Below are 113,083 nucleotides of genomic sequence, written 5' to 3'. Positions count from 1 at the left end.
CCTGGAGCGGCATGAATGGATCAAGCACGGCACCTGCACGAAGCTCAGCGCCGACCAATATTTCTCCATCGCCGCTGGCCTGATCGCCGAACTCAATACGTCTGCCGTGCGGGATCTTTTCGCGCAGAATATCGGCAAGGAGCTGGATGCCGAAAGCATCAAGGCGGCCTTTGATCAGAGCTTCGGCGAGGGCGCCAATGCGCGCATCAAGATGAGCTGCCGCCGCGTCGGCGATGTCCGAATGATTTCGGAGCTGACCATCGGTCTCTCCGAAGATGCGATCGATCCCCAGCAGGGCAGTGAGCCGCGGCTCGCCAAACTGATCCAGGGGGCCGGCAGTACCTCCTTCGGCTGTGATCGGGGTGTGGTGGACGCGGCCGGTTTCTGAGAAAATACGGCCTTTCTGACGCGGATAATGCCCTCGGACAAGGTTTCGCCGTTGCCCGAGGGCGGGGTTTCGCCTACATAGCGGCACAAATCGCAACGCTATTCGCCCGTGGAGCAACCCAAGCTATGGCACGTCAGTTCATTTATCATATGGCCGGTCTGAATAAGTCCTATGGCGCCAAGAAGATTCTCGAGAATATCCATCTCTCCTTCTACCCCGATGCCAAGATCGGTATTCTCGGCCCGAACGGTGCAGGTAAGTCGACCGTGCTGCGCATCATGGCCGGCCTCGACAAGGAATATACCGGCGAAGCCTGGCTGGCCGAAGGCGCCACCATCGGCTACCTGGCGCAGGAGCCTCAGCTCGATCCCAACAAGACGGTTTTCGAAAACGTCATGGAAGGCGTTGCCAAGAAAACCGAAATCCTCAATCGCTACAACGAATTGATGATGAACTATTCCGACGAGACCGCGGAAGAGGGCGCCAAGCTCCAGGATATCATCGACAGCCAGAACCTTTGGGATCTGGAAAGCCAGGTGGAGATGGCGATGGAAGCCTTGTGCTGCCCGCCGCGCGATGCCGAAGTCACCAGCCTTTCAGGCGGTGAGCGCCGCCGTATCGCACTATGCCGTCTGCTTCTCTCGCAGCCAGACCTGCTGCTGCTCGACGAACCGACCAACCATCTCGACGCTGAGACCATTGCCTGGCTGGAAAAGCACCTGCGCGACTATCCGGGCGCCGTGATGATGATCACCCACGACCGCTACTTCCTCGACAATGTTACCGGCTGGATTCTCGAACTCGACCGCGGTCGTGGCATTCCCTACGAAGGCAACTATTCCGCCTATCTGCGGGCCAAGGCCAAGCGCATGCAGCAGGAAGCCCGCGAAGAAGCTGGCCGCCAGAAGGCGATCAGCCGTGAGCAGGAATGGATTGCCTCCAGCCCCAAGGCCCGCCAGGCCAAGTCCAAGGCGCGTATCAACGCTTACGAACAGCTGGTCGATGCTGCCGAAAATCAGCGTCCCGGTGATGCGCAGATCATCATTCCGGTCAGCGAGCGTCTCGGCCAGGTGGTGATCGAGATGGAGGGCATCACCAAGGGCTTCGAAGGCCGCACGCTGATCAATGATCTGTCGATCAAGCTGCCGCCCGGCGGCATCGTTGGCATCATTGGCCCGAACGGCGCCGGCAAGACGACCCTGTTCAAGATGATCACCGGGCAGGAAAAGCCGGATGCCGGCACGGTCCGCATCGGCGAGACGGTGCATCTCAGCTATGTCGACCAGAGCCGCGATGCGCTTGACGGCAATAAGACGGTATGGGAGGAGATCTCCGGCGGCGCCGAAGTCATCAAGCTCGGCAAGTTCGACATGAACTCGCGCGCCTATTGTGGCGCCTTTAACTTCAAGGGCGGCGACCAGCAGCAGAAGGTCGGCAATCTCTCTGGCGGTCAGCGCAACCGCGTTCACCTGGCCAAGATGTTGAAGGCTGGCGGCAACGTGCTTCTGCTCGACGAACCAACCAACGACCTGGATACGGAAACGCTGGGGGCGCTGGAAAGCGCGCTTGAAAACTTCGCGGGCTGCGCCATCATCATCAGCCACGATCGCATGTTCCTCGACCGCCTGGCCACGCACATCCTGGCCTTTGAAGGCGAAGGCCATGTCGAATGGTTCGAAGGCAATTTCGAAGATTACGAGCAGGACAAGATTCGCCGTCTCGGCCCCGATGCCCTTAATCCGGGCAGCCAGGCGCATAAGCGCCTGACACGCTGAGCTCCCGGTTTGGCTCTTTGAAAACCCCGGCTTGTCCGGGGTTTTCGTTTATGTAGCAATCGCCCTCGATATTCTGTTTTCGCCGGAAACTAACGGATTTCCGACGTCGAACTCCCTTGGCTAGCCGATTGGCTCTTGCCAAGAAAACCCAAATCACATAAAGATATCTTTATATCTTGATTGGGTGCGGAATGACAGATCTGGTTAAACTCGGCTTGGATGACGTAGTGGACGTGTTGAAGGCGGTCGGAGAGCCGACGAGGCTGCGTCTTCTCGCGCTTCTTGCTGCCGGCGATCTCACGGTGACCGATCTTACCGAAATCCTTGGCCAGTCGCAGCCGCGCATTTCCCGGCATTTGAAGCTGCTCGGCGAAGCCGGTCTGATTGATCGTTATCAGGAAGGCGCCTGGGCTTACTTCCGGCTGAAGCAGGAGGGCAAGGCCGTGACGCTGGCCCGCAGCCTCCTGCGCCATACCGCAGAAAAGGATACGGTGCTGCTGCGTGACGGGGAACGTCTTGCTTCCGTGAAGCGCATCCGGGCCGAACGCGCCCAGGCCTATTTCAGCCGCAATGCCGCCGAGTGGGATGAACTGCGTCGTCTCCATGTCGCCGACGAGGATGTCGACAAGGCGCTGATCGACCTGATCGGCCCGCAACCAATCGACTCCTTCCTGGATCTCGGCACCGGCACGGGCCGGATGCTGCAGCTTCTGACCGGGCATTACCGCCGCGCCATCGGCATCGATGCCAGCCGTGACATGCTGGCGGTCGCTCGCGCCAATCTCGACCGGGCCAACATCACAAGCGCCTCCGTGCGGCATGGCGATATTTTCAACCTGCCGCTCGAGCAGCAGGATTTTGATCTCATCACCATCCACCAGGTGCTGCATTTCCTTGATCAGCCGGAGGTTGCGATCAATGAGGCCGCACGAATGCTGCGACCCGGCGGCCGGCTTGTCATCATCGATCTCGCGCCGCACGGGCTTGAATATCTGCGTGACGAGCATGCGCATCTGCGCCTCGGTTTCTCGCATCAGGCCATGTCGGATTGGCTGAAACTGGCGGGGCTAGATGTGGAGCGCGTGCAGGATCTTCATTCGGGGAGGGAAGGCGGACAGGCGCTGACCGTCACCATCTGGCTGGCGCGCGACCCGCGGTTGCTGATTGCGTCCGACCAGGGCCAGCAGTCATCCCCCATTCTTGCCGGGAGAGTTTGACATGTCTTCGAGATCAGAAAGCCATAATGCGGGTATCCGCATCTCCTTCGAGTTTTTTCCGCCCAAGTCGGAAGAGGCCGAGCAGCAGCTGTGGAACACCGTCGAGGAACTCAGCGATTGGGACCCTGAATTCGTTTCTGTGACCTATGGAGCGGGCGGCTCGACCAAGGCGCCGACGCTTTCCGCCGTGCGAAAGATGATCCACGAGACGCCGTTCACGACCGCATCGCATCTGACCTGCGTCGGCGCTACGCGCGAAGATACGCATCGTGTGATCGACGAGTTCCTGGCTACGGGTGTTCGCCGTTTCGTCGCGTTGCGCGGCGATCCGCCGGGTGGTGTCGGTTCGGCCTATCAACCGCATCCGGGCGGTTATGCCAATGCCGCGGAACTGGTTGGCGCTTTGCGGGAGCGCGGCGATTTCGACATTTCCGTTTCCGCCTATCCCGAAAAGCATCCGGAAAGCCGCGATACGGCAGCCGATATCGACATGCTGAAGCGCAAGGCGGAGAATGGTGCTGACCGAGCCTTGACGCAGTTCTTCTTCGATAATGACGCCTTCGAGCGTTATCATGATCGCGTTCACGCCGCCGGCATCAAGATTCCCGTCGTGCCGGGCATCATGCCGATCCAGAACCTGACGCAACTCAAGCGCTTCGCCAGCGCTTGCGGCACGACTATTCCGACCTGGCTCGACGAGCGTTTCGATGGTTTGGATGAGGATGTCGAGGAGCGCGCCAAGGTCGCAGCGGATGTCGCCGCCGAGCAGATCCAAGATTTGGTGCGCCGTGGCATTCACGAGTTTCACATCTATACGATGAACCGTTCGCCGCTTGTTTCCGCCGTGCTTGAGCGGCTGGGTCTGCAGCGCAAGGTGGCTTCCCAGGCTGGCGCTGCTGCCTAAACCGCTTTGCGAAGCGTGACGATAAAAAGCGCATGTCCGGGCGGGCATGCGCTTTTCTAATAGAGCAGGGGTTTTGTTAACTTATCGGAGTTTGGTCGTGTGCGAATTTCACTGAAGCCGTCAGATGAAAAGCATCGTCACGACGAAAGCGAAGGCCGCACCGACCACCAGGACGTTGATGGATCGTGTTAATCCCATGTCTTCCTCCTCAGTCAGCTGTTAAATGTTATGTCGAAAATGTGTTGCTTGGAAAGAACATTCGATGCTGCGACGCGGTATCGAGTTCGCGGTGTGATTCATGAGCTTTCGGCAACATTTTGATATTACGTTATAAATGTCGATTTCTGACTCGATGACGGGTTGTGAATAAATATTAATATGTTGTGACTGCAGACCATACGAATGGAGCGGGAGATCATGTTTCCCGCGTTATGACGCCGCGTTTCACCCATAAGAAAAACCGCCCATCGAGGACGAGCAGACCTGCGGCGATGAGTAGCATGCCGGCGATTTCGGTTGGCCCCATCCGCTCGCCGAGAAAGAGGAAGCCGAGCAATAGCGCGCTTGGCGGCACGAGCAGAGTGACGAGGGAGGTGTTGGTGGCGCCTGCAAGCTCGATGATACGAAAATAGAGGATGTAGGCAAAAGCGGTCGACAGCAGCGCGAGGCCAAGAATGGCGGCAATTGCCGTTACCGGCGGGGTGGCAAGCACCCAAGGCTGGTCGATCATCAGTGCGACCGGCAGCATGATGAGCGAGGAGCCTGTCAATTGGCCCGCTGCTACAACCGGCGGCGCGATGCCTTTGAAGCGTTTGGCATAAATCGCTGCGAATCCGTAGGAGATTGCCGCGAGAATCGGCAATAGGAGTGCCCAGAAGGGTATCGAGCCACCGGTGGTAACGCTCGGTCCGAGCAACACGATGGTTCCCAGGAGTCCAGTGAGGCAACCAGCCAGCTTGGCCGATGTCAGGCGCTCATCCGTTGTCAACTGATTGCCGATCAACACGGTCCACATCGGCGTCGTCGCGTTCAGGATGGATGCGAGCCCGGCACCCATCTGCGTCTGGCCGCAGAAGATCAGCGTATGCGGTATCGCATTGTTGATTAAGCCCAGCAGCAGAAATTGCGGCCAATGACGGCGCAGGGACTGATAAATGCCGAGGCGGCCGGCTAGATAGAGATGCAATGCCACAGCCGCCAGCGACAGACGCAGAAAGACGAGCGTGAAGGGCGGTACGTCGTGAACGGCGATGCGGGCGAAGAAGAACGAACCGCCCCAGATCAATCCGAGCAACAGCAGCAGGCCCCAGGTCGAGGCGCTCATTCGATGTTCGTCATTCATGGCATCTCTCCTCTTTCGAGGCATCTAAACCGGAAGGAGGGTAGGCTCTCCACCCGTTTCTTGCTGTTTGGGAATTGTGGATGCTCACGAGTGCGAGGAGAGCAGATACAAAAAAGGCGGCCTGGAGCCGCCTTTTCGATCGATATATGGAAAAATCAGAGCGCGTTGAGCAGCGCCGTCGTCGCCCAGCCGTCGGCCGGCATACCCAGGCGGAACTGTTCCTTCTGGATCGCGACACGCGTGCCGGAGCCAAGAATTCCATCGATCTTGCCGACATCATAGCCGCGGGCCACAAGCTTGGTCTGAAGCGCCTTCATATCGACGTCGTTCAGGCCCGGCTCGGGGTTGCCCTTGTTATAGGGCGGAGCGCCGGCAAAGCGGGTGGCGAAATAGGCGGCCGAGGTCGTGTAGATGAACGACTGGTTCCATCCGAGATAGGTATTGTAATTCGGATAGGTCAGGAAGGCAGGCCCCTTGCGACCCTGCGGCAGGATGAGAGCGGCGGGCAGGGAGCCGAAGCTCGTGTTGCCGTCTCGCGGCGTGACGCCGAGCTTGAACCAATCGCCTGCAGTCAGCGTGCCGCCGATACCGGATTTTTCCCAGGGAAGATTGTCCGGAACCGTCACCTCCTGCAGCCAGGGCTGACCGCGCTGGAAGCCGAGATGCTGGAGGAATCGTGCTGTCGTCAGAATGACGTCAGGTGCGCTGGTCTTCAGATTGACATGACCGTCGCCATCGCCATCGGTGCCATAAGCGATGATATCGGGCGGCAGCATCTGCGTCTGGCCGATTTCGCCAGCCCATGCGCCCGTCGTCGTTGCCGGGTCGACATCGCCGCGTTGGACGAGCTCGATCAGCGCGATCAGGCGCGGACGGAAGAAGTCCGGCCGGCGGCAATCGTGCGAGAGAGTGACCAGCGCGTTGCGGGTGTTGAAATTGCCCTGAACGGCGCCGAAATCGGTTTCCATCGCCCAGAAGGCGGTGATGACGCCGGGAGGTACGCCATAGTCCTGTTCGGCCTTGGCGAAGACGTCGGCATATTGCTTCATCTTCTGGCGGCCGATGTCGAGACGGCCCTGGCTTACGGTGCGCTGGGAGAATTCGAGGAAAGTCTGGCGGAAGACACCCTGACTGCGGTCCATGGCAAGAACCTTCTGGTCAATCTGGGCGCCGGCGAGCGTCTTGTCGGCAGCGGCAGCATCTGCGCCATCGGCAATCGCCTCAGCCTTCACGCCTGCCAGAAATGCGGTGAGATCGCCGCCGCAGGCTACCTTCGGAGTGGCGTCACTGCTCGCGGGCGGCACTGCAGCCGGTGCTGCGCTTTGAGCCAACGCCGTACCGGTCATGGCTGAAGCGAGGAGCAACGCAAGCGCGCCGCGTCGAATGGTGTCACGATCCATGAGCGATCCTTTCCAGTGATAGAATAGGGTCGCTTTCACAGAAGATTGTGACATAAGCAAGAGAGAATTGGCTGCAGTCTCAAGAATTTCCTTGCTTCTCTACTGCTGCTACCCAGTTGTGCCAATTTTGTTCAGAACCGGCAAAAACATTGATATCCGTCGGGCCTTTGATGCCGGGGATGACGCCCGTCGAGGTATATTGCCAGAAGGCCCAGCTACGGTCTGCGTAGGTCTCTTTCGGATGCTTGGCGACGGATCGAACCCAGAAGTGATAGTCCTTGAAATAGCCGACTAGATTTTCGCGGTGAAAGTCGACCGAAGTATAGATGATCGGGCGTTTGCCGTAATAGGCCTGCAGGCGATCCATAAAGCGCTTGATCTCGCTGCGTACCGTTTCGGGAGCCGGTCTGGTCTTGCAAGTGGGGGAGCCCGGGTTCCATTCGACATCCACGACGGGCGGAAGCGCCATGGCATCCTTCGGCACGTTGCGGATGAACCAATCGGCCTGCTCGTCGGCCGTCGAGCAGAAATAGAAGAAATGATAGGGCGCATGCAGAAGTTCGGCAGCGCTCGCTTCATTCCAATATTCGGTGAAGCGTGGATCGATCCGATCCTTGCCCTCCGTCGCCTTGATGAAGACAAAGGCGACGCCGGAGCTCTTGACGGCTTTCCAATCGATATCGCCCTGCCATTTGGAAATATCGATGCCATGGATGGGATGGCGCTGCGGATGATCGCGGCCGAAGTCCTGCGGTTTCGTGTCGGCAAATCTGGTCTTGGGAAGGGCCGCCGTCGAGAGGGCGTCATAGCCCGTTGTGCAGCCAGTCAAGGCAAGAGCGAGCGGCAGTAGGCATGCCAGAAGCCGGCGCATAGATATCCTGTTATGGCCCGAGTGATCTTGCTGCCCCAAGATTTGGCTTCCGTAATGTGGTCCCCGAGAATCCGAAAGAGCGGCAGACCGTACTGCTTCCAGCCGATCTTGCCACTTTATTCACCATATCAACGTAAAAAATGCGTTATCTTCAAGCAAATTCTTATGCTTGGCGCCTTCCGAGGCCGGATTTTGCGCTGGAATCTGTCGCCGCTCAGGCGCCGAGCCGGGTCGCTACAGCCCGCCAGGCGTAACCACGGCCGATCTTTTCGGTTTTCACCGACATGCCCCGCACTGCAGCCTTCTCTTCGAGCACGGTCAAAAGATCGGCGCGGGGAGTGACGTGGAATTTCTTTAGCCAGCCTTTGAGCATGGCACGGAACCAGCCTGGCAACCCTTCCTGCTGGCCGAAATCGACGATGTGGAGCTCGCCGCCCGGTGCGACTGCGTCGAGCGATGCGTCGATGGCATTTTTCCAGTCGGGGATCATCGACAGCGCGTAGGAGACCATGACACGGTCGAAGTCCTCGGTGCCGAAATCGTCGGGCGAGAAGGCGGTGGCATCGGCGACGCGAAAATCCGGCATCTGTTTCAGGCCGCGGAAATTATTGCGGGCGGAGATCAGCATTTCCTGCGAGATATCGAGGCCATAAAGGCGGGCAGAAGGGAAGCGCCGATAGGCGAGCAGCATATTGCGGCCGGTACCGCAGCCCACTTCCAGAAGCGAGCCGCCGACGGGAACATTCAGCTGTTCGATCGTGCGATCGCGGCCGAATAGGTAATATTTGCGGGTAAGGTCATAGATGTGACGCTGATAACGGTACATGCCGTCCATCAGCTTGGCGTGGTTGTTCGCGCTGGTTTCTATGCCTGTATCCGCCTGGCTCACGCTTTTTTCCCGTAGATGTGGAAACCGCCATAGATAGCCGAGCGATCACGAACATTGAGTTCCTGCGAACGCTCTTCGAAATAGATCCACTGGTCGCGGATCGCTTGAGAAAGGCGGCCTTCGATGATGCTCTTTTCGGCGGCCGTGCGGAAGATGACGCGGGCGCCTTCGCGCGCTGTCCGGGTGATCTCCGCCCAGAGGCCATTGAGCTGCTCGTCGGTCATCCAGTCCTGCGCATCGAGGAGGATATAGCGATCGCGCGAAGCTGCCGGCTTCGAAGCGAGAAGCTCGGTGAAATTGGCGTGATGGACGCTTACACGATCGGCATTGGCGCGGATCGCCGCGTAGTGCTCCGGCTTGAGATAGGTGGGCAGAGGCCCTTGATGCTGGGCAGCGTAGCGCCGAGAGAATGCCTGCCAGGCAAAGTAATTGTCGCGCATCGGAAAATGACAGGCGAGCTTTTCGAGGCGGTGTTTCAGCACGGCAGAAATGGAATCGTCGCCCGCCAGGCTCGCAAGCTCGTCATATTGCTGCGGCGGAATGCCGAGGCCAAAGAGCGAGCTCTTGCGACCGAGCAGCCAGCGAACCGCCGGTTTGTCGAAGATCGGAGCGATTTCTTCCTCGAAGAACTGACGCTGCTCGCGCATGGTACGGGCTTCAGTCATCTTTTGGAGGCGAACGCCGTGCAGGCGCGCCAGTATATGGGCAGCGCCGATAAACCGGCCGAGAAGGCCGGTCTTGTAGATATTGCGGTTGAAGACCGTGATGCGGCGGCGGCCATAGAGATCGCGACCATCCCAGTAGCCAGCCGTTGCCGTGTCGAGGCGCGGCGCGATGAACTGGTCGTAAGCCTGGCTATTGCCCGAAAAATTGGCCGTTCCGAAGAAACGCACCAGGTCCGCGTGGCCGGGAAGCAGGCGGAAGGCAGCAAGCTTCAGCTTGTTCAGTGCGATGTGGTGGCGATTGAGATCGACGACATCGATGGATGCGGGATTTTGCGAGAGATAGGCGAGCATGTTGCAGCCGCCCGAACCGATGGTGACGATGCGATGATGCGCTTCCAGCTCCATCGCCTCCATATCGATATCCGGATCTTCCCAAATCTGCGGATAGACAAGGCCGGAAAACAACATGCCGAACAAGCGCTCGGAAAGGCCTGCCTTAGACAGTGCCTTGTGCTGCAGCAGAGCGTCCTTGAGTTTCCGGTTCTTTTGGAGACCGGCATCCGGGGCGAATTCCGTCATCTGAGTCTTGTCACCGATTTGTGAATTTCAGGGCGTGTAACCCGGCAATGCTACAGTCTGATGACGCGGGCTGTTGGCAGATCCAGCTGCAAAGCATCCTTGCACATATTTAAGGAGCCCTGATCATCATAGGTCTTTCATCTTGCTGCGTTTCCTGATTGTCTCCGCCTACCTTTCTGGAGAGTATGTGACATGCGTTTAATATCGAGAGTGATCGGGGCTCTTATTGTTCTGCTGCTGATCATTGTCGCCGGCGGAGCCATCTGGCTCTCTCTTTATCCGCCGGAATTACTGAAGGTCGGCGATGGCTACGCGGCAAAGATCGTCTGCTCCAACACATTCGTGGCCAAGCGGGATCCGGACAAGGTGATGGAGGAAGATGTCCAGGCTCCCGGCAATCCGGCATTGAAGCTCATTCGCGTCTATGTCGATCGGGACGAGGGTGTGGTGACGGCCCGTTTCCTGGGATTGTTCGCGCCGAACCGTGCGCTTTATCGCGGTGCGCTCGGCTGTGCGCTGGTGCCGGACGGTGATCTGCAAACGGCTCGCAGCGCCGTCTTCCTCAACAAGGTGAAGGCGCCGAAGAACGATGCGGTTTGGCCGGATGGAGATACGGTAAACCTCGATCAGGGTGACGTGGGGAGGAAGCTTGCCGATGTCGTATCGAATCCGGATCTCGCCGGGCCGGCCATGCGTGCGATCGTCGTGGCCAAGGATGGCCGTATTGTCGCCGAGACCTATGGCGATGGCTTCAGCAAGGCAACGCCGCTGATAGGCTGGTCGATGACGAAGACGGTGAATGCCGCGATTATCGGCCGACTCATGCTGGCCGGGCGCATGTCCTTCGACGATCAGAATCTTCTGCCGCAATGGAGCGCCGACTCGCGCAAGAACATTAAGCTCAGCGATCTTCTCGCCATGGAAAGCGGGCTTGCGTTCAATGAATCCTATGGCACCGTATCGGATGTAACGCGCATGCTCTATCTCGACGCGGATGTGACGAGCCTGGCAGCCAATGCGCGCCAGCTGGCAGCGCCGGGCGAGCGTTTCAGCTATTCCAGTGGTACGGCGGCGCTGCTTTCTCGCCTCTGGATGAACCGCCTGCCCAATCTGAGCGCTGCCATCTCCTATCCGCGAGAGGCACTCTTCGGGCCGCTCGGAATGTATAGCGCCGTTTTCGAAGCCGACGAGCGCGGCACCTTCGTCGGCAGTTCCTATCTCTATGCCAATGCCCGGGATTGGGCGCGCTTCGGCATGTTTCTGCTGCAAGACGGGGTCTGGAATGGGCATCGTCTGCTGCCGGAGGGGTTCGTCGGCGCCATGCGCACGCCGACGAAGGCTTCCGAGGGCGTTTACTCGCAGGTTCAGGCCTGGCTTGCGGGGCCTGGCGGCTCTAACGCCCAATTCGGTCTGCCCGCGGATGCATTTTGGATGACCGGTCATGACGGCCAAACGGTCGCAATCGTCCCGTCCGCCAATCTCGTCGTCGTGCGGATGGGGCTGACGCCGACCTGGGCGGATTATCGGCCGCAAATCCTGCTGAAGCGGATCATGGATGTGATAAAGCCGGCCACGAATTAGGCCGGCTTCTCAGAGTTATCTAGATAAAATCAGTAATTGCCGTTGGCGACGTCAGTCAGGCCCTTGCGCTTGGCGTCGTAGTAATAGCCGCGGGCATAAAGCTGCACGGCATTAGCTTCCTTGTTTTGAGCCTTGCTGTCGGCCGTCATCCATGCACCGCGCAGATATTTGGCGGCATATTTGATGTTGGTTTCCGCGTCGAGAAGCCCGGACGCCGGGCCTTCGTAGCCCATGGACTTCGCCGTATTATACTTGATCTGCATCAGGCCGAAATATCCAGCGCGATTATAGGCTTTCGGATTGTAACGGCTTTCGCGGTGAACGACGCGATGGATCAGGGATTCCGGAATTTCGTAAAGCTTGGCGTATTTCTGGATGAGCTTCGAAACGTAGCTCTTTTGCTCAGCCGGAACATCGGAATCGTAATTCGCAGTGTTGGGGGTGGTCATGACGGCCGGCACGACAGTCGGACCGCTACTGTCGAAATTGAAGTCATAATGCATGCGGTTGTCGGCATAGCGGGGAACACCCATCTGCGCGGGCGTGGCGAAAGCGACTTCAGTCTGCGGTGTCGAACCTGGGCGCGGCGTCGGCACGGCGACCTGAATGGCCGCAACATCCGATGTCATCGGAATGCCGGGTTGGCTCTGAGCCACGGAGGAGGAAACCGGCGTGAGCGCGGCATCACCAGGGCGCGCCGGATTGGGCATCGGGATGGCGACCACCGAAGGCACCAGCGGCACGTCGGACGCGGCATAGGCTGCTGCGGCTGAGGTGCTGCCAGCTGGAGCGCCTGTTGCGGCAGCGATTGCGGCGGTTCCCTGATTGGCAGCGCTCGCAACAGGCGTGCCGAAACGTCCCGCGTCCATCTGCTGCTGGCTTGCAGCTGCAACGTTTGTCGAACCCGGAACAACACGGCCGGACTTTGCCATTGCCATCTGTTGCGGCTGCCGCGGACCGATGAAATTCGGCGATATCGCGGCCACTGCCACGCCGCCTGCTGCAGGCGCGGCCGTGCCAGTTGCGGTCAGGGTCGTATTCGGATGCGGCACGTTGGTGTGTGCCGACGGGAGTTCTGCCTGAGACGTCTGCTGCTGCTGAGTGCTTGCACACCCGGCGAGAGCGCCACACATCATTGCCGACAAGGCAACGCTGCGCTTCAGGCTGGGAAATCCGATCGTTACCATTCTGTCACTTTCGAAAAAACCAAACCTAATTTCGATGTAATTCGGCCACAGGACCGCCAAATTCGGTCACAGGATCGATAAAATTATGAATCCCCATTAACCTATCCGTGATCGCCTCGCAACCCTGCACCGCCTCAGGCGGCCATCCGGCGGTATCCGGCGGTCACTGCACCGGCTGCAATCAACAAGGTTCCCCCCGTTCTGTTAACGACGCGCTGCACGCTTGCCTTGCGGATGAAGCTGCGTGCCATATCGGCGACGAAGACGTAAATAAGCGAGTTAAGTGCCGCTAAAGTGAGGAAAGTTGCCTCTAGAATAAGCGTTTGCTGAAGAAATGGCTTCGACATGTCGAGAAATTGCGGAACGAACGCAACGAAGAAGACGATGCTCTTCGGGTTGAGTGCGGTTACAACGTATGAGTGTAAGAGAATTTTTAACGGTTTTTCCTCTGGGAGATTGTCGTTATCGCCCATCGGTCCCGTCACAATGGGGGCTCTCCAGAGCTTAATTCCGAGGAAAACGAGATAGGCTGCGCCGATCAGTTTCAGAATTGTGAATAGTGTCGCTGATGTGGCAAGGAGGGCGCCGAGACCGGCGAGCGAAGCGGTCATTGCCGTGAAATCGCCAAGCGTGACGCCAGTCACCGTTGCCAGCGCCGTCTTGCGGCCGTGGCCTAGTGCATAGGATATGACGAGGAGAATGGTCGGGCCTGGTATGGCCAGCATAATGCAGGATGCGGCGGCGAAAGCGAGCCAGGTTTCGATGGACATGGAATCCTCCCTAATTCCTATTTCGCCGCCAGCAAAGACATCGGATTAGCGATCCGTCAACCGTTTGATTGACAATCGGGCCGCCTGATTATCAATCAGTCCGTTGATCACAGATCTATCAGGCCTGTGTGTATTTCTGGCCGATATGGTCCATGACCTCGGCGAACCAAGGAGTGGAGGTATCGAAGGCCTTGCCGCCCTTGATGCGCGGAAACTCGATGACGCGTAGCTTGCCGCCCTGACCTTCATCATGGCCGGTGACGCCTGATACTTTGTTGAGCGCACTTTCCACGGCGAGATCGACCATACCCTGGATCAGGCGAAGGTCCTCGGCGTTTGCCGGCGCGGAGCGTGCAAAATAGCCCGACTTCTGCACCATCGAGCGTTCGGCGCCGATGATGGCTGCGAATTGCTTCTGGAACCAGCCGCCGACATTGATGGTGTCGATCTTTACGTGACCGAATGCATCGCGCTTGACGGTTTCGCCGGCTGCTTCGCGCTCGGCGACGATCGCGTCGAGGCCCGCGCCTTCCGAAACGAACAACGTCACCTGGCCGGTCTTTTCCATGTTAGTGCGCAGGCGTTCGCCTTCAGCCTCGATGTCGAAGACCATTTCCGGCAGATAGAGGCCGTCGATGCGCTTCAAATCGGCATTCATCATGAAGCCTTCGACATATTCGTTGGCGCTGGTCTTCTGAATGTAGGCGCGCGCGGTTGCAGCGGTCAGCCAGCCACAGTGGCGGCCCATCACTTCATGGATGACGAGGGTCTTTGGGGCCGCGGTCTGTTCGTTGCTGACATTGTCGAAGAAGTCAGCACCGACTTCGGCAGCCGTCCAGGCGCCGAGAGACTGGCGGATCGGCACGACGTCGTTGTCTACCGTTTTCGGCAGGCCGACTACCGTCAGGTCGTAGCCATTGGCGCCAAGATAGGCGGCGAGATCGGCGGCCGTCGTATTGGTGTCGTCGCCGCCGATCGTGTGAAGAATGGTCACGCCGTCGGACGCCAGCCGCTCGGCTGCGACGCGCAGCGGGTTTTCGCCTTCCTTGACCAGGCCGCGCTTGACGCAATCGGCGATATTGGTGAGCTTGACGCGGCTGTTGCCGATCGGCGAGCCGCCGTATCGATGCAGCAGGTAGGCCTTTTCGCGCATGGCCGGCGTCACTTCGATGCTGTCTCCCAGCAGAACTCCCTGGTAGCCGGAACGATAAGCGATTATGCCGAGGTCAGGTGCCACATCGCTATAGCGCTGAATCAGCCCGCCAACGGCAGACGAAAGGCAGGGCGCCAGTCCGCCTGCAGTGAGCATTGCGACTTTCTGTTTGGCCATGGAGATCCTCCTTGCAGTCATGCTGCGTCATTTCAGTGGTTGCGGTGGGAATGGATGCGACAGGCGGACATGGGTGTAAAGTAAAGAATTTAAGAAATCCGCGGTTTGTTTCGCCCCCGAAGGCCGGACAGGGCGCTTGGCTGGTTGCTCGCAATGCCGCATCATTACCAAATTGTGAAAAGTGTTTTCGCCCTTGCGACGAATGGACTGCTTGCAATGGCAACTATTATTTGATCAAGGTGTTCTACTGTTTAAGTGGATATCGAGACCGGCATGTCGTTCTGGGAAAAATTGCTGAATGCTATCGGTAGCACTGCCGGCAATGCCCTGTCGGCGGTCGTCGAGGCCATTCGCACTGTCTTTGAAGGCGATCCGGAAACGCGCCGCAAGGTGGCGTTTTCCGTTGCTATAATCGCCCTGTCCGCCAAGATGGCGAAGGCAGACGGCGTGGTCACGGAAAACGAGGTCAACGCATTCCGCGAGATCTTCGAATTTCCGCCCGATCAAGCGAAAAATGTGGCTCGTCTCTATAATCTGGCGCGCCAGGATGTGGCCGGTTACGAAGCCTATGCGGAGCGGCTGTCCTCCCTTTGCGAAACCTGCACGGAGAATTGCCCGGTGCTGGAAGATGTGCTCGATGGTCTCTTCCATATCGCCAAGGCGGATGGCCTGATTCATGAGAAGGAAATGGCCTTCCTTCAGCATGTCGCCGAAATCTTCCATATGAGCGAGGGGCGGTTCGAGCAGATCATGGCGCGCCATGTCAATATTGGCGGCCGCGATCCCTACAAGGTGCTTGGCGTCTCCCGTCAGGACGATTTTCCGACGATTCGCCGCCGCTACCATGGCCTCGTCTATGAGAACCATCCGGATCGCCTCATGTCGCGTGGGGTGCCGGAAGAGTTCCATGCCATCGCGAACGAACGCATGGCAGCTCTGAATGCGGCTTATGCCGAGATCGAGAAAGAACGCCGCGCAGCATGAGTGCATTCAAGGCCGATTTCGCTCGCGCCCATGTGCAGCCTTCGCCGAATCATGGCGATAGGCGGGATGGGCGTCGGCCTGACATCATCCTTTTGCATTATACCGGCATGGGGACCGCCGAAGGAGCTTTGGACTGGCTCTGTCGTCCGGAGAGCCAGGTGTCGAGCCACTATTTCGTCTTCGAGGACGGGCGGATCATGCAGCTTGTCCCGGAAGAGCGCCGCGCCTGGCATGCGGGCAAGAGCTCGTGGCATGGCGAAACCGACATCAATTCGTCGTCAATCGGCATCGAAATCGCCAATGCCGGCCATCCCGGCGGACTGCCGGAATTTCCTGACGCGCAGATCGAGGCGGTGATCGAACTGTGTCGCGATTGCGGCCAACGCTGGGCAATCGCGCCTGAACGGGTGCTTGGACACTCCGATGTTGCCCCTGTGCGCAAGGTCGATCCGGGTGAGAAATTCCCCTGGGCGCGGCTGGCTGTGGCCGGTGTCGGGCACTGGGTTGAGCCGGCTTCGATCACCGGCGGACGGTTCTTCCAGAAGGGTGATGTGGGACAGCCGATCGAAGCCTTGCAATCAATGCTTTCGCTCTATGGCTACAGCACTGAAATAAATGGCGAATTCTCGGAAAAGCTGAAGGGCGACGTCGAAGCCTTCCAGCGCCATTTCCGGCAGGAGCGCGTGGACGGCATCGCCGACTTTTCGACGATCGATACGCTTCACCGCCTACTGGCCGCGTTGCCCGGCTATTCGTGAATTCGTTCCATCCTGTCATGGGTGTTTATAGCCGGCTATAGATGCAAAAACGCGTAACACCCTGCTACGCCATAGCTTTTCCCTATTATTTCCGCATTGCATTGGTCTAACGGCGCTCGCTGAACGGCGGTCGCGCCGTCTGGGTTTGTGTGTCGCGCGGCCGTAGACGACAAATGGGGACTGTGCATTCCGGCGGCTCTTTTTGCCTCCAGCCGGACGTGATGGCTTTGGCTATCCGCGGTCCCACCCCTGGAGACAAAAGACTACATGAAAAATTTGATTGTTGCGGCTGTGGCATGCATGGGCGTGCTGCTGGTGGGATACGATTGCGCCTCTGCGGGCGAGCGCCACGCAAAGCAGAAAACTGTTCCTCTCAAGATCGTCAGCCGCACTACCGGCTTTCCGGTTCCCAATGTTCCCGTCGAATTGCGCGATGCAGAGACCTCCTTCGCACGGCAAAATCGCTACTCCGTATTGATTGCCAAATATGCCAAGCAGAACGGCGTCGCAGTCGAACTCGCGACCGCCGTCATCCGGATCGAAAGCAATTTCAATCCGAAAACTCGTGGAAGCGCAGGCGAAATCGGCCTTATGCAGATCAAGCCGGCGACCGCCAAGCTGATGGGCTATACGGGTCGCGCCCAGGGGCTCTACGATCCTGAAACGAACATCAAGTTCGGCATGAAATATCTCGCCATGGCGCAGGATCTTGGCGGCGGACCGACCTGCAACACCATCCTCAAATACAATGCCGGCCATGGCGCCACGCGCATGAACCCGATCTCGAAGCGCTATTGCGGCAAGGTGCTTGCACTTCTGGACTGACATCCAAGCCAGGATTCGGGTAGGGCGGAATCGCTTTCCGTGCTATCGAAACCGCGACTATCGGTGAGGGTTACGGTATGGCAGCGGATTTCAGGTTCATCGTCGTCGGTCGAGGCATGATGGGGGCAGCGGCTGCCCGTCACCTGGCCAGGCAAACCGACGGCATCGCCGTCATCGGGCCGGATGAACCTGAAGATCGCGCCAATCACCAGGGTGTTTTCGGCAGTCATTATGACGAGGGCCGTATTACCCGCACGATCGATCCGGATACGGATTGGGCTCGTCTAGCAAACCGTTCGATCGGCCGTTATGCGGATATCGAACGAGATAGCGGCATTCAATTCTACGCCCCGGTCGGCTGCCTTGTTGTCGGGCCGAAGCGGGGTGATGAAATAGCTTATGTCGGTGATGTCGTAGAAGCGGCCAGGCGGCTCGGCGTGCAAACCGATATCCTCGATGATGCCGAACTCAAGGTGAAGTTTCCCTTTTTCTCCTTCGCATCGGGAAGCGAAGGGGTTTTCGAACCGCATGGGGCCGGCCACATCAGCCCGCGCCGGCTCGTCAAGGCACAATCCCTGCTGGCGGAAAAGGCCGGCGCGCGGGTCATCAAGCAGACGGCGCTATCGATCCGCGACGAGGGCGGCCTAGCTGTCGTGACGACCGCCGAGGGAGAGACATTCAGCGCCGAAAAGATATTGCTCGCCGCCGGCGGTTTCTCCATTGCCGAGAATCTCTTGCCGCGACCTGTTGAGATGAAAGTTTATGGCCGCACGGTCACCTTCTTCGAAGTGAGCGAGACGGAAGCCGAAGCCCTTTCCGGCATGCCGTCGCTGATATCCAAGGCAGCCGATGATGTGGACAGCATCTATATGCTGCCGCCGATCCGCTATCCGGACGGCAAATATTACATGAAGATCGGTGGCGATCCCGATGATCTGCAATTCACGACCGAGACGGAGCTGCGTGCCTGGTTCCGCACGGCCGGTCGCGACAAGGCGTGCGAGCATCTGGTGCGCATATTCCACGGGCTAGTCCCAGGCGTCAGACGGCCGCCGGCTTTCATCAATTCCTGTGCCGTTTCCTATTCGCCATCGGGTTACCCGATGATCGGCTACACCTCTTCGCCACGCGTGGCGGTTCTGACGGGCGGCTGTGGCATGGCCGCCAAGAGCTCCGATGAAATAGGCCGGCTCGGGGCGGAACTGCTGCTTGCAGGTCGAATCAAGGATGAAGGCTACGGCACGGATTTCTCAGCGTATTTCCGCAATTGACATCCGCTCTTCACAAGCCAGCATATTTCGGTGGCAATTGCCGGCGGTCTCGGTTAATGAGCCTGTGCCAGTTGGCTGGGCAGCCGCGCTTCATCAATGCCGAAAGGCGATGGGGTGAGGAAAGTCCGGGCTCCACGGAAACACGGTGCCGGATAACGTCCGGCGGGGGCAACCTCAGGGAAAGTGCCACAGAAAGCAAACCGCCCGATTTTCGGATCGGGTAAGGGTGAAAGGGTGGGGTAAGAGCCCACCGCGTCTCTGGCAACAGCGACGGCACGGAAAACCCCACCGGGAGCAAAACCGAATAGGGATGACACGGAGCGCGCGAGCGCTCCAGCCTGTTTCCGGGCAGGTCATCCGGGTGGGTTGCATGAGGCGTCGCGCAAGCGCCGTCCCAGATGAATGGCTGCCACGTTCCGGCCTTGGCCGGAGCCATACAGAACCCGGCTTACAGGCCAACTGGCAAATCATCGCGTCACTTCGAGCGGCGCGTCCAACGCTTCCGCCAACTAATTTTCGAAGCTGCTGAATACCTTGAATTTCAGGGCTTCCGGGCCCGACGGGTGAAGGTTTTAACCTGTGAAAACAATCCGTTTCGGGATGTATCCTGAAGCTGATCCTAACCTTTCGTTAAACTTAACGTCTTATGAATATTCAGGCTGTGGCCACGTCTGACGTGGCTTCATCCCATTGACGCCCATATGGTCCCATGGTATCCCAAAAGAACACTGCACAGGGGCAAATCAGAGCCCAATCATCGCAAAGCCATGATCGCTCCCGTTCTGGGGGTGTCGAAGGGGTGTCGGCTCTTTCGGCTTGCGAAGCCGTGTCCGATTTTGGCTGTGCCTGTAGGCGAGTAGCGGCTTGCGGGTCGTGGGGAACGGGTGTTTCGCGTCATGAACCGCTTCCTGTCGAATGCGACCAACCGGATCGATGCCAAGGGGCGGGTTTCCGTTCCTGCGGCGTTTCGTTCCGTGCTGGCCGAGCGCAATATCCAGGAGCTGTACTGCTTTCAGGATTTTGTGTTTCCGGCAATCAGTATCGGCGGTCTCGATCTGCTCGATCGCTTCGAGCGGCAGATTGCGGCGGACGATCCGTTTTCGCCGGCGGCGAACCAGATGTCGCTCCTCATTCACGGGGGCGGGGTCTTCATGAAGCTCGATGCGGAAGGGCGGTTGATGGTCACGGATTTCATTCGCGACTTCACCGGAATCGCAAGCGAAGTGACCTTTGTCGGTCGGGCGGATCATTTTCAACTGTGGCGACCGGAGGCCTTCCTAGCCTTGCAGTCGCAGGCACGAGAGGAGCGCAGGCTGGCGGGCAGGCGCTCGGAATAGAGCGGGGAAACGGAATGGCGGCGAATTCAGGCGGAGGTTCTTCTGATGCCGGTGGCGGACCGGTTCGCCACATTCCGGTTCTTCTTTCCGAGGTGTTGGAGGCGCTGGCTCCGGCGCCCGGCAAGATCATCCTCGATGGAACGTTCGGGGCTGGCGGCTATACCTCCGCCATTCTTAAGGCCGGCGCCGATGTAATCGCGCTTGATCGCGATCCGACGGCAATTGCGGCGGGGCAGGCGCTCGTTTCCGCCCATGCTGGTCATCTCAAACTCATTCAGTCGCAGTTTTCTCAGCTGGCCGTGCATGCTCCCGAAGGTGGCCTTGATGGCGTCGTGCTCGATATTGGCGTCTCCTCCATGCAGATCGACGAGGCGGAGCGTGGGTTCTCCTTCAACAAAAACGGTCCGCTTGACATGCGCATGTCGGCAAGCGGCGTATCAGCTGCCGATGTCGTCAACCGTGCAAAGCTTGCCGATCTCATTCGCATTTTTGTGTTTCTAGGCGAGGAAAAGCAGGCGCCGCGTATCGCGCATGCGATCGAGAAACGGCGTGCGGAAGCCCCTTTCGTGACCACCCGCGATCTGGCAGGTCTGATCGAGGTCGTCACGCCGCGAAAGGCGAAGGACAAGATCCATCCTGCGACGCGGGTTTTTCAAGCTCTGCGCATTTTCGTCAACGACGAGCTCGGCGAGCTGGCTCAGGCATTGTTTGCGGCCGAGCGCGCCCTCAAGCCGGGTGGGCGCCTTGTCGTCGTGACCTTCCATTCGCTGGAAGACCGGATCGTCAAGAAGTTCTTCGCCGATCGCTCGGGCCGTGCTGTTGGGTCGCGTCATATGCCTATCGTAACCGAGCGGCCCGCCACCTTCGAGCCGGTCGGCAAGTCGATGATTTCTGCGAGCGATGCCGAGGCGGAAGCCAATCCGCGTGCTCGTTCGGCCAAGTTGCGTGCGGGGGGTCGCACCTTGGCTCCGGCGGAGGCGGCAGATCTTTCGATCTTCGATCTGCCCAGTCTCGCCAGTCTTGGAAAGCTTGGGGGCTAAAATGCTGAAGACCTTTGACATTGTGCTGATCGGCGTCATGACGGCAATGGCCAGTGTGACCTATACGATCAAGCATCGTGCCGAGCTGAAGCTGGAAGAGGTTCATCGCCTCGAATCGGAAATCAAGCTTGAGAGGGATACGATCGATCTCCTCAAGGCAGACTGGGCGCTGGTTTCGCAGCCGAACCGGCTGGAACGCCTGGTCAATAATTACAATAGCGAACTTCAGCTGCAGCCGACGCTCTCGACGGCGATCGTTCAGCCGAGTGAATTGCCGATGTTACGCTCGCAGCTTCCGCCGCCAACGGTAACGGCCTCCAATGATCCAAAGAGCGGCAAGGCAGGCGGTGCCAAGAGCGGTGCGTCGGTGGCCCCGAGCAATGGCGATACGACGGATGCGCAGATCAGGAAGGCCATCGCCGATGTTGCTGCCGCTCCGGCGCCGCGACCGAAGCCGCCCGCTCTTGCCAAGCGCAAGAAGCCGGATGTCGACAATATGGCAACGGGATCAGTGAGGGATTAATGTCTTTTCTTTCGCGTATCATGGTCCTGAAGAGCAAGGCCCATTTCTCCACTGACGGCAACAATCGCCCCAACGATGGATTTTCCCGTTCGACATTCGAGGGTGCGCGCAAGCGCAAGTCCAACCAGGCAAAAAGCCGTGTCGTACTGCTGGTGGGGAGTTTCATCGCAATCTACTGCGTGATTGGTGGTCGTATTGCGCAATTTGCCATGACCAAACCAGATATTACGTCAAGCATTCTGCCGCCGGATCGGCTGATGGCCTCGCGTCCTGATATCGTCGACCGCAATGGCGCCCTGCTGGCAACCGACATCCGTACGGTCTCGCTGTTTGCCGAGCCGAACAAGATCATCGACGCGGACGAAGCTGTCGAGGAATTGCGCAAGGTTCTACCGGATCTCGATACCAAATCCACCTACAAGAAGCTTTCGGCGAAGTCCTCGCACTTTGCCTGGCTGCGTCGGCAGCTGACGCCGAAGCAGCAGAACCAGATTTTGGCACTGGGCATTCCCGGCATCGGCTTCCGTCCCGAGAAACGCCGCTTCTATCCGGGCGGGACGACCGCCCCCCACATTCTCGGCTACGTGAATATCGACAATCGCGGCGTTGCCGGAATGGAAAAATATATCGACGACCAGGGGCTCGCCGACCTCGCTGCCGCGGGCATGACCAACGATCAGCCGCTGCAGCCGGTGAAGCTTTCGATCGATCTGCGCGTGCAGGGCATCGTTCGTGATGCGGTGGTCAATGCTGTCAAGAATTTCCAGGCCAAGGGCGCGGGTGCCGCAGTTCTCGATGTCCACACTGGCGAGGTTCTCGCCATGGCCTCGGCTCCGGATTTCGATCCGAACTATCCGAATGAGGGCGCCACGGAAGGTTGGCTCAATCGCATGACGAACGGCACGTTCGAAATGGGATCGACTTTCAAGACCTTCACCATGGCGATGGCACTGGATGATGGCAAGGTGACGTTGCGTAACGCCTTCGATGCCACCAACCCCATCCGTATTGGTGGCTTTACCATCAAGGATTTCCACGGCCAGCGGCGCGTTTTGACCGTTCCCGAAATTTTCCAGTACTCTTCGAATATCGGCACGGCCAAGATTGCCGATCTAGTCGGTATCGAAGGCCATAAGGAATTTCTCACCCGTATCGGCCTGCTCACGAAGATGCAGACCGAATTGCCCGAGGTGAAAATGCCGTCGCAGCCACGCGTCTGGAAGAAGATCAATTCTATTACGATCTCCTTCGGTCACGGTGTCTCGACGACGCCGCTGCAGACAGCTGTCGCGGGAGCGGCACTCGTCAATGGCGGCAAGCTGATCGAGCCGACCTTCCTGCCGCGCACGCGCGACCAGGCCGACGCTATTGCCAAGATGGTCGTCAAGAAGAGCACCAGCGATGACGTGCGCTTCCTGCTTGAGTTCAACGGCACGAGGGGCTCGGGTCGCAATGCCCGCGTTCCTGGCTACAATGTCGGCAGCAAGACCGGCACGGCCGATAAGGTGGTCAACGGCCGGTATTCCAATACTCTGAACTTCAATACCTTCATGGCCGTGTTTCCGATCGACAATCCGCAATACATCGTCATGACCTTCATCGACGAGCCAAAGAGCGGCGAGCGCGGTGGCGGGACGATTTCGGCCTTCACGGCCTTGCCGATCGCCCGTGATATCGTCGCCCGTGCGGCGCCGATTCTCGGGGTGCAACCCAATTTTGGAAAAGATGACTCGGCCTTGCTGGCGTCTTATTAAGCGTGAAAGAATACACACGTCGATTCGCGAGGGGCGGACTGATCGAGAAGGCGAAAAGTACATTCGATGAACTTGCGGGATATTGCCGGAAATGAGTTTCCGGAACTCAACACACATATTGGCGGAGCGCTTGGCGATCTTGAGATAAGCGGGATCTCCGCCGATAGCCGTAAGGTGGCGCCAGGCATGGCTTTTGTTGCCGTCGCCGGCACGAAGGCGGATGGAGCAAGTTTCATTGCCGATGCAGTTTCGCGCGGTGCATCAGTTATAGTTGCTGATCATGCGGCCGATGCCGGTAATGTGCCATTGCTGCAGGTTGGCGAGCCGCGCCGGTTTCTCGCTGTCGCCGCTTCCCGCTTCTACGGGCGTCAGCCCGAAACGATGGTGGCGGTGACGGGAACTGCGGGCAAGACCTCCGTTGCTTCTTTCACGCGCCAGATCTGGGCCTATGCCGGCCATCCGGCCGCCATGATAGGCACCACAGGCGTCGTTTCTCCGTTCCGCAATGAATATGGCGCGTTGACGACACCCGATCCGGTGTCGCTGCACAAGCTTCTTGCCGAATTGGCGGACGAGGGCGTTACCCATGCGGCCATGGAAGCATCCAGCCATGGCCTCGATCAGTTCCGGCTCGATGGCGTGAAGCTCGCGGCCGCCGCGTTCACCAATCTCGGCCGTGATCACATGGATTATCATCCGACGGTCGAGGACTACATGGCCGCCAAGATGCGGCTGTTCCGCGACTTGCTACCGAAGGGTTCGCCAGCCGTTATCTTTGCCGATGATGCCTGGTCTGCGTCGGCGATTGCCGCCGCACAGGCGGCCGGGCATGATGTCCGTACTGTCGGGCGCAAGGGCGATTTTTTGACCTTGAAGCGCGTCGAGCACTTTCGCCACAAGCAGATCGCCGAGGTGCATGTCGGCGACGATATCTTTGAAGTTCATATCCCGCTCGCAGGCGACTTCCAGATTGCGAATGCGCTGGTTGCCGCCGGTCTCGCCATCTCGACGGGCGTTACCGCAGCGGTCGCGATGGCGGCCCTCGAAAAGCTTGTCGGCGCATCGGGCCGCTTGGAATTGGTTGGTCATACGCATGACGGGGCGCTTGCCTATGTCGACTATGCCCATAAGCCGGATGCGCTTGAAAACGTCCTGAATTCGGTGCGGCCGTTCACGACGGGACGCGTCATCGTCGTCTTTGGCTGCGGCGGCGATCGCGATCGCGGCAAGCGTCCGATCATGGGCGAGATCGCATGCCGTCTTGCCGATGTCGTCGTTGTCACCGACGACAATCCGCGCTCGGAAGATCCGGCAACGATCCGCGCGGAAATCATGGCGGCTGCCGCCTGTGCGACCGAGATCGGTGATCGCGCCGAAGCGATCCGCAAGGCTGTCGGCCTGCTGAAATCCGGCGACACGCTGATCGTCGCCGGTAAGGGGCATGAGGAAGGTCAGACGATCGGCAGCGTCACGCTGCCGTTCTCCGACCATGCCGAGTTGCGCAAAGCATTGGAGGATTTGAAGTCTTGAGCTGGTTATGGACAACTGAGGATCTGATCGCTGCAATCTCCGGCCGCTCTTTCGGAGCGTTGCCGGAGGGCATTACGGGCATTTCCATAGACAGTCGCTCCATCCAGCCTGGGGAAGCCTTTTTCGCCATCAAGGGCGATCGCGTCGATGGTCATGACTATGCCAATATCGCTATGGCGAACGGCGCAGCCTTCATCGTCATCAGCGAGGCGCGCCTGCCTGCTATGGGCAGTCTGACTGTACCGAAGGTTGTCGTAGACGATGTATTGGCGGCGCTTGCGCGGCTCGGTGTTGCCGCCCGCAAGCGCACGCAGGCGAAGATCATCGCCGTCACGGGTTCGGTCGGCAAGACGACAACCAAGGAGATGCTGCGGCGCGCGCTGACCCCGTCAGGCAAGGTGCATGCCTCCGTTGCTTCCTTCAACAATCATTGGGGCGTCCCGCTGACGCTGGCGCGTATGCCCGAGGACACCGATTTCGGCGTTTTCGAGATCGGTATGAACCATCCCGAAGAGATCAGGCCGCTCGTCAAGATGGTGCAGCCGCATGTGGCGATCATCACCACGATCGCGCCGGCTCATCTCGGCAACTTCAATAGTATCAGTGAGATCGCCGCCGCCAAGGCGGAAATTTTCGACGGTGTCGTGCCTGGCGGGCATGCCATTCTCAATCACGACAACGACCAGTTCGAAATGCTGGAGAAGGCTGCCATGGCAGCCGGTATCGAGCATATCCATAGCTTCGGCCAGCATGCGAAGGCGGATGTCCGTCTGGCCGAGTTCAATGCTTCTGAAGAGAATTCAACGCTTTGGCTGACGATCGGTGGCGAGACCATGGAGGTGGCGCTTGGCGCACCTGGGCGCCATATCGCGGAAAATGCACTCGCCGTACTTGGCGCCGTTATGCTCGTGGATGCCGATCTCGACCAGGCGGTCGATGCGCTAGCGGACCTGCAGCCGGAAAAGGGCAGGGGACAACGCCACAAGCGCGCGATCGGCAACGGCTATTTCACGCTGATCGACGAAAGCTATAACGCCAATCCCGCTTCCATGCGCGCGGCCATCGCGCTGCTGGCGACGACCTCTCCGCATGCGGGAGCCGGCGGCCGGCCGGGTAGGCGGGTCGCCATGCTCGGCGACATGTTGGAAATGGGGGATTATGCCCAGCGCGTTCATGCCAACCTTGCGGGGCCGCTGCTTGCGGCCGGTATCGAGCATGTCTGGCTGGCAGGTCCGGAGATGGCGGCTTTGAGGGATGAGCTGCCGGAAAGTGTTCATGTCGAATATCACGAGACGACTGAGGAGCTCTCGGAATTCGCGCTCAATTCTGTCGCCCCCGGCGATGTCTTGATGGTGAAATCGTCGCTGGGAATGGGATTCGGAAAGATCATCGCGGGCTTGCTTGACAAATTTCCCGCATTTTCCGACACGGGCCCCCACACCCATCAGGGGCTTTAGAAAGGGCTCTTATGCTGATCTGGCTTGCCGAACTGTCGGACCATATTCATTTTTTCAGTACCCACTTCAGATTCCTCAATCTGTTCAGATACATCACGTTTCGTACCGGCGGTGCCCTGTTCACGTCAGCGTTGATCGTTTTTCTCTTCGGGCCGCGAATCATTTCCTCGCTGCGGGTGCGTCAGGGCAAGGGGCAACCGATCCGCGCCGACGGTCCGCAGACGCATTTCAAGAAGGCCGGCACTCCGACGATGGGCGGGCTGATGATTTTGGCCGGCATCGTCGTCTCGTCGCTGCTTTGGGCTGATCTTGCCAACGTTTATGTCGTTGCCACCCTGCTCGTGACGCTCGGTTTCGGCGCGATCGGCTTCTATGACGACTATCTCAAGGTGACCAAGCAGAGCGACAAGGGCTTTTCCGGCCGCGCGCGCCTCGGTATCGAATTCGTCATCGCGGCGATTGCTGTGTATTTTATGATGACGACGGCGCTGTCCTCCGGTCCGGCCGGCTCTACCTTCGGCTCGTCGGTCGCCTTCCCCTTCTTCAAGAGCCTGTTGCTCAATCTTGGCATGTTCTTCGTGTTTTTCGGTGCCTTCGTCATCGTTGCCGCCGGGAATGCCGTCAATCTGACCGATGGTCTCGACGGGCTTGCTATCGTGCCTGTCATGATCGCAGCCGCGTCCTTCGGCGTCATCTCCTATCTCGCCGGCAACTTCGTCTTTGCCGATTACCTGGCGATCAATTTCGTGCCCGGAACGGGTGAGTTGGCCGTAGTCCTTGGTGCCGTCATCGGCGCCGGCCTCGGTTTCCTCTGGTTCAATGCGCCGCCGGCGGCCATCTTCATGGGCGATACTGGCTCGCTGGCACTCGGCGGCATGATCGGCTCGGTCGCCGTCGCCACCAAGCACGAGATCGTCATGGCGATCATCGGCGGTCTCTTCGTGCTCGAGGCGCTTTCCGTCATCATCCAGGTCGGTTTCTTCAAGATGACGAAGCGCCGCGTCTTCCTGATGGCGCCCATCCACCATCACTTCGAGAAGAAGGGCTGGACGGAAAGCCAGGTCGTCGTGCGTTTCTGGATCGTCGCCGTCATCCTGGCGATGATCGGCCTCTCCACCCTGAAGCTGCGGTGAGGCGTCGATGATTCCTATCTCCACGCTGAACGGAAAGAAGGTCGCTCTCTTCGGCCTCGGCGGCTCCGGCTTTGCCACGGCGCGCGCTCTCGTTGCAGGCGGCGCCGATGTCACGGCCTCGGACGATAATCCGGACAGCGTGGCGAAGGCGGTTGCCGAAGGGATAGCGGTCGCCGATCTGAGAACGATTGACTGGAACGGCCTGTCGGTCTTCGTTTTGTCGCCCGGCGTGCCGCTGACGCATCCAAAGCCACACTGGACCGTCGATCTCGCTCATGCAGCCGGCGTCGAGATCATAGGCGACGTGGAGCTTTTCGTCAGAGAGCGGCGGGCGCATGCGCCGGATTGCCCTTTCATCGCCATCACCGGGACGAATGGCAAATCGACGACGACTGCGCTGATCGCTCATATCCTGCAATCAAGCGGCCGCGACACACAGCTCGGCGGCAATATCGGTACGGCGGTGCTGACGCTCGATCCGCCCAAGGCCGGACGTTTCTACGTTGTTGAATGCTCCTCCTACCAGATCGATCTGGCGCCGACGCTCAATCCTTCGGCGGGCATTCTCTTGAACCTGACACCCGATCATCTCGATCGGCATGGCACGATGCAGCATTATGCCGACATCAAAGAGCGGCTTGTCGCGGGCAGCGACGTCGCCGTCGTCGGTGTCGATGACAGCCATTCCTCCCTGATCGCCGACCGCATCGAGCGCGCCGGCGGCAAGGTCACACGAATTTCGCGCCGGCACGCATTGGCGGATGGCCTCTATGCTGAAGGTAGCCGCGTCCTGCGGGCATCGAATGGTGCGGCAAACGAGATCGCCGATCTCGACGGTATTCAAACGCTGCGCGGCGGCCATAATGCACAGAATGCGGCGGCTGCAATTGCCGCTTGCCTCTCTGTCGGCGTTTCCGCGGAGGAAATTCGTGCTGGTCTGAAATCCTTCCCAGGACTCAAGCATCGCATGCAACCCGTTGGAAAGCGCGGGCGCGTCGTCTTCGTCAACGATTCCAAGGCGACCAATGCGGATGCGGCCGCGCCTGCGCTTTCGAGCTATGAGAATATCTACTGGATCGCCGGCGGCCTGCCGAAGGAGGGTGGCATCACCAGTCTGGCGCCGCTCTTCCCGCGTATCGCCAAGGCCTATCTGATCGGTGAAGCGGCACCCGCCTTTGCGGCGACGCTCGGCGATCAGGTGCCTTATGAAATTTCCGGCACACTGGAACGCGCCGTGGCACATGCTGCCGCGGACGCTGACAGGGATGAACGTGAGTCTGCGGCGGTGATGCTGTCACCGGCCTGCGCAAGCTTCGATCAGTATAAGAATTTCGAGGTCAGGGGCGACGCCTTCGTCAGCCATGTCGCTGCTATCGATGGCGTCACCATGCTGATCGGTTCAGCAACTGGAGGCAAATGATATGGTAAGCCGCGTTGAACGTGGGGCCTTGGCCGAATGGTTCTGGACCATCGACCGCGTGTTTCTCGCCCTTTTCATCCTCTTGATCGGCATCGGCTTCATGCTGTCCTTCGCGGCTTCGCCGGCGGTGGCGGAGCGCATCGGGCTTGAGCCGTTCCACTTCGTCAAGCGCCACGCCTTGTTTCTCGTCCCGGCGATCGCGGCGATGATCGGCATTTCCTTCATGACGCCCAGACAGGTGCGACGAACAGCAGTCATTCTGCTGATCGTGTCACTGGCGATGATGCTTTTTGCGCTCTTCTTCGGCATCGAGGTCAAGGGCTCGCGGCGCTGGGTCAATATCGCCGCCTTGTCGATCCAGCCTTCGGAATTCATGAAGCCGGCTTTCGTCGTCGTATGCGCCTGGCTGTTTTCCGAACATGCGCGCCAGCCGGAGATTCCCGGCAATCTCTTCGCCATCATTCTTTTCGGCATCGTCGTCGCCTTGCTCGTCGCCCAGCCCGACCTTGGCCAGACCATCCTGACGACCGCTGTCTGGGGCGGCATGTTCTTCATGGCCGGCATGCCTTGGCTGTGGATCATCGTGCTCGGCGGTCTTGGCGCGGGCGGTTTCGTCACCGCTTATTATGTGTTCGATCACGTCGCGCAGCGCGTGAACAAGTTCCTGACCGGCGAGGGCGATACGTTTCAGGTTGACACCGCCAAGGAAGCGATCGTTCATGGCACCTGGTTAGGCGTCGGCCCGGGCGAGGGCACCGTCAAGCGCATCATTCCGGACGCCCATACCGACTTCATCTTTTCGGTCGCGGCTGAAGAGTTCGGCGCCATCTTCTGCATGGTGCTCGTGCTGATCTTCGCCTTCCTCGTGCTGCGCGGCCTGTCGCATGCCTACAAGGAGAAGAACGATTTCAACCGTTTTGCCGTCGCCGGTCTGGTACTGCAGATCGGCATCCAGTCGATCATCAACATCGGCGTGAACCTGCAGCTTCTGCCGGCCAAGGGCATGACGCTGCCGCTGATTTCTTACGGCGGTTCGTCGATGACCGCGATCTGCGTGACGGCGGGCTTCATTCTGGCGCTGACGCGTCATAGGCCGGAAAAGCGTGCGCAGGATCGGACAATGTTCCGCGTAACGCACGGTTTGCCGGCGGAGTGAGCGTCTTGGGACTACCGGCCATCTGCTCCTCATATCTCCTGCCTGCCGCTCATTCTCCGGTCGCTTTTCCCGAAGCACCGGTCTATGAGGGGGGCTTGGCCCGCGCCGATGACGCGGTCGGTGCGGCTTCCTATATTAGGGAGATGCCCCGAGTAGTGGGGTATTCGCGGGAGCGAAAATTATGAGTAAAGGCATTGTCCTTCTTGCCGCCGGCGGTACCGGCGCCACGTATTTCCGGCCGAAGCGCTGGCCTATAAGCTGAAAGAGCGCGGCTATTCCGTGCACCTCGTCACCGACAGCCGTGCCGAACGCTATGCCGGCAAATTCCCGGCCGACGAGATCCACGTCGTGCCCTCGGCAACGATCGGTTCGAAGAACCCCGTTAAGGTCGCGCAAGCACTCTGGACGCTGTGGACCGGCATGCGCGCAGCGCGCAAGCTGATCCAGCGCATTAAGCCCGTCTGCGTCGTCGGCTTCGGTGGCTATCCGACGGTTCCGCCGCTTCTCGCGGCGACGCGTATGGGCGTACCATCCATGCTGCATGAACAGAATGCGGTCATGGGCCGCGCCAACAAGATGCTGGCGACGCGCGTGCGTGCGATTGCCGGCGGCTTCCTCACGGAAAACGGCGCGTTTGCCGAGAAGACGGTGACCACGGGCAATCCCGTGCGTCCGGCCGTCATCGAGGCGGCCAAGCGTCCGTATGTGCCATCTGGTCCGGAAGATCCGTTTAACCTCGTCGTGTTCGGCGGCAGCCAGGGCGCACAATATTTCTCGAAGGCCGTGCCGACAGCTATCAGCCTGCTTGAGGAGCCGCTGCGCAAGCGCCTGCGGATCACGCAGCAGGTGCGCCCTGAGGATATGGAGACGGTCAATAGCTGCACGAGAAAGCTTGAGATGGGCGCCGATGTCGCGCCGTTCTTCAACGACATGGCGGAGCGCATCGGTGCTGCGCATCTGGTTCTCTGCCGCTCCGGCGCCTCCACGGTTTCGGAGCTTGCCGTCATCGGGCGCCCGGCGATCCTGGTTCCCTATCCGCATGCGCTCGATCACGACCAGGCAGCCAATGCGGCTGCACTCGCGGCAACCGGCGGCGTCAAGGTCATCGCGCAGTCGGAACTGACGCCGGAGAAACTTTCCACCATCCTGCGCGGTGCCATGACCATGCCGGAAAAGCTTGCAAAGATGGCGGCATCAGCCAAGCAGGCGGGCAAACCGGATGCGGCAAACTTGCTTGCCGACATGGTTGAGGCTATTGCCGCGGGACGTTCAATTCAGCAATTCAAGGGGGCAGGCGCATGAAGCTGCCGAAGGCAATCGGCCTTGTGCATTTTATCGGTATTGGTGGCATCGGAATGAGCGGTATCGCCGAGGTTCTGCATAACCTCGGCCATCGCGTACAGGGTTCCGATCAATCGGAAAGCGCCAACGTGCAGCGTCTGCGCGATAAGGGCATTCCGGTCCATATCGGCCACAAGGCTGAGAACCTCGGCGATGCCGAAGTCGTCGTTGTCTCCACGGCCATCAAGAAGAGCAATCCGGAGCTCGTGGCTGCGCGTGAAAAGCTGCTGCCGGTCGTGCGCCGTGCCGAAATGCTCGCGGAGCTGATGCGCTTCCGCAACGCCATCGCCATCGGTGGCACGCATGGCAAGACCACGACGACGTCGCTGGTGGCGACGCTTTTGGAGGCCGGTGGTCTTGATCCTACAGTCATTAACGGCGGCATCATCAATGCCTACGGCACCAATGCGCGCATGGGCGAGGGTGAGTGGATGGTGGTCGAGGCCGATGAATCGGACGGCACCTTCCTGAAGCTGCCGGCCGATGTCGCTGTCGTCACCAATATCGATCCCGAACATCTTGACCATTACGGCAATTTCGATGCTGTCCGTGCCGCCTTCCGGCAGTTCGTCGAGAATGTGCCGTTCTACGGTTTCGGCGTCATGTGCATCGACCATCCGGAGGTGCAGTCGCTGGTTGGCCGCATCGAGGACCGCAAGGTCATCACCTATGGTGAGAACCCGCAGGCCGACGTGCGCTTCTCGAATGTACGGATCGATGGCACGCGTTCGCTGTTCGATATCGAAATCCGCAGACGCCGCACCGGCAAGGTGATCCAGATCAAGGATCTCGTCATGCCGATGCCGGGCCGCCACAATATTTCCAATGCGACGGCTGCCGTTGCTGTTGCTAACCGGCTGGGGATTTCCAGCGAAGCGATCGCCAAGGGGCTCGCATCCTTCGGTGGCGTCAAGCGCCGCTTCACGCTGACCGGCGAATGGAACGGGGTCAAGGTCTTCGACGATTACGGCCATCACCCCGTCGAAATCAAGGCGGTATTGAAGGCGGCGCGCGAAGCCTGCAAGGGCCGCATCATCGCCGTCCACCAGCCGCATCGCTATACGCGCCTTTCGAGCCTCTTCGAGGAATTTGCAGCCTGCTTCAACGATGCCGACAGCATCTTCCTGGCTCCTGTCTATGCCGCTGGCGAAGAGCCGATCGAGGGCGTGGATTCGCAAACGCTGGTTTCGCGTATCAAAGCCAGCGGTCATCGCGATGCACGCTTTCTGCAATCACAGGAAGATCTTGCCGCCATGGTTGCGGAGATTGCGCAGCCAGGGGATTTTGTGGTTCTGTTGGGGGCTGGTAGCATCACATATTGGGCAGCATCATTGCCAAAGGAATTGGAAGGCCTCTCGGGTAAGTCCGCATGAAACAAGTAGATGGGGAAAAGCTTCTGACGTCGCTTGGCGACGGTGTAAAGGACATCAGGGGACGGCTGACGCCGGACGCTCCGATGGATCGCGTGACGTGGTTCCGTGCCGGCGGGTTGGCTGAACTGATGTTCCAGCCGCATGATACGGACGATCTCGTTGCGTTCCTGAAGATCTTGCCGGAAGACGTGCCGCTGACGGTCGTTGGCGTCGGTTCGAACATATTGGTGCGTGACGGCGGCATTCCGGGTGTCGTCCTCAGGCTTTCGGCCAAGGGCTTCGGTTCAGTCGAGCTTGCCGGCGAGAACCGCATTCTGGCCGGTGCGATCTGCCCCGACAAGCATGTCGCAGCCATGGCGATGGATAACAGCATCGGCGGTTTCCATTTCTATTACGGTATTCCCGGGAGCATCGGTGGTGCTGCACGGATGAATGCAGGCGCCAATGGTGCCGAAACCCGTGAGCGCGTCATCGAAGTGCACGCGGTCGACCGCAAGGGCAACAAGCATGTCCTGACCAATGCCGAGATGGGTTATAGCTACCGCCATTCCGATGCGTCTGAGGATCTGATCTTTACCCATGTCCTCTTCGAGGGATATCCGGAGGATCGCGCCAAGATCCGCACCGAGATGGATGCCGTGCGGGCTCATCGCGAAACGGTGCAGCCGATCCGCGAGAAGACCGGCGGCTCAACCTTCAAGAATCCGGATGGTTTCTCCGCCTGGAAGCTGATCGACGAGGCGGGCTGCCGTGGCCTGGTCATCGGTGGTGCGCAGATGTCGTCGCTGCATTGCAACTTCATGATCAACATGGAGCAGGCGACGGGCTACGATCTGGAATATCTCGGCGAGCAGGTGCGCCGCGAGGTTTTTGAAAAATCCGGCATCAAGCTGGAGTGGGAAATCAAGCGCCTCGGAAACTTCATGCCGGGTCGGGAGGTCCGCCCGTTCCAGGGTGTGACTACCGAGTAGGTCCCGACTGCAATTGGTGCCGTCTTCATAAAATGATTCAGCAAAAAGGCCGGGTTTTCACCCGGCCTTTTCAATTGGTTATACCTGTTTTCTCAGACTTCATCATTGCCCGAGAGCAGGATGCCGATCAGGGAGAGCACTGCTGCGCCGGCGAGGTAGTAGCCGACATAGACAAGGCCGTAGTTGGTCGCGAGCGATGTGGCAATGTAGGGTGCCAGGGACGCACCGACGATCCCGCCGAGATTGAAGGTCATCGAAGCGCCTGTATAGCGCACCGTGGTCGGGAAGGGTGCCGCCAGAGCCGCGCCGATGGGGCCATAGGTAAAGCCCATCAGGGCAAGACCGATGATCGAGCAGGCGAAGGCACCGGCAAGGCCAGCCGTCAGCAGCGACGAGTAGAACAGGCCGAAGATGAGGATGCCGATCGTCGTCAGGATGAGGACGAGGCGGCGGGAATAGCGGTCGGACAGGAGGCCAGAGACCGGGATCATCAGGCCAAAGAAGACGACGCCGACGAGCTGAACGACCAGGAACTGGCCCTGCGAGTAGCCGAGGCCGGCCGGAAGCGGACCGTTGCCTGGTGGGCGGGTGCCCCAGCTCAGTGTGAATGCCGTCATCAGATAGAACAGCACGAAGGTCGCCACCGCGATGATGGTGCCGAGGATCAGGCTGCGGAAGTGCGAACGGAAGATGACCGCGATCGGAACGGAAACGCGCTCTTCCTTCTCGATGGCACGCTGGAACTCCGGTGTTTCGGTGATCTTCAGGCGGACGTAAAGGCCGACGGCCACCAGCAGGATGCTGATCAGGAAGGGGACGCGCCAGCCATAGTTGAGGAAATCCGTATCGGCCATGGTTTCGCGCAGAATCAGGAATAGACCTGCCGAAAGGATGAAGCCGATCGGTGCGCCGAGCTGCGGGAACATGGCATACCAGCTGCGCTTGCCCTCAGGTGCATTTTCCGTCGCGAGCAAGACGGCGCCGCCCCATTCGCCGCCAAGGCCAAGGCCCTGACCGAGGCGGCAAAGCGCCAGCAGAATCGGTGCGAGAACACCAATCGACTCATAAGTCGGCAGCATACCGATCACGACGGTTGAGAGGCCCATGGTCATCAGAGCCGCGACCAGTGTCGCCTTGCGGCCGATTCGATCGCCGAAATGGCCGAAGATCATCGCGCCGATCGGGCGCGCGAAGAAGGCGATGGAAAAGGTCGCGAAGGACTGCAGGGTGGCGGACGTCGGGTCGCTTGCCGGGAAAAACAGCTTCGGGAAGACGATAACCGCCGCCGTTGCATAAACATAGAAATCGAAAAATTCGATCGTTGTGCCGATGAGGCTCGCGATCAGAACACGTGCCGGGGAATTCGCAACAGCATTGTTCGATGACGAGGGGGTCGGCGATAAAGGAGATATCGCGTCAGTCATGTTCCCACCATTTCAGAGGATGCTAAGGCGCGCTTAGCGGATAAAAATTGTCCTTAGCGTAATTTTTGTTCAACGCAAACGTTAACTGCGCAAGAAATCAGCGGTTGCGTGCTACTATTTTGACGTAATTGTTGATTCGTGAGCAATCAGTCGGGCGTTTGTTATTGGAGAGGCGTGCTCCGGCGAGTCCTTACCGGAATCTTTTTCACCAATGGCCGATTCTCGCTTGGATTGCGGGCTGAGGAGAAGGGTTTCATGCAGAAAAAACTCATCGCTGAGTTTCTTGGGACGTTTTGGCTCGTTTTCGGCGGCTGCGGTAGTGCGATCTTCGCAGCAGCCTTTCCGAGCCTCGGTATTGGTTTTCTAGGCGTTGCCTTTGCTTTCGGTCTGACTGTGCTGACCATGGCTTTTGCCGTCGGCGGCATATCAGGAGGGCACTTCAATCCGGCCGTTTCGGTCGGCCTGACGGTGGCTGGCCGCTTTCCCGGCGGGCAGCTCGTTCCCTATATTATAGCGCAGGTCATCGGCGCCGTTGTCGCGGCGGCCGTGCTCTATCTGATCGCAAGCGGCAAGGCCGATTTCCAGCTCGGTGGCTTTGCGGCGAACGGCTATGGGGAACATTCTCCCGGCGGCTATTCCATGGTGTCGGCATTGGTTGCCGAGATCGTGCTGACGCTGTTCTTCCTGGTCGTGATTCTGGGTTCGACGAGCAGCAAGGTGCCGGCCGGCTTCGCGCCGATCGCCATCGGCTTGGCGCTGACGCTAATCCATCTGATCTCGATTCCGATCACCAATACGTCGGTCAATCCGGCCCGCTCGACGGGGCAGGCCATATTCGTCGGCGGTTGGGCTCTGCAGCAGCTTTGGCTGTTTTGGGTCGCGCCCATCGTCGGCGGAGCGTTGGGCGGACTCGTCTGGAAGCTGGTCGACGACAGCGAGTGATTTCAGCCTCATTTAAAAGCCTTGAGCCCCGCATCGATCCCTCGATGCGGGGCTCATGGTTTAAAAAAATCTAAATGTAGCGATTTCAAAAGTAGCAACTCCATGATTCCAATGGCAGAATTCTTTAAGTCGGTTTGATTCGAACCATTCGGCCATCGCCAGGACGGCGGAAAGTTAACGAAAGTAAACGCTTCATTAACCTTAATGTCGTTCTAATCGACCTATTGAAAGCGGGGCGAGAATCGCGGTTAGGCGAGGCCCTGCAAACGCAGTTAGAGACCGTGGAGTCGGGGGTATTGATGGGTGGCAAGCATGTGGCTGTCCTTTTGGGCGGATTTTCCTCGGAGAGGCCGGTCAGCCTTTCCTCAGGAAAGGCATGCGCCGATGCCCTTGAAGCGGAAGGCTTTCAGGTTACCCGTGTCGATGTCGATCATGACGTTGCCAGTCGGTTAACTGAGTTGAAGCCCGATGTGGTTTTCAATGCATTGCATGGCCCTTTCGGTGAAGACGGTACCATCCAGGGCATTCTGGAATATCTGCAGATTCCCTATACGCATTCCGGCGTGCTTGCCTCAGCGCTTGCGATGGATAAGTCGCGCGCGAAGACTGTCGCCGCTGCTGCGGGTGTCCCGGTCGCCAGTTCGATCGTCATGGATCGTTTCGCCATTGTTGGCGAACACCCGATGAAGCCACCCTATGTCGTCAAGCCTGTGCGCGAAGGTTCGAGCTTCGGTGTCGTTATCGTCAAGGAAGATCAGGCGCATCCGCCGCAGATTGTTACTTCTGCCGAATGGCGTTATGGCGATGAGGTTCTGGTCGAGCGTTATATTTACGGGCGCGAACTGACCTGCGGCGTCATGGACGGCAAGGTTCTCGGCGTGACTGAAATCGTGCCGCTCGGCCACAGCTTCTATGATTATGACGCCAAGTATGCCAAGGGTGGGTCAAAACATGTCTTGCCGGCGGAAATTTCACCGAATCTTTACCAAAAGATACAAACATTATCGTTAAGGGCGCATGAAGCTATCGGCTGCCGCGGCGTTAGTCGATCTGACTTCCGTTTTGACGATCGCTTTTCCGAAGAGGGCGAACTTGTCTGGTTGGAGATCAACACCCAGCCCGGCATGACTCCTACCTCCCTGGTGCCTGAAATGGCCGCTCATGCCGGCTACTCTTTTGGTGAATTTCTCCGGTGGATGGTGGAGGACGCGTCGTGTTTGCGCTGACGGTCAAAAATATGAGGCGGTCCCGTCATCGCGTCCCGCTCGCCATCGACGAGGTTGAGGATGCGTTCGTCCTTCCGCGTCCGCTGCGTCGCGCCGTTCGCTTCCTGGTCAGTCTCGGTTCGGGTCGCATTAACATCCCCGCTCACACGGGAACTGTCTCGACCCTCGTTCTCCTCGCGGCGACTGGCCTTTATGGCATGTCCGTTGGCGGTCACACTCAGGCTGTCGCCGAAGCGACGACCTCCGCTGCCGGTTTTGCTATCGAAGATGTGAAGGTCTCCGGCAACGACGAGACCTCCGAAATCGAGATCCTGCAGCTGCTCGGTCTTGATGGTACGACCTCGCTCGTCGCTCTCAATGCCGATGCGGCCCGCCTGAAGATTGCGAATCTGCCGTGGGTTCAGGACGTCGAGGTTCGTAAGGTCTATCCGAAGGCCGTCGAAGTGAAGCTCAAGGAGCGCAAGGCCTATGCCATCTGGCAGCACGGTTCGGAGCTTTCGCTGATCGAGAAGGATGGCAGCGTGATTGCGCCGCTGCGCGACAACAAGTTTGCAAAGCTGCCGCTCTTCGTCGGTCGTGATGCCGAAACCGCAGCCGCCTCCATCGACGACCAGTTTGCGAAGTGGCCCGAAATTCGCAGCCATGTGAAGGCTTTCGTGCGTGTCGCCGGTCGCCGCTGGGATCTCTATCTGGACAACGGCGTGATCATCAAATTGCCGGAAGACGATATCGATGGCGCGCTGGCGCGGCTGACCAAGCTCGACAAGGATCAAAATCTTTTGCAGCGCGATATCGCTGCCGTCGATCTCCGGATCGATGACCGTACCGCCATTGAATTAACTCCGGATGCCGCAGTTCGTCGCCAGGCCGCAGTCGATGCAAGAAACAAGGCTTTGAAGAAAGCAGGTCAGGATACATGAGCTTATTTGGTTCGTCCCATTTCGGCCTGCCTCGGTTGAAGCCGCTCTCTTCGAAGCGGTCGCATATCGTCTCGGTCCTCGACATCGGCTCGACGAAGGTCGTTTGCATGATCGGTCGCCTGACGCCGCGCGAGGAGAGCCAGGTTCTCCCGAACCGCACGCACAATATCGAGATCATCGGTATCGGCCATCAGCGCTCACGCGGCATCAAGACCGGTGTGATCGCCGATCTCGACGCCTTGGAAGGTGTCGTCCGGCTTGCCGTCGATGCCGCCGAGCGCATGGCCGGCCTCACGGTTGACAGCCTGATCGTCAATGTTTCGGCTGGCCGTCTCGGCAGCGATATCTACACCGCGACCATCGATCTCGGCGGTCAGGAAGTCGAAGCCAACGATCTCAAGAAGGTTCTGGCTGCAGCCTGCCAGCAGTCGATCCGCCAGGAGCGCGCCGTGCTGCATTCGTTGGCGACGGGCTATTCCCTTGACGGCGAGCGCGGCATTCGCGATCCGCTGGCCATGTTCGGCGACGCTCTTGGCGTCGACATGCATGTGGTGACAGCCGAGCGCGCGGCGCTTCGCAACCTCGAGCTCTGCATCAATCGCGCGCATCTCTCGGTCGAAGGCATGGTGGCAACACCTTACGCCAGCGGTCTTGCAGCCCTCGTCGACGATGAAGTCGAACTCGGCTGCGCTGCGATCGACATGGGCGGCGGCACGACGACGATTTCGGTTTTTGCCGAGGGCAAGCTGGTGCACACCGATGCCGTCAGCCTTGGCGGCCATCATGTCACCACCGATCTTGCTCGCGGCCTTTCCACCCGCATCGAGGATGCGGAGCGCTTGAAGGTCGTCCATGCTTCGGCGCTCGCGAATTCTTCGGAAGAGCGTGAACTGATTTCCATCCCGCCGATCGGCGAAGACGAGCGTGACCAGCCGACACAGGTGCCGAAGGCGCTGGTGTCGCGCATCGTCAAGGCTCGCATCGAGGAAACCCTCGAGCTCATTCGCGATCGCATCCAGCGTTCGGGCTTCAGCCCGATCGTCGGCAAGCGCGTCGTCCTGACGGGCGGCGCGAGCCAGCTGACCGGTTTGCCCGATGTGGCGCGCCGTGTTCTTGCCCGCAATGTCCGCATCGGTCGTCCGATGGGCGTGTCTGGTTTGCCGACGGCAGCCAAGGGTCCGGCTTTTTCGACCGCGGTCGGTCTGATGATCTATCCGCAGGTCGCAGACATGGAAACACATGCGCCGAGCAGCGGTCTGCTCTCGTCGTTTGGAGGCAATAACAGCCGGATCGGCCGCGTCGGCCAATGGCTGAAAGAGAGTTTTTGAGTGCCTGATCCCGGAAATCCATTCCGGGGCAAGCGTCAGGCAAGTGAAATCGAGTGAATTGGCCGGCGTGGCGATGCGGCCATAAAGAGAAGGAACGGGTACAATGACTATCAAGCTGCATAAGCCAGATATCACCGAGCTTAAGCCGCGAATCACCGTGTTCGGTGTTGGTGGCGGTGGCGGCAATGCCGTCAATAACATGATCACGGCAGGCTTGCAGGGCGTCGATTTCGTCGTCGCCAACACGGATGCTCAGGCACTGACCATGACGAAGGCGGAGCGGATCATCCAGCTCGGCGTCAATGTCACGGAAGGTCTCGGCGCAGGCTCGCAGCCGGAAGTCGGCCGTGCAGCTGCGGAAGAATGCATCGATGAAATCATCGATCACCTGAACGGCACGCATATGTGCTTCGTCACCGCCGGCATGGGCGGCGGTACGGGCACGGGTGCCGCTCCCGTTGTCGCACAGGCCGCTCGCAACAAGGGCATCCTGACCGTTGGCGTCGTCACCAAGCCGTTCCACTTCGAAGGCGGCCGCCGCATGCGTCTCGCCGAGCAGGGCATCCAGGAACTGCAGAAGTCGGTCGACACGCTGATCGTCATTCCGAACCAGAATCTGTTTCGCATCGCCAACGACAAGACGACTTTCGCCGACGCGTTCTCGATGGCCGACCAAGTTCTCTATTCGGGCGTCGCTTGCATCACCGACCTGATGGTGAAGGAAGGTCTCATCAACCTCGACTTCGCCGACGTCCGTTCGGTCATGCGCGAAATGGGTCGCGCCATGATGGGTACCGGCGAGGCTTCTGGCCAGGGCCGTGCAATGCAGGCTGCTGAAGCTGCGATTGCCAACCCGCTGCTCGACGAAACCTCGATGAAGGGCGCACAGGGCCTGCTGATCTCGATCACGGGCGGTCGCGATCTCACCTTGTTCGAAGTCGACGAAGCCGCAACCCGCATCCGCGAAGAAGTCGATCCCGACGCCAACATCATCCTCGGCGCCACCTTCGACGAATCGCTTGAAGGCATCATCCGCGTTTCTGTCGTCGCAACCGGCATCGATCGCGCGATGAACGAGGCTTCCGACAGGGGCATGGAATTCCGCCCGGCCGCAAAGCCTGCTATGCGTCCTTCCGCGGCCGCCGCTCCGGCAGCGGCCGCAGTTCAGCCTGCCCACGTCTCGCAGGCCCAAACCGCACAGGCCGCCGCTCCGGCTCCTCGTACCGTGGATCCGGTCGCTCAGACCATTCGTGCGGCAGAAGCCGATCTGGAGCGCGAATTGGAATTCCAGATGAGCCGGCAGGCTCAGGCGCCGCAGCAGCCGGTCATGCAGCAGGCCGCAGCGCCGGAAGATAACTTCCGTCCGCAGAGCCGCATCTTCGCAGCCGCTCCGGAGCCTCAGCCGGTCCGTCAGGCCCCGGTTCAGCCACAGCCGCAGGCGCCGATCATGCATCAGCAGCCGGTCATCCGTCAGGCTCCCGAGCAGGTCCGCATGCCGAAGGTCGAGGATTTCCCGCCGGTCGTTAAGGCTGAAATGGAACATCGTGCCCAGCCGGCCGCCGCCCAGGCGACCGAAGAGCGCGGCCCGATGGGGCTGCTGAAGCGAATCACCAATTCGCTCGGCCGCCGCGAAGAAGATCCGGCTTTCGACGACATGATGGCTTCGACGAACAATGCCGCTCCGCAGCAGCGTCGTGCTCCGTCGCAGGAAGCAAGCCTCTACGCTCCGCGTCGCGGCAATCTTGACGATCATGGCCGCCCGGTCCCGCAGGCGCGCATGGCAAGCCATGAGGACGATCAGCTCGAGATTCCGGCCTTCCTGCGCCGGCAGTCGAACTGACTCGCAACAGGGCAGCCCTTTAATAGGTTGCTAACCATATTGAAGAAATCCGGGGCCGAAAGGCTCCGGATTTTCTTATTTTATAACCATTGTCTTATTTAAAATTATCCAATGAATTCAATTGGCTGCTTTCGTAACAAAACGAAAGAAACAGTGATTTGGAATGCGGTGTCTCGACGCGTATGTAGATATCAAGCAAGCCCGCTGAATCACATTCGGAGACGAATGTATGTGAGGTGCGTGGCATAGTTAACAGACTGAACCGGCAATAAAGGGTAAGCGTCCGAAGATGACCGCCCAGCCTGGATCAGACAGACGAAGGCAGAATTACATGGCAATTGGATTGCTTGGTTTTCAGACCACCATTGCAAACCCTGTGACACTTTCCGGTATTGGCGTTCATTCCGGTGCCAATGTGTCGATCACTTTCTATCCCGCCGAAGCCGGCACCGGTGTCGTTTTCCAGCGCCTGCACGACAATGGCGATGTGACCGAACTTCGCGCCGTTTCCTCCCAAGTCGGCAATACGGATCTCTGCACGGTTCTCGGTTTTTCCCCGGCGCGCTCCGTCGCGACGGTCGAGCACGTCATGGCGGCGATCTATGCGATCGGCCTCGATAACGTCGTCGTCGAGGTGTCCGGCGCGGAGATGCCGATCATGGACGGCAGTTCCTATCCTTTCATCGAGGCCATCGAGCAGGCGGGTATCGTCTCGCTCGGTGTCAAGCGTCGCTACATCCGCGTCATCAAGCCGGTGCGGATTGAAGCTGGCGGTTCCTGGTGCGAGTTCCGTCCCTATGACGGCACGCGCTTCGAAGTTGAGATCGATTTCGAATGCCCGCTGATCGGCCGCCAGAAGTGGCAGGGCGATCTGACGGCCGAAACCTTCAAGACGGAACTATCGCGCGCCCGTACCTTCGGCTTCATGCGCGATGTCGAACGCCTCTGGGCATCGGGTCATGCGCTGGGTTCGTCGCTCGAAAACTCAGTCGTCATTTCCGATGACAATACTGTTATCAACGTCGAGGGCCTGCGCTACGCCAAGGACGAATTCGTTCGTCACAAGACGCTGGACGCCGTCGGCGATCTGGCGCTGGCTGGCGCACAATTCATCGGCTGCTACCGCTCTTACCGTGGCGGCCATCGCATGAACGCGAATGCCCTGAAGGCATTGCTCAGCGATGCCAGCGCCTATGAGGTCGTCGAAACTTCGGCTCCGCGCCAGCGCGCTCACAGCCGCGAATTCGTGCCGGTTAATGCGCCAGAGTTCGCTCCCTGGTCGGCGTAACGCTGCGGAATTTGAATAAGAAAAGCTGCCGCTCCGATAAGGGGCGGCTCTTTTTTTGACAGGCGAATCAGGCGGTTTACCGTCGGCCTTCGCAAGACGGACAGCGTGCGCGGGCCGATATGAGAATTCCCTGTTAAAACAGGCATTAAAGGCTGCGGATATGCGGTCTTTGCCACAAAAATGCGTTAATGCACCATCAATGCGTTGCCCTGATGGTGTTTTTGCGGCTAGAAACGCCAGCGAGAGAGAACGCCGTCTCCGCAACGACGGTTATGGGACAGTCATCCGATGGGTTTTGCAAGGTCTGAACGCATGAATATCACAGCACGGGCTTTGCTCGTATCGTTCCTTCTGGCCGGTACCGGTGCGGTGGTGACAGGGTGTAACACGAAGAAGGATATCGACATCACCAAGCTTGGTGTCGAGACCGATCCGCCGGAGATGCTCTACAATCAGGGCCTTGCCAACATCAAAGCTGGCAACATGACGGAGGCCGGCAAGAAGTTCGATGCCATCAATCAGCAGCAGCCTTTCTCCGAATGGGCGCGCAAGGCATTGGTGATGAGCACCTTCGTGAAATACCGCACAGGCCGGTATGACGACGCGGTGCAGACCGGCAATACCTATCTCAAGCAATATCCCGGCTCGGAAGATGCCGACTACGTGCAATATCTGGTCGGCTCGTCCTATGCCAAGCAGATCGTGGACGTGACGCAGGACCAGCGTGCTGCACAGCAGACGATCGAGGCGATGACCAAGCTCGTCAACACCTATCCGAAGTCGCAATATGTCAGCGACGCTCAGGAAAAGATCCGCTTTGCCAAGGACCAGCTTGCTGGCAAGGAAATGCAGGTCGGCCGTTATTATCTCGAGCGCAAGGATTATCTGGCTGCTATTTCCCGCTTCCGTGTGGTGGTGGAGCAGTATCCGACGACGAACCAGATCGAAGAAGCGCTGGCGCGACTCGTCGAAGCCTATTATGCAATGGGTATTGTTCCGGAAGCCCAGACAGCCGCCGCGGTTCTCGGTCACAACTATCCGGACAGCCGCTGGTATAAGGATTCCTATCAGCTGCTGCAGAAGGGTGGCGTTGAGCCGAGCGAAAATTCGGGCTCCTGGATTTCCAGGGCGGGCAAGAAACTTCTTCTTGGGACGTGAGATTGAGCGCAGATGCTGATCCAGCTTTCGATCCGCGATATCGTTTTGATCGAGCGGCTGGATCTTGCCTTCGAGTCCGGGCTTTCGGTTTTGACCGGCGAGACGGGTGCGGGCAAATCCATCCTGCTTGACAGCCTGTCGCTGGCCCTGGGCGGGCGTGGCGATGGCGGGCTAGTGCGCCATGGCGAAGAGCGCGGCCAGGTCACCGCTGTATTCGATGTCGGCACGCAGCATCCGGCCCGCAAGCTCCTGCGCGAAAACGGCATCGATGATGACGGCGATTTGATTTTCCGCCGCGTTCAATCCGCCGATGGCCGCACCAAAGCCTTTGTCAACGATCAGGCCCTCAGCGTTCAGCTCATGCGCCAGATCGGGCAGCTTCTCGTCGAAATTCATGGTCAGCACGATGACCGCGCACTCGTCGACACGGATGCGCACCGCATCTTGCTCGATGCTTTCGCTGGCCTCGCTGATGAGGCACAGGAAGTCGGCAGGCTTTACAAGATCTGGCGCGATACCGATCGCACGTTAAGGAAGCACAGAGAGCAGGTGGAGCGGGCTGCCCGCGAGGCCGACTATCTTCGCGCCTCTGTCGAGGAACTGGGAAAGCTCTCGCCGCAAGATGGCGAGGAGGACGAGCTTGCCGAGACGCGCTCGCGGATGATGAAGGCCGAGCGCATTGCCGGCGATATTGCCGAGGCTTCGGAATTTCTCAACGGCAATGCATCGCCCGTGCCGCATATCGCCTCGCTGGTGCGCCGGCTGGAGCGCAAGAGTCATGAGGCGCCGGGCCTTCTGGAAGATACCCTCGCATTGCTGGACGCCGCTCTCGATCAGCTTTCCAACGCGCAGATGGAGGTTGAAGCCGCGCTGCGTAAGACGGAATACGATCCGCGCGAGCTTGAGCGGGTCGAAGAGCGTCTCTTCGCGTTGCGAGGCGCCTCGCGTAAATACTCCGTGCCGGTAATGGAATTGCCGGCCCTGGCCGCGCGCATGATTTCGGATCTCGCCGATCTTGATGCCGGTGAAGAGCGGCTAGCGCGTCTTGCTGCCGAGCTTTCCTCCGCCAAGGCGGATTTTGACGTTGCAGCGCGCAGCCTGTCGGAGAAGCGCCGGCACGCAGGCGAGGCGCTTGCCTCGGCCGTCATGGCCGAATTGCCGGCCCTGAAGCTCGAGCGTGCGCGTTTCATGGTGGAGATATCAAGTGATCCCGAAGCCGGAACGGCCGATGGCATCGATGTCGTCGAATTCCACGTTCAGACCAACCCCGGTACGCGTCCAGGCCCGATCACCAAGGTTGCTTCCGGAGGCGAGCTGTCGCGCTTTCTCTTGGCATTGAAGGTTGCGCTCGCCGATCGCGGCTCGGCGCCGACCCTCGTATTCGATGAAATTGACACCGGCGTCGGCGGTGCGGTAGCGGATGCGATCGGCCAGCGGCTAAAGCGTCTGTCCGATCGCGTGCAGGTGCTGTCGGTCACTCATGCACCGCAGGTCGCCGCTCGCGCCGCAACGCATCTCCTGATTTCCAAGGGGCCGGTTGCGGACGGCTCGGAAAAGATTTCCACGCGCGTTGCTACCATGGAGCCGAAGGATCGCACCGAGGAAATCGCCCGCATGCTTGCTGGCGCTTCTGTGACCGAAGAGGCGAGAGCGGCCGCCAAACGCTTGCTGGCCGGCAACGGCTGATCTCGCGGCTGTCCATGGAGCAGATATCGGCGACGATCTGCCACGGACATCTCGCTCGGTCTTTCGGCAGTCCTGCGTCACATATCTTTCATCGTCCCCGGCTAGGCAGGCTAAAATCCGGAGACCGTCAATGCACTCGACCGCACAGCCAAATCGCCCCAAAATCGCGGAAACCGTTATCCACCCGACGGCGAATATAAGAGATTCGCGCGTCGGCATGTGCTGCGAGATTTTGGAAGACACGTCTCTGCACACGGTCGAACTTGGGGATTTCTCCTATCTCGGGCCGCGCTGCATCGTCGGTGATTCAACGATTGGAAAATTCTGCGCCATTGCGGCAGAAGTCAGAATCGGCGCTCCCAATCACCCGATGGACCGCCCGTCCATGCATCGCTTCACCTATTGTCCGGAATATTACTCGGCGGACGCCGTACGGGATCATGCGTTTTTCGATCGGCGCAAGCAGGATCGCGCTGTCATTGGCAACGATGTCTGGATCGGTCACGGCGTGATCGTTCTGCCGGGCGTAAAGGTTGGAGACGGTGCCGTGCTTGCAGCAGGCGCTGTCGTCACCAAAGACGTCGAACCCTATACGATTGTCGGCGGTATTCCCGCGAAATTTATTCGAGAGCGGTTTACGCGAACCATCGCAGAGAGGCTTGCGTCCATCGCTTGGTGGGATTGGCCTTTCGAAACCATCATGGCGCGGCTTGCCGATTTTCAGACAAGCGACATTGAGGCCTTTTGCGAGCGCTGGTCTTGATCTGCTCCTAAAGACGGACGGTCAGCGTTTGCCAGTGATCTTACGAAATCGGACCGTAGGCTGTGAACGAGTTCGGCCGATGCGCGAACTTCTGCGCGACATGCATCAGAGCCGGCACTTAGGATCGATCATATCCTCCGCGGACCCGCGGGATTTGTGTGCTTTGTTTATTCTCGCCAGAACATAGAAACCATGCTGCCCGTCAGGCAATACGGCGCCAAAGACGCCGACCACTACGTTTTCCATATTTGAACGGGCGCCATCAATGCCATCCGCGACGAGCTGCAGCGGGTTCAAATTCGAGAGGTCATCGGCCATGTGGAAACTTGCCCACCAGCCAGCTCGGGTCTTCAAGTCCGTAAACCGGCCGCTTTCAATCTCCGTCACGTGAGCCTTCAAGAGCGCCCTGAAGCGAGGTGTCTCGCACCCCATATGAATGTGAAGCCGATCTTGCGTGCGCCAGCTGGCGGCGTTTATCGCCAGTGCAAAATTCTGTCTCGAAGCCTTCGCTGCACGCGGATCGATTGCCGATAACTCTTTCCACGCTTCCTCAAAGTAGTTCGGCGCTCCTGCGGTCAGAAGGCGAGGGTCCTCGATACCGGGGACGTCGGCGAGGGGCGCAAGAATGGTTCGCTCCTTGTCAGCCGGTTCGCGAAGGACAACGTAGGACGACAGCGGATCCGGCGACTCCACTATCTTGAGGCACGGATATGGCGATCCTGTCAGGGTGGAGTTGATCTCACAAGCTCTAACGACCAGCCCCAAGGCAGAGCGGCTGACGAACGAGCTCATAATCAACACTGCACCGATGAGAGAAATGGAGAGAACGGCAAGACGATACTTCATGCGTGATTTCGAATTTCTGCTGACGATCCGATCATTTCCAGAGGTCTCGCTCTCATAATAACTTATCTTAAATCCCCTGTGATACTCGGGAAAGAGCCGCTGCTCGGGAATTGGAAAGAGAATTCCACCAAGGCTGGCTCGATGCTGATATTTCCCGCACCTGTAACATCAAGAACGGCCGATCATGGCGTAAAGTTGTCGTGAACGCTACCATGACGGTCATTGGCATTCGGTAACTGAAATGCAGATTTTTCCCTTTGTTTTTACGTGCTCCGTGGCGAAAACCGCTTCGCACTTTTTGCGGAAGTGCTCTAAAACATCTCCGAAATCGGGGAGTGTAGATTCATGAGCACCGAACAGAAGCCCGTGGAAGATTTGAGCGAAGAGGAAGCGGCCGCAGCGCTTGCCTATCTGGCTGCAGAGATCGCGCACCATGACGCGCTTTATCATGGCAAGGATGCGCCGGAGATTTCGGATGCTGAGTATGATGCGCTGAAGCGGCGCAATGATGCGATCGAGGCCCGGTTTCCCGCATTGATTCGCGCCGATAGCCCGTCACGCCGGGTCGGTGTCGCACCATCGGAGACCTTTGCACCCGTCGTCCACGCCAGGCCGATGCTCTCGCTCGACAACACCTTCTCGCAAGAAGATGTCGAGGATTTCGTCGCTGGCGTCTATCGCTTTCTCGGTCGCCTGCCTGATAATTCCATCGCCTTTACGGCGGAGCCGAAGATTGACGGTCTTTCCATGTCCATCCGCTACGAGAACGGCCGCATGGTGAGTGCCGCGACGCGCGGCGACGGCACGACAGGCGAGAATGTCACCGCCAATATCAGGACCATCAAGGAAATCCCGCAGACCTTGCCAGCGGGCGCTCCCTCGGTCGTCGAGGTGCGCGGTGAGGTCTATATGGCCAAGAGCGACTTCCTGGCGCTCAACGCGCACATGGAGGCCGAGGGCAAGCAGACCTATGTCAATCCTCGCAATACGGCCGCCGGATCGCTGCGCCAGCTCGACGCGAAAGTGACCGCCAGCCGCAAGCTGAAATTCTTCGCCTATGCCTGGGGCGAGATGTCCGACATGCCGGCGGATACGCAATACGGCATGGTGCAGATCTTCAAATCCTGGGGCTTTCCCGTCAACCCGTTGATGGAGCGCTTGAATTCGGTTGCCGATATTCTTGCGCATTACGATCAGATAGGGCTGCAGCGGCCGGATCTCGATTACGATATCGATGGCGTCGTTTACAAGGTCGACAGCCTGGAACTGCAGGCTCGCCTTGGTTTCCGCTCGCGTTCGCCGCGCTGGGCGACAGCGCATAAATTTCCGGCGGAACAGGCATTCACGCGTTTGGTCGATATCGATATCCAGGTCGGCCGCACCGGCGCTCTGACGCCGGTCGCGCGCCTCGAGCCGATCACCGTCGGCGGCGTCGTGGTGACCAATGCGACGCTTCACAATGCCGACTACATCAAGGGCATCGGCAACAAGGGCGAGCCGATCCGCGATGGCCGCGATATCCGCGTCGGTGACATGGTGATCGTCCAGCGCGCAGGCGATGTCATCCCGCAGATCGTCGATGTCGTGCTGGAAAAGCGGGAAGCCTCGAGCGCGCCCTATGAATTCCCCAAAGTCTGCCCGGTTTGCGGAAGCCACGCGGTGCGCGATATCAATGAGAAGACTGGTAAGGTCGATGCCGTCACACGTTGCACCGGCGGGTTCATCTGCCGGGCGCAGGCGACCGAGCATCTCAAGCATTTCGTTTCGCGCAATGCCTATGACATCGAGGGTCTGGGCTCGAAGCAGATCGATTTCTTCTTCGAGAGCGAGGATCCGGCGCTACAGATAAAGACCGCGCCTGACATCTTCACCCTGGAAAAGCGTCAGCAGACGTCACTGACGAAGCTGGAAAATATCGATGGTTTCGGCAAGGTCAGTGTTGGCAAGCTTTATGCCGCGATCAATGAGCGGCGCCAGATCGCCCTGCATCGCTTCATCTTCGCGCTCGGTATTCGCCATGTCGGCGAGACGACGGCGAAGCTTCTGGCGCGTTCTTACGGCACCTATGCGGCCTTCGAAGCAGGGATGAAGGAAGCAGCCCCCCTTAGCGGTGACGCATGGAACGACCTCAACAATATCGAGGGAATCGGCGAGGTAGTGGCGCGCGCCATCGTCGAATTCTACAAGGAGCCGCGCAATACCGAGGTCATCGCGAAGCTCCTGGAGGAGGTGCAGCCGCAGGAGGCCGAGCAACCGGTGACTTCGGGCAGTCCGGTGGCCGGCAAGACCGTCGTCTTTACCGGTTCTCTGGAAAAATTCACCCGCGACGAGGCCAAGGCGAAGGCTGAAAGCCTGGGCGCCAAGGTTTCCGGCTCGGTGTCGAAGAAAACCGATATCGTCGTGGCGGGGCCGGGCGCCGGCTCGAAGCTGGACAAGGCGCGCGAGTTCAATGTCCAGGTCATGACTGAGGACGAGTGGCTGGATTTGATTGGCTGACGATCGGAGCGGCGGAAATCCAGTCCGCCGCGCCTTGCTTGCTCAGAATCTCAGCCGTGCCATCGTGAATGCATCCACATATTCGCCATTGCGGAAACCGAAGGCACGCAGCCGGCCTTCGGTCTCGAAGCCGAATTTTTCGTAGAGCTTGATCGCCGGCGCGTTGTCGACGTAGACGGTCAGTTCCAGCCGCTTGATTGCCAGCCAGTTGTCCGCGGTATCGATGAGAGCGCCCAATAGCGCGGAGCCGATGCCGCAGCCCGTAAAGTCGTCATGCACGCCCATACCAATACTACCGCTGTGGATCCGGCGGCCCGCAAGGCGGTTCAGGCCGGCATTGCCGACAATCCGCCCGTCAAGCAAGGCGACAAGGCCGGTCGAGTTGGGCGATGACTTCTCCAGCCATTGCCGTGTTTCCTCGACGCTTTGAAAGGGCAGGCGAAGCGTGCCGGCGCGAAAGCCGGGTAGATTGACCATGGCCGCAATTCCTTCCGCGTCGGATGGGTGCGAGGCACGAATCTCGATAGCGCCGATTTTGCCTGATCGTCGTTTGGCGGGTTCTTGCTCCTCGAAAGACATAGGCTCTCCTTGATATTGATGAGGAGAGCAAGGGCTTCAACCCTGCTCGCCTCGGCAGGGTTGAGATGGATCGCGGTCAGCTCAGCGCAACACAGCTTCCACTCGCCCTGCAAGAGGAGAGATGGTGTGAAGGTGCATTACTGTAGTCCGGTTTGCGATCATAGGCGGATGATCCGATTTGGCGCGAAGGTTGTCAATCGTTCCTGGATAAATCCTTCGATTGCCGTGTCTTTGAGGCGCAATGCGATTGCCTCGTCTGCATGCTACTTGACAGGCAACCATTGGGTTGCTTATAAGATCGTAAAAGGCAACTAAATGGTTTCGTATCCGTGGATGATGATGCAGTCTTCAAGGCGTTGGCGGATGCCAGCCGGCGGCAATTGCTCGACAGGCTCCATGAGCGGAACGGGCAGACCCTGAACGCGCTCTGCGAGGATTTGGACATGAGCCGCCAGGCGGTGGCCAAGCATCTTGCCATTCTGGAGGAGGCCAATCTGATTTCCTCGGAGAAGCATGGGCGAGAGAAGCTGCATTTCATCAACGCGGTCCCGATCAACGGCATCGCCGAACGCTGGATCAACAAGTTCGAACAGCGGCATCTGAATACGCTTTCGGCCTTGAAAAAGGCGCTGGAAGGCGAGGGCGGGCAGTGAGCTCAAGAACAGAGGAATAAGACGAGGAGAAATGGCATGACTGGAAGCAAATTCGTTTACGTCACCTTTATCCGCACCACCCAGGAAAAGCTCTGGTCGGCGCTGACCACGCCCGAATTCGTCAAGCAATATTGGTTCGATATGATCCACGAGACCGAGTGGAAGGTTGGATCGCCGTGGAAAATGCGCTTTCCGGATGGCCGCGTTGCCGACACGGGAGAGGTAGCGGAATTGGACCCGCCACGGCGGCTTGCCATCAAATGGCGCAACGAGTGGCGCCCTGACCTGAAGGCTGAAGGCTGGTCGCGCTGCGTGATGGAACTGGAGCCGGTGGACGGTGTCGTCAAGCTCACAGTGACGCATACAATCGAGGTCGAGAACTCGAAGCTGATCGAAGCCGTTTCCGGTGGATGGCCGAAGATCTTGTCCAACCTTAAATCGCTGCTGGAAACCGGCACGGTCGCCATCAGTCAGAAGTGAAATGATGCGTTATCCTGCGTGTTTCCGGACGCCGTTGCTTTGACGGCGTCCCTCCTGGCGACCTGCGGCCTGTTGTTGGCGAGGCGTGGCCGCTCGGAGATGGGGCTCTTCATCTTGCAACGATCGTGAGCCATCTTACCTTAGCCGTGCCGCTCTTGCTCTTGGCGGCTGTTGTTGGAGGATGATCGATGCGTTCACCCAAACTTTCTGCCGCCATTGCCGCGTCTTTTCTGGCTCTGGCGCCCGTTTCCGCTTCCGCCGAAATTGTCGGCAAGGTGGGCGTGGACTGGACGGGCAATGATATTCTGGTCGATGCCGTGCCGGACCCTGAAGTCTCGGGCATCACTTGCCACGTGACCTATTTCGACCGCAGCGTGATCGACCGGCTGCGCAAGGGCAACTGGTTCGAAGACCCCTCCAACAATTCCATCGCCTGCCGTCAGACCGGTCCGATCGAGATCGGCGATATCAACCTGTCCCAGAGCGGTGAGGAGGTATTTCGCGCCGGTCTGTCGCTCATTTGGAAGAAGCTGGTCGTCACCCGCATTTACGACAAGAAGAATGACACGCTCGTATATCTTATCCATTCGCGGCAGCTGACGGATGGCTCCGCCAAGATGGCGATTTCGACGATCCCCTTGTTCGGGCAGAACGTGAACTGGAAGAACGGCAAGCCGAAATGATGGTATTTCCGTACCGCTAAAATAACGCGCAGAAAGATAATACCAAAAAAAGTCATACTCTTGGGTTGTCGAATTCCTTCTGGTTGCTTTCGGTTTGCACCTTTTTGATGCAATTTCAAAAGCGAACGGGAAGGCGACTCTCGCCTCTGTTCACGGCCTGCAATACCGCGTCCTTGGCTACACCCCTGCCAAAACCGGTTATACAAAAAGCGACCGCCCTGGAGCTCGACTCCAGGGCGATCTGTTTTGTAAGCCGACTATTGAAATTAGGCTGCCTGCGCCAACTGATCCGCAATGACCGTATCGAGGTTGAGGAAGCAGACCATGGTCTTTTCCAGCGCCACGATGCCGCGGCAGAAGGCGCGCTGCCCTTCGGGGATGATTTCCGGAGCCGGCTGCAGATCTTCGCTTTTGATGGTCATCATGTCGGATACCTGCTCTACCAGGAGACCGACGAGCTTGCCCGCAATATCAGTAACGATGATTGCGGAGCGCTCCGAAGGTTCCGTCATCTTCATGCCAAGGCGGCAGGCCATATCGATGACCGGGATCACTGCACCGCGCAGGTTGATGAGGCCGAGCACGTAAGGCGGTGTATGCGGCATCGGCGTCACCGGCGCCCAGCCGCGGATTTCGCGGATGGCCATGATGTCGATGCAGAACTCCTGGTCGCCAAGGTGAAAGGAGACGATTTCCAGATAGGCGCCCGATTGCTTGATGGCGTTCGTCATGTTCGAGAACTTCCCGTTTGGCATCGCCGCAAGCGACGCTCGCGATTGAAAAGAGAGATCGGCTGGAGCGGCTTGGGCAGCGTCAGCGTCCGGTGCTTTGGCGACAAAGACGCCTTGCTTCCGGCGGGCGTCATGCCCTTCTGGAATAAAGAGGTTCGCCGCGCTTTCGGGCGGTGGCCGAAAGCGAGTTCGACCGTTGAAGCAGATGTTGGCGCGGACTGGTTAGGATTGATTTAACATCCATCGGGATTTTATCTCTCAGGCCCCAGAGGAGTGGCGAAATGGAGTGAACAAGGCTCGGAAGACCACCGAACCGCATGCTGCGACGATTTCGGCCTCCTCTGAACATCTTCTTGAATTGCGTCCTCCACTTCGAGCCGCTACATCGGCTAGGGAGCGATTGCACTGCACTTTCGGTGCGATCGTCCGTATTGGTGGGGAATAGCATTCATGAGAAGCGTGCGGATTGCAGTTTGGGTGGCCGTGTTGATCGTGGCCGGACTATTGGGCTGGTTCAGCTTGGGTGGCGGCAAGTCGCCGGAGGTTGCGGCATCCGGCCCTTATGGTGTCCCTTTCACGCTCGTTTCACAGAGCGGCCAGCCGATCAGCGAGCAGGCATTTCGCAGCAAACCCTCTGCCGTCTTCGTCGGCTACACGCATTGCCCGGATGTCTGTCCGACGACGCTGTTCGAGCTGAACGCCTGGCTGCAGAAGGTCGATCCCGATGGCACCAAGCTCAATGCCTATTTCGTGACCGTTGATCCCGAACGTGATACGCCTGCGATCATGGACCAATATGTCTCCAACGTTTCGAAGCGCATAACCGGCATTTCCGGTGATCCAGCCAAGGTGATGGACATGGTCAAAGGATTCCGTGTCTATGCCAAGAAGGTGCCGGTCGACGACAAGCAGCCGAATGGCGACTATACGATGGATCACACCGCTTCCGTCTTCCTGCTGGATTCGCAGGGCCGCTTTGCCGGAACCATCGCCTATGAGGAGGACCCTGACGTGGCTGTGAAGAAACTGGAGAACCTAGTCAAGAAGGGATAGGACCTGCATGGGCGAGGGGATTGGCGGACAGGGAAAATCCAGATCCATTCTGATCGTTGGGGGCGGGCCTGTTGGTCTTGTCGCCGCTCTCGAACTTGCCCGCCGCGGCTTCTCGCCACGTATTGTCGATGACGGCACTGGGCCGACGCCTAAGGAAGAGAGCCGCGCGTTGGGTGTCAACGCCCGCACGCTGACGCTGCTGTCTCCCTCTGGCGTTGCGGAGCGCATTATCGCCGCTGCGCAACCGATCGAGCGCTTTCGCGTCCGCTCGAATAAGAAAATTCTGATCGAGTTGGATACGCGAGAAGTAAAAGGTCGCTTCAGTGCTATTTGCGCCCTGCCGCAGGGCAATACCGAGCGCCTGCTGATGGAGGCGCTTTCAGCCTATGGCATCTCGCCCGAATGGCAGACGGCCGTGGTTGCAGAAGCCATGGTAGACCTTCAAGAACCGGAGGTCACGCTGCGCAGAGCCGATGGTACGTCGGAAACAGCGCGGCCGGATATATTGATCGGTGCTGATGGCGCCCATTCTGCGGTGCGCAAGGCATTCGGCGCCGGCTTCCCGGGCGAGGCGCTGGAGGCTTATTTCTATCTTGCCGATTTTCGCTATGCGGAGCCGGTCGATACGCATTTCGGCGAGATATCGCTCTTCGATCCCGGCATGGTCGGCCGTCTACCTGTCTCGGACGGCATCATTCGCTACATCTCGACGCTGGAGGATTTCGAAAGCCGCATCGCGCATCCGGCTGCGGTTTCGGAAAAGACCTGGGCCTCGCAGTTTCGCATCCACTTCCGGCATGTCGAGCCGATGGCCAAGGGGAATGTCTTTCTTGCCGGCGATGCCGCGCATATTCATTCGCCGGCCGGCGCGCGCGGCATGAATCTCGGCATCGAAGATGCCTGCTGGCTTGCGTGGCTCATTGCGGAAGGCCGCGAACAGGAGTATTCGGCCTTGAGAATTCCCGCCGTCAAGCAGGTCTTGAAACAGACCTATGGCCTGACACGATTGGTGACGATGCAAAACCCGCTGGCAGTTGCGGCGCGAAATTTCCTTGCGCCGCTATTGCTGCGCTTTGGTCCGGTCCGCCGGCAATTGCTTCGGGGTGTGGCCGGCTACGACACGCCGAAACCACCCTGGATCGACTGGGCCGAATAAGAACGAGAAAGAGCGACGAGTTGAGCGAAATCCGACTTTATGTGACGACGAACGAGAAGAAGGCCGGGCAGGTTCTGGACCTAATGACGCCGGTGTTCGAAGATGAAGAATTGCCGATTGCAACAACGGAGATCGACGAGAAGAACGATGTCTGGGAAGCGTCGATCTATCTCTACGCTGCGGATGAAGATGAGGTCCGTGGTCGCTTCGAAGCGCTCTTGAAGCCGACTTTCGCCGATCTCGTCGTTCAAAAGGAAGTGCTTCCCGACATCGACTGGATCGCCAAGTCGCTGGAAGGGTTGAAGCCTGTGCGTGCCGGCCGCTTCCTCGTGCACGGCTCGCATGATCGCGACAAGGTCGGCTCCAGCGACATTGCCATCGAAATCGAAGCAGGACAAGCTTTTGGCACCGGTCACCATGGGACGACTGCTGGCTGCCTTGAGACGATCGAGAAGGTTGTTGCGAGCCGCCGCGTGCGCAACGCGCTCGATCTCGGGACGGGCAGCGGCGTGCTGGCGATCGCCGTGCGCAAGCTGCGCAATATTCCGGTTCTGGCGACCGATATCGATCCGATTGCCGTCCGCGTTGCGAAGGAAAATGTCCGCAGCAACGGTATCGCCTCGGGTGTCTCGCTGCAGACGGCACCGGGATTCCATTCCACGGCCTTTTCCCGTCATGGACCGTTCGACCTGATCATCGCCAATATTCTGGCGCGGCCGCTCATCAAGATGGCGCCGCAGCTTGTGGCGCATCTGGCACCGGGCGGTTCGGTCATTCTGTCGGGTATTCTTGCCGAGCAGCGCTGGAAGGTTCTCGCTGCCTATAACGGCGCGCACCTGCGGCATGTGCGCACGATCTGGCGCAACGGCTGGGTCACCATCCACCTCGACCGGCCTTGAGCCGGTCACTTCCCGCATCAACAATTGCAAAAAATAAAAAAGGGCGGTGCCGAAGCACCGCCTTCAGATCGGTTTTCGCCGATCTTACCCGCGAGCGTGTGGAGGAGGAGTGCTCAAGCGGGCTCTAAGCGTTCTGATCATAATCCGTGGGAGGAGGAGAACCGGATTGCGATCGACTTGGAACGCGTAGATCGTAAACTTGTTAGCGGCGACCGCCGCGGCTGGCGCCGATTGCCTTTGCGGTTTCAACTTCGAGCTGACGAAGCGAGCCGACGGAATGGCGTACGGTGCGACGCTCGCCAGCCAGCGCCGGGCTAACATATGCGGAGCGAGAGATAGGCATTGTCTTAAGTCCTTGGTTTTGAGCTGGTTCTTCGTGAACCCCGTTTGATGCCGCCGATATAGCGACTCGCCCGTCGGCGTGGCAGGGGGGCGGCTTCATGGGAGCTATGCGTAATATGCATGTTTCATGCCGTGAAGTTGTCATAATCGGACTGGCTTGCTCACGAAATGGGCGGATTCGTTAACGAACCGACATGAGATAAACTACTCTCATCCGGTGTGATATTGCAGTCATCGTACATAGCGTCTTAGAGATCGAAAATCACGTCGCACTTCCGATCGTGATGCTCTAACATACTGGCAATATTCAATTTCACGAACTCTCCATCACTACCGGATCAGCCCATGTTTCAGTCTTTCGACGTCACTTCCACCCCGCAATTCGGCCGCGAGCGTGTTACCGGTTTGCGCGCTGCCTTCGACGATCTCGGCATTGACGGCTTCCTCGTGCCGCGGGCTGACGAGTATCAAGGCGAGTATGTGCCCAAATGCTCGGAGCGTCTCGCATGGCTCACGGGCTTCACTGGATCGGCAGGTGTTGCGCTTATCACACACTCTCAGGCCGTGGTTTTCGTGGATGGCCGTTATGTGACTCAGCTTGCCGAACAGGTGGATCGAAGCGTCTTCATCGGAGGCGATCTGGTGAACGAGCCGCCGCATGTCTGGCTGCCGCGTCACGCGAAGAAGGGTTTCCGGCTCGGCATCGATCCGTGGCTGCATACGGGTGCCGAAGTACGCCGGTTGGAAAAGGCCTTGGCCGAGATCGACGGCAAGCTCGTCTTCCTGCCCCATAATCCGCTCGACAGGCTCTGGTTGGACCGGCCGCCCGAGCCGCTGGGCAATGTTATCATTCAGGATATCGCCCAGGCCGGTATCCTAGCCAAGGACAAGCTTGCGACGATTGCGAACGGCCTCAAGGAAAAAAACCTCAAGGCGGCACTGATTACCGATCCGTCCTCTGTCGCCTGGATCTTCAATATTCGCGGCAGTGACGTGCCGCACACGCCGCATCCCTTGGCCCGCGCCATCATCTATGCGGAAGGTGAAGCGGCGCTCTTCCTCGACAAGCGCAAGACCAAGGTCGAGGCCGAAGCCTATCTCACGCAGATCTGCAAGCAGCTGCCGCCGTCGGAACTTACCAAGCTCCTGGCCGCTGCGGCCGCGTATGGCGGGCGCATCCTGGTTGATCCGGATCTTGCCTCCTACGCTCTGACCAACATCATCCGTCGTGAAGGTGGAGAGGTCGTGGAGGGCAATGATCCCGCCAAGCTGCCGCGTGCCTGCAAGAATGCTGCCGAAATCAACGGATCGGCCGCGGCGCACCTGCAGGATGGCGCCGCCATGGTCGAATTCCTTTACTGGCTGGAGACCAGCAAGCCTGGAACGGTGACGGAGATCGCTGCGGCAGAACGGTTGGAAGCCTGCCGCGCCCGCGTCGGCGAAAGCATGCAGAACCCGCTGAAGGATATCTCCTTCGATACGATCTCGGGTGCTGGCGAACACGCGGCCATCATGCATTACCGCGTGACCACGGCGAGCGACCGGTTGATCCAGGCCGGCGAACTGTTTCTGATCGATTCAGGTGCGCAATATATCAACGGTACCACCGACATCACCCGTACAGTTGGCATCGGTGCCGTCTCCGAAGAGCAGAAGCGCCTCTTCACGCTGGTATTGAAGGGAATGATCGCCATTAGCACGGCACGTTTCCCGAAGGGTACCCGTGGCTGCGATCTCGATCCGCTGGCACGCATAGCGCTGTGGAAGGCGGGCGTCGATTTCGCCCATGGCACCGGCCACGGCGTCGGCTCCTATTTGTCCGTGCATGAGGGGCCGCAGCGCATTGCGCGCCTTGCCGTGCAGGAACTGCTTCCCGGCATGATCCTGTCCAATGAACCCGGCTATTATCGCCCAGGCCACTTCGGCATCCGCATCGAAAACCTGATCTATATCCGCGATCCCGAGGAAATCGAGGGCGGTGACATGCCGATGCTGGGCTTTGAGACGCTGACCTTTTGCCCTATCGACCGCAGCCTTGTTCTCGTGGAATTGCTGACGCATGAAGAGCTGCATTGGCTGAACGAGTATCACGCCCGGACGCGCGAGGCGCTGATGCCACTGATCCATGATCACGACGTACGGGCGTGGCTGGAAAATGCCACGCTCGAGCTTAGCCATTGAGAAATATGGACCCCACCCCTTTGAAAAAGGGATGGGGTCCGTCTCAAGCGCCTATGGAATGGCGCCATGCCATGACGACGATCCATCCGGCGACAAGCATGTAAGTCGATGGGTAGCGCATGCCGACAAGAAGGGCTGCGAGCATCGCCACCTTGATATCCCAGCCGCCGATAAAGAAGGCGGGTGCGACGAGGGTCGTGAGTACAGCGGCGGGCACGGCATTGAGCGCTGCCTCGACGCGCGGCGGAATGCGGGTCATCTTGACGATCAGGATATAGCCGCCGACGCGCGTCAGAAAGGTCACCACGGCCGCAGCCGCAATCAGCAACACCATATGCGAATTGAAATCGAACATGGTCAGACCTCGTGGCTTTCGTGCGCGATATCAGGCTTGCGATTCGCTTTGACCGGCGGCAGCATTGCGGCAAGCGCGACCCCCGCCAATGCGCCGATGCTGACATGCCAGGGTGAGCCCACATAACGATGGGCAATGGCCGATGCCACGGCGCTGACGGCGACGACGGGCAGGAAGTTGTCGCGCGTGCGGAAGCCCATGACGATGCCGAGGAAATAGACCGGCAGCAGAATATCGAGGCCGATGGCTTTGGGATCACCGATGAAACTGCCGAGAAGACCGCCGATCAGGCTCACCACAACCCAGGGAACATAGATCACCGCCGCAAAGCCGATGTACCAGGCGAAAGTCACTGGCTTGCCGCTTTCATGGCGCTTGATCGTCTCGGCGAATTGCGGATCGACCAGCAGGAAAAAGGTGAAGAACTTCTCCACAACGGAAAAGTGTCTGATATAGCGAGCGATCGCTGCCGAATAGAGCACATGGCGGAAATTCACGGCGAGGATCGACAGCACGATGAGCCAGGCCTGAACATTGTGGCCGAAGAGATCGATCCCGACCATCTGGCTGGCACCGGCATAGACGGTGCCGCTCATCAGGGTCAGTTCGCCAAGGGACATGCCCTGATCGCGCGCCAACGCACCGAAAAGGGCGCCGAAAGGCGCTGCAGCGAGGCCGACGGGAATGCCACCCTTCAAGCCTTCAAGAAATTCCGCGCGACTCATGGTCCGCTTTGTCCTTTGTGGAAAATCCGGTGCTTTCGTCCGGATGTTGTGTCGAGGGCGCACATTCCGCATGGAAACAACGATGGTTGCATCCTTGCGCATTTGTTGCCGCGCTGTTCAATGGCGGGAGGTGTAAGCCGAGCTTTTGGAGCCAGCAATTGAATTTCCTTGATGGATCAATTGATTTCCTTGATCCAGCCCTTGGAGCCCGCTCGCAAAATGGGAGATGGAAAGATGAAGAAGATTACCTTTTCGAAGGAGGAGAAGGCAGCCACGATTGCACGCCTTCAGCGCTATTTCGCCGATGAGCTGGACCAGACGCTGGGCACCTTGCCTGCCGAATTCCTGCTCGATTTCTTCACCGCCGAGATCGGCCCTTACTATTACAATCAGGGTTTGCGGGATGCCCATGCGGCATTGATGAGCAAGATGGAGGATTTCGGCGAGGCGATCTATCTGCTTGAGAAAGAGCCGGCCAAGAGCTGACAGCGCCTCACTTCTTCGGCTGGAAGGTATGCTCCAGTGCCGGAAAGGTACGAGCCTTCACCTCTTCGGCATAGGCTTCCGCCGCTTTCGAGATCATGGGCGCCAGCTCCGCGAAGTGCTTGACGAAGCGCGGCTTGAAATCGTTGAACAGGCCGAGCATGTCATCGGAAACGAGGATCTGCCCATCGCAGGCGGCAGATGCGCCGATGCCGATCGTAGGAATGGCAACGGCGGCGGTGATCTCGCGGGCGAGCGGTTCGACCGTGCCTTCGATGACCATGGCGAAGGCGCCGGCCTCCGAGATCGCCTTGGCATCGCGCCGGATCTTGTCGGCTTCCTTCTCTGAGCGACCAAGCGAACGATAGCCGCCGGTCGTATTCACCTGCTGCGGCATGAGGCCGACATGGCCGAAGACCGGAATGCCGCGGGAGGTGAGGAAGGAAACGGTTTCTGCCATTTCCTCGCCGCCCTCGAGCTTCACGCCATCGCAGCCGGTTTCCTTCAGGATGCGCGCGGCATTGCGGAAGGCTTGTTCCTTCGATTCCTGATAGGAACCGAAAGGCATGTCGACGGTGACACAGGCATGCTTGGCGCCGCGCATGACGGCCTGGCCGTGGGCGATCATCATATCCAGCGTAACGCCGACGGTCGTTTCCATGCCGTAGAGCACCATGCCAAGGGAATCACCCACCAGAAGCAGGTCGCAATGCGGATCAAGCAGGCGGGCGATCGGCGTCGTATAGGCTGTCAGGCTGACGATGGGACGGGTCCCCTTCATCGCTTCGATGGCCGCCGGCGTTGTGCGCTTGGTGTGTCCGACGGTGCTCATTTCAGGCGACCCCTTCGTTGGCGGATTTGCTGCCGATAACCCTGTTGTCGAGCAGGCGGGTGGTGCCGACGCGGACGAACAAGGCGATGAGGATCGGCTGCCCCTGCAGTTTCGTCAGCGGTTCCAGCGTTTCGGGATGACGAACGGCGGCGACTTCCACGGTCGCGAGTGGCTCCCTTTCGATGAAGGCGCGGAGCGCCTCTTCGAGTGCTGCTGGATCGTCCGCGCCGAGATCGTAAAGCCTTGCGACCTCCGCCAATGCTTGGGGGATAATAGCTGCGGCGGCACGCTCTTCCTTCGACAGATAGACGTTGCGCGATGACAGGGCCAGGCCATCTGCATCGCGAACGGTCGGTACCGGTACGACCCGGACAGGCTGCGCCAGGTCCTCGACCATGCGGCGGATGATCGTGACCTGTTGATAGTCCTTCTCGCCGAAATAGGCGCTGTCGGGCTGGGCGATGTTAAAGAGCTTGGTGACGACGGTGGCAACACCGGCGAAGTGCCCCGGGCGAACCGCACCTTCCAGCTCCGCCCCGAGCTTCGGCACGTCGACCACCGTTTCCATCGGTCGCGGATACATGTCGATGACACCGGGTGCGAAGAGAAAATCGACGCCGGCGTCACGCAGCATGGCACTATCCCGCTCGAGATCGCGCGGATATTTCCCCAGATCCTCGTTTGCGCCGAACTGCAGCGGATTCACGAAAATGGAGGTGACGACGACGTCGTTTTCGGCCTTGGCGCGAGAGACCAGTTCCATGTGACCGGCGTGCAGATAACCCATGGTGGGCACCAGGCCGATTTTCCTGCCGGCTTTGCGGTGTTCGCCAAGCCGTTCGCGTAGAGCGGCAATCGTGTGAACGATCTCCATCGTGGCACTCCTCCCCAGGCAATGCCGTTTCCGTATCGCCGGTTTCCATCCCTCAAAATTGCCGGGACTTCTAACGTGTGCAGTGCAAAAAGGCAATTCGCCCGCGCCACCGGCGACGGTTTCGCTTTCAGGCTATAAGGTTCGCAGGCCAACCCAAGGCGATTTAATCTCGACTGTTGTGCTCCAAACAGTATCACTCTCCCAAGGGGTGCCTGAGAGAGCGAAAACGAGATGATGCTGTTTTGCAGAGGCTAGACCGAGCGGGTCAGGCCGCCATCGACTTTGAGGTTTTGGCCGGTGATATACCCAGCGCCATCGGAGGCCAGAAAGGCGACGGTGGCGGCGATCTCGGCGCTGGTGCCATAACGCTGCATCGGCACGCTGTCACGGCGCTCTTCGGTCGCCGGCAGGCTGTCGATCCAGCCGGGCAGGACATTGTTCATCCGCACATTGTCGGCGGCGTAGGTATCGGCAAAGATCTTCGTGTAGGAGGCAAGGCCCGCCCGGAATACCGCCGATGTCGGGAACATTGCCGATGGCTCGAATACCCATGCCGTGGAGATGTTGATGATCGAGCCGGATTTCTGCTTCTGCATGATAGGAGCGATGAGACGGACCGAGCGAATGACGTTCATCAGATAGACGTCGAGGCCGGTGTGCCATTGCTCGTCGGTGATCTCCAGGATAGGGGCGCGCGGACCATGGCCGGCGCTGTTGACGAGCACATCGATCCGCCCCCATTTTTCCATCGTCGCATCGACCAGGCGCTTGAGATCGTCATTCGACTGATTGGACCCGGTAACGCCGATGCCGCCAAGTTCTTGAGCCAGTGCCTCACCCTTTCCGGAGGAGGAGAGGATGGCGACATGGAAGCCATCGGCGGCAAGCCGTCTGGCGCTTTCGGCGCCCATGCCGCTGCCGCCCGCCGTGATCACTGCCACTTTTTCTATCGACATTTTCGGTTCCTCCTTCATCTTGTTCTGCTAGAACTGATTGCCTCGAAATTATCGATGAAATATCATCGTCTTCGCGCGAGAGCGAAGCAGATAAACTCCTGTTTGCCAGTAGAAAAACTATCGCATGAATGGTTCACCCAGTAAACTTCCCTCGCTGAACGGTCTGAAGGCATTCGAAGTGGCCGCGCGCCATCGCAGCTTCAGGCTCGCGGCCGAGGAGCTTAGGGTTACGCAGGGCGCCGTAGCGCAGCAGGTGCGCGGGCTGGAAGCCGAGCTTGGCGTAAAGCTGTTCGAGCGAATGCCGCGGACTTTGGCGCTAACGGGCGAGGGACGGGCCTATATAGCCGATATCAGGCGTGCCTTTGAAATTATCGCGCAGGCGACCGGCGATCTCAGGCGCAGCCCGTCAGGCTCACCATCAGCACCACGCCGACATTCGCATCGAAATGGCTGATTCCGCGCCTGCCGGATTTTACTGCTCGTCATCCCGATCTCGATCTTCATATCCTTGCAACGGAACGCATGTCAGGCTTCCAGGCTGATGGAGTGGATCTTGCAGTCCGCTACGGGCGACCACCTTTCGGGCCGGGGCTGGCGACTGAACTGCTCTTCGAGCAAGAGATCATTGCCGTTTGCAGCCCGGCATTGCTGCAGGACCGAAAGCCGCCGAGGACCGCGGAAGAGCTTGTCGATTACGCGCTTCTTCATGATGCCCATAATTCCTGGCCCGAATTCATCGACAAGCATTTCGGGCGGGCGGCTCACGCCTCCTATAAAGGGATCAGCTTCAACCAGACATCGCATGCGATCGAGGCGGCGATCGCCGGGCAGGGAATCGTTCTTGCCAACCGCGATTTCGTGGCGCGAGATATGGCGGAAGGTCGCTTGACGCAGGTTATCCAGGGGTCGCTAAGTGGTCCATCCGACTTCTATCTCGTCTGGCCGCGCTATCGCAAATCCGCAGCCCTTGAGACGGTTATCGCCTGGATGAGAGGAGAAGCGAGCAGGAAATAGGGGATACCGCTCGCCTAATGTTGCGAGCAGGTTTTTCAGGAATGAAATGCCCCCGGTTTTCGAAGGCGGCCCATCAGGCGCGGTCGCGCTGTCGAATGCTGCAATTGTCCTTCCGGGGTTAGCGCTTTCCTCAATCTTTTCCTGTTATCTGCAGCCATGGCGAAGATCGTGGCATTGGCTGCATATTTCTATCAGGCTGCGGTGGCTTTCGGGCTGCTGATCGCTGTGGCGCATCTGCTGATGCCAGCGGATTATGCGGCCTATTCGCTGTTCATCTCGATCAGCCAGTTTGCGGCGATTCTCTGCTTCGAATGGGTTCGCTTTGCCTGCAGCCGCTTCTATCCGGGGCAGGGGCCTGGGAGCGAGGCGCTGGAGCGCAAGGCGCTGACGGTAGAATTCGCGGCATGCTCGGCAATCTGCCTGATCGCCGCTTCCGTCTCGATCTTCTTTTCTGTCTCTGCAGAGATTGCCGTGCTTGGCGGCCTGGTTGCGATCTTCCAGGGCGGCAGCGACCTGCATCTTACCATGCTGCGCTTTCGTCAGGAATTTCGCGTCTTTTCGCGGCTGCAGGGTTCGCGTGCGACGATTTTGGCGATCGGTACGCTTGCGGGCGCGGCGATTGCCCCGACCTTCACATGGACTGTCGCCGGTCTGATGGCCGGCTATCTTGCCTATGGGCTCCTTGCCGCATTTCTGACCCGCAACAGTCTTCACGAGGCGGCTTCGTTCGAGAAGGCGCGAGTTCGCAAGCATTTCGTCTATGGCAGCGTCGCTGCGAGCGCCTCCGTTATCGGCATGCTGACGCCGCTGGGATTGAAGTCCATCCTTACGGCCATGTTGGGAGCGGGTGGCGCTGCCGGCGCACTTCTGGCGCTTGATCTGCTGCAGCGACCCTTTATCCTGATCGTCTCTGCGCTGCAGGCCATACAATATCCCGATGTCGTCACGACCTATGATCGCGATGGATCGACGCCCGCCTTTACCAAGCAGCTTGGAGAATATTATTCGCTGCTGACCGGTCTGACGCTGATGACGGCCGCCGGCATTTTCGCGCTATTGCAGCCGGTCGGCCAATTGGTCATCGCGGCTGGTTTGCGCAAGGAGTTTCTTGCCGTCGCCCCCTTTGTCATCGGCCTTGCGACATGCCGTGCGCTGACGGCCAATATGCTGCCCACCCCTGCGCATCTACAGCACCGGTTGCTGACGATCTTTCTGCTGGCGGCACTGGATTGCGTATTGCTGAATGCGGGCACGATCATCGGCGGCTATCTCGGCTCGTATGATGATGCTGCGCTTATGGCCGGTGGCATGATCGGCGCGCTGTGTGCCATGGCGATCGGTGTGAAGGTGATGATGTCCCTTGCTTTTGATTTCGTCTGGCCGCCCGTTATCCTGTCCGCCATCGGGCTCGCTCTGCCAGTGCTGGCGACGATCGGCTTTGGGTACTCGCTATGGATATTCGTGGCCGGGGGCGTGGTTGGCGGTGCGCTTTTCTGTCTGCTCGGCCTCTATAGCTATTTCGTCATTATGTTCCAGCGGCAAGTGCGGCCATAAGCTCTCAAAGTGCTTCGAGCATGGAGAGTACGCGATCCGCGCTGCCGTCCCATGAAAAGCGCTTGATGTTCTCGTAGCCGCGCCGGCGCAGATCTTCGCGGAGCGTATCATCCGTCACGATCCTGCGCATGGCATCGACGAGTTCGTCCTGTCGGAACGGATCGAAATAGAGTGCGGCATCGCCCGATGCTTCGCGCACAGCGGGGATATCGGCCGCAAGTACCGGGCAGCCCTGGGTCATTGCTTCCAATGGCGGAATGCCGAAACCTTCATAGAGGCTCGGAAAAACGAAAGCCGTGGCATGGCGCTCCAGCGCGGCGATCTCCGCGTCGGCGAGCCGGCCGGGGAAGAGCAGGCTGTCGTTTGATTGCTGGCTGTCCGATTTGAACACGGTCGGTGCGGAGCCGCCCACGACGACGAGCTTCTGATTGGTATCTTTGAGCGCCTCGAAAGCGCGGATCGCGAAATCGAGGTTCTTGTTGGGTTTCATCGTTCCCACAAGCAGGAAGAAGCCGTTCGTCTTCAGGCCAAGCCGCAGCATGACGGCCTCATCCGGCTCGATGGCGGCATAGTGATCGACGGCATTGTAGACGACGTCGATACTAGTCGATGGCACCCGGAAGACGGAGGCGAGCTCCTGCCGCGAGAATTCCGAGACGGTGCCGATCTTGGCAGTGCGCGTCAGCACGGTTCCAAGGGCGCCATGCAGCAGGCGGTAGCTGCGCTTGAAGGACTGCGGATGGCGGAAGATCGTCACGTCATGAATGATGACAGCCTGGCGGCGATGCAGAAGCGGCCCGCTGCCGCCGAAGCCGATGAGCCGGCTGCCGCGCGAGCGTGAAAGCAGCGACGTCTGCTCCCAAACGTGACCTGGCCCAGCGCCGAATTCGTCGATTTCGATAGCGGAGAGCTTGAGATCGATAGGCGTGTTGCGCGGCACGGCCAGCCGCCAGCGCACGCCTTTCAGAGAGGCTGGCAGGGCGCCCGCGGAAATCTTGCGGTCGAGTGCCAAGGTGAGCTCCCGCGCAAAGCGCTGCACGCCCGAAAGGGGCTGGCCGAGGAAACGCCCGTTGAGGACAATAGATTGCACGCGCAAAACCCGATATTTTATTGATCGGGAACAGCTTGCATCATTTTGTTTAGAGAAGGTTTAGCTGGACTTGCGCGATTTTACGCAAGCGCATCCTTGCTGCTGATCACGGCAACACCACGGGCTCGCATCTCATCGATTGCGGATTTGACGCCGGCGGGATCGATGCCTCGGCTGGCATCTTCGATGAAGCGGACGGTAACGCCAGGCAGCATTTCAACGGCATCGAGTGCCGAGAATTTCACGCAGTAATCGGTCGCCAGGCCGCAAAGATCGAGTTCGGTGACGCCTCTGTTGCGCAGATAGGCGGCCAGCCCGGTGAGGGCGGCCTGATCGTTGTCACGGAAGGCGGAATAGCTGTCGACTGCAGGGTTCTGGCCCTTCTGCTGGATGAAATCGACGGCGTTGATATGGAGGTCCGGGTGAAACTCGGCATCTTTGCTATTCTGAACGCAGTGGTCGGGCCACATCATCTGCGGCTTGCCCGAGAGCATGCCGATTTCAAAGGGTTTCTTGCCGGGATGGGCAGAGGCAAAGCTGCCATGACCGGCTGGATGCCAATCCTGTGATGCGACGACGAGATCGTATTTGCCGCTATCGATGAGCTCATTGGCAACGGGCACGATCTCATCGCCCTCAGGCACTGGAAGATTGCCGCCAGGGCAGAAGCCGTTCTGGATATCGATGAGCAGCAGCGCTTTCATGAGGCCTGTCCTTCCGTTTTGTTGCGCCGCACGATGCCAAGCGGCGCGTTTCGGATCAAGCCCTTTGCGCCTCGCCGATGAAGACGGCGAGGCGCGATGGTTTGTAAAGGCTTATGCCGGCTTGTGGCCCTTGAGGCCATAGAAGGCAATGTAGACATAGCAGATGATCGGCATCAGGAAGGCGAGGTGAATGCCGATGGTATCGGCAAGACCGCCCTGAATGACTGGCAGGATCGCGCCGCCGACGATGGCAAGGCAAAGAATGCCCGAGCCTTGGCTCGTATATTTGCCGAGGCCATGCAGCGCCAGGCTGAAGATCGTCGGGAACATGATGGAGTTGAACAGGCCGATCGCCAGCACGGACCACATGGCAACATGGCCTGTCGTCAGCACCGTCACCAGCAGAAGAATGATCGCGACAGCGGCGTTGAACGCAAGCGCCTTGCCATCATCGATGTGGCGCATGATTGCCGAGCCGACGAAGCGTCCGACCATCGCGCCGCCCCAGAAATAGGAGACATAGTGGGCGGCATCGGACTCGGAGAGATGGGCGATATCGGGCTGGCTCAGGAAGTTCACCAGGAAGCTGCCGACGCTGACTTCGGCGCCGACATAAACAAATATGCCGACAGCGCCGAGCACGAGATGACGGTACTGCCAGGCGGAGCCGCCGCCGCGCATCGGCTCGACGGTTTCTTCATCTTCGACCTCGGGCAGCTTCAATGCGGCAAAGACGGCAGCGAGCACCAGGAACGCCGCAGCAAGAAGCAGGTAGGGGAATTTGACCGCACCGGCCTCGGCAAGCCGCATGGCGTCGAGCTGCTCCGGCGTCGCGTTGGTGGCTGCAACGGTCGCGGCGGACAGGATAAGCATGGCGCCGAAGTAAGGTGCAATCGTCGTGCCGAGGGAGTTGAATGCTTGCGTCAGGTTCAGACGGCTGGCGGCCGTATCAGGCGGTCCCAATACGGTGACATAGGGGTTGGCGGCGACCTGCAGGATCGTGATGCCGGTGGCGAGCACGAAAAGCGCGCCCAAGAAAAGGGCGTAGACGCGGTAGGTTGCGGCCGGAATGAACAGGGCGCAGCCGACGGCAGCGATCGTAAGCCCGACGACGATGCCCCATTTATAGCTGATGCGCTTCACGAGCGTGCCAGCCGGCAGCGATATGATGGAGTATGCGCCGAAAAAGCAAAGCTGGATGAGCATTGCCTGGGTGTAATTGAGCTGAAAGACGCTTTTCAGGTGCGGGACCAGAATGTCGTTCAGGCAAGTGATGAAGCCCCACATGAAAAAGAGTGAGGTGAGTGCGATGAGCGCGAATTGGTAGTTGCCCTGGCCTTGGCGTGCGGATGCACGGGCGCTGGTGGGCGCAGAGCTTGTTGCTGAGCCAGCCACTTTTTTATCCTCGGTTCTTGTTGTTGCCAGGCTTCGAGATTCGAGCCGGACGAAAAGCCCGAACGGGCCGAAAGAAGAAACTGGCAGCGGCTTGCCGAAACCCCCGCAGGAAACGCAGAATCCCGAAGCCGCTTCAATCGATATAATCGATTGGATTATCATTGGTAGCTTGCTAGGCATGCGGATTCTGCAATGCTGCAATGCAATCGCTTGCAAGAGTGGAATGTCCAGCCATGCCTTACGGTTTTTGGGCGGCCTATTCGATTGAGGCCCGCAGCCGACGTCAGTCGAGGCTGTGCAAATAGCCAAGAACGGCGCGTTTCACGCGCAGAGCCAGCTGGTTTTTATCCGTGTCGCCATGGTCCCCTGCGGCATCGACCATTCCCTTGATGATGGCGACCACGTCGCGGCTTGCCACTTCTATATCGGCCTGCGGCGGCAAATCCGGTCGCAGCAGGGTTGCGCGCGTGAGTTCGAAGAATCGCCGTTTGACCGCTTCGGTGGCGGCATCGAGCGGCAGCCGCGCCTCCTCGAAGTCGAGCAAGCGGGCTAGTGCCGGCCGGCGAAGCTGCTGCTCGACGCAAGGGAGGATGAGCGCCGATAGGGCCTCGCTGCCGGTGGTCTTGTCGGCCGCAATTTCCGCTTCTGCGACGAGGCGCGACGTCTCGCGCAGGATCAAGGCTCCGATCAGCGCATCCTTGCGTGGAAAATACTGATAGAGCGAGCCGACGCTGACGCCAGCCTTCTCCGCGACGGCATTGGTGGAGAAGGCTTCATGGCCGCGCTCTTCCAAAATGCGAGCCGCAGCCTCCACGATCGCTTCGACTGTTGCAAGCGAGCGGGCTTGTCTCGGCGCTTTTCTCGGCATGGCGCGGCTGTGGAGCGGGCTTTCGGACATGTTCCTAGAATGCGAGTAGCAAAAAGCGAATTATCGCTCATATTACAAATCGCGACCCAACGAAACAAGCATTTCAGCGAACATGCCGGGATTGAGTTCCCAGGCATGACGGAGAGCGCTTGTGCGAACGACAAGGAGATTTGACGCATGTCCAACGAAATTAGAACCGCGGTCGTAACCGGCGCATCCAAAGGGATTGGCGCCGCCATTGCGAAGCAGCTTGCCGCCGACGGCTTTCAGATCGTCGTCAATTACGCATCGAGTTCCGAAGAGGCCGCCGATGTTGTCGCCGGTATCGCCGCGGCGGGTGGTCGCGCGATTGCGGTCCGTGCCGATGTCGCCGACGCCGCGGCCGTGACCGCATTGTTCGATCGCGCCGAAGCGGAGTTCGGAAAGGTCGACGTACTCGTCAACAACGCTGGGATCAGCAAATTCTCGCCATTGGCTGAGGTTTCGGATGAAGATTTTCGGCAGCAGGTTGCCGTCAATCTGACTGGCACCTTCAACGGGATGCGAGAAGGGGCGAGGCGGGTGCGCGATGGCGGCCGCATCATCAATCTCTCCACGAGCATCATCGGTCACTACTCCCCCGGCAACGGCGTCTACGCGGCGACCAAGGCGGCGGTGGAGGCAATGACCCATATTCTTGCCAAAGAACTCGGTCCGCGCGGGGTCACCGTCAATGCAGTCGCGCCGGGGCCGATCGCGACCGAATTGCTGTTCAAGGGAAGGCCAGAGGCACTGATCCAGCGGCTGGTCAATGACATTCCGCTCGGGCGCCTCGGGCTGCCTGAGGATATCGCCCAGATCGTATCGTTTCTGGCCGGACCGCAGAGCGGCTGGGTCAACGGCCAGATCATCAGGGCAAACGGCGGGCGCAACTGAGATCGTGCAGCGAGGCGCAGAAGCCTTGGCGGCAGAAGGATCGTCTCTTGCCTAATGACGCGATACTGAATGATGCCATCGCGAGACCGGTAGTGTCTCGCGATAGCTTTCCCGTCGCTTCGTTGCGGGCTCAGTCGAACGCCAATCCTTCCTCGGCGATGGACTTCTGGACGGCCTCCCGTTGCCTCATGCGGCCATACCAAGCTTCCAGATTACGAAGTCCGTCGAAATGGATACTGGCTTTGCAATAGGATTTCAGCCATGGAGCCTGACCCCATCCTGTCAGTGCAAACAGATAGGCGTCGGCAACCGTGAACCTGTCACCCATCAGGAAGGTACGGTCGGCGAGATGCGCGTCGATCCATTGATATCGTTTTTCAAGCTTCGGCCTTGCGGTCTCGACATAGTTTCCCGCGAGCCGCGCATAGAGAAGCGGAATGAACCCCTTGTGGATTTCCGTCGACAAGAAGCCGAGCATTTCCTGCAGCCTGTAGCGCTCCATCGTGCCGGGGGCGGCTGCTAATCCGGCCTCCGGCTTCAGATCCGCCAGATATTGGACGATCGCCGGCCCCTCGCGCAGAAGATTGCCGTCGCCGAGATCAAGCAGCGGGACATAGCCATGCGGATTGATATCATAGAAATCGAGTCCGGTTTCGGTCTTGTGGCTGGCGTGGTCGACCTTGATCAGGTCTACGTCCAGGCCAAGTTCGTTGATGACGATATGGGGCGAGAGTGAGCAGCTTGCGGGCAGATAGTAGAGCTTCACGAGGGTCTCCATGGTGTTTCCGGTGCCAGCTTTCGCGTGGAAAGACTGTCGCAGAACCATGTAATCCCTGCAGTATAGAATAGTAAGAACAGAAAAGTTTGACATCTAGGTACAAAAATTATACCGACATGCACATGAGGTATGCGCGATGAAAAAGACCGTGACAGGTTGCTCCGTGGAAGAGGCGATGCACTTGCTGGGAGGCCGCTGGCGGCTGCTGATCGTGTCCTATCTGGTTGATGGACCCCAGCGTTTCAACGAACTGCGACGGCTGATGCCTGGCATTTCGCAGAGGATGCTGACGCTTGATCTGCGAGCGCTGGAGGAGGCGGGTCTTATCAAGCGGACGGTCTATCCGACGGTTCCCGTGAAGGTCGAATATTCGCTGACAGAGGATGGGAGACGTCTGGAGAAGGTTGTCGCCGTAGTGAAAGAATTCGGGTTGTGGCTGAAGGATCGGGATGCGCAGGCTACCGGGAAGCGTGAGGATTCACCAGAGCTCGTCGTATAAGTCCCGCCAATCCGGATTTGTTTTTTAGACTAGATCGATCTTCCACTGTCGATACCAGCGTTTCTGCGATTTTTCTTTTTGTATGGCTGAAACGATGTCTGCGTGGTCTTCATACCAAACCAACCGCGTGCATCCGTATTTCCAAGCGAAGCCAGGTGTCAGGCCCTCGCTACGCTCGAGATCGGCGGTGACGCCGATGTATAGCGTGCCTCGCTTGTGATTGGTGATGATGTAAGTGCACCCACCCATGCGTGTGCGACGCTGGTTGGGGTAGTGGTCGTCAAGGGCCGCTAGGGATGACGGATGATCTATTGATGCCGGATCCGTGCTCACGTTTGCCACCGACGGCATACCCCACACTCCGTCGTCCTCGGGCTTGCCCCGAGGATCCAAGCACAAGCCTCTTTGTTGCGTAATTGATTGCCGTGTCAGACGACTTTGTCGCCGCCAAGCACGCCGCGCTCTCGTTCGTACCTCAAATGGACAATACGAATTTGATGGGAAGCCTGTGCATGGATCCTCGGGTCAAGCCCGAGGATGACGGAGTGGAGGAAGATGAGGAGTTCCATCGCGACCCTCGTATATGCGCGGTCCGCATCAGCAGGTGATTCTATGGCCCCAAACCCGGAATCGCTCCCGATCAAACCCTCTCCACAAACCCATCCAGCACGCGTTTCCGCCCGGCGCGGTCGAATTCGATCGTCAGCTTGTTGCCCTCGATTTCCGAGACGTTGCCGTTGCCGAATTTGATGTGGAAGACGCGGTCGCCGATGGCGAATTTGGAGGGTTCGGAGGAGGTGGATTTGGCCACCAGCTCGCCGTCGATGGTGCGCACCTTCGGCCCGCTTTCGCCGTAGCTGATGCGTTCGACGGCATGGCCGGAGCGGCTGCCCCAGTTGTCGCGGGTTGCATCGTTGCGGTTTGCCTGGGCGCGCTTCCAGCCGGGTGTCGAATAGGTGTTGGCGAAGGGATCTGCCTTGTCGAAGCGGGACTGGCCGTAGCCGCCGCGGCCATATCCGCCATAGGATTGCTCGACTTCGGCGACCTGAACATGGGTTTCCGGCAGTTCGTCGAGGAAGCGCGAGGGGATTGTGGATTGCCAGAGGCCGTGGATGCGGCGGTTGGAGACGAACCAGATGTGGCAGCGGCGCTTGGCGCGGGTGATGCCGACATAGGCGAGGCGGCGCTCTTCCTCGAGGCCGGCGCGCCCGCTTTCGTCGAGCGAGCGCTGATGCGGAAACAGGCCTTCCTCCCAGCCGGGCAGAAACACGGTGTCGAACTCCAGACCCTTGGCGGAGTGCAGCGTCATGATGGAGACGGCGTCGAGATTCTCGTTCTGCTCGGCATCCATGACGAGGGCGACGTGTTCAAGGAAGCCGCGCATGGACTCGAAGCCGTCCATGGAGCGGATGAGTTCTTTCAGGTTTTCCAGGCGCCCCGGCGCTTCCGCCGATTTGTCGTTCTTCCACATGTCCGTATAGCCGGACTCTTCGAGGATCTGCTCGGCAAGATCGGTATGCGGCGTGTTTTCGAGCAGGCCCTGCCAGCGGCGGAAGGACTGCACGACGTCGAACAGCGCCTTGCGGGCCTTCGGCTTCATCTCATCCGTCTCGATGATGTCGGTCGCTGCCGCCAGCATCGGGATATCGCGCACGCGGGCATAGTCGTGCAAAGCGCGGACGGTGGTGTCGCCGAGGCCGCGCTTCGGCGTGTTGATGATGCGCTCGAAGGCGAGATCGTCGGCCGGCTGGCAGACGAGGCGGAAATAGGCCATGGCATCGCGGATTTCGAGGCGCTCGTAGAAACGCGGACCGCCGACGACGCGATAGTTCAGGCCGAGTGTGACGAAACGGTCTTCGAATTCGCGCATCTGGAAGGAGGCGCGCACGAGAATGGCGATGTCGTTGAGATTGTGCTTGTTGCGCTGCAACTGCTCGATCTCTTCACCGATAGCGCGCGCTTCCTCCTCGGAATCCCAGGAGGCATGCACCTGCACTTTGATGTCGTCGGGGTCGGAGCGGTCGGTGAACAGCGTCTTGCCGAGCCGACCCTCATTATGGGCGATCAGATGCGCGGCGGCACCGAGAATATGCTCGGTGGAGCGATAGTTGCGCTCCAGCTTGATGACCTTGGCGCCCGGAAAATCCTTCTCGAAGCGCAGGATATTGTCTACTTCCGCACCGCGCCAGCCATAGATCGACTGGTCGTCGTCGCCGACGCAGCAGACATTCTGCGGCTCGCCTTTCTGCCGCTGCGCCAGCAGGCGAAGCCACATATATTGCGCCGTGTTGGTATCCTGATACTCGTCGACCAAGATGTAACGGAAGCGCTGGTGATAATCCTTGAGAATATCGGGATTCTGCCTGAATATATTGATCGGATGCAGCAGGAGATCGCCGAAGTCGCAGGCGTTCAGCGTTTTCAGGCGGTTCTGGTAGGCGGCATAGAGTTCGCGGCCCTTGCCGTTGGCGAAGGCGCGCGCATCGCCTTCCGGAATATCGGCGGGGCTCAGGCCCTTGTTCTTCCAGGTATCGATCATGCCAGCAAACTGCTTGGCCGGCCAGCGCTTGTCGTCGAGCCCTTCGGCCTGGATCAGCTGCTTGATCAGGCGGATGACGTCGTCGGTATCGAGAATGGTGAAGCTGGAGGTGAGGCCGACCAGCTCGGCATGGCGGCGCAACAGCTTGACACCGATCGAGTGGAAGGTGCCGAGCCAAGGCATGCCTTCGACAGCGCCGCCGACGAGCAGCGCGATGCGTTCCTTCATCTCACGGGCCGCCTTGTTGGTGAAGGTCACGGCGAGGATCTGGCTGGGGAAGGCGCGGTTGGTGGAGAGGATATGAGCGATGCGTGTCGTCAGTACGCGCGTCTTGCCGGTGCCTGCGCCCGCAAGCACCAGAACGGGGCCGTCGAGCGTTTCCACGGCTTCTGTCTGCTCGGCATTAAGGCCCGAGAGGTAATCTGGCCGGCGGCCGCTGTCGCGTGCCGCCATGGCGCGTGCCGCGATGCCGCCGCCAATGCTGCCGGCAGCCGGCGCAGAACGGCGCGGTGCGGCGTGCTCCGGCTCCTCGTCAAAGAAGGGAATGTCGTCATGTCCAATGGTCATGCGGCCCAATGTAATGATTCTACCCCGAAAGGCAAAAGAAACGGGCCGAAATTAGAACAAAAAGTGCACATTCGCAGCTCTTGATACGCGTTTTGCATCACGGAGCGGATATGCCGGCGAGCCAATAAAACGTGTCGTTGTCTCACTGAAGATTACAACTTCGTTTGTATCTAAATTGTGGTTTAGCAGTCGATTCATGGGGAGCAGCGGCCGCGTGAAATGATGCGACTCGGCGCGGTACACGATGCTCGCCCATCGTCGCGCCGCGGAATAGCGACGAGCACGTCGGGGCTAAGCCAGTTATCGCCCCCGCGCCCAATTATGGTGAATTATGCGTTGTTCTTAGCGCATTCTTAAGCATGTTTGCTAATCATGGCGATGTGTAACCGCCAGAGCGCAGGTGTTGTTTTTGCCTGGCTCCTGTTTGCCGACGCGATCGGCCCGCGCGCATGAGCGCCCGCGGCAAGGTTCCGATGTCTCCTTGTATGTGTTGCGTATTGTTGCGTTCGGAGTTCATGTGCCGTGAGTATTTTTTCGACCTTTATCAGGGTCAGTCCCTCTATGAATACAGCGCTGGAAGTGCTGAGGGACACCCAGGCCAAACTGGGTAATGCCGAACGACAGATGTCGTCGGGCCTGCGGGTTCAAACGGCGAGAGACAACGCTACGTACTGGAAAATCTCGACTTTGACGCATACCGACGTCGGTGCGATTTCGTCGGTTCAGGATGCGCTCGGTCTCGCCGCCTCGACCGTCAGCACGGCTTCTACGGGTGTCGGCAGCGCGATCGACGTCGTGACAGAGATCAGGACAAAGCTTGTCAGCGCCTATGAGACCAGCGTCGACAAAACGAAGCTTAATGACGAGATTGCGCAGCTGAAACAGCAGCTGCGCAGCGTCGGAGAGTCTGCGACCTTCAATGGCGTCAACTGGACGGTGCTGCGGGATGGCGCCGATCCTACCGATCCGCACGAAGTGCCGGGTTCGCTGATCCGCGGCAGCAACGGGACAGTGACGATCGGCATGCTGAGCTATGCCGGCGTGAGCTCGACGACAGGTCCGATCACCTCCGCCGATGCGCGTTATCTGATCGATGACCAGTCGAGTGGCTCCGGCGGATATGGCGTGCTGACGTCGACGTCTTTCGCGACCGAGGCCGGGGCTGCAAGGAACTATGTGCTCGTCAGCACTCAGAACGGCAATACGAGCGGCCAGGTGGAGATCTCGCTCGATGCGAATACGACCCAAGGGGCCATCGCCGACATGGTCAACACAGTGACGGGAATGTTGAACCAGCTCAAGACGATCGGGTCCGCATTCGGCTCCCTCGAATCGCGCATCAATCTCCAGACCGAGTTCGCCAAGAATCTGAGCGATTCCCTGACCAGCGGTGTCGGGAAGCTTGTCGATGCCGATATGGAGCAGCAATCGAGCAAGGTTCTGGCGTTGCAGGCTCAGCAGCAGCTCGGGCTGCAATCGCTCTCGATCGCCAATGCCAGCTACAATACGGCTTTGCAGCTTTTCCAGAATCTCTGAGAGCCAACCAAAATCATAAGAGGCAGAGTTATACGTATCCGCATTGCCTCGGTGGCTTTAGCCGTTTTTCGCTTGGCTGGAGTGTTCGTGATGCTGTCAGAGGCAGCATCAATGCGATGGTGATATGGCTCGGCTTTGCAATGTTCTGGGGTCTAAAGTGTATTATGTATTCGATGGTTCACGCGAGATATTGAGAGATTGTTGCCGAAATTGCTTCTATCCCAAAGATATAAGGGCCTCATAGATTTCTCTTCACGATATTGCCGCAATGCTTCATATCTGCTGCGGCCATCGAACCGGAGAGCGATGATTCCATGATGAAGAGAATTGCCATTCTTGCCCTAGCGGCAGCCTTTTTGAACGCATGCACGACCACCGATCCCTATACAGGTGAGCAGAAAGTTTCCAATACGGCAGGCGGTGCAGCGATCGGTGCAGGTGTCGGCGCTGTCGCAGGCCTTCTGATCGGCCATTCGCCGGCCTCGCGCCGCAATGCCGCGCTCATCGGCGCAGGCGTCGGTGCGCTCGCAGGTGCGGGCATCGGCAACTACATGGACCAGCAGGAATCCGAACTGCGTGCGCAGCTGCAGGGCACCGGCGTTTCGGTCACCCGCGTCGGCGACCGCATCATCCTCAACATGCCGTCGGCAATCACCTTCGACATCGACCAAGACGCGATCAAGCCGGAATTCTTCCCGACGCTGAATTCTGTCGCGATCGTCCTGCGCAAGTTCAACCGCACGCTGATCGACGTCAACGGCCATACGGATTCGACTGGCAGCCTGCAGCATAACCAGGATCTGTCCGAGCGCCGCGCCGGATCGGTTGCGTCCTACCTCGGCAGCCAGGGTATCGACCAGCGCCGCATGTCGGCCATCGGCTTCGGTCCATCGCAGCCGGTCGCAACGAATGCAACCGAGGCTGGCCGCGCCCAGAACCGCCGCGTCGAGATCCAGATCGCACCGATCACGCAGAACGGCTAAGCTTTTTCAACAAAGACGGCCGGGTCTCACGATCCGGCCGTTTTCTTTGCGCGTCCGATCACGCGTGCATGCTGGCGCCCTTGGTGATCTTGTCGACGATTTTCTTGTCCGCGCGCAAGGCGATGCCGACGACCTTGGCGTCCTCGGGTGCGAATTCGGAAAAGACAGCGCGGTTGGCCGCATCATGGCCAGTTGAAAACATTTCCTCGATGAAGATGGAAGACGTGACGCCACGCTCCAGCGAGCGGCGGTGGATGGCGGTAATGCTCTCCTTGTCGGCCGAGAGCACGATGATGGGCTGGATCGACAAAGCGTTGTAGACGTTGCCGGTGCGATCGCGATAGGCTTCGCCGATGATATCTGGATGCTGTCCGGCTATGCCTGTCGACAGGAAGGCCGTTACATTCAGTTTTTGCCAGGATTGAAGGTCGCTTCGCAGAACGATCGCGATTTTGGTATCGAACATCGATGGTCACTTTCATGCAGTCTGGAAATGGGACATTGCGCGAGGATGTAACCGGACAGATCTTCGAGGGTCTTGAACGTTTGTGCGTGACGCCGGAGAGCAATCGCATCCTGTCCGCGCCTGCCTATCCGGGCATCGAACGCATCCAGGCGCAGTTTCGCGGCGATGCCTTCGAACTGCACCGGCACGATACCTATGCGCTTGGCGTCACCATCCGCGGCGTGCAGACATTCCGCTATCGCGGCGAACAGCGCTATAGCCTGCCGGGACGGGTGATCATTCTTCATCCGGACGAACTGCATGACGGCGGGGCCGCGACCGATGACGGCCTCGTGTACCGGATGCTGTATCTGGAGCCATCGGTACTGTTTCAATGCCTTGAGGCGGCGCGTGTCGGCCTGCCTTTCGTCGATGACCCCGTGGTGGAAGACAATCGTCTCGCCGGCTTGTTGCTGGCGGCGCTTGGCGAGCTCGATCGCGAGCTGGATGAGCTCTTCGTTGACGATTTCGTCTCGCGGCTCACCGACGGACTTGTCCAGCACGCCCGTTTGCCGCAACGGCCTTTGGGTAGCATTGCCTGGGGGCAGGTGAAGACTGCGCGCGACTATCTCGAGGCGCATGTCACGCGGGGTGTGCGCTCGCAGGAGCTTGAGCGCATCACCGGTCTCGATCGCTTTGCGCTTGCGCGGCATTTCCGTGCCGCCTTTGCAACAAGCCCGCATCGGTTCCTGCTGATGCGGCGGCTGCAGCAGGCAAAGGCGATGATCGGCGCGGGAGAGCCGATCGCGGAGGTGGCCGCGGCAACCGGCTTTGCCGATCAGAGCCATCTGACCCGACATTTCAAGAAGGCGTTCGGCATTGCTCCAGGTGCCTGGAACACCATGGTTCAAAGAACCGCTTAGCCGAGCTTGCCGACCTTCAATGCAGGCCGAGGAACTGCTTGAGTTCAGGCGTTTGCGGGTTTGCAAAGACTTCGCCCGGCGGTCCGATTTCGTGCACGCGCCCCTGGTGCATGAAGACCACGCGCGAGCAGACGTCCCGGGCGAATTTCATCTCATGCGTCACCATCAGCAGCGTCATGCCTTCGCCGGCCAGTTCGCGCACGACGGCAAGAACTTCCGCCACCAACTCCGGGTCCAGCGCGGAGGTGATTTCATCGCAGAGAAGCGCGATCGGCTGCATGGCGAGTGCTCTTGCAATGGCGACGCGCTGCTGCTGGCCGCCGGAGAGTTCGTCCGGATAGGCGTCGAACTTGTGCCCGAGGCCGACGCGGTCGAGCATGCGCCGCGCCATCGCCTCGGCTTCGGCTTTGGTGGTCTTCTTAACCACCATCTGCGAGAGCATGACGTTGCGTCCCGCGCTCAGATGCGGAAAGAGATTGAACTGCTGAAAGATCATGCCGACCTTCAGCCGGAGCGCTTTCAGATGCAGGTCGTCAGGCAAAAGCTGTGCACCGGCCACGGAAATCGAGCCGTCATTGATCGTCTCCAGCCCGTTGATGCAGCGCAGCAGTGTCGATTTTCCGGAGCCGCTCTTGCCAATGATAGCGATGACCTCGCCCGGCTCGACATCGAGGTTGATGCCCTTCAGGACTTCATTGGTGCCGAAGCTCTTGCGGACTTCAGTGATTTCGATGAGCGACATTGAGCTTCCTCTCCAGGATCTGGCTGCTCTTCGACAGCGGCCAGCACAAGGCGAAATAGATAAGCGCGACAAAGCCGTAGACGGTGAATGGCTGGAAGGTCGCGTTGGTGATGACGGTGCCGGCCTTCGATAGCTCTACGAAGCCGATAATGGAGGTCAGGGCCGTGCCCTTGACGACCTGGACGGAGAAGCCGACGGTCGGCGGCACGGCGATGCGCAGCGCCTGCGGCAGGATGACGTAGCGCATCTGCTGCAGATAACCCATGCCGAGACTTGCCGATGCTTCCCATTGGCCTTTGGCTACAGCCTCGACGCAGCCGCGCCAGATTTCCGTCAAAAAGGCAGCCGACCAGAGGGTGAGCGCGACGCCGGCAGCGAGCCAGGCCGGCACGTCGATGCCGAAAAGCCCGAGACCGAAGAAGGCCAGAAAGAGCTGCATCAGCAGCGGCGTGCCCTGGAACAGCTCGACGAAATATCTGACCGCGACGCGGCCGACCTTTGCCTTGCCGATGCGAAGGAACAGCAGGATTGCGCCAACGATGGCACCGCCGGCGAAAGAGACGAGCGACAGCAATATCGTCCAGCGCGCGGCTAGAAGCAGGCCGCGCAGAATATCCCATGTGGTGAATTGGATCATTGGCGGACCCTGCGTGGAAAGATCAGCTTGCCCACTCCCGCAAGTGCCTGCCGAAGCAGAACCGCCAGCGCGAGGTATATCGCCGTGGATACGAAATAGGCCTCGAATGCGCGGAACGAGCGCGATTGGATGAAGTTGGCGGCGAAGGTCAGATCCTCGGCGGCGATCTGCGAGACGACGGAGGAGCCGAGCATGACGATGACGACCTGAGAGGACAGTGCCGGCCAGATGCGCTGCAGGGACGGAACGAGGACGACATGCCGGAAGGTCTCGAACCGGGTCATGGCAAGGCTGGCGCCGGCTTCGAACTGGCCGCGCGGCGTTGCCTGTATGCCGGCGCGGATGATCTCGCAGCTATAGGCTCCGAGATTGATGATCATGGCGAGATTGGCGGCGGTCATCTCGTTCATCTGAACGCCGATGCCGGGCAGGCCAAAGAAAATGAAGAAGAGCTGGATCAGAAACGGTGTATTGCGGATGAGCTCGACATAGGCAGCCACCAAGGGTTTGAGCCAGCTCGGGCCAAGTGCGCGAGCCCAGGCGCAGGCAATTCCGAGGATAATGCCAAGCACAGCGCCAATAAGGGTCAGCTCCACCGTGACGAGAACGCCCTTGACCAGCGTGGGATAGTATTCGGCAAGCCAGCCGAAATCGAAGTGATAGCGCATGGGAGAAAGCCTCGCTGAGACCGATCACGCCGCCGAACGACGGCGCGATCAGTCCTGCGTTGATCAGAAGCCGGCCGGCAGGTCGGCGCCCAGCCACTTCTGCGACATCTTGTTCAGTGTCCCGTCCGCCTTGGCGGCGGCAATGATGTCATTGACCTTCTTCTGCAATGCCTGCTCGCTCTTGTTCAGGCCGATGAAGCAGGGGGAGTTGGTGATGAGGAATTTCATCTCGGGCTTCTTCGGCGGATTTCTGGCAAGAATGGCCGCCGCGACGACATTGCCGGTTGCAACCAGCTGAACCTGTCCGGACAGGAAGGCGGAGATGGTGCCGTTATTGTCCTCGTAGCGCTTGATCGTCGCATCTTGCGGCGCGACCTTGGTCAGCGCGAGATCCTCGATCGCGCCGCGGGTGACGCCGATCGTCTTGCCGGAAAGGTCTTCCGGCTTCGCGGCCGCGACATCGCCGGGACCGAAGACGCCGTTGAAGAAGGGCGCGTAGGCGTCGGAGAAATCGATGACCTTTTCGCGATCCGGATTCTTGCCGAGGCTTGAGATCACCAGATCGACCTTATTCGTCTGCAGATAGGGAATGCGGTTGGCGCTGGTGACTGGAACAAGCTCAGTTTTCACGCCGAGTTTTTCGCCGATCAGATTGGCCATGTCGATGTCATAGCCCATGGGTGCCATGTCCGTGCCGACACTGCCGAAGGGCGGAAAGTCCTGCGGAACGGCGACGCGCAGCGTACCGCGCGAGGTTATGTCGCTCAGAGCATCCGCCCGAGCTGCGCCAGGGGCGGAAATTGACCCCATCGCCAGCATCGCGATACCGAGTGCCATGAGCATTTGTCTGCGCTTCATCGAATGTCCTTCCAATCGTGGCTGTATGAAAGCTGAAAGGCGAAACGCAAGACATATGCCAGTCGACGGAAGACTGCCTCGCGGTGTTATGGTATGGATAAAAGTGAATGTTCGGTGATCGCTGAGGCGATGGATTGATTAAAATATAGGCAAAATTCTGCCGCGATGCTTTTTCCGGCCAGCCGATCGTCGCACCTTTGATCAATCGCACAAAACTTGAACTTATGCGCGATAGCGGCTCACTTTCATCACTGGACAGCCCCGCCCCAAATGCCCCATAGAACCGAGAGGGGTTAACGCCCTGGACGACCGCGATGGGAGATTCGGACTATGGTTTTGGCTGATGCAAAGGCGGGAACACGCAACGAGGCCGGCATATCCGCCGTTCTCGGCATTCTGAAGCAGGCCTTCGGTGAACGTTTCCAGACCGGCGAAAGTTTTCGTGCCCAGCACGCCCACACCACCACTTATATCCCATCGCAGCTGCCGGACGGCGTGGTCTTTGCTGAAACGAGCGAGGACGTGCGGACTGTCGTGAAGGCATGCGCCGAACACAAGGTCCCGGTCATTCCTTTTGGCACTGGCTCTTCGCTGGAGGGACAGGTGAATGCGCCGCAGGGCGGCATTTCCATCGATTTCAGCCGCATGAACCGCATTATCGAAATCAATGCCGAGGATCTGGATTGCACGGTCGAGCCCGGCGTCACCCGTGAGCAGCTTAATACCTACCTGCGCGATACCGGCCTGTTCTTCCCGATCGATCCCGGCGCTAACGCTTCGATCGGCGGCATGGCATCGACGCGCGCATCGGGTACCAATGCCGTGCGCTATGGCACGATGAAGGACAATGTTCTGTCCGTGACCGTTGTGACTGCCAATGGCGAGGAAATCCGCACCGCCCGCCGCGCCAAGAAATCATCCGCCGGTTACGATCTGACACGGCTCTTTGTCGGAGCGGAAGGCACGCTCGGCGTACTGACGTCGATCACCCTGCGCTTGCAGGGCATTCCGCAGAAGATCGCCGGCGGGGCCTGCGCTTTTCCGGATATCAAGGCGGCTTGCGATGCCGTCATCATGACCATCCAGATGGGCGTTCCCGTCGCGCGCATCGAGCTGCTCGATGCCATGCAGATGCGGGCCTGCAACCGCTATTCCGGCCTGACCTATGACGAGAAGCCAACGCTTTTCCTTGAATTCCACGGCACCGACGAGACTGTAGCGCTGCAGTCGGAGCAATTTGCCGAGATCGCGGCGGAATGCGGGGGCGGCGAATTCCTTTGGACAAGCAACGCCGAAGAGCGCAACAAGCTTTGGAAAGCCCGCCACGACGCCTATTGGGCCTGCCGCGCGCTAGCGCCGGAGTTGGCCGCGCTATCGACAGATGTCTGCGTGCCGATCTCACGCCTTGCCGAATGCGTAGCGGAAACCCAGGCCGATATCGAGGCGCATGGCCTGCTGGCGCCGATCGTCGGCCATGCCGGCGACGGTAATTTCCATGTGCTCGTCCTGTTTGACGACAAGACCTCTGAAGGGATCGCTGTCGTCGAGGAATTCGTCGCTCGCCTTAACGCGCGTGCGCTCGCCATGGACGGCACATGCACCGGCGAGCACGGCATAGGGCAGGGGAAGATGGCATTTCTGGAGCAGGAGCTCGGCGATGCCGTCGATCTGATGCGTCAAATCAAGGAGTCGCTTGATCCGGATGCCATTTTCAATCCAGGGAAGATATTCCGCAGGCACTGAAAGATGGAATATTTTCATGATCTTGGCTTGCTACAAGCGCGAATGACGCTAGGCTGCATCCGCACTTTTCCGGTTTTTGCCATAAAAAGCCACTGACACGCGCTAGAGGAGGCATACCTCTTAAAAAGAGCTGCTGTGACAGGCGGAGATCGGGTAGAACCGTACATAGACTAAATTATGCCGTGTATGCGCTCTGACAAGCGAGACCTGCATACGTTGGGAATGAAGATTGGAGACGACACGCGTTGTTAGGTAGGGTCCTGGTTTTTCTGGGTGGATTGCTTGTGGTGGTGCTGTTCCTGGCGCTGCTCGCCCCGCTCTTCATAGACTGGACCGATTTTCGCAAGAACTTCGAGGATCAGGCGAGCCGCATCATCGGCAAGAAGGTGACTGTTCATGGCACCGTGGATGCCCGTCTTCTGCCGTTCCCGTCGGTGACGCTGCATGACGTCCGCGTCGGCCAGGAGGCTGATGGAACGCCGCTCGTACAGGTGGCCGAATTCTCCATGGATGCGGAACTTGCGCCTTTCCTTTCCGGCGAAGCACTGATCTTCGATATGCGGGTGTCCAAGCCCAAGGTGCGGCTGCGGCTGCTGAAGGACGGCACGCTCGACTGGATGCGTGGTAGTCAGCCGGAAATTCCCGCAAAGTCCGTCGTGCTCGAAAGCGTTCACGTAGAAGACGGCGATATTCTCTTCATTGACGAGCAAACGGGCAGGACCCGCCACGTCACGGGCCTGAATGCCCAGATGTCGGCGCGGTCGCTTGCCGGCCCTTGGCGTATCGAGGGCGATGCGGCCCTCGACAACGAGCATGGCAATTTCACGGTTTCCAGCAGCCAGCCTGACGACAATGGCGTCCTGCGCGTCCGCACCCGGCTGATGCCGGACCGCCACCCGCTTAATGTCGATCTCGATGGCGAGCTTAAACTCGTCGACAGCAAGCCCGATTACATGGGCTCCTTCACGGCCGGGGTCAACGACAAGCAGACGCGCGATTCTGCCGATCAGAAGGCGCAGCCCCGCATCAAGGGCCGTTTCGAGCTGACGAATGACCGTATTCGCGTTCCGGAATATCGCCTTGAAGTCGGCGCCGATGACGATCCTTATGTCGTCACAGGCGAGGCGACGCTGGATACAGGTTCCAAGCCGGAATTCCTGCTGACCGCCGATGGACAGCAGATCGACGTCAACCGTCTCGGCAACAACAAGGGCACCAACGGCAAGACCAATCGCAACCCGGCAATCTCGGCACGTCAACGCCTCAACAATCTGATTGCGATTGCGGCTGAAATTCCGGTGCCACAGGTTCCCGGCAAGGCGACCTTCCGGCTGCCGGCGATCGTGGCGGGCGACACGACCATACGCGACGTGCAGCTCGATCTCGAACCGGCGGGAACGGGATGGAGGATCGATCATGCGATCGGCACGATGCCCGGCCGCACGCAGGTCGAAGCGCGCGGTAATCTCATGCTGCGGGACGAGCCCAACTTCATCGGTAATCTGGTCGTTGCGTCCAACCAGCCGTCGGGATTGGCCTCGTGGCTTGTGGGGGCCGTCGATCCGGCGATACGCCAGCTGCGTCAGGCCGGCTTCTCCGCCGATGTCAGCCTGAAGCATGACGAGCAGCGCTTCGAAAATCTGGAGATCGCAATTGGTTCGGCCACGCTGAAAGGCCGGATCGATCGCCAGAGCGGGACAGACAAGACCCCGCCAAAGCTTGCGGTCGATCTCACCGGCGATGCTCTCGACCTTGACGCGCTGAGGGCGCTGACTGGGCTCTTTACAGGCCAGGATACCGAGGAATCTCTCTTCGACCATCGGATCACGGCGCATCTGCAGGCCGGCAAATTCATGGCCTTCGGTGTGCCGGCCGATAATCTCGATACGTCCTTCTCCGTTGCCGATGGCGCTCTGACGATCGACAAGCTTTCGGTGCACAATGTCGCCGGCGCCGAAATCACCGCAACGGGCCGCGCCGACGGCACGCCATCCGACTACAAGGGATCGGGCGAGATCACCTTCAAGGCCGCCGATCCCGGGCCGTTTTTCGAAATGTTGCGCCAGCATTTACCGCACCATCCCGTCATGGACCGTTTGGTGCGCAATGCAGCCTGGTATGGAAACACGGCTCTTCGCGGGGCGGTGACGCTTGGCGGCGATCAGGACAACGCGCTGACGGTGACGCTTGCCGGTGTTTCCAACGGCAGCCGCGTCAATTTCGATTATCGCATGTCCGATCTTTCGGCGTTCAAGGGCAAGGGCACCACGACGCTCGAGGGAACGCTGGAAAATTCGGTGACGTCGATCCTGTTCGGCCAGGCGGGTCTCGATCCGTTGCCTGTTGAAGCCGATGCCAATGGTCGTCTGACGCTGAAAGTGTCGGCAAGTGGCACCGATCCGGCGGATGCCGCGCTCACTTTTGCGACCGACAAGACATCGTTTACCGCAAACGGCAAGGTGGATGTCCGTCCAGCTACCTTCCTCAACGGCAACATAGCGCTATCGTTCGAAAGCGCTGACATCGATCCTTATTTCGTGATGAACGGCATCGGTATTCCGCAGATGGGCGCCGGTTTGCCGGTGAAGTTCCAGGCTAATGCCGCATTGAACCCGGACAAGATCGTATTTTCGGGTATGAAGGGGCTGTTTGCCGACAACAACATGTCCGGCACGCTGACCGTCGATCGGAAGGCGCCGAATCTAAAGGCCTCGGGTGAATTGTCGCTCGACAAGATGGATCTCGACTGGCTGGCGGAAGCCATCTACGGGCCGATGAGCGATCCGAAAACAGGCGCGCTCAACAAGGATAAGCTCGGCCTTCCAGCCTTCAGCGGCATGGACATCGGCGTCAAACTCTCCGCAAAGCAGGTATGGCCTGGTCTGTTCGGTCCCATTTCGAATTTCACCGCCAATGTAGCTTACAGGGGCGAGGAGTTGCGGCTGAATGATCTGACGGGTGGCTGGAATGGCGGTACGCTGACCGGGAGCGCGATGTTCGCCAATTCGGATGGCACCGGCCTGCTGCAGACGAAGCTCAGCCTCGCCAATGGCGATCTTGCGGCTGTTGCCTGGCAGCGCGATGGAGCGCCGCTTGCGACCGGCCGCTTCGGCCTTGCGATGAATGCCGAAGCGAGCGGCAAGAGCATTGCCGACCTTGCCGCGAATGCAAGCGGTTCGGGTGAAATGAAGCTCGGCGAGACGCATGTGCGTGGCCTCAATCTCTCCGTCATGCCGCCGCTCCTCTCGGCGACTGATCAGATTCAGGGCGATATCACTGCCGCCAAGGTGCTGCCGATCGTGCAGACGCTGCTGAACAATGGCGAGGCTGTTCTCCCGGCGACCAGCATCCCTTTCAACATTTCCGCCGGTGTGGTGCGAGCGACCAATATTGTCGCCAGCAACGATCTGGCAAAGCTTTCGGGCAACGCCGAAATCAGCCTGCCGGATGAGCGCATGCGCGGCTCACTCGGTATCGCCTTCAAGGCCGGTGCCGAAGCGCAGAGCGGGGCGGAGCCGGCCCTACGCCTCGATTTCGCCGGACCGCTCTCCGCACCTGGCCGAACGATGGATATCACGGACGTCACCAGCTTCCTGTCGGTCCGGGCATTCGAGCGCGAGCGCCGTCGGGTGGAGCGCTTGCAGGCCAATGTCCTTGAAAAGCAGCGGCTGCGGCGTGAGGTGGCGCTGTACAAGTATGTTGCAGGCGTGCGCGAGGCTCAGCGCCAGCGCGACGCCGCCATCGAGCAGCAGCGCCGCGCAGAAGAGGAACGGTTACGCAATCTGGCTCAGCAGGCGGCCGCTCAGAAGCAGGCGGAGGAGGAGGCGCGCGCCAAGCAGGCAGCGGAGGAGGCGGCCAAGGCCAAGGCGGCGGCCGACGCGCGAGCCAAGGCCGAAACTCAGCATCCGACGGCACCTTTGAATTTCAATGAACTGCCGGGAGTTGCCCAGTAAACCGGAAGGTTGTGGATTGATCCACATCTGGTAGGTAAAGCGCGCTCACGACATCGTCTTGAGCTCTCTGCAACTATTCAGTTGCGATCCTTCAGCCATTTAAGGACATAGAGGCGGAGCGCAGAGGAGAGATTGCTGCCGGCTTCGCGGCCGTCGTCGATCTCTGAGATCAGCGCTGCGAGCGACGTGCCGCGCGCATTGGCGATCGCCTTCAGTTCTGTCCAGAAGGCATCCTCAAGGGAAAAGCTCGTGCGATGGCCATGCAGCGTCGCGGAATGTTTACGGATCATCGGCGGATCGATCAAAAATCGGAAATGGCGGGATATTTCTGAAAGTGATTCAAAATGCGGAAGTAAGCAACTGATTTCTGAAGTTTTTTATCTCAGGACCTAAATTAGTCTTCGGTCTTCTTGGTTTCGATTCGGCCGGCCTCGTGCGCCTTTGCTGCCTTTTCGTTAAGCGTTGTCGTCAGCTTCTTCTCAGCCTTGGTCCTTCCGAAGGCGATGCGGTTCTGCTCAGCCTGCGTTTCCTTATCCGAGCGGGCCTGTTTCTTGCGAAACTGACGCAGATTGACGATTTCGGCGCTCATTAATCTCTTCCGTTACCGGCATGAAAAAGGGAAGCGGATGCTTCCCCTGCAATGGCTACTGCTTCTTGCGGAATGCGTCGAGAGAGACAACCGATCCCGGTTTCTTTTCCTCACCTTCCTTGGCTGCAGCCGCAGGCGCTTCCTCGCCTTCGACCGGCACCGGATAGGCCGTGATTTCGCCGGAGGAGGTCTCTTCTTCTTCGTCGGCCAGCGGCACGTCGAATTCCAGTTCGAAATTGACGGAGGGGTCGTAGAAGCCGCGGATTGCATTGAAGGGGACGACCAGCTTTTCCGGAACGTCGGAGAAGGAGAGGCCGATCTCGAATTGGCTTTCCGTGATCTTCAGATCCCAGAACTGGTGCTGGATGACGATGGTCATCTGTTCGGGATATTTCGCCTTCAGGTGCTGTGAAATGCGCACGCCCGGGGCGCCGGTCAGAAAGGTGATGAAGAAATGGTGGTCACCGGGCAGGCGGCCTGTAGCGCCGACCTCGGTCAGCACCTTGCGGATTACTCCCCGCAGGGCGTCCTGTGCCAAAATGTCGTAGCGGATATGATCCTGCCCCATGCTTTCCTGTCTTTCGTTGGCCATGCTTTTTATAGGCTTATGCCACGCTGAGCGCCGCCGGAAAAGCCCTATGCGCGAGTCACCGCGTGTCGATCCATAATATAGCACTGGAGAAGAAGGTGAAGGCTTCTGTTGCCAGGTGCCTTCGAACCCCGCCTAAGAGTGCGACCCCTTAGGACTTTATTTGAAGTGTCACACCGCGATTAAGCAGCGAGACGAGCTTCCGCATAGTTGTCGTTTGCAACTACAATTTTAGCCCGATAACGGCGGTACAATGCCGAGCGAAAAGTCGATCTTTACACCCTTGTCGATCCTGTTTCGCCCCCATCAAAAGCCGGTCTGTCGCAAGTTCTGCCGGCCAGTTTTTGGTGGAGGCGCCGGGTACCGCCCCCGGGTCCAATAGGTTTATTACACCGCTCATTTATCGCCATAGCCGGCCCGAAGACCGGCAAGGGTGATATAGTGTTTTCCGCGAGCGAAGGGAAGGGCAATTGTCACAAATGCTTCGTGGAAACATCGGTTTGCCTGCAAGGTCGCGAGATTTACCTGAATTACGCTTCGCCGCGGTTGGTTTCGCGTCGGCTTGTCATTAAAATTGCGAAAAAGGAATCGGCAGGCGGCTGTTCAGGCAGGCCTTACGGCCGGAAATTTCAAGCGATTTCGGAGCGGAAGATGGCTCGTCACCCAGAGTATCAATATCTCGACCTGATGGCGCACCTGCTCGAACATGGTGACCGTCGCATCGACCGGACCGGCGTCGGCACCTTGAGCGGTCTCGGCGCGATGATGCGCTTCGATCTTTCGAGAGGGCAGATCCCGATCTTCACGACGAAGCGCGTCTACTGGAAGCTCGCCGTCAAGGAGATGCTCTGGTTCCTGACCGGCGACACCAATATCCGCAATCTGCTGAAGGAGAATGTGCGGATCTGGACCGACTGGCCGCTCGCCAAATACCGCAAGGCCTCTGGCGAAGAGATCGATCAGGTCGCTTTTGAAAAGCGCATTCTGGAGGACGAGGCCTTTGCTCTGCAATGGGGCGATCTCGGCCCGGTTTATGGTAAGCAGTGGCGGCAATGGCGCGATGCCGAAGGCCGCGTGCATGACCAGCTCGCCGCTGTTATCAAGGATCTCAAGACCAATCCCAGCAGCCGCCGGATGATCTTCCACGCCTGGAATGTCGGCGAACTTGCCGATATGGCGCTGCATCCCTGCCACATGGTCTATCAGTTTCATGTATCGAACATCTCGGCCGAAGGCGGCAAGCGCCCGCGTCTCAGCCTGATGGTTTTCCAGCGCTCCTGCGACCTGTTCCTTGGCAATCCATTCAACATCTGCCAGCAGGCGGTTTTGCTGGCTATGGTCGCGCAGCAGGTCGATATGGATATGGGCGAGCTGGTCTGGTCGGGTGGTGACGTCCACCTCTATCTCAACCATCTGGATGCCATCCGCGAGCAGCTCAGCCGGGAGCCGAAGCCATTCCCGACCTTGCGTCTGCTGCGCCGACCCGACAGCATCGACGATTATCGTATCGAGGATTTCGAGGTTCTCGGATATGAGCCGCACGCGGCGATCGCCGCCGAAGTCGCGGTTTAGGTCGTCGGCTTGGCGTCGGGATCGGTGCGCTGATCGAGGAGTAGTTGCAGGAAGGCGAGATCGAGCCATCGTCCGAACTTCGTGCCGACCTGCGGAAGAAGCCCGACCTGCTGGAAGCCGAGCTTTTCATGCAGCCGGATCGAAGCCTCGTTGCCTGCCTCGATGCCCGCGACCATCGCATGCTTGCCGATCGCTCGGGCGCGCTCGATGAGCTCGATCATCAGCGCCTTGCCGATGCCGCCGCGATACCGATCGTTTCGCACATAGACGGAGTGCTCGACCGTGTGCCGATAGCCGTCGAAGGCGCGCCAGTCACCGAACGAGGCGTAGCCGACCACGTCACCGCGATCGTCGGTCGCGACGAGGACCGGATAGCCGAGCTTGTGCCGATCCTGCAGCCATTGCTTGCGATTGGCGATATCGACCTGCGCCTCGTTCCAGATCGCGGCGGTATTGGCGACGGCGTCGTTATAGATCGCGGTTATTCCCGCGAGATCCTCGTCTCTCGCATCGCGAATTTGCATCGGTCGCTCCGTAGACACCATCCATCAGATTGGATGATCGTATCGTTTGTTCTTCATGCTGTCATACACTGATTTCGACGCCTGTCTACTATGTTATTACATGGCTGCATCGGAGATCAAACTCAGCTACGCCATGGTTAAGCTTTTTCAGTAATTTGCCTCGATTGTCACTCCCGTGAAAGTCCACTATAGTAAAACGCATGTCTCAACTTGATGATATCGATAAGCGCATCGGCGCGCGCATTCGCATCGAACGGGAAAGTCGCGGCTGGTCGCTGACGGAGTTGGCCGAACGCTCGGCCGTTTCCCGGGCCATGATCCACAAGATCGAGCGTGGCGAAAGCAGCCCGACGGCGACGCTGCTCGGTAAGCTTTCCGGCGCTTTCAGCCTGAGCATGTCGGCCTTGATGGCACGTGCGGAGATGCAGCGGGGCCGGTTTCTTCGGAAGGGGGAGCAGCCCGTCTGGGTCGATCCGCAGACGGGCTATGAGCGCCGGCACGTTTCTCCGAAGTCCGACCTGCCGCTCGATCTCGTCCGTATCGAATTGCCTGCCGGGGCGGAGGTTTCGATGCCCGCATCGGCTTATGCCTTCGTGCGGCAGCTCATCTGGGTGCTCGCGGGACAGCTGACCTTTCTCGAGGGAGATACGAAGCACCCGATGTCGCCGGGCGATTGCCTCGAACTCGGTCCGCCGACGGATTGCGTTTTCAAGAATGAAAGCGGAGAGCCCTGTGTCTATGCCGTCCTCGTGCTTCGCAACGCTTGACTGCCCCCGCTAAACTTAGCGTTACCGCAAGGCATTGCGCTCGTCCGGCCGAGCGATAGGCGATATGCTGCCGTCTTCCTCGATCGGAGAAGGAGATTGGCCGTGGAGATCGCAGTCATCGGAGCCGGTGCCATGGGAAGCGCCATTGGCCGGCGTTTGGTCGAAAATGGGGCGAGGGTGCTCACTTATCTCGACGGACGCTCGGCTTCGACCATCGAACGGGCGAAAGCAGCCGGCATGGAGCCGGCTGGATTGGACGCCATCGCCACGTCGCGTCTCATTCTTTCCATCGTTCCGCCGGCGGAGGCTGTTGCCGTCGCTGAGCAGATTGCAGCTGAACTGCGTCGGATGGGCGCGAAAACGACCTTCATGGACTGCAATGCGATTTCGCCGAGGACCATGACCGAGGTTGCGGCGATTTTCGGCGGCGATTGCGGCGTGGTTCTCGACGGCTCCATCATCGGCGGTCCGCCAAAGCCCGGCCAGAAGGGGCCGAAACTCTATGTGAGCGCCGATACCGCGAACGACAGCGACGTGCTGGTCGAATACGGACTGCAGGTTCGCCACATCGATGGGGCAATCGGCGCGGCTTCGGCATTGAAGATGTGCTATGCCGGCATCAACAAGGGCGTGACCGGCCTCGGTGCCGCCATGCTGCTTGCGGCGATCCGTTCGGGTGCCGATGCCGCCCTGAAGCGCGAACTTCAGGAAAGCCTGCCGGATCTCGATGCGAAATTCGTCCACGGCATTCCGGACATGTATCCGAAAGCCTACCGATGGGTCGCGGAGATGGAGGAGATTTCCGAGTTCCTCGGTGAGGATGATCCGGCCGCCTTGATCTTCAAAGGCATGGCCGGGCTCTATCGGAAGATGGCCAGGGATCGGGAAGAGGGAGGTCTATTGGCCCGCCAGCTCGATAAATTGAATAGCGGTGGCTGATATTAGGCCGGGATAGGTGCGTTCCATCTGCCGCCGCCGCCTTGATGATGTAAAGTCGCCTTGCCGACTCGTATTGGCGTCGGCGAGGCAGATTGAGGGAGACGTATGACCCAGCCGATCAAGACCATCGTCGTTGCCGTATCGCGCAACGGCATCATCGGACGCGAAGGCGACATGCCCTGGCGATTGTCATCCGACCTCAAGCGTTTCAAGGCGATGACGCTCGGCAAGCCGGTGATCATGGGACGTAAGACGTTCCAATCGATCGGCAGGCCACTGCCGGGCCGGCCGAATGTCGTCATTACCCGCGACACCGATTTTTCCGCCGAGGGGATAACGGTCGTGCACTCGCTCGATGAAGCGATTTCGGTTGCATCCCGTCTGGCCAAGGAGAGCAATGTCGACGAAATCTGCATCCTCGGCGGTGGCGAAATCTATCGGCAGGCGATTGATCTCTCCGACCGGCTACTGATCACCCATGTCGAGGCGGATGTGGAAGGCGACACGTCCTTTCCAAAGATCGATCCCGGCATCTGGCAGGCAGATAGCGAGCTTGCCGTGCCGGCTGGAGAAAAGGACACGTATCCGACGCGTTTCGTTCGCTATTTCAGGCGAAAGGCATAAGAGCTGGCCCTAAAAAGCAAATATTTTCCAATGAATCCGACGAACTTCCTGAAGTCGCGTTGAAAGCAGGTGCTTCGATACCTATAACGGGAAACAATCGCTGCCACCCACGGATTTCGTGGGCTTGGCGCGATATCGGGAGTCAACAAACAAAGAGGTTTTGATGCCTTGGAGCAATCAGAATGGCGGCGGCGGTGGCCCATGGGGCGGCGGTGGCGGCGGAAATAATCAGGGACCTTGGGGACAGGGACCGAACCGGCCGCGGGGCAGCGGCAATGGTGGGCCTCCGGACTTGGAGGATATCATTCGCCGCGGTCAGGACCGATTGAAAGGTTTCGTGCCCGGTGGCTTCAATGCAGGCGTCGTTCTCATCATCATTGCAGTGATTGCCGTTTTCTGGCTGATCCAGTGCATCTATACCGTGCAGCCGGACGAGCGCGGCGTTGAGCTGCGCTTCGGCAAGCCACGTGAAGAAGTCTCCATGCCTGGCCTGCATTTCCATATCTGGCCGATGGACCGCATCGAATTCGTGAAGGTCACAGAGCAGCAGCGCAATATCGGCGGCCGCTCCTCGGCCGGTTCGAATGCTGGCCTGATGCTGACGGGCGATCAGAACATCGTCAACGTGCAGTTCTCTATCCTCTATACCGTGACCAACCCGCAATCCTATCTGTTCAATCTCGAGACCCCCGACGAGACTTTGCAGCAGGTTGCGGAGAGCGCCATGCGTGAAGTGGTCGGTCGCCGTCCGGCTCAGGACATCTATCGCGACAAGCGTCAGGAAATCGCAACCGAAGTCAGAAGCATCATCCAGGATACGATGGATCGCTACGGCTCCGGTATCTCCATCAATGCCGTTCCGATCGAGGATGTCTCGCCGCCGCGCGAAGTGGCCGACGCATTCGAAGAAGTGCAGCGTGCGGAGCAGAACGAAGACCAGCAGGTGGAAGAGGCCAATCAATACGCCAACCAGAAGCTCGGTCAGGCCCGCGGCCGCGCGGCTCAGATCCGCGAAGAAGCGGCTGCCTACAAGGATCGTATCGTGAAGGAAGCTCAGGGTGAGGCGCAGCGCTTCATCTCGATCTACGACGAATACGTCAAGGCGCCCGAGGTCACGCGCAAGCGCCTGTTCCTGGAAACCATGGAGTCCGTCATCGGCAATTCCAACAGCATCATCATCGACGACAAGCAGGGCGTCGTGCCTTATCTGCCGCTGAATGAAGTCGGCAAGCAGTCCACGACCCAGGCGGGCAAGCCCGCTGCTGCAACTCAGCCGGAGGCCAAATAATGACATCCAGCCGTTTGCCAGCCATTCTTATCGCGCTCGCGGTAGTACTGCTGCTTATTTATTCGTCGGTTTTCGTGGTCAATGCCCGTGAACAGGCGATTGTCCTGCGCTTCGGCCAGATTCGTGCCGTGAAGACGGAGCCGGGCATCTACTTCAAGCTGCCTTTTGCCTTCATGGATGCCGATCGCGTCCAGTATGTGCAGCTGCAGGAACTTCGCTTCGATCTGGACAATATCCGCGTCCAGGTCTCGGGCGGCAAGTTCTACGAAGTCGATGCCTTCGTCGTCTACAAGATCATGGATGCGCGCAAGTTCCGCGAGACCGTCTCCGGCGATCGCGATGCGGCTGAATCGCGTCTCAGGACGCGCCTCGACGCTGCTCTGCGTCGCGTCTATGGTCTACGCGGCTTCGAGGCGGCGCTTTCCAACGAGCGTGCCGCGATGATGACGGATGTGCGCAACGATCTCCATCGCGATGCGGAAACACTCGGCCTCAACATTGAGGACGTCCGCATCCGCCGCACGGACCTGTCTCAGGAAGTGTCGCAGAACACTTACGACCGCATGAAGGCCGAGCGTCTGGCGGAAGCCGAGCTGATCCGCGCGCGCGGTAACGAAGAAGGTCAGCGCCGCCGGGCGGTCGCGGACCGTCAGGTCGTCGAGATCGTTGCCGATGCGCAGAAGGATTCGGAAGTGCTGCGTGGTGAAGGCGAAGCCGAACGCAACGGCATCTTCGCGGATGCCTCCAAGCGCGATCCGAACTTCTACGAGTTCTATCGCTCGATGGCTGCCTATAACAAGGCGCTTGGCTCGGGTGGCAAGACGCTTGTCTTGCCGCCGAACCAGTCGGACTTTTTCAAGTTCTTCGACAGTCCGGCAGGTGCCGCGCCCAATTCCGGGGCGCCGGCGCTTGCCAATCCGACGGCGCCCGCGAACTAAGCTGCCGGCGCAAGAAATGAAAGGGCTGCCTTTTGGCGGCCCTTTTCTTTAAGGCAGATTGCATCACCTTCGCCATCTCCACATCGGCGGGACGGAGGTCCGAGGATTTCGCAAAAAGGTGATTTCACGCTTCATCATTCCGCCTTATGTTGATGCTTATACAAGTTTTCCCTTTCTTTATGAGGATGCCTGATGGCTTCGACCAATCGCCTGCCTTTCAGCCGTTCGTTTGCCTTGCTCGCAAGCATTGCACTGATTGCCGGTCCCGTCGCGGGCGTTACCGAACAGGCTTATGCGCAGACGCAGAACAGCGGTGCGGCCGCAGGTACCCAGCCGCCAGCAACGCCGAACAATCAGACGCCGCCGGCCGCATCTCCCACGATCACTACGAATCCAGTGATGAATGCAGGACCGGCATCGGTTGCGGATCTCGCTTCCGGCTTACTCGACGCGGTCGTCAATATTTCCACATCGCAGAAGGTCAAGGATGAGGGGAATGGGCCGGCGACCCCGAAGGTGCCGGACAACTCGCCCTACCAGGATGAATTCAAGGATTTCTTCAACAACAAGAAAGACGACGACAGCAACCGCAAGGTGAGTTCGCTCGGCTCCGGATTCGTCATCGATCCCGCCGGCTATATCGTCACCAACAATCACGTCATCGAAGGTGCTGACGATATCGAGGCGATCTTCCCGAACGGCACGAAGCTGAAGGCCAAGCTGATCGGAACGGATACGAAGACCGATCTTTCGGTTCTCAAGGTCGAGCCCAAGCATCCGCTGACGTCCGTCAAATTCGGCGATTCCTCGAAGATGCGAATCGGCGACTGGGTGATGGCGATCGGCAACCCATTCGGCCTCGGCGGCTCGGTGACCATCGGCATCGTCTCGGCGCGCGGCCGTAACATCAATGCCGCCCCTACGACAATTTCATCCAGACCGATGCGGCGATCAACAAGGGCAATTCCGGCGGTCCGCTCTTCAACATGAAGGGTGAGGTGATCGGCATCAACACGGCCATCATCTCCCCGAGCGGTGGGTCGATCGGTATCGGCTTTGCAGTGCCGTCCGAACTCGCGGAAGGCGTCGTCAATCAGCTCCGTGACTTCGGCGAGACGCGTCGCGGCTGGCTCGGTGTGCGCATTCAGCCGGTCACGGACGATGTCGCTAATAGCCTCGGCCTATCCGAAGCCAAGGGCGCGCTCGTGGCCGGTGTCATCAAGGGCGGCCCCGTCGATAACGGCTCGATCAAGGCGGGCGATGTCATCCTCAAATTTGACGGCAAGGATGTGGAAGAGATGCGCGACTTGCCGCGCGTCGTTGCCGAAAGCACCGTCGGCAAGGAAGTCGACGTTGTCATCTACCGCGATGGCAAGCAGCAGACCGTCAAGGTGACGCTCGGCCGGCTGGAGGACAGCGATCAGGCGGCAGCCGCAAGCGCCGACAAGAACAAGAAGCCGCAGCTCGCGCCCGACGATAAGGGCAATGGCGATGGTGTCATCAATCCCGACCAAGGAGACGAGGGTGACGACGGCATGGATGGGCAGGATCAGGGAGGCGATCCGCAGCAATCGCCGCAGGCCCAGCCGCCGGTCCAGGCAACTTCGAGCATTCTCGGAATGAAGCTCTCGACGCTAACAGCCGAAAACCGCAAGAGCTTCGGCATTGCGGACAGTGTCGATGGCGTTGTCATCACCGAAGTGGCACCAGGCTCGGCGGCGGCGGAAAAGGGGCTGAAGCCGGGCGATGTCGTCGTTGAGGTTGCGCAGGAATTCGTCCAGACTCCGAGTGCTGCCTCTGAGAAAGTGGCTTCGCTGAAGCGGGAAGGCCGCCGCAATGCGCAGATGATGATCGCATCTCCGAACGGTGACTTGCGTTTCATCGCCGTCGCGCTTGAGTAGAAGTCAGCTCCCGGCTTGCTCCATCTGTTGCACCTGCCATTCGGCGACGCTCAGACGATAGAGGACGTGGCGCTTTAGGTGCGGATGAGTGTCGGGAACATTGGGGTGATCGAAGTCGCCGCCCTCGACGCGATGCATGCCGATCCGCTCCATTACGGCGGTCGATCTGACATTGTTGTGCACGGCGAAGGAAACAATTTGACTGAGGCCGAGCTTTCCGAAGCCATAGGCTAGCAATGCCCGCGCCGCCTCGCTGACCAGCCCCTTGCCCCAGTGCCGCGCCACCAGCCGCCAGCCGATCTCGATCGTTCCGACTGGGACGAATGGCTCAAGGTGATCCGTCCGCATCAGCCCGCAATAGCCGATTGCCTCACCGCTTTCCTTAAGTTCCAGCACATAGAGGCCGAGCCCGGTTTCCGCGATCATGGACCGGACGCGAGCGAAGAAGGCGTCCGCTTCCGCGCGATTGCGGCGAAACGGAAAGAACTCCATAACGGCCTCGTCGGAATTGATCTCGTAGGCCAGATCGCGATCCGTCTCGCGCCAATTGCGGATGATGAGGCGTTCGGTTTCGGTGATGATCATCTGCGGCCCCTGACTTCAGCGATTTGGACTGCTCTATGGTTTGACGAAGTCCGTCTTGCGGTAGCCTTGGATATAGAGCAGGGCAGTCAGGTCACCGTGGTCGATGCGCATTCTGGCCTGTGCCGAAACGGTGGGCTTGGCATGGAGCGCGACGCCGGAACCGGCAAGCTGCAACATGCCAAGGTCGTTGGCGCCGTCGCCGACGGCCAGCGCGTCATCAACAGAAATGCCGAGCCTCTCGGCGATTTCATTCAGCGCATCCACCTTGGCCTGCTTGCCGAGGATGGGTTCCTCGACAAGGCCGGTCAGGATGCCGTTTTCTTCCAGCAAGACATTTGCCCGGTTCTCGTTGAAGCCGAGGGTGGCGCCGATCCGTATGGTGAAGACAGTGAAGCCGCCGGAAACGAGGGCGGTGTAGTAGCCCTTCGCTTTCATGGTGGCGATGAGCTCGAGGCCGCCTGACGTGAGCGTGATGCGCTTGGCAATGACCTCATCGACCACGGAAAGCGGCAATCCTTTGAGGAGAGCGACGCGCTCGCGCAGGGCTGGTTCGAAAGCGATCTCACCATTCATGGCGCGGGCGGTGATATCGGCAACCTTCTCCTTGAGGCCGACTTCGGCCGCAAGCTCGTCGATGCATTCCTGGCCGATCATCGTGGAATCCATGTCGGCGATCAGCAATTTCTTGCGACGGGTTTCGGCTTCCTGGATCACCAGATCGATCGGCGCGCTGCCGATCACCGCCAGGATATTGGCTTCCGCTGCCTCGATATCGGTGTCGTCGCGCAGCGCGATATCGCAGGCAATACCGTCGGCAAGCCAATAGAGCCCGGACGCTTTGACAGCATCAGCCGCCTGTTCTGCGATGGCCGGAACGAGAACGGGGTTTGACGGATTGGCAATAAGCGTGGCAACGAAGGCCATGAGCAGAAACCCTATGAGCAATATCGACGCGATCCTGATAACCGGGCCGACCGCCAGCGGCAAGTCCGCACTGGCGGTGGAATTGGCCCGTTCGCATGATGGCGTCGTCATCAATGCCGACAGCATGCAGGTCTATGACACCCTGCGCGTGCTGACCGCGCGGCCGGATGAAGCAGATATGGAAGGCATTCCGCACTATCTTTATGGCCACGTCCCGGCGAGCCAGGCCTATTCGACCGGCGCCTGGCTGCGCGAGACAGGCGCCTTGGTCGAGCGCTTGCGCGGCGCGGGCAGAATGCCTGTCTTTGTCGGGGGGACGGGTCTTTATTTCAAGGCGCTGACGGGCGGACTGTCCGATATGCCGGAGATTCCGTCCGATATCCGCGATCGGCTCCGTGGCCGGCTGCTGGCGGAAGGGGCGGAAACTCTGCATCGTGAGCTTGCGGAGCGCGACGCCGCCGTCGCAAAAACGCTGAGCCCGCAGGACGGACAGCGTATCGTTCGCGCCCTGGAAGTGATTGAAGCGACGGGCCGGTCCATCGCCGCTTTTCAGGGTAAGAACGGACCAATGATCATTAATCCCGACCGTGCGCGAAAGATCGTGGTTCTGCCTAAGCGCGCTATCCTGCATGAGCGCATCAACAGTCGTTTCGAGACGATGCTGGCGATGGGAGCGGAAGACGAGGTGCGGGCTCTGCTGGCACTGGATCTTCCCTCGGAAATGCCCGTCATGAAGGCGATCGGGGTCGCGCAGATCGCTGCGATGCTGAAGGGGGAGATGACGCGTGCCGAGGTCATCGAAACCGGATCCGCGGCGACACGGCAATATGCCAAACGGCAGATGACCTGGTTCCGTAATCAGATGGACGGGAGTTGGGAGCGCTTGAGCCCGTAGTCCGGTATCAGTCCTTGTCGTAAAGACTGCTGAGCGGCTTTCTCAGAATGCTGTCCCGCAAGGACAAGCCGGGTTCGCGCCGCAGGGATGGAGCGGGCTCTCTCGGCGGTACCGAGCGCGTGTCTCCTTCGTCGCTGCGGAATTCGCGGCGCAATTCCGCAAGCTTGCTGTCAATCGACGTTTGTGAAGCCGCTGCCGGCTGCGGTGCGGCGGTACGAGGCAGCATGTCTGGACGATAGGGTTCGATCGGCGGCGGGTTCGGTTCCACGTGGGGCCGGATTGGCTGCTCGACTGGCACTTCGTCGAAATCATCCTTGATATCCGTCACGGGCATAGCATTGTAGCTTTGCTGCAGAGGACTGATATCGGGGCCTGAAATCGAGCGCATGCGGCCGACAATCGTACGCAAATCGACAGTGTCCGGCGAGTCCTCGCTGGTTTTCGCGACGCTGCCGCTCGCTTTCGGCAGCAAATGTCGATCGACCTGGGAAAAGCGCATGCGCATCGGCACTGCGATAGCCTCGCCGAAGGCGATAGCTTCGCCGTTGCCGATCGATGACAGGAAGCTGGTTGTCGATATCGAGGAGTTCGGGATGGCTGAGCGGATGATTTCCTGGTCGCGATCATTGGCAAGGCGCATGGCAAACAGCGTCGAGCACTGCGACAGGATCGTCTGATCCAGTTCGCCCGGCCGCTGCGTGATGATGCCGAGCGATACGCCGTATTTGCGTCCCTCTTTGGCAATGCGGGCGATCGCCTGGCGCGTCGGGAAGAAGCCAAGGCTCGGATCGGCAGGAATATAGCGGTGAGCTTCCTCGCAGACGACGAGCATATGGATTGCGCCATCGCTCCAGAGAGCCAGTTCGAAGGCCATGCGGCAAAGGACGGAGGCAACGGAATTGATGACTTCCGAAGGGATGCCGGCGAGCTGGAAGGTGCAGATCGGCTTGCCGTCGCCTGGAATGCGGAAGATCTTGGCAATGGTCTCCATGATCGTGTCGGTGATCGTATTGTTGGAGAACATGAAATGATAGCGGGGATCGTTGATCGCCGAGATGATGCGCATCTTCAGGGAGCGCAGGTGCGGCTTTTCCTGACGGCCTTCAAGGCGACCGATGCGTTCGTCTATCAATGCCAGCAGATCGGCCATGCGATAGGGGACTGGCGTATCCGCCGTTACCGAAGACTTTTCCGTCTGGCGGCGCATCAGAGCTGAATCGCTGCCTCGGAAGGCACGGCGCGCTTCGGGAATGAGATCGCGCAGAGCATCGAGTTCCTCAGGCACCGCCGGCCGGCCACGGAAGATGACTTCGCTAAATTCGTCGAGACGCATCAGCCAGAAGGGCAGATCAAGCGTGTCAGTGTCGATGACGACAGCGTGCCTTGGAAAGGCGGCAGCGAATTCATTATGCGGATCGAGGATCAGCACGCGCAATTTCGGATCGGCTGTGATTGCCTTGTGCAACAGCAGCGATACGGCGGTGGATTTGCCGACACCGGTCGATCCCACGACCGCGAAATGTTTCGCCAGCATCGTGGGAATGTGGATGGCGGCGTCTATGCTTTCGTCCTGCGTCAGCTTGCCGATGACGCAGCTGCTGCCCTTGCCGGCATCGAAGATGCGCATGAGATCGGCGGCACGGATGCGATGCGCGATGGCCCCGAGATAGGGATAGGCGGTAATGCCGCTCGAAAACTCCTCGCGCCCATCCGGTCCGACGCGGACTTCGCCAAGCAATTCCACCTCGATGCGAAAGAGATTGTCCTGCCCTTCGCCCCAACCGACGCTCTGCGTATTCATCGAATAGACGAGGGCTGCGACGCGGTTCTTCCCGACGCTGATGGAAATCAGTCGGCCGACCGACCAGAGTTCGGTCAGGTCCGTGCCGCCGGCCTCGGCCACAGCGGCGATCGTCGCTCTGGAACCGTTGCACGCGACGACGCGACCGAGAAAGCGATTTCCCGGTTTCAACTTGTCGCGGCGATCAAGATCTCCCGCGCTGCCTGATGTCTGCAGATCGTTATTCAGCAAACAATTACCCCAATTTTAGATGTCGGAGCATAGAGACGTGGGCTTAATAAAACCCTGTCTGCCATCCGCTCTTTTTATGGGGTTATGATGCCGCCGCGATTTTTTATTGCTTCACGCGTTGACGCTTCGAAATTTTCTGTCTATCACTTCGGCCCATGAAAAACTCGATCGTTCTTATCGTGGTGGGAAGGCGCATGGGCAGGATGGTGTAACCATCCGGCGATAGCCACCCATGCGCTAGATGACAGGCTCCCGAAGGGGCCTTTTTTTATGCCCGAAATCGAGATTTCATCTTTCCAAAACTCCAGCAGACAGCGGAACAAACGTATGACCGGCACAGATAATCAGGCGAGCGGCAATCGAATGACAGGCGCGGAGATCGTGTTGCAGGCGCTCAAGGACAACGGCGTCGAACACATCTTCGGTTATCCGGGCGGCGCTGTGCTTCCGATCTATGACGAGATCTTCCAGCAGGACGACATCAAGCACATTCTCGTCCGCCATGAGCAGGGCGCCGGCCATGCGGCCGAAGGCTATGCCCGCTCCACCGGCAAGGTCGGCGTCATGCTGGTCACCTCCGGTCCCGGTGCGACCAATGCGGTCACGCCGCTGCAGGACGCCTTGATGGATTCGATTCCGCTCGTCTGCCTCAGTGGTCAGGTTCCCACCACGCTGATCGGCTCAGATGCGTTCCAGGAATGCGATACGGTCGGGATCACGCGTCCCTGCACCAAGCACAACTGGCTGGTCAAGGATGTCAACGAACTGGCCGCCGTCATCCACGAAGCCTTTCGCATTGCTCAGTCAGGCCGTCCCGGCCCCGTTGTTGTCGACATTCCGAAGGACATCCAGTTTGCGACCGGCACCTATACGCCGCCGGAAGCCCATGATGTCCAGAAGAGTTATCAGCCGAAAATCCAGGGCGATCTCAACAAGATTCACCAGGCGATCGAGCTGATGAAGAATGCCCGTCGTCCGGTCATCTATTCCGGCGGCGGCGTCGTCAACTCCGGTCCAGAAGCTTCCAAGCTGCTGCGCGAGCTGGTCGAGCTGACAAATTTCCCGATCACATCGACGCTGATGGGCCTCGGCGCCTACCCGGCATCGGGCAAGAGCTGGCTCGGCATGCTCGGCATGCACGGTTCCTACGAAGCCAACATGGCGATGCATGATTGCGACGTTATGGTCTGCATCGGCGCGCGCTTCGACGACCGCATTACCGGCCGTCTCAATGCTTTCTCGCCGAATTCGAAGAAGATCCATATCGATATCGATCCGTCCTCGATCAACAAGAACGTACACGTCGATATCGGCATTCTCGGTGATGTCGGCAATGTTCTGGAAGACATGGTTCGTCTGTGGCGTGCCCTGCCGCAGAAGCCTGCGGCGGACCGCCTCAGCGACTGGTGGGCCGATGTTGCGCGCTGGCGCGCGCGCAACTCGTTCGCCTACAAGCCGAGTGACGACGTCATCATGCCGCAATATGCGATCCAGCGCCTTTATGAGCTGACCAAGCATCGCGATACCTACATCACGACCGAAGTCGGTCAACACCAGATGTGGGCGGCGCAGTTCTACGGCTTCGAACAGCCGAACCGCTGGATGACCTCGGGCGGTCTCGGAACCATGGGGTACGGCCTGCCGGCTGCGCTCGGCGTTCAGATCGCTCATCCGGAGAGCCTGGTTATCGATATTGCCGGCGATGCCTCGATCCAGATGTGCATTCAGGAAATGTCGGCTGCGATCCAGCACAATGCGCCGATCAAGATCTTCATCCTCAACAACCAGTACATGGGCATGGTTCGCCAGTGGCAGCAGCTGCTGCACGGCAATCGCCTGTCGAACTCCTACACGGAAGCGATGCCCGATTTCGTCAAGCTTGCGGAAGCCTATGGCGCCGTCGGCCTGCGCTGCGAAAAGCCGGGTGACCTCGATGCGGCCATCCAGGAAATGATCGACGTCAATAAGCCGGTCATCTTCGATTGCCGTGTTGCCAATCTCGCCAACTGCTTCCCGATGATCCCCTCGGGCAAGGCACATAATGAGATGCTGCTCCCGGACGAGGCGACCGATGAGGCTGTCGCCAACGCGATTGATGCCAAGGGTCGCCAACTGGTTTGATCGATAGTCGGGTGCGGCACAAGCTGCGCCCGGCCGATCTCGCTGGCATACCGAACAAGAACCGAGGAAACGGAACAAGGATCATGAACGCACACCTTCAACCCACGGGCTCCGCCTACTTCATTTCGCCCGAAACCGCGGCGGCCGAGAGCCACACGCTTTCGGTGCTTGTCGACAACGAGCCCGGCGTTCTTGCCCGCGTCATCGGCCTCTTCTCCGGCCGCGGTTACAACATCGAAAGCCTCACGGTTTCGGAGACGGAGCATCAGGCGCATCTGTCGCGCATCACCGTCGTCACGCGCGGCACGCCGCAGGTGCTGGAGCAGATCAAGGCGCAGCTCGAGCGCATCGTTCCCGTTCACCGCGTCGTCGATCTGACGGTACGCGCCCGCGAACTCGGCCAGGAACGGCCGATCGAGCGCGAAGTGGCGCTGCTGAAGGTAACCGGAAGCGGCGAAATGCGCGCCGAAACGCTGCGGCTCGCCGACGCATTCCACGCCAAGGTGGTGGATGCGACTATCGAGCACTTCATTCTCGAGATCACCGGCAAGTCCTCGAAGATCGACCAGTTCATCGCCATCATCAAGCCGCTCGGCCTCATCGAAGTCTGCCGCACCGGCATCGCCGCGATGAATCGCGGCTCGCAGGGAATGTAAGAGCCTGCGGCGTTGAGGGGGCATCGCATATGAGGCAAATCGGGGCTGCAAATTCCTTCTCCCCTTGGGGAGAAGGTGGCCCGAAGGGCTGGATCAGGGGGGCTTTCCGATTTGAATTCACGAATTTTCGTGCTCCTGGCAGACACCCCCTCATCCGCCTGACGGCACCTTCTCCCCGAGGGGAGAAGGGGAAACGCGGTAACAATGGCTGATATCGACGAAAAGCCATGGCATCCGCCCGCTGGTATGCGCCTCGGCGCCGCGCCTTTCGTACGAAGTGACTTTCCCTGGCTCGGACATTATTTCGGCTCGCAGAAGCTGGCTTCGATCGCTTCTCCTGGAATAGGCGGTGTCGTATCCTGGGGTGGCCGTGCGCCGGCCAAGGTGGCCGCCAGGATTGCGCGGTTTCGCGGATTGCGTCACTGGCATCTGGAGGACGGCTTTCTGCGGTCGATGGGGCTCGGCAAATCCGGCGCTATTCCGCTATCCATCGTTATCGACGATCTTGGTCTGCCCGTCGATGCAAACAGCCCGTCGCGGCTTGAGCGGCTGATAGAAGGTGCCGGGGAGACGGGAGAGCTCGGCCGCGCAATTCGCGAGCAGATCGTTCTTAACAAGCTCTCAAAATATAATCATCTTCCTCATCGATCGCCTCACATCGAGCAGACGACAAAGCGGCGCATTCTGCTGGTCGATCAGGTCGTTGGCGACGTTTCTGTCGGTCGTGCGCTCGGCTCGAAAGTCTCCTTTGAGAAGATGCTCGCCGATGCGCTGGCAACCGATGCGCAATGCCTGATCCGCACCCATCCGGATGTCATGGCCGGCCTTCGCAAGGGGTATCTCACGCGTGACGACTCGAAAGGTGATGCAATCCTAGTCGATGACGAGGTATCAGTGGCGTCGATCCTTGACGTCGTGGACGAGGTCTGGACGGTTTCCAGCCAGTTTGGCTTCGATGCGCTTCTGCGCGGCATTCCGGTTCGCTGCTATGCCGCGCCCTTCTATGCCGGCTGGGGCGTGACCGAGGATCATTTCGGCGTTTACACCAAGGCAGCGCTCGCCGGACGCCGGACGAAGCGGCGGACGGTCGATCAGATCGCCGCCGCCGCCTTTTCGCTCTATCCGACCTATCGCGATCCGGCTGACTGGCGCGAAATCGACGTCTTCCGGGCGATCGAGCTGATCGTCGCGCAGCAGAAGGCGGCCGCCTGAACCTACAGCATGTCCAGGGACTTCTTTCGCGACGGCGGCGGGAAGGCGGCATCGAGCACGGCCCAATCCTCATCTGTAATATCGATATCGACAGAGTCTCGATTTTCCTCGATGCGCTGTGCGTTCGAGGATTTCGGGATCGATATGACGCCGTCGCGCTCCAGCAGAAAGGCAAGCGCGATCTGGGCCGGGGTCGCCTGATAGGTCTTGGCGACGCGAATCAGCTCGGGATGATGGAGCAGGCGGCCTTGCTCGATCGGTGAATAAGCCATGATCGGAATGCTGCGCTCCTGGCACCAGGGCAAGAGGTCGTATTCGATGCCGCGTCGGGAGAGATTGTAGAGCACCTGATTGGCGGCGACATTGCCGCCGTTCGGCACGGAAAGCAGCTCGTCCATATCGTCGACATCGAAATTCGAAACGCCCCAGGCCTCGATCTTGCCGGCGGCTTTCAGGCCTTCGAAAGCTTCCACCGTCTCTTCAAGCGGGTAGTTGCCGCGCCAATGCAGCAGATAGAGATCAAGGCGATCGGTATTCAGGCGCTTCAGGCTGCGTTCGCAGGCTTCGACCGCGCCTTTGCGGCTGGCATTGGCGGGATAGACCTTGCTGACAAGAAAAACCTCGTCGCGACGGCCTTCGATCGCCTTGCCGACGATCTCTTCCGAGCCGCCGTCTGCGTACATCTCAGCCGTATCGATCAGCGTCATGCCCAGATCGAGGCCGGTCTTGAGGCTGGCGATCTCATCCCTGGCGCTTGCGCTATTCTCGCCCATATTCCAGGTGCCCTGGCCAAGTGCCGGAACCTGGATGCCCGAGGGAAGGGTGACGGTTGGGATGGGCTCGCGCATGATCATTCCTCGCTGCAGAAAATCGAAGGATAGAAGCATTCGGCCGGATTTCAATCGACATGCGTCGTGTCACGGTGACAATCATCCTATGGCTTTCGTATGGCCGGCGAACTAATGTCGCACGATCATGCGCCCTCGTATTTTTGCGCGCGTGAAGAAGAATTTTGGATGCCGCCTTGTCACGATACGGTGTCCTAGGAGGCATCATGGCGCTGGATACATTTCTGGCTCTTCTACTTTTTGCATTCACGACCTCCATCACGCCCGGACCGAACAACATGATGTTGTTTACCTCCGGTGTGAACTTCGGTTTCCGGCGCACCATTCCACACATGCTCGGCATCGGCGTCGGCTTTTTTGTGCTGCTGATTGCCGTGGGGTTGGGATTGGGTGCGCTTCTGCACACGGTGCCGGTGCTCTATACCGCGCTTAAATTCGCCGGCGGGGCCTACCTCGTCTGGATTGCCTGGAAGATCGGCACCTCGCGCAGCCTGAGCGAGGCGGAAAGCGATGCAAAGCCGATGAGTTTCATCAGCGCTGCTGCTTTCCAATGGGTCAATCCCAAGGCGTGGGTGATGGCTGTCACCGCCATGGCCACTTACACAAATGAGCAGCTCTATCTCTTCACTGTCCTTCTCGTCGGGCTCGCGTTTGCCGCTGTGAACGTCCCGAGCGTATCGACCTGGGCCGGCTTCGGCTCCGTCCTGCGCGATTGGCTCTCCGATCCCGTCCGGCTGAAATGGTTCAACATAACCATGGCCGTTCTGCTGGTGCTCAGTCTCTGGCCGATGTTAAAGTAGGCGCAAAGAGACAGGGAGACGGCTATGTCCCACGACCACTCGCATGATGACGATGGTCATCATCACCACGACAACCACTATTCGGATATGCAGGCGCGGGTGAAGGCGCTGGAAACGCTGCTGACGGAAAAGGGGTTGATCGATCCGGTTGCGATCGACCGCATCGTGGAGACATATGAGACAAAGGTCGGGCCGCGCAATGGCGCGCAGGTGGTGGCGAAAGCCTGGAGCGATCCCGATTTCGCCGACTGGCTGCGGCGTGACGCGACAGCGGCGATCGCAAGCCTCGGCTTTACCGGCCGCCAGGGCGAGCATATGCGCGCTGTCTTCAATACCCCGGAAACGCATAATCTGATCGTCTGTACGCTGTGCTCCTGCTATCCCTGGGCGGTGCTCGGGCTGCCGCCGGTCTGGTATAAGGCGCCGGCCTATCGTTCGCGTGCGGTGATCGACCCGCGCGGCGTGCTTGCCGAATTCGGCTTGACGCTACCACAGGAAAAGAAGATCCGCGTCTGGGATTCGACGGCGGAACTTCGCTATCTGGTAATCCCCGAGCGGCCGGCCGGTTCCGAAGGCATGGGTGAGGCGGCGCTGGCGGATCTCGTCAGCCGCGACGCGATGATCGGCACGGCGGTCGTCGGAATGCCGGAGGCAGGGCTATGAACGGGCCGCACGATCTTGGCGGCCAAATGGGTTTCGGCCCGGTCGCGCCGGAGCCGAACGAGCCTTATTTCCACGCCGAATGGGAAAAGCGCGCGCTCGGCATCACGCTCTCCTGCGGTGCGTTTGGGGCCTGGACGATCGACGAGAGCCGGCATGCGCGCGAAAACATTCCGCCGGCCGACTATCTGGGTGCCAGCTACTACGAGATCTGGACCCGCGCAGTCGATATGCTGCTGGAGCGGCATGGTTTTGCCACGGCGGAGGAGTTGCGCACCGGTCGTTCGCTCGAACAGGGCAGAGTGCCGAAGCGGATTTTGAAGGCGGATATGGTCGACGGTGTGCTGGCCAAGGGCGGTCCTTGCGACCGGCCGGTCGATACTGCACCGCTCTTTGCCGTCGGCGATCACGTCCGCACCAAGAATTTCAATCCGACTGGCCACACCAGATTGCCGCGCTACGCCCGCGCCAAAATCGGTGTCGTTGAGGCCGTGCAGGGTTCTTTCGTCTTTCCCGACGACAATGCCCATGGCCGGGGCGAAAATCCGCAATGGGTCTATACGGTGGTCTTTGACGGTCCGGAGATCTGGGGTGAGGGCGCTGATCCCTCGTTGACCGTCTCGATCGATGCCTGGGAGAGCTATCTTGAGCGTGTGTGAGGTTCCATCGCCTCTGGCGCAATCGCCTGGATTGCCAAAGTCTGCCGATGGTGAGCCGGTCTTTCCGGAACCCTGGGCGGCAGAGGCTTTCGCCATGACCGTGCATCTGCACGAGACAGGCCTGTTTTCTTGGAGCGAATGGGCGGAGCGCCTGTCTGGCGAGCTGCACAAGCCGGGCCGCGCGGTCGACGGCAGCGACTATTTCGATTGCTGGGTGGTGGCGCTGTCTGGCTTGCTCGTGTCGAAGGGTATCGCGGATGCCGATGCGATCCTGGCTTTGCAGCAAAGCTGGCAACGTGCGGCGGAGGCCACGCCGCATGGAAAGCCGATCGCGCTGGAGAATGATCCTCGACGTTAGAAGGCGGGCTTGCCTGGGACCATCCCTGCCGTTCGAGGCTTCGATCTGCGACCTCCGCACCTTAGGATAAGGATGGAGCGAGTGTCGAATTACATGAAAGCTCACCTGATCGGCCTGCGCAAAAGACTAGCCCTTATGGTGAGGAGGGCCAAGGGGCCGTCTCGAACCACGAGGGCGCGTGGCCGGCCCCTATCTAAATGTCCTATGCGAGTGTCCCGCCGGCGTCAGGAAGAGAACTGCTTGTAGCACTCGTCCGCCACCTGCCGCAGCATGTCGCGCGAGATTTCGCCTGTCACGGCATAGCCGAGATCGCCGTCGATCCAGTAGAAGGTCTCGACGGCTTTGTCGCTGGCGATGCGGAAGCTGGTCGTCGTGTTGCCGCTATTGCGCCCCACCAGCACGGTCAGACGCTGGCCGCTGGCATTTTCGTACATGAATAGCGCTCCGGGCGTACCGTTGATCGGCAGCAGCCGGCCACCGACGAGCTGGAAGCCCAGTTTCTGCAGGCTCGGCACCTTGAGGCTAGCGACATTCATGCGCTTCCCGAGCCAAGTGGCAAGATGTGTCTCCTGATCCGCTCCGACTTCGACGGGATGGCGGACATCGCTGGCATAGACGACGAAGGCCGAGTGTGCTTGCTGCGGCAGAGCTTCGATTGATGTCAGCTGCAATTCGGGTCTGGCAAAAAGATCAGGGCCGAAGTGGCCGGCTGCAGCACCGGCGATGAAGAGCGCTAATGAGGCGGCAAGCATCCTCAGCTTGGGGCTTCGTTGCGGGGCAAACGCCTGTGCGGCCGATGAGGTTCTGCTTTTCAAAATGAGGTCTGTGTCGCCATCTCTCGATACCGCATAAGGGGAGAACATGGCCCGGATGTCATGGTTCTGGGCCTGCCATGCAGCCACGGAAGCAGCCTCTTCAGGATTTTCGGCCAGCCATGCATCCAGTTCCGCCTGTTTTTCCGGCGGCAGAAGGCCATCGGCAAAGGCGTGAAGATCCGCTTCGGTCACGGTCGGTTTGTGTTCGTTCATTTTGGTCTCCGAAGCGTGACAACATTTTCTGCATTCAGCAGGCTGGTCATCTTCTGGCGGGCGCGTGACAGGCGCGACATGACTGTGCCGATCGGGATATCGAGCATGTCGGCGACATCCTGATAGCTGTAGCCCTCGACGACGACGAGCATCAGCACCGCGCGATAGTCTTCGCCGAGGCTGTACAACGCCGTTTCGAGGCGCGATCGCTGTAGCGGATCGTTGTCCGTTTCGTCAGCCGGCAGGTGGCTGTTGTCATCGATATCGACGAAGCTGCGGCCGCCCTGCTGGCGCCGCTCGTTGCGGTAAAGATTGGTCATGATGGTGAAGATCCAGCTGCGCAGGTTCAGTCCGCGCCATTGGCCGCGGCGGGTCAGAACCTTCTCGACACAATCCTGAAGCAGGTCCTCGCCATCGGCATCCGACTGGGCGAGGCTGCGCGAATAGCGTCGCAGCGAGGGGAGGAGCGCCAGCACCTCCGCCTCGAAACTATCGAGCGCGGCGGAGGGGCCCGCCGCGCCGTTTCTGGTCCGGTCAGGGCCGTGCGACATCCCAGACGCCCTTGAAGCCGTCACCGGCGACATCACCGGACTTTGCGTCCTTGACGAAGAAATAGAGCGGCATGCCGTCCTTTGCCCACTGTTTCATCCCGTCCTTGCGGGTAATGATCGAATATGCACCCTCTGCTTTGGCTTTGCCATCGGCCATGAGCGGCGGCCAGGCCTTTGCGCAATCGCCGTTGCAATTGGATTCGCCCGACTTGTCGTTCTTGAACGTATAGAGCGTCATACCGTTTTCGCCGGCCAGCACCTTGCCCTTGGCGCTGTCGACCGTCTTGACAGGCGCGGCGAAGGCGGCGGTGGCAAAGGCCGATGCCGCAGCAAGCGCGGCCAGGAAACTCAGGGTCTTCATGATGTCTCTCCTCGGGTGGGTGAACGATGGTCGTCCAGGCCTCGCATTTGGCGTTGCCGGACATGAGACACGCCTGCTCGGGATTTTATTCCCAGCTCGCCGGGTATTTTTACCGCTTGCTTCCATTAGCCGAATCCTGCCAAGTCGAACCATGCAATTCGCGCCGCAACAAGATGAAGCGCTCAAGGCCGTCGCAAACTGGCTGAAAGAGGGGCGCTCGCCGTTGTTTCGTCTGTTCGGCTATGCCGGCACGGGCAAGACGACGCTTGCGCGGCATTTCGCCGAGCATGTGGATGGCGACGTGCTGTTTGCTGCCTTTACCGGCAAGGCGGCGCAGGTGCTACGCTCGCGCGGCGCCTCCAATGCCAAGACCATCCATTCCTTGATCTACCGGCCGCGCGGTGAAGAGGCCGTAGAGGACGAGGAGACGGGCAAGACATCGATCGCCCCGATGTTCACCATCAACCGCCAGAGCCCGGTCGCCAAGGCTGCGCTGATCATTGTCGACGAATGCTCGATGGTGGACGAAGCGCTCGGCAAGGATCTGATGAGTTTCGGCACGCCCATTCTCGTGCTTGGCGATCCCGGACAGCTGCCGCCCGTTTCCGGCGGCGGGTTCTTCACGAACGAAGAACCGGATTATCTGCTGACGGATATTCATCGTCAGGCGCGCGACAATCCGATCATCCAGCTCGCCATGCAGGTGCGTGAGGGCAAGGAAATCATGCACGGCGACTATGGCACCGCGCAGGTGATCTCGAAGAACGAGGTCACGCAGCCGCTGGTGCTGGAGGCCGATCAGGTCCTCGTCGGCACCAACCGGACGCGGCGGCGCTATAATCAACGTCTGCGCGAGCTAAAAGGGTTTACCGCGGAGTATCCACAATCCGGCGACAAGCTGGTCTGTCTGCGAAACGATCCCGCCAAGGGGCTGCTCAACGGTTCACTCTGGCAGGTCATGACCTCTTCCAGGGAAACGACGAAGCCGGGCATCAACCTGCTGGTGCGGCCGGAAGACGACGACATGGATCGCGGCGCGGCGAAGATCAAGCTGCTGAAACAGGCCTTCGAGGATGTCGAGGGCGAGATTCCGTGGTCGACCCGCAAGCGCTACGACGAATTCGATTACGGCTATGCGCTGACGGTGCATAAGGCCCAGGGTTCACAGTGGAACAATGTGGTGCTGTTCGACGAGAGCTGGGCGTTCCGCGATACGCGCGAGCGCTGGCTCTATACGGCCATCACCCGTGCCGCCGAGACGCTGACCATCGTCCGATAGGACGGCATTTGCGGTCATAAAAATCTGCAGAAGGACATTGCTGCCGATGCGTCACCGCGTGGTGATGCTGCTTTGCCGTGCCCATCAAAGTTTTGCATGGAACGATGTCGGAATCTCGTTGGTTTTGTTGACCATAATGGCATAAAACGGCTGCTATCATCCGCTTTGAAAATCAGGGATTTCGATCATGCCCGCCAAGCTTTCCGTGAACCTCAACGCCATCGCGATGCTGCGCAACCGGCGTGATCTTCCCTGGCCGAGCGTTACGGGTTTGGGCCGTATCGCGCTGGCGGCCGGTGCGAGCGGATTGACGGTTCATCCACGTCCCGATCAGCGGCATGTTCGCTTTTCCGATCTGCCAGACATCCGCGCGCTGATCGATGACGAGTTTCCGGAGGCGGAGTTCAATATCGAGGGTTATCCGAGCGACGAATTCTTCGATCTCTGTGCTTCGGCCGAGCCCGAGCAGGTGACGCTGGTGCCTGACGATCCCTCGCAGGCGACATCGGATCACGGCTGGGATTTCCGCAAGAATCGCGATCTGCTGGTCGATGTCGTCGCCAAGTACAAGACGATCGGCTGCCGCGTCTCTCTGTTTGCCGATGGTGATGGCGATGCTGAGGCGGTGAAGATTGCCAAGGAGGTCGGTGCTGACCGCATCGAACTTTACACCGGCCCCTATGGCGGCTGCTACGATGATCCGCAAAAGGCTGCCGTCATTCTCGAAGCGCTCGGCAAGACCGCCGACGCCGCCTTCGCCAATGGTCTCGACGTCAATGCCGGTCATGACCTGACGGTCGCCAACCTGCCGGCGCTGCTCAAGCGTATTCCGAAGCTCGCGGAGACCTCGATCGGTCATGGGCTGACGGCGGATGCGCTGGAGTACGGCATGGCCGAAACGGTGCGTCGCTTCCGCCGGGCTTGCGGTCAGGTGGTTTGATAGGAATAGGCTTGGGCTGGTCGGGCGAGGGCGTCTTTAATGCGCCATAGTGCCTGACCCCTCATCTTAGCCTTCTCCCCGCGTGCGGGGAGAAGGGATGACAGCGCGCAAACGGTACTTATCTCATTCGATTGGAGTTCGTGCGTGAGGCATGAAAGCTCCCTCTCCCAGCAAGCGGGGAGAGGGTTGGGGTGAGGGGCCTTGTACAAGGGTGCGGCAAACGAAGCCTCACCTGACCCCTTCCAAAACTCAGCCAGCCAATGCGGTCTTGTGTTCCTCGAAGAAGCTGCGCAGCGTCTGCGGCTCCTTGCCGGTCAGCTTGTTGAAGTCGTTCGTCAGGATGTCGAATTTGCCGGCGCGGG

The 113,083-nt window shown here is 59.4% G+C and carries 104 protein-coding genes, 2 other RNA genes and 3 pseudogenes (2 of these 109 running past the window's edge); 66 read left to right on the top strand and 43 right to left on the bottom strand.

The genetic code is table 11. The annotated features are described in order from the left end of the window. From ACK83U_RS09240 to metF, 4 genes are all read left to right on the top strand, one after another. On the top strand, positions 1-388 hold the 3' portion of the coding sequence (locus ACK83U_RS09240; protein WP_112605173.1) for a ribonuclease T2 family protein. 359 nt of this gene lie to the left of the window's left edge; only the last 388 of its 747 coding nucleotides appear in the window; its start codon lies off the left edge, out of view; the stop codon is at positions 386-388. A gap of 125 nt (positions 389-513) precedes the next feature. Continuing rightward, complete coding sequence (gene ettA, locus ACK83U_RS09235; RefSeq protein WP_112334452.1) at positions 514-2,163, top strand: energy-dependent translational throttle protein EttA; 1,650 nt, start codon at positions 514-516, stop codon at positions 2,161-2,163. 191 nt (positions 2,164-2,354) lie between these two features. After that, positions 2,355-3,380 carry a metalloregulator ArsR/SmtB family transcription factor gene (locus tag ACK83U_RS09230; protein WP_112605176.1) on the top strand — a complete coding sequence of 342 codons (1,026 nt, stop codon included), beginning with the start codon at positions 2,355-2,357 and terminating at the stop codon, positions 3,378-3,380. 1 nt (position 3,381) lies between these two features. Then, a complete protein-coding gene (gene metF / locus ACK83U_RS09225; RefSeq protein WP_112605179.1) occupies positions 3,382-4,284 on the top strand; it encodes a methylenetetrahydrofolate reductase [NAD(P)H] in 903 nt (300 codons plus the stop codon). 415 nt (positions 4,285-4,699) lie between these two features. Here metF and ACK83U_RS09220 read toward each other — a convergent pair whose 3' ends face one another. From ACK83U_RS09220 to ACK83U_RS09200, 5 genes are all read right to left on the bottom strand, one after another. Beyond that, on the bottom strand, positions 4,700-5,626 hold the full coding sequence (locus ACK83U_RS09220; protein ID WP_412474825.1) for a DMT family transporter: 927 nt from the start codon (positions 5,624-5,626) through the stop codon (positions 4,700-4,702). A 155-nt stretch (positions 5,627-5,781) separates the two neighbouring features. After that, the gene (locus ACK83U_RS09215; protein ID WP_112605185.1) at positions 5,782-7,026 is read right to left on the bottom strand and encodes a lytic murein transglycosylase; all 1,245 of its coding nucleotides are present in this window, start codon (positions 7,024-7,026) and stop codon (positions 5,782-5,784) included. Between the two features lie 79 nt (positions 7,027-7,105). Next, positions 7,106-7,897 carry a GH25 family lysozyme gene (locus ACK83U_RS09210; RefSeq protein ID WP_112605188.1) on the bottom strand — a complete coding sequence of 264 codons (792 nt, stop codon included), beginning with the start codon at positions 7,895-7,897 and terminating at the stop codon, positions 7,106-7,108. 214 nt (positions 7,898-8,111) lie between these two features. Continuing rightward, on the bottom strand, positions 8,112-8,786 hold the full coding sequence (locus ACK83U_RS09205) for a class I SAM-dependent methyltransferase (protein ID WP_112605191.1): 675 nt from the start codon (positions 8,784-8,786) through the stop codon (positions 8,112-8,114). After that, positions 8,783-10,030 (bottom strand): DUF3419 family protein, encoded by a 1,248-nt coding sequence (locus ACK83U_RS09200; RefSeq protein ID WP_112605194.1) that lies wholly within the window; start codon positions 10,028-10,030, stop codon positions 8,783-8,785. Before ACK83U_RS09200 ends, ACK83U_RS09205 begins: the two co-directional genes overlap by 4 nt. Before the next feature lie 192 nt (positions 10,031-10,222). Between ACK83U_RS09200 and ACK83U_RS09195 the strand changes: the two genes are divergently transcribed. After that, positions 10,223-11,611 carry a serine hydrolase domain-containing protein gene (locus ACK83U_RS09195; protein ID WP_112605197.1) on the top strand — a complete coding sequence of 463 codons (1,389 nt, stop codon included), beginning with the start codon at positions 10,223-10,225 and terminating at the stop codon, positions 11,609-11,611. Between the two features lie 29 nt (positions 11,612-11,640). Here the strand turns inward: ACK83U_RS09195 and ACK83U_RS09190 are convergent, their stop codons facing one another. From ACK83U_RS09190 to ACK83U_RS09180, 3 genes are all read right to left on the bottom strand, one after another. Then, the gene (locus tag ACK83U_RS09190) at positions 11,641-12,798 is read right to left on the bottom strand and encodes a lytic transglycosylase domain-containing protein (protein ID WP_112605201.1); all 1,158 of its coding nucleotides are present in this window, start codon (positions 12,796-12,798) and stop codon (positions 11,641-11,643) included. Positions 12,799-12,932: 134 nt separating this feature from the next. After that, positions 12,933-13,568 carry a LysE family translocator gene (locus ACK83U_RS09185; RefSeq protein ID WP_112605204.1) on the bottom strand — a complete coding sequence of 212 codons (636 nt, stop codon included), beginning with the start codon at positions 13,566-13,568 and terminating at the stop codon, positions 12,933-12,935. A 118-nt stretch (positions 13,569-13,686) separates the two neighbouring features. Beyond that, entirely contained in the window at positions 13,687-14,898 is a 1,212-nt protein-coding gene (locus ACK83U_RS09180; protein WP_112334470.1) for a pyrophosphate--fructose-6-phosphate 1-phosphotransferase, read from the bottom strand. A 273-nt stretch (positions 14,899-15,171) separates the two neighbouring features. Here ACK83U_RS09180 and ACK83U_RS09175 point away from each other — a divergent pair, with 273 nt between their 5' ends. The 17 genes and pseudogenes from ACK83U_RS09175 (at position 15,172) to murB (ending at position 33,771) form a co-directional block, all read left to right on the top strand. Further along, the gene (locus tag ACK83U_RS09175; protein ID WP_112605207.1) at positions 15,172-15,882 is read left to right on the top strand and encodes a J domain-containing protein; all 711 of its coding nucleotides are present in this window, start codon (positions 15,172-15,174) and stop codon (positions 15,880-15,882) included. Next, complete coding sequence (locus ACK83U_RS09170; RefSeq protein WP_112605210.1) at positions 15,879-16,640, top strand: N-acetylmuramoyl-L-alanine amidase; 762 nt, start codon at positions 15,879-15,881, stop codon at positions 16,638-16,640. Before ACK83U_RS09175 ends, ACK83U_RS09170 begins: the two co-directional genes overlap by 4 nt. A gap of 267 nt (positions 16,641-16,907) precedes the next feature. After that, the gene (locus ACK83U_RS09165; RefSeq protein ID WP_112419954.1) at positions 16,908-17,465 is read left to right on the top strand and encodes a lytic transglycosylase domain-containing protein; all 558 of its coding nucleotides are present in this window, start codon (positions 16,908-16,910) and stop codon (positions 17,463-17,465) included. 77 nt (positions 17,466-17,542) lie between these two features. Continuing rightward, positions 17,543-18,736 carry an NAD(P)/FAD-dependent oxidoreductase gene (locus ACK83U_RS09160; RefSeq protein WP_112605213.1) on the top strand — a complete coding sequence of 398 codons (1,194 nt, stop codon included), beginning with the start codon at positions 17,543-17,545 and terminating at the stop codon, positions 18,734-18,736. Positions 18,737-18,803: 67 nt separating this feature from the next. After that, positions 18,804-19,203: RNase P RNA component class A (gene rnpB / locus ACK83U_RS09155), an RNA gene on the top strand. Between the two features lie 429 nt (positions 19,204-19,632). Further along, positions 19,633-20,073: a division/cell wall cluster transcriptional repressor MraZ gene (gene mraZ / locus ACK83U_RS09150; RefSeq protein ID WP_112334477.1), complete on the top strand. Its 441-nt coding sequence runs from the start codon at positions 19,633-19,635 to the stop codon at positions 20,071-20,073. Positions 20,074-20,087: 14 nt separating this feature from the next. Continuing rightward, positions 20,088-21,113 (top strand): 16S rRNA (cytosine(1402)-N(4))-methyltransferase RsmH, encoded by a 1,026-nt coding sequence (gene rsmH / locus ACK83U_RS09145; protein ID WP_112605216.1) that lies wholly within the window; start codon positions 20,088-20,090, stop codon positions 21,111-21,113. A 1-nt stretch (position 21,114) separates the two neighbouring features. Continuing rightward, positions 21,115-21,636 (top strand): hypothetical protein, encoded by a 522-nt coding sequence (locus ACK83U_RS09140; protein WP_112605219.1) that lies wholly within the window; start codon positions 21,115-21,117, stop codon positions 21,634-21,636. After that, a complete protein-coding gene (locus ACK83U_RS09135; protein ID WP_112605222.1) occupies positions 21,636-23,390 on the top strand; it encodes a peptidoglycan D,D-transpeptidase FtsI family protein in 1,755 nt (584 codons plus the stop codon). Before ACK83U_RS09140 ends, ACK83U_RS09135 begins: the two co-directional genes overlap by 1 nt. 66 nt (positions 23,391-23,456) lie before the next feature. Next, on the top strand, positions 23,457-24,920 hold the full coding sequence (locus ACK83U_RS09130) for a UDP-N-acetylmuramoyl-L-alanyl-D-glutamate--2,6-diaminopimelate ligase (RefSeq protein WP_112605224.1): 1,464 nt from the start codon (positions 23,457-23,459) through the stop codon (positions 24,918-24,920). Continuing rightward, positions 24,917-26,377 carry a UDP-N-acetylmuramoylalanyl-D-glutamyl-2,6-diaminopimelate--D-alanyl-D-alanine ligase gene (locus ACK83U_RS09125; RefSeq protein WP_112605227.1) on the top strand — a complete coding sequence of 487 codons (1,461 nt, stop codon included), beginning with the start codon at positions 24,917-24,919 and terminating at the stop codon, positions 26,375-26,377. The genes ACK83U_RS09130 and ACK83U_RS09125 overlap by 4 nt, the downstream gene beginning before the upstream one ends. An 11-nt stretch (positions 26,378-26,388) precedes the next feature. After that, positions 26,389-27,510, top strand: a complete 1,122-nt coding sequence (gene mraY / locus ACK83U_RS09120) for a phospho-N-acetylmuramoyl-pentapeptide-transferase (protein WP_112334486.1) — start codon at positions 26,389-26,391, stop codon at positions 27,508-27,510. 7 nt (positions 27,511-27,517) lie between these two features. Next, positions 27,518-28,930, top strand: coding sequence for a UDP-N-acetylmuramoyl-L-alanine--D-glutamate ligase (gene murD, locus ACK83U_RS09115; RefSeq protein WP_112605230.1), 1,413 nt, complete (start codon positions 27,518-27,520; stop codon positions 28,928-28,930). Position 28,931: 1 nt separating this feature from the next. Next, complete coding sequence (gene ftsW / locus ACK83U_RS09110) at positions 28,932-30,086, top strand: putative lipid II flippase FtsW (RefSeq protein ID WP_112605233.1); 1,155 nt, start codon at positions 28,932-28,934, stop codon at positions 30,084-30,086. A 181-nt stretch (positions 30,087-30,267) separates the two neighbouring features. After that, a pseudogene (gene murG / locus ACK83U_RS09105) lies at positions 30,268-31,388 on the top strand (undecaprenyldiphospho-muramoylpentapeptide beta-N-acetylglucosaminyltransferase). Continuing rightward, complete coding sequence (murC, locus tag ACK83U_RS09100) at positions 31,385-32,800, top strand: UDP-N-acetylmuramate--L-alanine ligase (protein ID WP_112334491.1); 1,416 nt, start codon at positions 31,385-31,387, stop codon at positions 32,798-32,800. The pseudogene murG and the gene murC overlap by 4 nt, the downstream one beginning before the upstream one ends. Further along, on the top strand, positions 32,797-33,771 hold the full coding sequence (gene murB, locus ACK83U_RS09095) for a UDP-N-acetylmuramate dehydrogenase (RefSeq protein WP_112605236.1): 975 nt from the start codon (positions 32,797-32,799) through the stop codon (positions 33,769-33,771). Before murC ends, murB begins: the two co-directional genes overlap by 4 nt. A 92-nt stretch (positions 33,772-33,863) precedes the next feature. Here the strand turns inward: murB and ACK83U_RS09090 are convergent, their stop codons facing one another. Beyond that, positions 33,864-35,195 (bottom strand): MFS transporter, encoded by a 1,332-nt coding sequence (locus ACK83U_RS09090; RefSeq protein ID WP_112605239.1) that lies wholly within the window; start codon positions 35,193-35,195, stop codon positions 33,864-33,866. A 255-nt stretch (positions 35,196-35,450) separates the two neighbouring features. Between ACK83U_RS09090 and aqpZ the strand changes: the two genes are divergently transcribed. From aqpZ to ACK83U_RS09045, 9 genes are all read left to right on the top strand, one after another. Further along, entirely contained in the window at positions 35,451-36,137 is a 687-nt protein-coding gene (gene aqpZ, locus ACK83U_RS09085; protein ID WP_015340348.1) for an aquaporin Z, read from the top strand. Positions 36,138-36,436: 299 nt separating this feature from the next. Next, positions 36,437-37,363 carry a D-alanine--D-alanine ligase gene (locus ACK83U_RS09080; protein ID WP_112411687.1) on the top strand — a complete coding sequence of 309 codons (927 nt, stop codon included), beginning with the start codon at positions 36,437-36,439 and terminating at the stop codon, positions 37,361-37,363. After that, positions 37,351-38,283 (top strand): cell division protein FtsQ/DivIB, encoded by a 933-nt coding sequence (locus tag ACK83U_RS09075; RefSeq protein WP_112605242.1) that lies wholly within the window; start codon positions 37,351-37,353, stop codon positions 38,281-38,283. Before ACK83U_RS09080 ends, ACK83U_RS09075 begins: the two co-directional genes overlap by 13 nt. Next, entirely contained in the window at positions 38,280-39,611 is a 1,332-nt protein-coding gene (gene ftsA / locus ACK83U_RS09070) for a cell division protein FtsA (RefSeq protein ID WP_069612528.1), read from the top strand. Before ACK83U_RS09075 ends, ftsA begins: the two co-directional genes overlap by 4 nt. 103 nt (positions 39,612-39,714) lie before the next feature. Then, positions 39,715-41,451, top strand: a complete 1,737-nt coding sequence (gene ftsZ, locus ACK83U_RS09065; RefSeq protein ID WP_112605245.1) for a cell division protein FtsZ — start codon at positions 39,715-39,717, stop codon at positions 41,449-41,451. A gap of 331 nt (positions 41,452-41,782) precedes the next feature. After that, positions 41,783-42,739, top strand: a complete 957-nt coding sequence (lpxC, locus tag ACK83U_RS09060) for a UDP-3-O-acyl-N-acetylglucosamine deacetylase (RefSeq protein WP_112334501.1) — start codon at positions 41,783-41,785, stop codon at positions 42,737-42,739. Between the two features lie 288 nt (positions 42,740-43,027). Next, complete coding sequence (locus ACK83U_RS09055; RefSeq protein ID WP_183709668.1) at positions 43,028-43,897, top strand: outer membrane protein assembly factor BamD; 870 nt, start codon at positions 43,028-43,030, stop codon at positions 43,895-43,897. 12 nt (positions 43,898-43,909) lie between these two features. Continuing rightward, complete coding sequence (gene recN, locus ACK83U_RS09050) at positions 43,910-45,583, top strand: DNA repair protein RecN (protein WP_112605248.1); 1,674 nt, start codon at positions 43,910-43,912, stop codon at positions 45,581-45,583. A 130-nt stretch (positions 45,584-45,713) separates the two neighbouring features. After that, on the top strand, positions 45,714-46,346 hold the full coding sequence (locus ACK83U_RS09045) for a DapH/DapD/GlmU-related protein (RefSeq protein WP_112334506.1): 633 nt from the start codon (positions 45,714-45,716) through the stop codon (positions 46,344-46,346). 105 nt (positions 46,347-46,451) lie between these two features. Here the strand turns inward: ACK83U_RS09045 and ACK83U_RS09040 are convergent, their stop codons facing one another. Then, complete coding sequence (locus ACK83U_RS09040) at positions 46,452-47,192, bottom strand: CDP-diacylglycerol diphosphatase (RefSeq protein ID WP_112334507.1); 741 nt, start codon at positions 47,190-47,192, stop codon at positions 46,452-46,454. Between the two features lie 345 nt (positions 47,193-47,537). Here ACK83U_RS09040 and ligA point away from each other — a divergent pair, with 345 nt between their 5' ends. Continuing rightward, the gene (gene ligA, locus ACK83U_RS09035; RefSeq protein ID WP_112605251.1) at positions 47,538-49,688 is read left to right on the top strand and encodes an NAD-dependent DNA ligase LigA; all 2,151 of its coding nucleotides are present in this window, start codon (positions 47,538-47,540) and stop codon (positions 49,686-49,688) included. Between the two features lie 42 nt (positions 49,689-49,730). Here the strand turns inward: ligA and ACK83U_RS09030 are convergent, their stop codons facing one another. Continuing rightward, positions 49,731-50,267 (bottom strand): GNAT family N-acetyltransferase, encoded by a 537-nt coding sequence (locus ACK83U_RS09030; protein WP_112605254.1) that lies wholly within the window; start codon positions 50,265-50,267, stop codon positions 49,731-49,733. A 329-nt stretch (positions 50,268-50,596) separates the two neighbouring features. Here ACK83U_RS09030 and ACK83U_RS09025 point away from each other — a divergent pair, with 329 nt between their 5' ends. The 3 genes from ACK83U_RS09025 (at position 50,597) to ACK83U_RS09015 (ending at position 52,083) form a co-directional block, all read left to right on the top strand. Beyond that, positions 50,597-50,920, top strand: a complete 324-nt coding sequence (locus ACK83U_RS09025) for an ArsR/SmtB family transcription factor (RefSeq protein ID WP_112334510.1) — start codon at positions 50,597-50,599, stop codon at positions 50,918-50,920. 36 nt (positions 50,921-50,956) lie between these two features. Next, a complete protein-coding gene (locus ACK83U_RS09020) occupies positions 50,957-51,400 on the top strand; it encodes an SRPBCC family protein (protein ID WP_112605257.1) in 444 nt (147 codons plus the stop codon). Positions 51,401-51,588: 188 nt separating this feature from the next. After that, entirely contained in the window at positions 51,589-52,083 is a 495-nt protein-coding gene (locus tag ACK83U_RS09015; protein WP_112605260.1) for a CreA family protein, read from the top strand. 266 nt (positions 52,084-52,349) lie between these two features. On the opposite strand, the gene ACK83U_RS09010 is transcribed toward ACK83U_RS09015, so the two are convergent. After that, on the bottom strand, positions 52,350-52,814 hold the full coding sequence (locus tag ACK83U_RS09010) for a chemotaxis protein CheW (protein WP_015340333.1): 465 nt from the start codon (positions 52,812-52,814) through the stop codon (positions 52,350-52,352). A gap of 450 nt (positions 52,815-53,264) precedes the next feature. Here ACK83U_RS09010 and ACK83U_RS09005 point away from each other — a divergent pair, with 450 nt between their 5' ends. The 3 genes from ACK83U_RS09005 to ACK83U_RS08995 are packed head-to-tail and all read left to right on the top strand — an operon-like array spanning position 53,265 to position 55,922. Next, the gene (locus ACK83U_RS09005; RefSeq protein WP_412474824.1) at positions 53,265-53,867 is read left to right on the top strand and encodes an SCO family protein; all 603 of its coding nucleotides are present in this window, start codon (positions 53,265-53,267) and stop codon (positions 53,865-53,867) included. 7 nt (positions 53,868-53,874) lie between these two features. Beyond that, complete coding sequence (locus ACK83U_RS09000) at positions 53,875-55,023, top strand: FAD-dependent oxidoreductase (protein ID WP_112605266.1); 1,149 nt, start codon at positions 53,875-53,877, stop codon at positions 55,021-55,023. Positions 55,024-55,043: 20 nt separating this feature from the next. Beyond that, the gene (locus ACK83U_RS08995) at positions 55,044-55,922 is read left to right on the top strand and encodes a 50S ribosomal protein L11 methyltransferase (RefSeq protein WP_112605270.1); all 879 of its coding nucleotides are present in this window, start codon (positions 55,044-55,046) and stop codon (positions 55,920-55,922) included. A 202-nt stretch (positions 55,923-56,124) separates the two neighbouring features. Here ACK83U_RS08995 and ACK83U_RS08990 read toward each other — a convergent pair whose 3' ends face one another. Continuing rightward, positions 56,125-56,265 carry a hypothetical protein gene (locus tag ACK83U_RS08990; protein WP_162711788.1) on the bottom strand — a complete coding sequence of 47 codons (141 nt, stop codon included), beginning with the start codon at positions 56,263-56,265 and terminating at the stop codon, positions 56,125-56,127. 344 nt (positions 56,266-56,609) lie between these two features. On the opposite strand from ACK83U_RS08990, the gene ACK83U_RS08985 reads away from it, so the two are divergent. Continuing rightward, positions 56,610-58,445 carry an aminopeptidase P family protein gene (locus ACK83U_RS08985; protein WP_112605273.1) on the top strand — a complete coding sequence of 612 codons (1,836 nt, stop codon included), beginning with the start codon at positions 56,610-56,612 and terminating at the stop codon, positions 58,443-58,445. Positions 58,446-58,488: 43 nt separating this feature from the next. Here the strand turns inward: ACK83U_RS08985 and ACK83U_RS08980 are convergent, their stop codons facing one another. Then, complete coding sequence (locus ACK83U_RS08980; protein ID WP_112605276.1) at positions 58,489-58,800, bottom strand: AzlD family protein; 312 nt, start codon at positions 58,798-58,800, stop codon at positions 58,489-58,491. Between the two features lie 2 nt (positions 58,801-58,802). After that, positions 58,803-59,525, bottom strand: a complete 723-nt coding sequence (locus ACK83U_RS08975) for an AzlC family ABC transporter permease (RefSeq protein ID WP_112605649.1) — start codon at positions 59,523-59,525, stop codon at positions 58,803-58,805. A gap of 234 nt (positions 59,526-59,759) precedes the next feature. On the opposite strand from ACK83U_RS08975, the gene ACK83U_RS08970 reads away from it, so the two are divergent. Next, a complete protein-coding gene (locus tag ACK83U_RS08970; RefSeq protein WP_112334812.1) occupies positions 59,760-60,011 on the top strand; it encodes a DUF2164 domain-containing protein in 252 nt (83 codons plus the stop codon). Positions 60,012-60,018: 7 nt separating this feature from the next. On the opposite strand, the gene panB is transcribed toward ACK83U_RS08970, so the two are convergent. The 3 genes from panB to ACK83U_RS08955 form a co-directional block, all read right to left on the bottom strand. Next, entirely contained in the window at positions 60,019-60,840 is an 822-nt protein-coding gene (gene panB / locus ACK83U_RS08965; RefSeq protein WP_112605279.1) for a 3-methyl-2-oxobutanoate hydroxymethyltransferase, read from the bottom strand. Position 60,841: 1 nt separating this feature from the next. Further along, positions 60,842-61,714 carry a pantoate--beta-alanine ligase gene (panC, locus tag ACK83U_RS08960; RefSeq protein WP_112605282.1) on the bottom strand — a complete coding sequence of 291 codons (873 nt, stop codon included), beginning with the start codon at positions 61,712-61,714 and terminating at the stop codon, positions 60,842-60,844. A gap of 251 nt (positions 61,715-61,965) precedes the next feature. After that, the gene (locus ACK83U_RS08955) at positions 61,966-62,670 is read right to left on the bottom strand and encodes an SDR family oxidoreductase (RefSeq protein WP_112605652.1); all 705 of its coding nucleotides are present in this window, start codon (positions 62,668-62,670) and stop codon (positions 61,966-61,968) included. A gap of 124 nt (positions 62,671-62,794) precedes the next feature. On the opposite strand from ACK83U_RS08955, the pseudogene gcvA reads away from it, so the two are divergent. Together gcvA and ACK83U_RS08945 are read left to right on the top strand one after the other, a co-directional pair. Next, positions 62,795-63,684 (top strand): annotated as a pseudogene (gene gcvA / locus ACK83U_RS08950) (transcriptional regulator GcvA). Positions 63,685-63,852: 168 nt separating this feature from the next. Next, positions 63,853-65,238: a hypothetical protein gene (locus ACK83U_RS08945; protein WP_412474823.1), complete on the top strand. Its 1,386-nt coding sequence runs from the start codon at positions 63,853-63,855 to the stop codon at positions 65,236-65,238. A 4-nt stretch (positions 65,239-65,242) separates the two neighbouring features. Here ACK83U_RS08945 and ACK83U_RS08940 read toward each other — a convergent pair whose 3' ends face one another. From ACK83U_RS08940 to ACK83U_RS08925, 4 genes are all read right to left on the bottom strand, one after another. Further along, positions 65,243-66,328 carry a glycosyltransferase family 4 protein gene (locus ACK83U_RS08940; protein ID WP_112605655.1) on the bottom strand — a complete coding sequence of 362 codons (1,086 nt, stop codon included), beginning with the start codon at positions 66,326-66,328 and terminating at the stop codon, positions 65,243-65,245. A gap of 80 nt (positions 66,329-66,408) precedes the next feature. Next, positions 66,409-67,032, bottom strand: coding sequence for a bifunctional nicotinamidase/pyrazinamidase (gene pncA / locus ACK83U_RS08935; RefSeq protein WP_112605288.1), 624 nt, complete (start codon positions 67,030-67,032; stop codon positions 66,409-66,411). Positions 67,033-67,143: 111 nt separating this feature from the next. After that, on the bottom strand, positions 67,144-68,427 hold the full coding sequence (locus ACK83U_RS08930) for a sugar MFS transporter (RefSeq protein WP_112605658.1): 1,284 nt from the start codon (positions 68,425-68,427) through the stop codon (positions 67,144-67,146). Positions 68,428-68,710: 283 nt separating this feature from the next. Beyond that, on the bottom strand, positions 68,711-69,325 hold the full coding sequence (locus ACK83U_RS08925; protein WP_112605291.1) for a TetR/AcrR family transcriptional regulator: 615 nt from the start codon (positions 69,323-69,325) through the stop codon (positions 68,711-68,713). Between the two features lie 147 nt (positions 69,326-69,472). Between ACK83U_RS08925 and ACK83U_RS08920 the strand changes: the two genes are divergently transcribed. Then, positions 69,473-70,210 carry an SDR family oxidoreductase gene (locus tag ACK83U_RS08920; RefSeq protein ID WP_112605294.1) on the top strand — a complete coding sequence of 246 codons (738 nt, stop codon included), beginning with the start codon at positions 69,473-69,475 and terminating at the stop codon, positions 70,208-70,210. A 130-nt stretch (positions 70,211-70,340) separates the two neighbouring features. Here ACK83U_RS08920 and gstA read toward each other — a convergent pair whose 3' ends face one another. Beyond that, positions 70,341-70,976 carry a glutathione transferase GstA gene (gstA, locus tag ACK83U_RS08915; protein ID WP_112605661.1) on the bottom strand — a complete coding sequence of 212 codons (636 nt, stop codon included), beginning with the start codon at positions 70,974-70,976 and terminating at the stop codon, positions 70,341-70,343. A 148-nt stretch (positions 70,977-71,124) separates the two neighbouring features. On the opposite strand from gstA, the gene ACK83U_RS08910 reads away from it, so the two are divergent. Further along, positions 71,125-71,487 carry a winged helix-turn-helix transcriptional regulator gene (locus ACK83U_RS08910; protein ID WP_112411709.1) on the top strand — a complete coding sequence of 121 codons (363 nt, stop codon included), beginning with the start codon at positions 71,125-71,127 and terminating at the stop codon, positions 71,485-71,487. Positions 71,488-71,511: 24 nt separating this feature from the next. Here the strand turns inward: ACK83U_RS08910 and ACK83U_RS08905 are convergent, their stop codons facing one another. Together ACK83U_RS08905 and ACK83U_RS08900 are read right to left on the bottom strand one after the other, a co-directional pair. Continuing rightward, on the bottom strand, positions 71,512-71,736 hold the full coding sequence (locus ACK83U_RS08905) for a GIY-YIG nuclease family protein (protein WP_112605664.1): 225 nt from the start codon (positions 71,734-71,736) through the stop codon (positions 71,512-71,514). Between the two features lie 391 nt (positions 71,737-72,127). After that, positions 72,128-74,593: a UvrD-helicase domain-containing protein gene (locus tag ACK83U_RS08900; protein ID WP_112605668.1), complete on the bottom strand. Its 2,466-nt coding sequence runs from the start codon at positions 74,591-74,593 to the stop codon at positions 72,128-72,130. 561 nt (positions 74,594-75,154) lie between these two features. On the opposite strand from ACK83U_RS08900, the gene ACK83U_RS08895 reads away from it, so the two are divergent. Next, a complete protein-coding gene (locus tag ACK83U_RS08895; RefSeq protein WP_112398964.1) occupies positions 75,155-76,129 on the top strand; it encodes a flagellin in 975 nt (324 codons plus the stop codon). A 314-nt stretch (positions 76,130-76,443) separates the two neighbouring features. Further along, on the top strand, positions 76,444-77,112 hold the full coding sequence (locus ACK83U_RS08890; RefSeq protein WP_112411710.1) for an OmpA family protein: 669 nt from the start codon (positions 76,444-76,446) through the stop codon (positions 77,110-77,112). A gap of 58 nt (positions 77,113-77,170) precedes the next feature. On the opposite strand, the gene ACK83U_RS08885 is transcribed toward ACK83U_RS08890, so the two are convergent. Beyond that, on the bottom strand, positions 77,171-77,578 hold the full coding sequence (locus ACK83U_RS08885; protein WP_112334527.1) for a DUF2000 family protein: 408 nt from the start codon (positions 77,576-77,578) through the stop codon (positions 77,171-77,173). 14 nt (positions 77,579-77,592) lie between these two features. On the opposite strand from ACK83U_RS08885, the gene ACK83U_RS08880 reads away from it, so the two are divergent. Further along, on the top strand, positions 77,593-78,480 hold the full coding sequence (locus tag ACK83U_RS08880) for an AraC family transcriptional regulator (protein WP_412474822.1): 888 nt from the start codon (positions 77,593-77,595) through the stop codon (positions 78,478-78,480). Between the two features lie 16 nt (positions 78,481-78,496). On the opposite strand, the gene ACK83U_RS08875 is transcribed toward ACK83U_RS08880, so the two are convergent. The 4 genes from ACK83U_RS08875 to ACK83U_RS08860 all read right to left on the bottom strand — a co-directional run bounded on the left by ACK83U_RS08875 (position 78,497) and on the right by ACK83U_RS08860 (position 81,370). Then, complete coding sequence (locus ACK83U_RS08875) at positions 78,497-79,222, bottom strand: amino acid ABC transporter ATP-binding protein (protein ID WP_112605304.1); 726 nt, start codon at positions 79,220-79,222, stop codon at positions 78,497-78,499. Continuing rightward, the gene (locus ACK83U_RS08870; RefSeq protein ID WP_112605307.1) at positions 79,200-79,859 is read right to left on the bottom strand and encodes an amino acid ABC transporter permease; all 660 of its coding nucleotides are present in this window, start codon (positions 79,857-79,859) and stop codon (positions 79,200-79,202) included. The genes ACK83U_RS08875 and ACK83U_RS08870 overlap by 23 nt, the downstream gene beginning before the upstream one ends. Further along, positions 79,856-80,527, bottom strand: coding sequence for an amino acid ABC transporter permease (locus tag ACK83U_RS08865; protein WP_112605310.1), 672 nt, complete (start codon positions 80,525-80,527; stop codon positions 79,856-79,858). Before ACK83U_RS08865 ends, ACK83U_RS08870 begins: the two co-directional genes overlap by 4 nt. Before the next feature lie 63 nt (positions 80,528-80,590). Next, entirely contained in the window at positions 80,591-81,370 is a 780-nt protein-coding gene (locus ACK83U_RS08860; protein ID WP_183710145.1) for a transporter substrate-binding domain-containing protein, read from the bottom strand. Between the two features lie 345 nt (positions 81,371-81,715). Between ACK83U_RS08860 and ACK83U_RS08855 the strand changes: the two genes are divergently transcribed. Both ACK83U_RS08855 and ACK83U_RS08850 read left to right on the top strand, forming a co-directional pair. Beyond that, complete coding sequence (locus tag ACK83U_RS08855; protein ID WP_112605316.1) at positions 81,716-83,128, top strand: FAD-linked oxidase C-terminal domain-containing protein; 1,413 nt, start codon at positions 81,716-81,718, stop codon at positions 83,126-83,128. A 245-nt stretch (positions 83,129-83,373) separates the two neighbouring features. After that, positions 83,374-87,081, top strand: coding sequence for an AsmA family protein (locus ACK83U_RS08850; protein WP_112605319.1), 3,708 nt, complete (start codon positions 83,374-83,376; stop codon positions 87,079-87,081). 77 nt (positions 87,082-87,158) lie between these two features. On the opposite strand, the gene ACK83U_RS08845 is transcribed toward ACK83U_RS08850, so the two are convergent. From ACK83U_RS08845 to ssrA, 4 genes are all read right to left on the bottom strand, one after another. Continuing rightward, positions 87,159-87,371, bottom strand: coding sequence for a ribbon-helix-helix domain-containing protein (locus ACK83U_RS08845; protein WP_041677915.1), 213 nt, complete (start codon positions 87,369-87,371; stop codon positions 87,159-87,161). A gap of 104 nt (positions 87,372-87,475) precedes the next feature. After that, the gene (locus tag ACK83U_RS08840) at positions 87,476-87,670 is read right to left on the bottom strand and encodes a DUF4169 family protein (protein ID WP_015340298.1); all 195 of its coding nucleotides are present in this window, start codon (positions 87,668-87,670) and stop codon (positions 87,476-87,478) included. A 55-nt stretch (positions 87,671-87,725) separates the two neighbouring features. After that, a complete protein-coding gene (locus ACK83U_RS08835; protein ID WP_041677914.1) occupies positions 87,726-88,238 on the bottom strand; it encodes an SspB family protein in 513 nt (170 codons plus the stop codon). 118 nt (positions 88,239-88,356) lie between these two features. Next, positions 88,357-88,727: a transfer-messenger RNA gene (gene ssrA / locus ACK83U_RS08830) on the bottom strand. Between the two features lie 183 nt (positions 88,728-88,910). Between ssrA and ACK83U_RS08825 the strand changes: the two genes are divergently transcribed. Further along, complete coding sequence (locus ACK83U_RS08825; RefSeq protein ID WP_112334818.1) at positions 88,911-89,831, top strand: thymidylate synthase; 921 nt, start codon at positions 88,911-88,913, stop codon at positions 89,829-89,831. Here ACK83U_RS08825 and ACK83U_RS08820 read toward each other — a convergent pair. Continuing rightward, positions 89,828-90,355 carry a GNAT family N-acetyltransferase gene (locus ACK83U_RS08820; protein WP_112605322.1) on the bottom strand — a complete coding sequence of 176 codons (528 nt, stop codon included), beginning with the start codon at positions 90,353-90,355 and terminating at the stop codon, positions 89,828-89,830. The two genes, ACK83U_RS08825 and ACK83U_RS08820, sit on opposite strands and share 4 nt — an antisense overlap. Positions 90,356-90,555: 200 nt before the next feature. On the opposite strand from ACK83U_RS08820, the gene ACK83U_RS08815 reads away from it, so the two are divergent. The 6 genes and pseudogenes from ACK83U_RS08815 (at position 90,556) to ACK83U_RS08790 (ending at position 96,812) form a co-directional block, all read left to right on the top strand. Then, positions 90,556-91,122 (top strand): XRE family transcriptional regulator, encoded by a 567-nt coding sequence (locus ACK83U_RS08815; RefSeq protein ID WP_112605326.1) that lies wholly within the window; start codon positions 90,556-90,558, stop codon positions 91,120-91,122. A 102-nt stretch (positions 91,123-91,224) separates the two neighbouring features. After that, on the top strand, positions 91,225-92,061 hold the full coding sequence (locus tag ACK83U_RS08810; protein ID WP_112605671.1) for an NAD(P)-dependent oxidoreductase: 837 nt from the start codon (positions 91,225-91,227) through the stop codon (positions 92,059-92,061). 105 nt (positions 92,062-92,166) lie between these two features. After that, positions 92,167-92,685 carry a dihydrofolate reductase gene (locus ACK83U_RS08805; protein WP_112605329.1) on the top strand — a complete coding sequence of 173 codons (519 nt, stop codon included), beginning with the start codon at positions 92,167-92,169 and terminating at the stop codon, positions 92,683-92,685. A 163-nt stretch (positions 92,686-92,848) separates the two neighbouring features. Then, on the top strand, positions 92,849-93,973 hold the full coding sequence (gene hflK, locus ACK83U_RS08800; protein WP_112334539.1) for an FtsH protease activity modulator HflK: 1,125 nt from the start codon (positions 92,849-92,851) through the stop codon (positions 93,971-93,973). Further along, positions 93,973-94,911 (top strand): protease modulator HflC, encoded by a 939-nt coding sequence (gene hflC, locus ACK83U_RS08795; RefSeq protein WP_112334540.1) that lies wholly within the window; start codon positions 93,973-93,975, stop codon positions 94,909-94,911. Before hflK ends, hflC begins: the two co-directional genes overlap by 1 nt. Before the next feature lie 192 nt (positions 94,912-95,103). Continuing rightward, a pseudogene (locus tag ACK83U_RS08790) lies at positions 95,104-96,812 on the top strand (Do family serine endopeptidase). A 3-nt stretch (positions 96,813-96,815) separates the two neighbouring features. Here the strand turns inward: ACK83U_RS08790 and ACK83U_RS08785 are convergent. Both ACK83U_RS08785 and serB read right to left on the bottom strand, forming a co-directional pair. Then, complete coding sequence (locus tag ACK83U_RS08785; RefSeq protein WP_112605336.1) at positions 96,816-97,397, bottom strand: GNAT family N-acetyltransferase; 582 nt, start codon at positions 97,395-97,397, stop codon at positions 96,816-96,818. 33 nt (positions 97,398-97,430) lie between these two features. After that, positions 97,431-98,321 (bottom strand): phosphoserine phosphatase SerB, encoded by an 891-nt coding sequence (serB, locus tag ACK83U_RS08780; protein ID WP_112605340.1) that lies wholly within the window; start codon positions 98,319-98,321, stop codon positions 97,431-97,433. Between the two features lie 13 nt (positions 98,322-98,334). Here serB and miaA point away from each other — a divergent pair, with 13 nt between their 5' ends. Next, complete coding sequence (gene miaA / locus ACK83U_RS08775) at positions 98,335-99,216, top strand: tRNA (adenosine(37)-N6)-dimethylallyltransferase MiaA (protein ID WP_412474821.1); 882 nt, start codon at positions 98,335-98,337, stop codon at positions 99,214-99,216. A gap of 7 nt (positions 99,217-99,223) precedes the next feature. Here miaA and ACK83U_RS08770 read toward each other — a convergent pair whose 3' ends face one another. Beyond that, complete coding sequence (locus ACK83U_RS08770; RefSeq protein WP_112605346.1) at positions 99,224-101,248, bottom strand: ATP-binding protein; 2,025 nt, start codon at positions 101,246-101,248, stop codon at positions 99,224-99,226. A 327-nt stretch (positions 101,249-101,575) separates the two neighbouring features. On the opposite strand from ACK83U_RS08770, the gene ACK83U_RS08765 reads away from it, so the two are divergent. From ACK83U_RS08765 to ACK83U_RS08755, 3 genes are all read left to right on the top strand, one after another. Beyond that, positions 101,576-103,369, top strand: a complete 1,794-nt coding sequence (locus tag ACK83U_RS08765) for an acetolactate synthase 3 large subunit (protein ID WP_015340284.1) — start codon at positions 101,576-101,578, stop codon at positions 103,367-103,369. 83 nt (positions 103,370-103,452) lie between these two features. Beyond that, positions 103,453-104,025, top strand: coding sequence for an acetolactate synthase small subunit (gene ilvN / locus ACK83U_RS08760; RefSeq protein WP_112334546.1), 573 nt, complete (start codon positions 103,453-103,455; stop codon positions 104,023-104,025). Between the two features lie 204 nt (positions 104,026-104,229). Further along, on the top strand, positions 104,230-105,237 hold the full coding sequence (locus ACK83U_RS08755; RefSeq protein ID WP_112605349.1) for a capsular biosynthesis protein: 1,008 nt from the start codon (positions 104,230-104,232) through the stop codon (positions 105,235-105,237). Positions 105,238-105,239: 2 nt separating this feature from the next. Here ACK83U_RS08755 and ACK83U_RS08750 read toward each other — a convergent pair whose 3' ends face one another. Then, positions 105,240-106,088 carry an aldo/keto reductase gene (locus ACK83U_RS08750; RefSeq protein WP_348648119.1) on the bottom strand — a complete coding sequence of 283 codons (849 nt, stop codon included), beginning with the start codon at positions 106,086-106,088 and terminating at the stop codon, positions 105,240-105,242. A 203-nt stretch (positions 106,089-106,291) separates the two neighbouring features. Between ACK83U_RS08750 and ACK83U_RS08745 the strand changes: the two genes are divergently transcribed. The 4 genes from ACK83U_RS08745 to ACK83U_RS08730 are packed head-to-tail and all read left to right on the top strand — an operon-like array spanning position 106,292 to position 108,562. After that, a complete protein-coding gene (locus ACK83U_RS08745) occupies positions 106,292-106,885 on the top strand; it encodes a LysE family translocator (protein ID WP_112605352.1) in 594 nt (197 codons plus the stop codon). A 24-nt stretch (positions 106,886-106,909) separates the two neighbouring features. Then, on the top strand, positions 106,910-107,548 hold the full coding sequence (nthA, locus tag ACK83U_RS08740) for a nitrile hydratase subunit alpha (RefSeq protein ID WP_112605355.1): 639 nt from the start codon (positions 106,910-106,912) through the stop codon (positions 107,546-107,548). Beyond that, on the top strand, positions 107,545-108,204 hold the full coding sequence (gene nthB, locus ACK83U_RS08735) for a nitrile hydratase subunit beta (protein ID WP_112605358.1): 660 nt from the start codon (positions 107,545-107,547) through the stop codon (positions 108,202-108,204). Before nthA ends, nthB begins: the two co-directional genes overlap by 4 nt. Further along, positions 108,191-108,562 carry a nitrile hydratase accessory protein gene (locus tag ACK83U_RS08730; protein ID WP_112605361.1) on the top strand — a complete coding sequence of 124 codons (372 nt, stop codon included), beginning with the start codon at positions 108,191-108,193 and terminating at the stop codon, positions 108,560-108,562. Before nthB ends, ACK83U_RS08730 begins: the two co-directional genes overlap by 14 nt. 224 nt (positions 108,563-108,786) lie before the next feature. On the opposite strand, the gene ACK83U_RS08725 is transcribed toward ACK83U_RS08730, so the two are convergent. The 3 genes from ACK83U_RS08725 to ACK83U_RS08715 are packed head-to-tail and all read right to left on the bottom strand — an operon-like array spanning position 108,787 to position 110,502. Continuing rightward, a complete protein-coding gene (locus ACK83U_RS08725; protein WP_112605364.1) occupies positions 108,787-109,590 on the bottom strand; it encodes an anti-sigma factor family protein in 804 nt (267 codons plus the stop codon). Continuing rightward, positions 109,587-110,141, bottom strand: a complete 555-nt coding sequence (locus ACK83U_RS08720) for an RNA polymerase sigma factor (RefSeq protein ID WP_112605367.1) — start codon at positions 110,139-110,141, stop codon at positions 109,587-109,589. The genes ACK83U_RS08725 and ACK83U_RS08720 overlap by 4 nt, the downstream gene beginning before the upstream one ends. After that, entirely contained in the window at positions 110,125-110,502 is a 378-nt protein-coding gene (locus ACK83U_RS08715) for a hypothetical protein (protein WP_112605370.1), read from the bottom strand. Before ACK83U_RS08715 ends, ACK83U_RS08720 begins: the two co-directional genes overlap by 17 nt. A 151-nt stretch (positions 110,503-110,653) precedes the next feature. Here ACK83U_RS08715 and ACK83U_RS08710 point away from each other — a divergent pair, with 151 nt between their 5' ends. Continuing rightward, a complete protein-coding gene (locus tag ACK83U_RS08710) occupies positions 110,654-111,781 on the top strand; it encodes an ATP-dependent DNA helicase (RefSeq protein WP_112605373.1) in 1,128 nt (375 codons plus the stop codon). A 187-nt stretch (positions 111,782-111,968) separates the two neighbouring features. Continuing rightward, on the top strand, positions 111,969-112,721 hold the full coding sequence (locus tag ACK83U_RS08705; protein WP_112605376.1) for a pyridoxine 5'-phosphate synthase: 753 nt from the start codon (positions 111,969-111,971) through the stop codon (positions 112,719-112,721). A 249-nt stretch (positions 112,722-112,970) separates the two neighbouring features. On the opposite strand, the gene ACK83U_RS08700 is transcribed toward ACK83U_RS08705, so the two are convergent. Continuing rightward, positions 112,971-113,083 carry the 3' portion of an SDR family oxidoreductase gene (locus ACK83U_RS08700; RefSeq protein ID WP_112605379.1) on the bottom strand. The gene runs 775 nt beyond the window's last position, so 113 of the gene's 888 nt are visible here — the last part of the coding sequence; its start codon lies off the right edge, out of view — the gene reads right to left on this strand; its stop codon occupies positions 112,971-112,973.

Source organism: Rhizobium sp. WW22, from assembly GCF_047041135.1.
In the GTDB taxonomy this organism is placed as follows: domain Bacteria; phylum Pseudomonadota; class Alphaproteobacteria; order Rhizobiales; family Rhizobiaceae; genus Rhizobium.
Note: the sequence above shows the minus strand (reverse complement) of the source record. Positions and strands in the feature narration are given on the sequence as shown.

Excerpts from the sequence above, each read along its gene's own strand:
- ACK83U_RS08865 (WP_112605310.1), bottom strand. The coding sequence starts at position 80,527 with ATGCGCTATCACTTCGATTTCGGCTGGCTTGCCGAATACTATCCCACG.
- metF (WP_112605179.1), top strand. The coding sequence starts at position 3,382 with ATGTCTTCGAGATCAGAAAGCCATAATGCGGGTATCCGCATCTCCTTC.
- ACK83U_RS08845 (WP_041677915.1), bottom strand. The coding sequence starts at position 87,371 with ATGATCCGTAAACATTCCGCGACGCTGCATGGCCATCGCACGAGCTTT.
- ACK83U_RS08990 (WP_162711788.1), bottom strand. The coding sequence starts at position 56,265 with ATGCCTATCTCTCGCTCCGCATATGTTAGCCCGGCGCTGGCTGGCGAG.
- recN (WP_112605248.1), top strand. The coding sequence starts at position 43,910 with ATGCTGATCCAGCTTTCGATCCGCGATATCGTTTTGATCGAGCGGCTG.
- ACK83U_RS09210 (WP_112605188.1), bottom strand. The coding sequence starts at position 7,897 with ATGCGCCGGCTTCTGGCATGCCTACTGCCGCTCGCTCTTGCCTTGACT.
- ACK83U_RS09015 (WP_112605260.1), top strand. The coding sequence starts at position 51,589 with ATGCGTTCACCCAAACTTTCTGCCGCCATTGCCGCGTCTTTTCTGGCT.
- ACK83U_RS09020 (WP_112605257.1), top strand. The coding sequence starts at position 50,957 with ATGACTGGAAGCAAATTCGTTTACGTCACCTTTATCCGCACCACCCAG.
- ACK83U_RS09215 (WP_112605185.1), bottom strand. The coding sequence starts at position 7,026 with ATGGATCGTGACACCATTCGACGCGGCGCGCTTGCGTTGCTCCTCGCT.
- ACK83U_RS08745 (WP_112605352.1), top strand. The coding sequence starts at position 106,292 with ATGGCGCTGGATACATTTCTGGCTCTTCTACTTTTTGCATTCACGACC.
- ACK83U_RS08835 (WP_041677914.1), bottom strand. The coding sequence starts at position 88,238 with ATGGGGCAGGATCATATCCGCTACGACATTTTGGCACAGGACGCCCTG.
- ACK83U_RS09030 (WP_112605254.1), bottom strand. The coding sequence starts at position 50,267 with ATGTCTTTCGAGGAGCAAGAACCCGCCAAACGACGATCAGGCAAAATC.
- ACK83U_RS08755 (WP_112605349.1), top strand. The coding sequence starts at position 104,230 with ATGGCTGATATCGACGAAAAGCCATGGCATCCGCCCGCTGGTATGCGC.
- panC (WP_112605282.1), bottom strand. The coding sequence starts at position 61,714 with ATGGAGATCGTTCACACGATTGCCGCTCTACGCGAACGGCTTGGCGAA.
- ACK83U_RS09010 (WP_015340333.1), bottom strand. The coding sequence starts at position 52,814 with ATGACGAACGCCATCAAGCAATCGGGCGCCTATCTGGAAATCGTCTCC.
- mraZ (WP_112334477.1), top strand. The coding sequence starts at position 19,633 with ATGAACCGCTTCCTGTCGAATGCGACCAACCGGATCGATGCCAAGGGG.
- ACK83U_RS08880 (WP_412474822.1), top strand. The coding sequence starts at position 77,593 with ATGCAGTCTGGAAATGGGACATTGCGCGAGGATGTAACCGGACAGATC.
- hflC (WP_112334540.1), top strand. The coding sequence starts at position 93,973 with ATGACATCCAGCCGTTTGCCAGCCATTCTTATCGCGCTCGCGGTAGTA.
- miaA (WP_412474821.1), top strand. The coding sequence starts at position 98,335 with ATGAGCAATATCGACGCGATCCTGATAACCGGGCCGACCGCCAGCGGC.
- ACK83U_RS08890 (WP_112411710.1), top strand. The coding sequence starts at position 76,444 with ATGATGAAGAGAATTGCCATTCTTGCCCTAGCGGCAGCCTTTTTGAAC.
- ettA (WP_112334452.1), top strand. The coding sequence starts at position 514 with ATGGCACGTCAGTTCATTTATCATATGGCCGGTCTGAATAAGTCCTAT.
- ACK83U_RS09090 (WP_112605239.1), bottom strand. The coding sequence starts at position 35,195 with ATGACTGACGCGATATCTCCTTTATCGCCGACCCCCTCGTCATCGAAC.
- ACK83U_RS09165 (WP_112419954.1), top strand. The coding sequence starts at position 16,908 with ATGAAAAATTTGATTGTTGCGGCTGTGGCATGCATGGGCGTGCTGCTG.
- ACK83U_RS08805 (WP_112605329.1), top strand. The coding sequence starts at position 92,167 with ATGACCCAGCCGATCAAGACCATCGTCGTTGCCGTATCGCGCAACGGC.
- ACK83U_RS09000 (WP_112605266.1), top strand. The coding sequence starts at position 53,875 with ATGGGCGAGGGGATTGGCGGACAGGGAAAATCCAGATCCATTCTGATC.
- ACK83U_RS09040 (WP_112334507.1), bottom strand. The coding sequence starts at position 47,192 with ATGAAGTATCGTCTTGCCGTTCTCTCCATTTCTCTCATCGGTGCAGTG.
- nthA (WP_112605355.1), top strand. The coding sequence starts at position 106,910 with ATGTCCCACGACCACTCGCATGATGACGATGGTCATCATCACCACGAC.
- ACK83U_RS08860 (WP_183710145.1), bottom strand. The coding sequence starts at position 81,370 with ATGCTCATGGCACTCGGTATCGCGATGCTGGCGATGGGGTCAATTTCC.
- ACK83U_RS09185 (WP_112605204.1), bottom strand. The coding sequence starts at position 13,568 with ATGTCCATCGAAACCTGGCTCGCTTTCGCCGCCGCATCCTGCATTATG.
- ACK83U_RS09140 (WP_112605219.1), top strand. The coding sequence starts at position 21,115 with ATGCTGAAGACCTTTGACATTGTGCTGATCGGCGTCATGACGGCAATG.
- mraY (WP_112334486.1), top strand. The coding sequence starts at position 26,389 with ATGCTGATCTGGCTTGCCGAACTGTCGGACCATATTCATTTTTTCAGT.
- ACK83U_RS08825 (WP_112334818.1), top strand. The coding sequence starts at position 88,911 with ATGGCTCGTCACCCAGAGTATCAATATCTCGACCTGATGGCGCACCTG.
- ACK83U_RS08980 (WP_112605276.1), bottom strand. The coding sequence starts at position 58,800 with ATGTTCGATTTCAATTCGCATATGGTGTTGCTGATTGCGGCTGCGGCC.
- ACK83U_RS08920 (WP_112605294.1), top strand. The coding sequence starts at position 69,473 with ATGTCCAACGAAATTAGAACCGCGGTCGTAACCGGCGCATCCAAAGGG.
- murB (WP_112605236.1), top strand. The coding sequence starts at position 32,797 with ATGAAACAAGTAGATGGGGAAAAGCTTCTGACGTCGCTTGGCGACGGT.
- ACK83U_RS09230 (WP_112605176.1), top strand. The coding sequence starts at position 2,355 with ATGACAGATCTGGTTAAACTCGGCTTGGATGACGTAGTGGACGTGTTG.
- serB (WP_112605340.1), bottom strand. The coding sequence starts at position 98,321 with ATGGCCTTCGTTGCCACGCTTATTGCCAATCCGTCAAACCCCGTTCTC.
- ACK83U_RS08895 (WP_112398964.1), top strand. The coding sequence starts at position 75,155 with ATGAATACAGCGCTGGAAGTGCTGAGGGACACCCAGGCCAAACTGGGT.
- ACK83U_RS09055 (WP_183709668.1), top strand. The coding sequence starts at position 43,028 with ATGGGTTTTGCAAGGTCTGAACGCATGAATATCACAGCACGGGCTTTG.
- ACK83U_RS08725 (WP_112605364.1), bottom strand. The coding sequence starts at position 109,590 with ATGAACGAACACAAACCGACCGTGACCGAAGCGGATCTTCACGCCTTT.
- ACK83U_RS08815 (WP_112605326.1), top strand. The coding sequence starts at position 90,556 with ATGTCTCAACTTGATGATATCGATAAGCGCATCGGCGCGCGCATTCGC.
- aqpZ (WP_015340348.1), top strand. The coding sequence starts at position 35,451 with ATGCAGAAAAAACTCATCGCTGAGTTTCTTGGGACGTTTTGGCTCGTT.
- ACK83U_RS08925 (WP_112605291.1), bottom strand. The coding sequence starts at position 69,325 with ATGTCCGAAAGCCCGCTCCACAGCCGCGCCATGCCGAGAAAAGCGCCG.
- ACK83U_RS08855 (WP_112605316.1), top strand. The coding sequence starts at position 81,716 with ATGGTTTTGGCTGATGCAAAGGCGGGAACACGCAACGAGGCCGGCATA.
- ACK83U_RS08765 (WP_015340284.1), top strand. The coding sequence starts at position 101,576 with ATGACCGGCACAGATAATCAGGCGAGCGGCAATCGAATGACAGGCGCG.
- ACK83U_RS08885 (WP_112334527.1), bottom strand. The coding sequence starts at position 77,578 with ATGTTCGATACCAAAATCGCGATCGTTCTGCGAAGCGACCTTCAATCC.
- ACK83U_RS08870 (WP_112605307.1), bottom strand. The coding sequence starts at position 79,859 with ATGATCCAATTCACCACATGGGATATTCTGCGCGGCCTGCTTCTAGCC.
- ACK83U_RS09195 (WP_112605197.1), top strand. The coding sequence starts at position 10,223 with ATGCGTTTAATATCGAGAGTGATCGGGGCTCTTATTGTTCTGCTGCTG.
- ACK83U_RS08985 (WP_112605273.1), top strand. The coding sequence starts at position 56,610 with ATGTTTCAGTCTTTCGACGTCACTTCCACCCCGCAATTCGGCCGCGAG.
- ACK83U_RS08875 (WP_112605304.1), bottom strand. The coding sequence starts at position 79,222 with ATGTCGCTCATCGAAATCACTGAAGTCCGCAAGAGCTTCGGCACCAAT.
- ACK83U_RS09180 (WP_112334470.1), bottom strand. The coding sequence starts at position 14,898 with ATGGCCAAACAGAAAGTCGCAATGCTCACTGCAGGCGGACTGGCGCCC.
- ACK83U_RS08975 (WP_112605649.1), bottom strand. The coding sequence starts at position 59,525 with ATGAGTCGCGCGGAATTTCTTGAAGGCTTGAAGGGTGGCATTCCCGTC.
- ACK83U_RS09005 (WP_412474824.1), top strand. The coding sequence starts at position 53,265 with ATGAGAAGCGTGCGGATTGCAGTTTGGGTGGCCGTGTTGATCGTGGCC.
- ACK83U_RS08705 (WP_112605376.1), top strand. The coding sequence starts at position 111,969 with ATGCCCGCCAAGCTTTCCGTGAACCTCAACGCCATCGCGATGCTGCGC.
- ACK83U_RS08840 (WP_015340298.1), bottom strand. The coding sequence starts at position 87,670 with ATGAGCGCCGAAATCGTCAATCTGCGTCAGTTTCGCAAGAAACAGGCC.
- ACK83U_RS08955 (WP_112605652.1), bottom strand. The coding sequence starts at position 62,670 with ATGTCGATAGAAAAAGTGGCAGTGATCACGGCGGGCGGCAGCGGCATG.
- rsmH (WP_112605216.1), top strand. The coding sequence starts at position 20,088 with ATGGCGGCGAATTCAGGCGGAGGTTCTTCTGATGCCGGTGGCGGACCG.
- murC (WP_112334491.1), top strand. The coding sequence starts at position 31,385 with ATGAAGCTGCCGAAGGCAATCGGCCTTGTGCATTTTATCGGTATTGGT.
- ACK83U_RS08900 (WP_112605668.1), bottom strand. The coding sequence starts at position 74,593 with ATGACCATTGGACATGACGACATTCCCTTCTTTGACGAGGAGCCGGAG.
- ACK83U_RS08785 (WP_112605336.1), bottom strand. The coding sequence starts at position 97,397 with ATGATCATCACCGAAACCGAACGCCTCATCATCCGCAATTGGCGCGAG.
- ACK83U_RS08715 (WP_112605370.1), bottom strand. The coding sequence starts at position 110,502 with ATGAAGACCCTGAGTTTCCTGGCCGCGCTTGCTGCGGCATCGGCCTTT.
- ilvN (WP_112334546.1), top strand. The coding sequence starts at position 103,453 with ATGAACGCACACCTTCAACCCACGGGCTCCGCCTACTTCATTTCGCCC.
- ACK83U_RS09190 (WP_112605201.1), bottom strand. The coding sequence starts at position 12,798 with ATGGTAACGATCGGATTTCCCAGCCTGAAGCGCAGCGTTGCCTTGTCG.
- ACK83U_RS09170 (WP_112605210.1), top strand. The coding sequence starts at position 15,879 with ATGAGTGCATTCAAGGCCGATTTCGCTCGCGCCCATGTGCAGCCTTCG.
- panB (WP_112605279.1), bottom strand. The coding sequence starts at position 60,840 with ATGAGCACCGTCGGACACACCAAGCGCACAACGCCGGCGGCCATCGAA.
- ACK83U_RS09220 (WP_412474825.1), bottom strand. The coding sequence starts at position 5,626 with ATGAATGACGAACATCGAATGAGCGCCTCGACCTGGGGCCTGCTGCTG.
- ACK83U_RS08710 (WP_112605373.1), top strand. The coding sequence starts at position 110,654 with ATGCAATTCGCGCCGCAACAAGATGAAGCGCTCAAGGCCGTCGCAAAC.
- ACK83U_RS09135 (WP_112605222.1), top strand. The coding sequence starts at position 21,636 with ATGTCTTTTCTTTCGCGTATCATGGTCCTGAAGAGCAAGGCCCATTTC.
- ftsZ (WP_112605245.1), top strand. The coding sequence starts at position 39,715 with ATGACTATCAAGCTGCATAAGCCAGATATCACCGAGCTTAAGCCGCGA.
- ftsW (WP_112605233.1), top strand. The coding sequence starts at position 28,932 with ATGGTAAGCCGCGTTGAACGTGGGGCCTTGGCCGAATGGTTCTGGACC.
- pncA (WP_112605288.1), bottom strand. The coding sequence starts at position 67,032 with ATGAAAGCGCTGCTGCTCATCGATATCCAGAACGGCTTCTGCCCTGGC.
- ACK83U_RS08820 (WP_112605322.1), bottom strand. The coding sequence starts at position 90,355 with ATGCAAATTCGCGATGCGAGAGACGAGGATCTCGCGGGAATAACCGCG.
- ACK83U_RS08910 (WP_112411709.1), top strand. The coding sequence starts at position 71,125 with ATGAAAAAGACCGTGACAGGTTGCTCCGTGGAAGAGGCGATGCACTTG.
- ACK83U_RS09160 (WP_112605213.1), top strand. The coding sequence starts at position 17,543 with ATGGCAGCGGATTTCAGGTTCATCGTCGTCGGTCGAGGCATGATGGGG.
- ACK83U_RS08720 (WP_112605367.1), bottom strand. The coding sequence starts at position 110,141 with ATGTCGCACGGCCCTGACCGGACCAGAAACGGCGCGGCGGGCCCCTCC.
- ftsA (WP_069612528.1), top strand. The coding sequence starts at position 38,280 with ATGAGCTTATTTGGTTCGTCCCATTTCGGCCTGCCTCGGTTGAAGCCG.
- murD (WP_112605230.1), top strand. The coding sequence starts at position 27,518 with ATGATTCCTATCTCCACGCTGAACGGAAAGAAGGTCGCTCTCTTCGGC.
- ACK83U_RS09080 (WP_112411687.1), top strand. The coding sequence starts at position 36,437 with ATGGGTGGCAAGCATGTGGCTGTCCTTTTGGGCGGATTTTCCTCGGAG.
- ACK83U_RS09130 (WP_112605224.1), top strand. The coding sequence starts at position 23,457 with ATGAACTTGCGGGATATTGCCGGAAATGAGTTTCCGGAACTCAACACA.
- ACK83U_RS09175 (WP_112605207.1), top strand. The coding sequence starts at position 15,172 with ATGTCGTTCTGGGAAAAATTGCTGAATGCTATCGGTAGCACTGCCGGC.
- ligA (WP_112605251.1), top strand. The coding sequence starts at position 47,538 with ATGAGCACCGAACAGAAGCCCGTGGAAGATTTGAGCGAAGAGGAAGCG.
- lpxC (WP_112334501.1), top strand. The coding sequence starts at position 41,783 with ATGGCAATTGGATTGCTTGGTTTTCAGACCACCATTGCAAACCCTGTG.
- nthB (WP_112605358.1), top strand. The coding sequence starts at position 107,545 with ATGAACGGGCCGCACGATCTTGGCGGCCAAATGGGTTTCGGCCCGGTC.
- ACK83U_RS09045 (WP_112334506.1), top strand. The coding sequence starts at position 45,714 with ATGCACTCGACCGCACAGCCAAATCGCCCCAAAATCGCGGAAACCGTT.
- ACK83U_RS09200 (WP_112605194.1), bottom strand. The coding sequence starts at position 10,030 with ATGACGGAATTCGCCCCGGATGCCGGTCTCCAAAAGAACCGGAAACTC.
- hflK (WP_112334539.1), top strand. The coding sequence starts at position 92,849 with ATGCCTTGGAGCAATCAGAATGGCGGCGGCGGTGGCCCATGGGGCGGC.
- ACK83U_RS08970 (WP_112334812.1), top strand. The coding sequence starts at position 59,760 with ATGAAGAAGATTACCTTTTCGAAGGAGGAGAAGGCAGCCACGATTGCA.
- ACK83U_RS08905 (WP_112605664.1), bottom strand. The coding sequence starts at position 71,736 with ATGGGTGGGTGCACTTACATCATCACCAATCACAAGCGAGGCACGCTA.